Annotated in this window: 100 protein-coding genes and 2 pseudogenes (2 of these 102 only partly in view); 52 read left to right on the top strand and 50 right to left on the bottom strand. The window is 41.2% G+C overall.

Features of this window, described 5'->3' with window-relative positions; genetic code table 11:
* From NSTC731_RS14835 to NSTC731_RS14820, 4 genes are all read right to left on the bottom strand, one after another.
* On the bottom strand, positions 1–243 hold the 5' portion of the coding sequence (locus NSTC731_RS14835; RefSeq protein WP_445631466.1) for a hypothetical protein. Its footprint begins 171 nt before the window's first position; the window shows 243 of its 414 coding nt (coding positions 1–243); it begins with the start codon at positions 241–243; its stop codon lies off the left edge, out of view.
* A gap of 72 nt (positions 244–315) precedes the next feature.
* Entirely contained in the window at positions 316–1,305 is a 990-nt protein-coding gene (secF, locus tag NSTC731_RS14830; protein WP_445631465.1) for a protein translocase subunit SecF, read from the bottom strand.
* The gene (gene secD / locus NSTC731_RS14825) at positions 1,302–2,714 is read right to left on the bottom strand and encodes a protein translocase subunit SecD (RefSeq protein ID WP_445631464.1); all 1,413 of its coding nucleotides are present in this window, start codon (positions 2,712–2,714) and stop codon (positions 1,302–1,304) included. Before secD ends, secF begins: the two co-directional genes overlap by 4 nt.
* A 183-nt stretch (positions 2,715–2,897) precedes the next feature.
* Positions 2,898–3,881 carry an alpha-ketoacid dehydrogenase subunit beta gene (locus NSTC731_RS14820; RefSeq protein ID WP_322697102.1) on the bottom strand — a complete coding sequence of 328 codons (984 nt, stop codon included), beginning with the start codon at positions 3,879–3,881 and terminating at the stop codon, positions 2,898–2,900.
* A gap of 307 nt (positions 3,882–4,188) precedes the next feature.
* Between NSTC731_RS14820 and NSTC731_RS14815 the strand changes: the two genes are divergently transcribed.
* The 5 genes from NSTC731_RS14815 (at position 4,189) to NSTC731_RS14795 (ending at position 6,417) form a co-directional block, all read left to right on the top strand.
* Positions 4,189–4,386: a DUF6888 family protein gene (locus tag NSTC731_RS14815; protein WP_445632101.1), complete on the top strand. Its 198-nt coding sequence runs from the start codon at positions 4,189–4,191 to the stop codon at positions 4,384–4,386.
* Positions 4,383–4,595 carry a DUF6887 family protein gene (locus tag NSTC731_RS14810; RefSeq protein WP_445631463.1) on the top strand — a complete coding sequence of 71 codons (213 nt, stop codon included), beginning with the start codon at positions 4,383–4,385 and terminating at the stop codon, positions 4,593–4,595. The genes NSTC731_RS14815 and NSTC731_RS14810 overlap by 4 nt, the downstream gene beginning before the upstream one ends.
* 505 nt (positions 4,596–5,100) lie before the next feature.
* Complete coding sequence (locus NSTC731_RS14805; protein ID WP_445631462.1) at positions 5,101–5,370, top strand: AbrB/MazE/SpoVT family DNA-binding domain-containing protein; 270 nt, start codon at positions 5,101–5,103, stop codon at positions 5,368–5,370.
* Positions 5,367–5,786, top strand: a complete 420-nt coding sequence (locus NSTC731_RS14800; RefSeq protein WP_445631461.1) for a putative toxin-antitoxin system toxin component, PIN family — start codon at positions 5,367–5,369, stop codon at positions 5,784–5,786. Before NSTC731_RS14805 ends, NSTC731_RS14800 begins: the two co-directional genes overlap by 4 nt.
* A gap of 34 nt (positions 5,787–5,820) precedes the next feature.
* A complete protein-coding gene (locus NSTC731_RS14795; RefSeq protein ID WP_445631460.1) occupies positions 5,821–6,417 on the top strand; it encodes a hypothetical protein in 597 nt (198 codons plus the stop codon).
* Between the two features lie 51 nt (positions 6,418–6,468).
* Here NSTC731_RS14795 and NSTC731_RS14790 read toward each other — a convergent pair whose 3' ends face one another.
* The 4 genes from NSTC731_RS14790 to NSTC731_RS14775 form a co-directional block, all read right to left on the bottom strand.
* A complete protein-coding gene (locus NSTC731_RS14790; protein WP_445631459.1) occupies positions 6,469–6,885 on the bottom strand; it encodes a type II toxin-antitoxin system VapC family toxin in 417 nt (138 codons plus the stop codon).
* Entirely contained in the window at positions 6,882–7,148 is a 267-nt protein-coding gene (locus NSTC731_RS14785; protein ID WP_445631458.1) for a hypothetical protein, read from the bottom strand. The genes NSTC731_RS14790 and NSTC731_RS14785 overlap by 4 nt, the downstream gene beginning before the upstream one ends.
* A gap of 173 nt (positions 7,149–7,321) precedes the next feature.
* The gene (hemB, locus tag NSTC731_RS14780; RefSeq protein WP_445631457.1) at positions 7,322–8,302 is read right to left on the bottom strand and encodes a porphobilinogen synthase; all 981 of its coding nucleotides are present in this window, start codon (positions 8,300–8,302) and stop codon (positions 7,322–7,324) included.
* Positions 8,303–8,843: 541 nt separating this feature from the next.
* Complete coding sequence (locus NSTC731_RS14775) at positions 8,844–9,203, bottom strand: DUF4870 domain-containing protein (protein WP_445631456.1); 360 nt, start codon at positions 9,201–9,203, stop codon at positions 8,844–8,846.
* A 124-nt stretch (positions 9,204–9,327) separates the two neighbouring features.
* Between NSTC731_RS14775 and prfC the strand changes: the two genes are divergently transcribed.
* The 11 genes from prfC (at position 9,328) to NSTC731_RS14720 (ending at position 22,556) form a co-directional block, all read left to right on the top strand.
* Positions 9,328–10,956, top strand: a complete 1,629-nt coding sequence (gene prfC, locus NSTC731_RS14770; RefSeq protein WP_445631455.1) for a peptide chain release factor 3 — start codon at positions 9,328–9,330, stop codon at positions 10,954–10,956.
* A gap of 268 nt (positions 10,957–11,224) precedes the next feature.
* Entirely contained in the window at positions 11,225–13,495 is a 2,271-nt protein-coding gene (locus tag NSTC731_RS14765) for a M48 family metalloprotease (RefSeq protein WP_445631454.1), read from the top strand.
* Positions 13,496–14,169: 674 nt separating this feature from the next.
* Positions 14,170–14,679: an RNA recognition motif domain-containing protein gene (locus tag NSTC731_RS14760; protein WP_322663615.1), complete on the top strand. Its 510-nt coding sequence runs from the start codon at positions 14,170–14,172 to the stop codon at positions 14,677–14,679.
* Between the two features lie 457 nt (positions 14,680–15,136).
* Positions 15,137–15,577, top strand: a complete 441-nt coding sequence (locus NSTC731_RS14755; RefSeq protein WP_334770680.1) for a SufE family protein — start codon at positions 15,137–15,139, stop codon at positions 15,575–15,577.
* A 171-nt stretch (positions 15,578–15,748) separates the two neighbouring features.
* Positions 15,749–16,657, top strand: a complete 909-nt coding sequence (locus NSTC731_RS14750; RefSeq protein WP_445631453.1) for an alpha/beta fold hydrolase — start codon at positions 15,749–15,751, stop codon at positions 16,655–16,657.
* Between the two features lie 282 nt (positions 16,658–16,939).
* Entirely contained in the window at positions 16,940–17,851 is a 912-nt protein-coding gene (locus NSTC731_RS14745; protein WP_445628360.1) for an IS982 family transposase, read from the top strand.
* A gap of 136 nt (positions 17,852–17,987) precedes the next feature.
* Positions 17,988–18,959, top strand: coding sequence for a CobW family GTP-binding protein (locus tag NSTC731_RS14740; RefSeq protein WP_445631452.1), 972 nt, complete (start codon positions 17,988–17,990; stop codon positions 18,957–18,959).
* Positions 18,960–19,056: 97 nt separating this feature from the next.
* Positions 19,057–20,115, top strand: coding sequence for a WD40 repeat domain-containing protein (locus NSTC731_RS14735; RefSeq protein ID WP_445631451.1), 1,059 nt, complete (start codon positions 19,057–19,059; stop codon positions 20,113–20,115).
* 76 nt (positions 20,116–20,191) lie between these two features.
* The gene (locus NSTC731_RS14730) at positions 20,192–20,461 is read left to right on the top strand and encodes a hypothetical protein (protein ID WP_445631450.1); all 270 of its coding nucleotides are present in this window, start codon (positions 20,192–20,194) and stop codon (positions 20,459–20,461) included.
* A gap of 14 nt (positions 20,462–20,475) precedes the next feature.
* Positions 20,476–20,619, top strand: a complete 144-nt coding sequence (locus NSTC731_RS14725; RefSeq protein WP_445631449.1) for a hypothetical protein — start codon at positions 20,476–20,478, stop codon at positions 20,617–20,619.
* A 332-nt stretch (positions 20,620–20,951) separates the two neighbouring features.
* Positions 20,952–22,556, top strand: coding sequence for an NAD(P)H-quinone oxidoreductase subunit N (locus tag NSTC731_RS14720; protein ID WP_445631448.1), 1,605 nt, complete (start codon positions 20,952–20,954; stop codon positions 22,554–22,556).
* Between the two features lie 85 nt (positions 22,557–22,641).
* Here the strand turns inward: NSTC731_RS14720 and NSTC731_RS14715 are convergent, their stop codons facing one another.
* From NSTC731_RS14715 to NSTC731_RS14700, 4 genes are all read right to left on the bottom strand, one after another.
* Entirely contained in the window at positions 22,642–24,033 is a 1,392-nt protein-coding gene (locus NSTC731_RS14715) for an ATP-binding protein (protein ID WP_445631447.1), read from the bottom strand.
* An 85-nt stretch (positions 24,034–24,118) separates the two neighbouring features.
* Positions 24,119–24,661, bottom strand: a complete 543-nt coding sequence (locus NSTC731_RS14710) for a methanogen output domain 1-containing protein (RefSeq protein WP_445631446.1) — start codon at positions 24,659–24,661, stop codon at positions 24,119–24,121.
* 249 nt (positions 24,662–24,910) lie between these two features.
* Complete coding sequence (locus NSTC731_RS14705; protein WP_445631445.1) at positions 24,911–25,039, bottom strand: hypothetical protein; 129 nt, start codon at positions 25,037–25,039, stop codon at positions 24,911–24,913.
* 42 nt (positions 25,040–25,081) lie between these two features.
* The gene (locus NSTC731_RS14700; RefSeq protein WP_445631444.1) at positions 25,082–26,401 is read right to left on the bottom strand and encodes a hybrid sensor histidine kinase/response regulator; all 1,320 of its coding nucleotides are present in this window, start codon (positions 26,399–26,401) and stop codon (positions 25,082–25,084) included.
* Between the two features lie 656 nt (positions 26,402–27,057).
* On the opposite strand from NSTC731_RS14700, the gene NSTC731_RS14695 reads away from it, so the two are divergent.
* Together NSTC731_RS14695 and NSTC731_RS14690 are read left to right on the top strand one after the other, a co-directional pair.
* Positions 27,058–28,092, top strand: coding sequence for a terpene synthase family protein (locus tag NSTC731_RS14695; protein WP_445631443.1), 1,035 nt, complete (start codon positions 27,058–27,060; stop codon positions 28,090–28,092).
* A gap of 156 nt (positions 28,093–28,248) precedes the next feature.
* Positions 28,249–29,646 carry a cytochrome P450 gene (locus NSTC731_RS14690; protein ID WP_445632100.1) on the top strand — a complete coding sequence of 466 codons (1,398 nt, stop codon included), beginning with the start codon at positions 28,249–28,251 and terminating at the stop codon, positions 29,644–29,646.
* A gap of 98 nt (positions 29,647–29,744) precedes the next feature.
* On the opposite strand, the gene NSTC731_RS14685 is transcribed toward NSTC731_RS14690, so the two are convergent.
* Together NSTC731_RS14685 and NSTC731_RS14680 are read right to left on the bottom strand one after the other, a co-directional pair.
* Positions 29,745–35,423 carry an ATP-binding sensor histidine kinase gene (locus tag NSTC731_RS14685; RefSeq protein WP_445631442.1) on the bottom strand — a complete coding sequence of 1,893 codons (5,679 nt, stop codon included), beginning with the start codon at positions 35,421–35,423 and terminating at the stop codon, positions 29,745–29,747.
* Between the two features lie 388 nt (positions 35,424–35,811).
* On the bottom strand, positions 35,812–36,459 hold the full coding sequence (locus tag NSTC731_RS14680; RefSeq protein WP_445631441.1) for a response regulator: 648 nt from the start codon (positions 36,457–36,459) through the stop codon (positions 35,812–35,814).
* A gap of 234 nt (positions 36,460–36,693) precedes the next feature.
* On the opposite strand from NSTC731_RS14680, the gene lipA reads away from it, so the two are divergent.
* Entirely contained in the window at positions 36,694–37,599 is a 906-nt protein-coding gene (lipA, locus tag NSTC731_RS14675) for a lipoyl synthase (RefSeq protein ID WP_445631440.1), read from the top strand.
* A gap of 179 nt (positions 37,600–37,778) precedes the next feature.
* Complete coding sequence (locus NSTC731_RS14670; RefSeq protein WP_194041075.1) at positions 37,779–37,928, top strand: photosystem I protein PsaX; 150 nt, start codon at positions 37,779–37,781, stop codon at positions 37,926–37,928.
* Positions 37,929–37,949: 21 nt separating this feature from the next.
* Here NSTC731_RS14670 and NSTC731_RS14665 read toward each other — a convergent pair whose 3' ends face one another.
* On the bottom strand, positions 37,950–38,816 hold the full coding sequence (locus tag NSTC731_RS14665) for a branched-chain amino acid ABC transporter permease (RefSeq protein WP_445631439.1): 867 nt from the start codon (positions 38,814–38,816) through the stop codon (positions 37,950–37,952).
* A 208-nt stretch (positions 38,817–39,024) separates the two neighbouring features.
* Between NSTC731_RS14665 and hrmK the strand changes: the two genes are divergently transcribed.
* Both hrmK and larE read left to right on the top strand, forming a co-directional pair.
* Entirely contained in the window at positions 39,025–40,845 is a 1,821-nt protein-coding gene (hrmK, locus tag NSTC731_RS14660; protein WP_445631438.1) for a hybrid histidine kinase/response regulator HrmK, read from the top strand.
* A gap of 175 nt (positions 40,846–41,020) precedes the next feature.
* Positions 41,021–41,848, top strand: a complete 828-nt coding sequence (gene larE / locus NSTC731_RS14655) for an ATP-dependent sacrificial sulfur transferase LarE (protein WP_445632099.1) — start codon at positions 41,021–41,023, stop codon at positions 41,846–41,848.
* Between the two features lie 25 nt (positions 41,849–41,873).
* On the opposite strand, the gene NSTC731_RS14650 is transcribed toward larE, so the two are convergent.
* Both NSTC731_RS14650 and NSTC731_RS14645 read right to left on the bottom strand, forming a co-directional pair.
* Entirely contained in the window at positions 41,874–42,230 is a 357-nt protein-coding gene (locus NSTC731_RS14650) for a DUF4864 domain-containing protein (RefSeq protein ID WP_445631437.1), read from the bottom strand.
* 63 nt (positions 42,231–42,293) lie between these two features.
* Positions 42,294–43,349, bottom strand: a complete 1,056-nt coding sequence (locus NSTC731_RS14645; RefSeq protein ID WP_445631436.1) for an SGNH/GDSL hydrolase family protein — start codon at positions 43,347–43,349, stop codon at positions 42,294–42,296.
* An 875-nt stretch (positions 43,350–44,224) separates the two neighbouring features.
* Here NSTC731_RS14645 and NSTC731_RS14640 point away from each other — a divergent pair.
* Entirely contained in the window at positions 44,225–44,419 is a 195-nt protein-coding gene (locus tag NSTC731_RS14640; RefSeq protein ID WP_094342069.1) for a hypothetical protein, read from the top strand.
* A gap of 83 nt (positions 44,420–44,502) precedes the next feature.
* On the opposite strand, the gene NSTC731_RS14635 is transcribed toward NSTC731_RS14640, so the two are convergent.
* From NSTC731_RS14635 to psaA, 8 genes are all read right to left on the bottom strand, one after another.
* Positions 44,503–45,393, bottom strand: coding sequence for a DNA-methyltransferase (locus NSTC731_RS14635; RefSeq protein ID WP_445632098.1), 891 nt, complete (start codon positions 45,391–45,393; stop codon positions 44,503–44,505).
* Positions 45,394–45,465: 72 nt separating this feature from the next.
* Positions 45,466–45,906, bottom strand: coding sequence for a cyanase (cynS, locus tag NSTC731_RS14630; protein ID WP_445632097.1), 441 nt, complete (start codon positions 45,904–45,906; stop codon positions 45,466–45,468).
* 32 nt (positions 45,907–45,938) lie between these two features.
* Positions 45,939–46,100 carry a hypothetical protein gene (locus NSTC731_RS14625; protein WP_445631435.1) on the bottom strand — a complete coding sequence of 54 codons (162 nt, stop codon included), beginning with the start codon at positions 46,098–46,100 and terminating at the stop codon, positions 45,939–45,941.
* Between the two features lie 146 nt (positions 46,101–46,246).
* Positions 46,247–46,594: a type II toxin-antitoxin system PemK/MazF family toxin gene (locus NSTC731_RS14620; protein WP_445631434.1), complete on the bottom strand. Its 348-nt coding sequence runs from the start codon at positions 46,592–46,594 to the stop codon at positions 46,247–46,249.
* Positions 46,594–46,800: a hypothetical protein gene (locus NSTC731_RS14615; RefSeq protein ID WP_322711119.1), complete on the bottom strand. Its 207-nt coding sequence runs from the start codon at positions 46,798–46,800 to the stop codon at positions 46,594–46,596. Before NSTC731_RS14615 ends, NSTC731_RS14620 begins: the two co-directional genes overlap by 1 nt.
* Positions 46,790–47,185 (bottom strand): hypothetical protein, encoded by a 396-nt coding sequence (locus NSTC731_RS14610; protein ID WP_445631433.1) that lies wholly within the window; start codon positions 47,183–47,185, stop codon positions 46,790–46,792. Before NSTC731_RS14610 ends, NSTC731_RS14615 begins: the two co-directional genes overlap by 11 nt.
* A 68-nt stretch (positions 47,186–47,253) precedes the next feature.
* On the bottom strand, positions 47,254–49,485 hold the full coding sequence (psaB, locus tag NSTC731_RS14605) for a photosystem I core protein PsaB (RefSeq protein WP_445631432.1): 2,232 nt from the start codon (positions 49,483–49,485) through the stop codon (positions 47,254–47,256).
* A 111-nt stretch (positions 49,486–49,596) separates the two neighbouring features.
* Positions 49,597–51,855, bottom strand: coding sequence for a photosystem I core protein PsaA (psaA, locus tag NSTC731_RS14600; RefSeq protein WP_445631431.1), 2,259 nt, complete (start codon positions 51,853–51,855; stop codon positions 49,597–49,599).
* A gap of 537 nt (positions 51,856–52,392) precedes the next feature.
* On the opposite strand from psaA, the gene NSTC731_RS14595 reads away from it, so the two are divergent.
* A complete protein-coding gene (locus tag NSTC731_RS14595) occupies positions 52,393–54,003 on the top strand; it encodes a hypothetical protein (RefSeq protein WP_445632096.1) in 1,611 nt (536 codons plus the stop codon).
* 625 nt (positions 54,004–54,628) lie between these two features.
* Here the strand turns inward: NSTC731_RS14595 and glsA are convergent.
* Positions 54,629–55,558, bottom strand: a complete 930-nt coding sequence (gene glsA / locus NSTC731_RS14590) for a glutaminase A (protein ID WP_445631430.1) — start codon at positions 55,556–55,558, stop codon at positions 54,629–54,631.
* 39 nt (positions 55,559–55,597) lie between these two features.
* On the opposite strand from glsA, the gene NSTC731_RS14585 reads away from it, so the two are divergent.
* The 4 genes and pseudogenes from NSTC731_RS14585 to NSTC731_RS14570 all read left to right on the top strand — a co-directional run bounded on the left by NSTC731_RS14585 (position 55,598) and on the right by NSTC731_RS14570 (position 59,414).
* Complete coding sequence (locus tag NSTC731_RS14585) at positions 55,598–57,112, top strand: thioredoxin-like domain-containing protein (RefSeq protein ID WP_445631429.1); 1,515 nt, start codon at positions 55,598–55,600, stop codon at positions 57,110–57,112.
* Positions 57,113–57,201: 89 nt separating this feature from the next.
* Positions 57,202–57,771, top strand: a pseudogene (locus tag NSTC731_RS14580) (HAD family hydrolase); the annotation flags it as partial.
* Positions 57,772–57,891: 120 nt separating this feature from the next.
* Positions 57,892–58,242, top strand: coding sequence for a DUF952 domain-containing protein (locus tag NSTC731_RS14575; RefSeq protein WP_445632095.1), 351 nt, complete (start codon positions 57,892–57,894; stop codon positions 58,240–58,242).
* A 257-nt stretch (positions 58,243–58,499) separates the two neighbouring features.
* Positions 58,500–59,414, top strand: coding sequence for an RluA family pseudouridine synthase (locus NSTC731_RS14570; RefSeq protein WP_445632094.1), 915 nt, complete (start codon positions 58,500–58,502; stop codon positions 59,412–59,414).
* A 251-nt stretch (positions 59,415–59,665) separates the two neighbouring features.
* Here NSTC731_RS14570 and NSTC731_RS14565 read toward each other — a convergent pair whose 3' ends face one another.
* From NSTC731_RS14565 to NSTC731_RS14555, 3 genes are all read right to left on the bottom strand, one after another.
* Positions 59,666–60,433 carry a phycobilisome rod-core linker polypeptide gene (locus NSTC731_RS14565; RefSeq protein ID WP_445631428.1) on the bottom strand — a complete coding sequence of 256 codons (768 nt, stop codon included), beginning with the start codon at positions 60,431–60,433 and terminating at the stop codon, positions 59,666–59,668.
* 482 nt (positions 60,434–60,915) lie between these two features.
* On the bottom strand, positions 60,916–61,458 hold the full coding sequence (locus NSTC731_RS14560; protein ID WP_445631427.1) for a hypothetical protein: 543 nt from the start codon (positions 61,456–61,458) through the stop codon (positions 60,916–60,918).
* Complete coding sequence (locus tag NSTC731_RS14555) at positions 61,459–62,064, bottom strand: phycobiliprotein lyase (RefSeq protein ID WP_445631426.1); 606 nt, start codon at positions 62,062–62,064, stop codon at positions 61,459–61,461. It lies immediately after the preceding gene.
* 302 nt (positions 62,065–62,366) lie between these two features.
* On the opposite strand from NSTC731_RS14555, the gene NSTC731_RS14550 reads away from it, so the two are divergent.
* The 4 genes from NSTC731_RS14550 (at position 62,367) to NSTC731_RS14535 (ending at position 64,895) form a co-directional block, all read left to right on the top strand.
* Positions 62,367–62,537: an NblA/ycf18 family protein gene (locus NSTC731_RS14550; protein ID WP_242060871.1), complete on the top strand. Its 171-nt coding sequence runs from the start codon at positions 62,367–62,369 to the stop codon at positions 62,535–62,537.
* Positions 62,538–62,883: 346 nt separating this feature from the next.
* The gene (locus NSTC731_RS14545) at positions 62,884–63,441 is read left to right on the top strand and encodes a bleomycin hydrolase (protein ID WP_322667613.1); all 558 of its coding nucleotides are present in this window, start codon (positions 62,884–62,886) and stop codon (positions 63,439–63,441) included.
* Between the two features lie 78 nt (positions 63,442–63,519).
* Entirely contained in the window at positions 63,520–64,014 is a 495-nt protein-coding gene (locus NSTC731_RS14540; protein ID WP_445631425.1) for a bleomycin hydrolase, read from the top strand.
* A gap of 266 nt (positions 64,015–64,280) precedes the next feature.
* A complete protein-coding gene (locus tag NSTC731_RS14535) occupies positions 64,281–64,895 on the top strand; it encodes a HEAT repeat domain-containing protein (RefSeq protein ID WP_445631424.1) in 615 nt (204 codons plus the stop codon).
* A 233-nt stretch (positions 64,896–65,128) separates the two neighbouring features.
* Here the strand turns inward: NSTC731_RS14535 and NSTC731_RS14530 are convergent.
* From NSTC731_RS14530 to NSTC731_RS14520, 3 genes and pseudogenes are all read right to left on the bottom strand, one after another.
* Positions 65,129–65,489, bottom strand: a pseudogene (locus tag NSTC731_RS14530) (helix-turn-helix domain-containing protein).
* Between the two features lie 4 nt (positions 65,490–65,493).
* On the bottom strand, positions 65,494–66,402 hold the full coding sequence (locus NSTC731_RS14525) for a HEAT repeat domain-containing protein (RefSeq protein WP_445631423.1): 909 nt from the start codon (positions 66,400–66,402) through the stop codon (positions 65,494–65,496).
* 32 nt (positions 66,403–66,434) lie between these two features.
* Positions 66,435–66,674 (bottom strand): hypothetical protein, encoded by a 240-nt coding sequence (locus NSTC731_RS14520; protein WP_322704097.1) that lies wholly within the window; start codon positions 66,672–66,674, stop codon positions 66,435–66,437.
* Positions 66,675–66,961: 287 nt separating this feature from the next.
* Between NSTC731_RS14520 and NSTC731_RS14515 the strand changes: the two genes are divergently transcribed.
* Positions 66,962–68,233, top strand: a complete 1,272-nt coding sequence (locus NSTC731_RS14515) for a HEAT repeat domain-containing protein (protein ID WP_445631422.1) — start codon at positions 66,962–66,964, stop codon at positions 68,231–68,233.
* A gap of 153 nt (positions 68,234–68,386) precedes the next feature.
* Here NSTC731_RS14515 and glgA read toward each other — a convergent pair whose 3' ends face one another.
* The 3 genes from glgA to NSTC731_RS14500 all read right to left on the bottom strand — a co-directional run bounded on the left by glgA (position 68,387) and on the right by NSTC731_RS14500 (position 72,015).
* Positions 68,387–69,826 (bottom strand): glycogen synthase GlgA, encoded by a 1,440-nt coding sequence (gene glgA, locus NSTC731_RS14510; protein WP_445631421.1) that lies wholly within the window; start codon positions 69,824–69,826, stop codon positions 68,387–68,389.
* A 137-nt stretch (positions 69,827–69,963) separates the two neighbouring features.
* Positions 69,964–70,935, bottom strand: a complete 972-nt coding sequence (hemC, locus tag NSTC731_RS14505) for a hydroxymethylbilane synthase (protein WP_445631420.1) — start codon at positions 70,933–70,935, stop codon at positions 69,964–69,966.
* A 342-nt stretch (positions 70,936–71,277) separates the two neighbouring features.
* A complete protein-coding gene (locus NSTC731_RS14500; RefSeq protein ID WP_445631419.1) occupies positions 71,278–72,015 on the bottom strand; it encodes a phycobilisome rod-core linker polypeptide in 738 nt (245 codons plus the stop codon).
* Positions 72,016–72,814: 799 nt separating this feature from the next.
* Between NSTC731_RS14500 and NSTC731_RS14495 the strand changes: the two genes are divergently transcribed.
* Both NSTC731_RS14495 and NSTC731_RS14490 read left to right on the top strand, forming a co-directional pair.
* Complete coding sequence (locus NSTC731_RS14495; protein WP_445631418.1) at positions 72,815–73,786, top strand: YegS/Rv2252/BmrU family lipid kinase; 972 nt, start codon at positions 72,815–72,817, stop codon at positions 73,784–73,786.
* Between the two features lie 206 nt (positions 73,787–73,992).
* Complete coding sequence (locus tag NSTC731_RS14490; protein ID WP_445631417.1) at positions 73,993–75,543, top strand: metallophosphoesterase family protein; 1,551 nt, start codon at positions 73,993–73,995, stop codon at positions 75,541–75,543.
* A gap of 224 nt (positions 75,544–75,767) precedes the next feature.
* Here NSTC731_RS14490 and NSTC731_RS14485 read toward each other — a convergent pair whose 3' ends face one another.
* From NSTC731_RS14485 to NSTC731_RS14465, 5 genes are all read right to left on the bottom strand, one after another.
* A complete protein-coding gene (locus NSTC731_RS14485) occupies positions 75,768–75,974 on the bottom strand; it encodes a helix-turn-helix domain-containing protein (protein WP_445631416.1) in 207 nt (68 codons plus the stop codon).
* A gap of 214 nt (positions 75,975–76,188) precedes the next feature.
* A complete protein-coding gene (locus NSTC731_RS14480) occupies positions 76,189–76,596 on the bottom strand; it encodes a hypothetical protein (protein WP_445631415.1) in 408 nt (135 codons plus the stop codon).
* Positions 76,597–76,940: 344 nt separating this feature from the next.
* Entirely contained in the window at positions 76,941–77,375 is a 435-nt protein-coding gene (locus tag NSTC731_RS14475) for a CAAD domain-containing protein (protein ID WP_445631414.1), read from the bottom strand.
* Between the two features lie 182 nt (positions 77,376–77,557).
* Entirely contained in the window at positions 77,558–78,019 is a 462-nt protein-coding gene (locus tag NSTC731_RS14470) for a BON domain-containing protein (protein WP_292741746.1), read from the bottom strand.
* Between the two features lie 142 nt (positions 78,020–78,161).
* Positions 78,162–79,442, bottom strand: coding sequence for a histidine kinase (locus tag NSTC731_RS14465; protein ID WP_445631413.1), 1,281 nt, complete (start codon positions 79,440–79,442; stop codon positions 78,162–78,164).
* 532 nt (positions 79,443–79,974) lie between these two features.
* Here NSTC731_RS14465 and NSTC731_RS14460 point away from each other — a divergent pair.
* From NSTC731_RS14460 to NSTC731_RS14425, 8 genes are all read left to right on the top strand, one after another.
* The gene (locus NSTC731_RS14460; RefSeq protein ID WP_445631412.1) at positions 79,975–83,097 is read left to right on the top strand and encodes an MFS transporter; all 3,123 of its coding nucleotides are present in this window, start codon (positions 79,975–79,977) and stop codon (positions 83,095–83,097) included.
* A gap of 172 nt (positions 83,098–83,269) precedes the next feature.
* Positions 83,270–84,265: a calcium-binding protein gene (locus tag NSTC731_RS14455; protein WP_445632093.1), complete on the top strand. Its 996-nt coding sequence runs from the start codon at positions 83,270–83,272 to the stop codon at positions 84,263–84,265.
* A gap of 997 nt (positions 84,266–85,262) precedes the next feature.
* Positions 85,263–85,391, top strand: a complete 129-nt coding sequence (locus NSTC731_RS14450; RefSeq protein ID WP_445632280.1) for a hypothetical protein — start codon at positions 85,263–85,265, stop codon at positions 85,389–85,391.
* Entirely contained in the window at positions 85,342–85,470 is a 129-nt protein-coding gene (locus tag NSTC731_RS14445; protein ID WP_445631411.1) for a hypothetical protein, read from the top strand. Before NSTC731_RS14450 ends, NSTC731_RS14445 begins: the two co-directional genes overlap by 50 nt.
* A gap of 1,122 nt (positions 85,471–86,592) precedes the next feature.
* On the top strand, positions 86,593–87,231 hold the full coding sequence (locus tag NSTC731_RS14440) for a M10 family metallopeptidase C-terminal domain-containing protein (RefSeq protein ID WP_445631410.1): 639 nt from the start codon (positions 86,593–86,595) through the stop codon (positions 87,229–87,231).
* A gap of 473 nt (positions 87,232–87,704) precedes the next feature.
* On the top strand, positions 87,705–89,390 hold the full coding sequence (ilvD, locus tag NSTC731_RS14435) for a dihydroxy-acid dehydratase (protein WP_445631409.1): 1,686 nt from the start codon (positions 87,705–87,707) through the stop codon (positions 89,388–89,390).
* Between the two features lie 415 nt (positions 89,391–89,805).
* A complete protein-coding gene (locus tag NSTC731_RS14430; RefSeq protein ID WP_445631408.1) occupies positions 89,806–90,663 on the top strand; it encodes a hypothetical protein in 858 nt (285 codons plus the stop codon).
* Positions 90,664–90,713: 50 nt separating this feature from the next.
* Positions 90,714–91,283, top strand: a complete 570-nt coding sequence (locus NSTC731_RS14425; RefSeq protein WP_445631407.1) for a hypothetical protein — start codon at positions 90,714–90,716, stop codon at positions 91,281–91,283.
* Between the two features lie 223 nt (positions 91,284–91,506).
* On the opposite strand, the gene NSTC731_RS14420 is transcribed toward NSTC731_RS14425, so the two are convergent.
* The 4 genes from NSTC731_RS14420 to NSTC731_RS14405 all read right to left on the bottom strand — a co-directional run bounded on the left by NSTC731_RS14420 (position 91,507) and on the right by NSTC731_RS14405 (position 101,064).
* The gene (locus tag NSTC731_RS14420) at positions 91,507–92,313 is read right to left on the bottom strand and encodes a Uma2 family endonuclease (protein ID WP_445631406.1); all 807 of its coding nucleotides are present in this window, start codon (positions 92,311–92,313) and stop codon (positions 91,507–91,509) included.
* Between the two features lie 36 nt (positions 92,314–92,349).
* Positions 92,350–92,988: a Uma2 family endonuclease gene (locus NSTC731_RS14415; protein ID WP_445631405.1), complete on the bottom strand. Its 639-nt coding sequence runs from the start codon at positions 92,986–92,988 to the stop codon at positions 92,350–92,352.
* Positions 92,989–93,145: 157 nt separating this feature from the next.
* On the bottom strand, positions 93,146–95,065 hold the full coding sequence (locus NSTC731_RS14410; protein WP_445631404.1) for a sensor histidine kinase: 1,920 nt from the start codon (positions 95,063–95,065) through the stop codon (positions 93,146–93,148).
* Between the two features lie 92 nt (positions 95,066–95,157).
* On the bottom strand, positions 95,158–101,064 hold the full coding sequence (locus tag NSTC731_RS14405; RefSeq protein WP_445631403.1) for a trifunctional serine/threonine-protein kinase/ATP-binding protein/sensor histidine kinase: 5,907 nt from the start codon (positions 101,062–101,064) through the stop codon (positions 95,158–95,160).
* A 191-nt stretch (positions 101,065–101,255) separates the two neighbouring features.
* On the opposite strand from NSTC731_RS14405, the gene NSTC731_RS14400 reads away from it, so the two are divergent.
* The 4 genes from NSTC731_RS14400 to NSTC731_RS14385 all read left to right on the top strand — a co-directional run bounded on the left by NSTC731_RS14400 (position 101,256) and on the right by NSTC731_RS14385 (position 104,222).
* Complete coding sequence (locus NSTC731_RS14400; RefSeq protein ID WP_445631402.1) at positions 101,256–101,981, top strand: pyridoxine 5'-phosphate synthase; 726 nt, start codon at positions 101,256–101,258, stop codon at positions 101,979–101,981.
* A 222-nt stretch (positions 101,982–102,203) separates the two neighbouring features.
* A complete protein-coding gene (locus tag NSTC731_RS14395; RefSeq protein ID WP_445631401.1) occupies positions 102,204–102,923 on the top strand; it encodes a SnoaL-like polyketide cyclase in 720 nt (239 codons plus the stop codon).
* 62 nt (positions 102,924–102,985) lie between these two features.
* Positions 102,986–103,315: an MgPME-cyclase complex family protein gene (locus tag NSTC731_RS14390; protein ID WP_445631400.1), complete on the top strand. Its 330-nt coding sequence runs from the start codon at positions 102,986–102,988 to the stop codon at positions 103,313–103,315.
* Between the two features lie 253 nt (positions 103,316–103,568).
* Positions 103,569–104,222: a hypothetical protein gene (locus NSTC731_RS14385; protein WP_445631399.1), complete on the top strand. Its 654-nt coding sequence runs from the start codon at positions 103,569–103,571 to the stop codon at positions 104,220–104,222.
* Between the two features lie 278 nt (positions 104,223–104,500).
* On the opposite strand, the gene NSTC731_RS14380 is transcribed toward NSTC731_RS14385, so the two are convergent.
* The 3 genes from NSTC731_RS14380 to folD all read right to left on the bottom strand — a co-directional run bounded on the left by NSTC731_RS14380 (position 104,501) and on the right by folD (position 107,270).
* Positions 104,501–104,956: a divergent PAP2 family protein gene (locus NSTC731_RS14380; RefSeq protein ID WP_094350479.1), complete on the bottom strand. Its 456-nt coding sequence runs from the start codon at positions 104,954–104,956 to the stop codon at positions 104,501–104,503.
* Between the two features lie 318 nt (positions 104,957–105,274).
* On the bottom strand, positions 105,275–106,207 hold the full coding sequence (gene crtE / locus NSTC731_RS14375; RefSeq protein WP_445631398.1) for a geranylgeranyl diphosphate synthase CrtE: 933 nt from the start codon (positions 106,205–106,207) through the stop codon (positions 105,275–105,277).
* Between the two features lie 175 nt (positions 106,208–106,382).
* Positions 106,383–107,270: a bifunctional methylenetetrahydrofolate dehydrogenase/methenyltetrahydrofolate cyclohydrolase FolD gene (folD, locus tag NSTC731_RS14370; RefSeq protein WP_445631397.1), complete on the bottom strand. Its 888-nt coding sequence runs from the start codon at positions 107,268–107,270 to the stop codon at positions 106,383–106,385.
* A 345-nt stretch (positions 107,271–107,615) separates the two neighbouring features.
* On the opposite strand from folD, the gene NSTC731_RS14365 reads away from it, so the two are divergent.
* From NSTC731_RS14365 to NSTC731_RS14345, 5 genes are all read left to right on the top strand, one after another.
* Complete coding sequence (locus NSTC731_RS14365) at positions 107,616–108,062, top strand: hypothetical protein (RefSeq protein WP_445631396.1); 447 nt, start codon at positions 107,616–107,618, stop codon at positions 108,060–108,062.
* Positions 108,063–108,076: 14 nt separating this feature from the next.
* Entirely contained in the window at positions 108,077–108,511 is a 435-nt protein-coding gene (locus tag NSTC731_RS14360; protein ID WP_445631395.1) for an NUDIX hydrolase, read from the top strand.
* A 336-nt stretch (positions 108,512–108,847) separates the two neighbouring features.
* Positions 108,848–109,951: an AI-2E family transporter gene (locus NSTC731_RS14355; RefSeq protein WP_445631394.1), complete on the top strand. Its 1,104-nt coding sequence runs from the start codon at positions 108,848–108,850 to the stop codon at positions 109,949–109,951.
* 396 nt (positions 109,952–110,347) lie between these two features.
* Positions 110,348–111,094 carry a hypothetical protein gene (locus NSTC731_RS14350; protein WP_445631393.1) on the top strand — a complete coding sequence of 249 codons (747 nt, stop codon included), beginning with the start codon at positions 110,348–110,350 and terminating at the stop codon, positions 111,092–111,094.
* Positions 111,095–111,103: 9 nt separating this feature from the next.
* Complete coding sequence (locus NSTC731_RS14345) at positions 111,104–111,721, top strand: DUF4231 domain-containing protein (protein WP_445631392.1); 618 nt, start codon at positions 111,104–111,106, stop codon at positions 111,719–111,721.
* A gap of 257 nt (positions 111,722–111,978) precedes the next feature.
* On the opposite strand, the gene NSTC731_RS14340 is transcribed toward NSTC731_RS14345, so the two are convergent.
* The 3 genes from NSTC731_RS14340 to NSTC731_RS14330 all read right to left on the bottom strand — a co-directional run.
* Positions 111,979–113,109, bottom strand: coding sequence for a sensor domain-containing diguanylate cyclase (locus tag NSTC731_RS14340; protein WP_445631391.1), 1,131 nt, complete (start codon positions 113,107–113,109; stop codon positions 111,979–111,981).
* A gap of 1,128 nt (positions 113,110–114,237) precedes the next feature.
* Positions 114,238–114,744 (bottom strand): helix-turn-helix domain-containing protein, encoded by a 507-nt coding sequence (locus tag NSTC731_RS14335; protein ID WP_445631390.1) that lies wholly within the window; start codon positions 114,742–114,744, stop codon positions 114,238–114,240.
* A 124-nt stretch (positions 114,745–114,868) separates the two neighbouring features.
* A protein-coding gene (locus tag NSTC731_RS14330) for an HAD family hydrolase (protein WP_445631389.1) crosses the window boundary here: on the bottom strand, positions 114,869–115,343 show its 3' portion. The gene runs 260 nt beyond the window's last position; the window shows 475 of its 735 coding nt (coding positions 261–735); the start codon falls outside the window, past its right edge; it ends in the stop codon at positions 114,869–114,871.

The raw sequence follows: 115,343 nt of genomic DNA, 5'->3' as shown, positions 1-115,343 counted from the left end.
AGAAAGTGGATGGTAGAATAATCCAAATCTCACTGCTACCCAGGTAAAATATTGTTGCCACAGAGCAATTTCTGCACGTAGACCCCACAAGGAGACAGGCGCAACAGTCAGCCATAAACAGCCCACAAACAGCCATCTGCCATATACTGTCAGCTGATGTAGCCTTTGTACTTGTTGAGCAAACGATGGGTCAGATTTCTCAAAGTCTGGGACAGTATTTAATCGTTCTTCCGGTTGATCCATAGGGGAATAAAATTGCAAGGCGTGGGTGAGCAATTAAAAATGCTTTCACCCAATTTTGAAATATACACAAGTTTAACTATCCTGGGAACTGGGAGATGTATCAATCGAATCAGCGTTGTCTAACACCTGGGATTCCCCTTGACGCTCTCGCCACCAAGTTAGAAGAGTACTGGCGATGAAAATACTCGAATAAGCCCCCATTGTGAAGCCAACAATCAAAGCCAGGGAAAAGTATTTCAGTGTTTCTCCGCCAAATAGAAAGATTGCAGATAATGTCAGTAATACGGTTAAGGTAGTGTTGATCGATCTTGTCAATGTTTGGTTAACCGCATCATCTACAATTTGGGCAATTGGCTGTTCGGGATGGATTTTCAGGGTTTCCCGAATGCGATCGTAAATTACCACTGTATCGTTGACTGAAAAACCTGTGATCGTAAGTAAAGCGACGATAAACAGGCTATCTACTTCGATGCCTGCCACCAAACCCAAAATTGAAAAAGCCCCAACTGTAATCAAGATATCGTGGAATAGGGCAACGATCGCAAACACAGCATAATCTAACTGGAAACGGAAGCTCATGTAGATAGTAATACCGATGAAGGAAACTATCAGAGCTAACATCCCAGATGTAAACAGTTCTTTTCCCAAAGTGGGGCCAACGGAATCAATCTGGTTCTTTTGTGGGTCAAAAACGCCGATTTCTTCGCTTAAAGCGTTTTGTAACTTGGTACGTTGATCGACACTCAAATCTTTTGACCGAATTAGTACACCATTTTCTGCACCATTTTCCGAGACAATTTGGATACTACTATCACCTAGTCCCTGTGATTTTGCTACTTCCCGGACAGCGTTGATATCAATTGGTTTGTCGCAGTTACCGGGTTTGGTGCAATCTCGGACAAACTGCAACCGCGTACCACCGATAAAATCTAAACCGGGGCGTAAGGGGGAACGAATATTGGGTTGTTGCCAAGAAATCACCATTGAGATGATACCAGCGATGATGATAGCAGCAGAAATACTCCACCAAAGCGATCGCGATTTATTAATACTTAGTTTCATTGAGTCACCTCTGCCTTATTCGATGCTGGCAGGTTTGGATAGAAAAGTTCTGTCTTCCGCAAAGAATTAATTGAAATTGCCAAAAATAGCAATGTCCGACTACAGGTAATTGCGGTAAACATACTCACAGCTACCCCCAAAGCTAAAGTAAGAGCAAAGCCTTTGACTAAACCAGACCCCAGCCAAAACAGGGCAGCGCAAGCAATCCATGTAGTGACGTTGCTATCTAAAATACTAGAAAATGCGCGATAAAAACCCGATTCTACAGAACGATACAGAGATTTACCCGCCCGTAATTCTTCCCGCGTCCTTTCAAAAATTAGCACGTTGGCATCAACTGCCATCCCAATGCTGAGAATAAAACCAGCAATTCCTGGCAAAGTTAGGGTAACGCCCAACAAAGCAAAGGTTGACCAAGTTAAGAGAGAGTAGATCACTAGTGATATATCCGCAATCAATCCTGGTAGTCGATAGTAAACCACCATGAATATTAATACTAAAGTCAAACCACCGACTCCAGCATAAATACTACTTTGAATGCTATCTTTACCCAAGGTTGCTCCGACTGTCCGCCTTTCTGCGATTTCTACTGGTACAGGTAATGCGCCACCGCGTAACTGCACGCCTAAGTCATTGGCTTGCTGGGCGGTAAAACGTCCTGTAATTACGGCAGAACCACCTGTAATGCCAGTAGCAGCAAATTCTATACCCACGGTGGGAGCGCTAATCAGTTCATTGTCCAGAAAAACACCAATGCTACGCCCAGTACCGGCGAGATTTTTCGTCAAATTGGCAAACAGTTCGCCACCCTTTTGGTCGAAGCGAATGGCAACATTCCAATTGTTACCTTGGGTGGGTTCACCATAGGCATCCTTGAGGTATTTGCCAATTAGCGGTGGATTAGTGCTTTCAAACAATTCTGCGATCGCTTGATTATTTTTTTGTAAGTCTTCTTGATTCTTGACAATTGCCGCTTTGTCGGTACTTTTTCTTAATTCTTCTTGCTTAAATTTCAATTCGGCTCTTGATGCTTGAAAAGCAAGTAGTTGAGTTTCTGTATTCGCCTTTTGGGTACGAAATTCTAACTGTGCTGTACCCCCTAGCACCCGTTCAGCTTGTTCTGGATCGTTGACTCCTGGTAGTTGCACCAATATTTTATCTGTACCGACTGTTTGGATTACTGGCTCAGAAACACCTAAACCATTAATCCGGCCTTCGACAACTTTCTTCACACCTTCCAATTCGCGTTCGGTGATTTTGGGGATATCCGCTGATGGTTTCACCTGAATTGTGAGCTGTGAACCTCCGCGCAAGTCCAGCCCTAGAGGTATCGGAATTGTGACAATCACCGTAATAGCGGCGATTATCAGGACTAAAATCAAAACTAATAGCGATCGCTGTCTTTGCATACCATAACTCGCAACTGACAAACGCTATAATAGCGCTCTTTTATGGAGTTATGAGCAAGTATTGGGTACTGGGGATCGGGCATTGGGCATTGGGCATGGGCAGAGGGAAAAGATTAACTGCAAGTTCTCTCTCCCCTGCTCCCCTGCTCCACTGCTCCTCTGCCTCTTCCCAGTCCTCAGTCCCTAGACTCGCAAAGCGACCATTTTTTCCACAGCTTCTACTATTTGCTCTGGTTGGATGATTGTTAGTCGTTCCAGATTGCCGTTGTAAGGTGTGGGAATATCTTGGGAAGAAAGCCGCAGTACTGGCGCATCCAATTCATCGAATAAGCGATCGTTGATTGAGGCGATGACTTCTGCTCCAATACCCGCAGTGCGCATCGATTCTTCCACAACAATGACTTTATGGGTTTTACGTATTGATGCACCAATGGTATCAAAATCTAATGGTTTGAGGGATATTAAATCGATAACTTCTGGATCGTATCCTTGTTTTTCAAGAGTTTTTAGGGCTTGCACTACATGATGGCGCATCCGGGAATAAGTAATAATTGTAACATCTTTCCCTGGACGCACAATTTCTGCTTTATCTAGGGGGAGGAGGTATTCTTCTTCTGGTAAATCTTCTTTCAAGTTGTAAAGTAAAACGTGTTCAAAGAACAACACCGGATTATCATCGCGGATAGCGGATTTCAGCAGTCCTTTAGCGTTTCTTGGTGTGGAGCAGGCAACAATCTTTAACCCTGGCACAGCTTGGAAGTAGGTTTCTAGTCGCTGAGAATGTTCTGCACCTAGCTGCCGTCCTACACCTCCAGGGCCGCGAATTACCATTGGAATTTTAAAGTTACCGCCAGAAGTATAGCGGAGCATCCCAGCGTTGTTGGATATTTGATTGAAGGCAAGCAGTAAAAAGCCCATGTTCATGCCTTCAATGATCGGACGCAACCCAGTCATTGCGGCTCCCACAGCCATCCCAGTAAAGCTATTTTCAGCAATGGGGGTATCTAGAATGCGGAGTTCGCCATATTTTTGGTACAGGTCTTTGGTAACTTTATAGGAACCGCCGTAGTGTCCAACATCTTCACCGAGAACGAATACGCTGGAGTCACGCGCCATTTCTTCATCAATGGCTTCCCGTAAGGCGTTGAAGAATAGTGTTTCTGCCATTTAGACCTTTTAGTACGATTATGGTTTTAGAATTTTATCGTGCTGCTGTCGCAAATACAGTGAGCGATCGCACTAGTTAGAGTTTAGGTTTTTTAAATAAACGGCCCCTAGCATAGAGCGAGTGATTGCCATAACTATATCAAAGCTATTTAACTTCGATTTTAGATGTTTTATGAGCGATCGCCTCTGACTCTACCAAATGCGGCTGGTTTCTCTATGTAATAAAACGTAGAGTTATGTTTAAAATATACTCAGATATTCACGATTGAAATATACTAACTTAACTTTAATCACGTTAGAGTAAAAAATTTGTTGTAGCAACAATTTAAATATCCCTACTGTAGAACAATTGAAAACGTTGTTTATCTTAAGTTTTTGGGCTACTAAAATGTATTTACCTGTGTTTTTAGTGCGAATCGATGAACGAACAAAAAATCTTGTGATTCTCGCTGGTGAAGAAAATGAAATTCTAATTTACCTAGACGGGAAGTGGAGATATGTATGAGTAAGCCAGATTTTCTGACAATGCCCCGTGTCCAATTGCGTCAATATATTCTTGACCACAGAGAAGATGATGAAGCTTTTCAAACTTATCTAGATAGATTCACCTCTGAAGACGCTGTAATCTTCCCTGCACCGCAGTCAATAGATGATTTAGAAAACTTCCCAGAATTGCATCAACAAAACCTAGAAAGACTACGAAAGCAAGCTTGAGCGATCGCAACCCTCAAACCAAATTTTAACAGCGATCGCCTCCCACTCTGGCAAAGAAGGGAATTCTCTATTTATGTACTACACACTTGACAATTTACCTATCATGTAAATAGCTAACTTCAACAAATCAACCATTTTGTAGGACACGCAAGATGCGTGTCCTACAAAATTCAAATCACCAAGGATTAATTACCAGCAGCCAACTTATCCAAGAAATCGATTTTTACAGCCAGATTGGTTATATCCCAATACGGTTCAGTTAAGGTTTTTTGATAAAAATTCTAGATCGCTAAAGATGCAATAAATCACTGTCAATACGAAAGACTGATTATTGTAAAGACGGCGATTCATCGCGTCTCTTGCCTTAACCGAACAGTATTAGGAGATAAGGAAGGAGAAAAAGGTCTACCTATAATTGTCTAAATACAAGCGATTCTTTATTTACACCCCAGCCAAATGCCATAAATAAAAGGATAAAATCGAATTAGACTCAAATATGAAAATTATGAACACAGCTATTATTGCCAAAGTAACGGCTGATGGAAAGCTAGAAATTCCTCCAGAAGTGTTAGCACAGCTTCAACCCTCTACTGAGTATGAAGTCTCGGTTACAGAAGATGAAATTGTGTTGAAAAAAATTACTAAACCGAATGTAAATTTAGATGAATTTCTGCAAGGCTTAGAAGATTTAGAACCCGATCCTAATCAACCCACGCTGGAAGAAATTAGTGAAATTGTCAAGGATGTCAGACAAGAGTTATGGTCTAACCCATGAGAGTTATCCTTGATGTAAATGTTTGGATTTCAGCTTTGTTGTGGGGAGGTGTTCCTGGTAAAACCTTGCGTTTAGCAAGAAATCAACAAATTAATATATTTGCTTCTGAATTTTTATTATTAGAACTAGAAACAACTTTAAAACGTGATAAATTTCAACTGCGACTACAACAAAGAGGTTATACGGTTGAGGATTTGATTTCTGTAGTCAAGGGTTTATCAAATGATTGTCCAACTGTCTCTGTAGATGCTCCTCAATTACACGATCCAAAAGATAATTTAGTTTTGGCTGCGGCTGTTGCGGCAAATGCTGAAGCAATTGTTACTGGTGATTTAGATTTATTGGTGTTGATAGAATTTAATGGAATTCCAATTTTAACTCCGCAAGATTTTTTAAGTCGTTATTTTTTAGATTAAGTTTTATCATTGTTGTCTGAAGGTGTCTCCTGATATGTCATATAGTGATTTTACTTTAGACAGAATTAAACAGAATTTTCAGATAAATACTATTGAGCAACCTGATATTTTTGCTAAAATATCTGAGATAGAATCCAGTGATTTATTAAAAGAAATTCTTCAATATAATCTACCTATAGCTATTGCTAGCAATAGTGAAAAAGCTCGCTCTGAGATGATTATTTCTCCAATATTACTAGATTTGAGACGACAATTAAATGACCAGATAAATTTGTTTTCTGGTGTTGAATTCAATGTCGATCCTGCACAAGGTTTAAATGGAATCTGTGATTTTATAATTACTCGTTCTCCAGAAAGACTAATTATCACTGCACCAGTCATTATTATTGTGGAAGCTAAAAAAGAAAATATTACTGCTGGTTTAGGACAATGTGTAGCCGAAATGTTAGCAGCAAGAATATTTAACGAACGAGCAGGTAATGAAAATTTGATAATTTATGGAACTGTCACCACTGGAAGTATTTGGCAATTTTTAAAATTAGAAGGGCAATCTATCCAAATAGACTTAAGTGAATATTATCTTAAAGATGTTAATAAAATTTTAGGAATCTTAGCTAGTGGTGTCCGGTGAAAAAATTACAATTAAGTAGCGTAGGCGTAGCCCGTCGTAGACATCGCATCCCTAAAACACCCGCTCAAAAGGTTTTTTCCGATAACATCGATAAATATTAAAATCACTATCTAAAGTAGCGATCGCAGCAATATCCAAACGCTCTGAAATAACAATCAAGGATAAATCTGCAAAATCCCCTGGTAAATCTCTGTACTGAGTATTCAACTCAGCAATGCGCGAAAAATCTTGTGGTAATAGTTGCTCACACTCGTAGAGTTGTTTAGCAACATCTAGAAGAAACTCGTTTTGTGTACGCCAATCAAAGTTAAGCAACCACACCACTTCTGCAATACAAATGGGCGTAGTTACCAGCCTAGAAGTACAGTTTTCAAAGAAGCGACGCACCTGTTGGTGATACCGATCTCTGGCGCTGTAGTACGCAAACAAAAACCCGCTATCCGCGAGTATAAGCGGATAATAGGTCATGAATGCCGCTTGTTGAGATATTGAGCGATCGCTTTTTTACGGTTTGAGCGTTCTGATAAATCCGTTGGTGCATCTTGTAGCAGATGTTCAGGGTGTCCACCCCGCCTCTCTACCAAAGTTTTACCCGCTTGTAAGGTTAGCCAGCGTTCAGCAATCAAGCGTCGGATTAACTCGCTCTTGTCTGTTTGCTCGTGAGCTAAAATATCGGCTAGCTGCCGTTCTGTTTCTTCATCCAGCCTGACACTGAGCATAACTTTTATCATCTTTGCAATACACGTATGACAAGTATAACGTGGATTAGTTAAATTTTGTTTGAATTTCGCACCAGCCAAACCCAAAATATAAAGAATCTCACGCCCAAACACCAAAACACAACTCTGCGTCTTCGCGCCTCTGCGTGAGATTTCCCACTAAATTAGTATTCAATATGCCTAGCCTACTTTAACCATCTCGCCGCATCTTTGGCATGATAAGTCAAAATCAAATCTGCACCAGCGCGTTTAAACCCAGTTAAAGTTTCCAAAACCACCCGTTCTTCATCAATCCAACCATTGAGAGCCGCAGCTTTCACCATTGCATACTCACCAGAAACATTGTAAGCCGCAACTGGCAAGTTACTTGCTTCTTTGACGCGCCAAATAATATCCATATATGCCAAGGCTGGCTTAACCATCAGCATATCAGCACCTTCAGCGATATCTAATTCAATCTCTTTAATCGCTTCGCGGGCGTTACCTGGGTCCATTTGATAAGTTCTTCTGTCCCCAAATTGTGGTGTCGAGTCTGCTGCATCCCGAAATGGGCCATAATAACCCGAAGCATACTTAGCAGCATAAGATAAAATCGGCGTATCTTGAAATCCGGCTTCATCCAAACCCTGACGAATTGCCTGCACAAACCCATCCATCATTCCTGAAGGCGCGATGATATCAGCACCTGCTTTTGCTTGGGAAACTGCCGTTTTCTTCAACAATTCCAAAGTTGGGTCATTTAAAACTCGTCCTGTTAAATCACCAGTTTCTAAATAACCACAATGACCGTGACTAGTATATTCACATAAACAAGTATCAGCAATTACAACCAAATCTGGCACTGCTTCTTTTACCGCCGTCGCCGCTTTTTGGACAATACCGCAATCATGCCAAGCGCCAGTGGCATCCACATCTTTATCAGCCGGAATACCAAATAGAATAATCGAAGGAATTCCTAAGTCGTAAATTTCTTTTGCTTCTTCAATAATTTTATCTACCGAAAGTTGGTAGACTCCGGGCATGGATTTCACTTCATTAGCGATTGCCTCACCCGGTACAGCAAATAGTGGGTAAATTAAATCGCTTGTTGTTAAAACAGTTTCACGAACCATCCGGCGCAGTTGAGGATGAGTACGCAGACGACGGGGGCGATGTATAGGAAACATAAAATTTTATCAAGAAAAACAACCCAAATAGACACAAAACAAAGCGTCACAAAAGCAGGCTAAAATTTTCCTGCCGTCAGACAGACTACAAACAGTGCTTAACCGTCCTTGGCCCTACTCTTAATCAAGTTGTAGGGCAATTTTGTATTCTACAGCTTGGTTGCACCTATCCGACGGACTGGAAAAAAAACAACATTATGAAGAAATTCAAAATTTAAAATGATAAGACTGTCTGTTGGCAAAATTGTGGGGAATTGAGGGTTGAGATTTAAAAGCAAAGGGGAGGCAGCGCGGTCTTCTCCCATTCGTGAGAGGCTAGCGCCTTTCCTTTGGAACGCTACGCGAACGCAAAGCGTCTCGTAGAAAAGGGGGTTTCCTCCATGAGTGACTGCCGACGCAAAGGTAAACGCAGAGGCACGCAGAGAATTCGCTACAAATTAATGAAATGTTGTAATTGATAACAAATAATTTACAATGCCCAATGCCCAATACTTCGACTACGCTCAGTACAAGTGCCCAATGCCCATACCCATAATCTATGCTAAAAAACTCGGAAAATATAAGGATAACGGAAGGGTATATCAGGATTGTTGAAAACTCTAATGAGCGCCCAAATTGTTAATCCCCAATGTAATAGATATCCCAGACCGGCTAGTGGCCCCAGCAATAATAGAGGTAATACTAACCAACCGAATAGAAAAAACAGCGCTCCCAGAATTGCACCATAAAACCAGACATTAAAGTGGAAATTGATGGATTCTTTGGCGTTTTCTTTAACAACAGGATCGTCAGATACGAGCAGTATGGCGATAGGTATGCCTACAGATACCAATGTTGTGCTGAAAAAAATCGCTCCATGAGACAAGGCAGATAGAAGCTTTCGCTTGTCTGTGTCGTACATTGCTTTCTCCTATTTAGTCAGATTGTTGGTTATACTACGACCCTATCATGAGCATCGTTGTCTTAAGATTAAAAGACTTGCCAGAGTCAAAAAAAATTAAGCTAGCTTTCAAACAAATACATTTATGTCTACTGAACTTCAGTCTGAACTTATTCAAGCAGTCGAACTTCGCCGCAACTTTGCGATTATATCTCACCCGGATGCTGGTAAAACTACACTAACTGAAAAGCTACTCCTGTACGGGGGTGCAATTCACGAAGCTGGGGCCGTTAAGGCACGACGGGCACAGCGAAAGGCTACTTCTGACTGGATGGCGATGGAGCAACAACGAGGTATTTCCATTACTTCCACAGTGTTGCAATTTGAATACCAGAATTGTCAAATCAATTTATTAGACACTCCCGGACACCAAGATTTCAGTGAAGATACTTATCGTACCCTCGCTGCTGCCGACAATGCAGTGATGTTAATTGATGCGGCAAAAGGTTTGGAACCGCAAACCCGTAAATTGTTTGAAGTGTGTAAGTTGCGGGGTATCCCAATTTTTACATTTATCAACAAGCTCGATCGCCCAGGAAGGGAACCTCTGGAATTGTTGGATGAAATTGAGCAAGAATTGGGATTGCAAACCTATGCGGTAAACTGGCCGATTGGGATGGGCGATCGCTTTAAAGGTGTTTTTGACCGACACAAGCAACAAATTCACTTGTTTGAACGCAGCGCCCACGGCAGCCGAGAAGCCCGCGATACGATAGTAGAGTTAGGCGATCCGAGAATAGAAGAACAGCTAGAACAAAATCTGTACTATCAACTGAAAAACGATCTAGAACTGTTAGAAGGAGTTGGTCCAGAACTAGATTTACAGTTGATACACGAAGGCAAAATGACGCCTGTGTTCTTTGGTAGCGCCATGACTAACTTCGGGGTCGAGTTATTCCTCAAGTATTTCCTCGACTATGCCCTCAAACCCGGTTCTCATATCAGCAGTGTTGGCGAAGTTCCCCCTACATACCCGGAATTTTCGGGGTTTGTGTTCAAACTGCAAGCGAATATGGACCCGAAACACCGCGATCGCGTCGCATTTATCCGGGTTTGCACTGGTAAGTTTGAAAAAGATATGATGGTGAATCACGCCCGCATTGGTAAACTCATCCGTCTATCTCGCCCGCAAAAACTCTTTGCTCAAGAGCGAGAATCGATTGATGTGGCTTATCCTGGCGATGTGATCGGTTTGAATAATCCTGGTGTTTTTGCAATCGGGGATACAATTTACACGGGACAAAAGCTCGAATATGAGGGGATTCCGTATTTCTCGCCGGAACTGTTTGCATCTTTGAGGAATCCCAACCCCTCGAAATCTAAACAATTCCAAAAAGGCGTTGCGGAATTGCGAGAAGAAGGTGCTGTGCAAATTATGTATTCAACTGATGAAGCCAAGCGCGATCCAATTTTGGCGGCGGTGGGTCAGTTGCAATTCGAGGTGGTACAGTTTCGCTTACAAAATGAGTATGGTGTAGAAACCATATTAGATTTATTGCCCTACAGTGTCGCCCGTTGGGTTGAGGGTGGTTGGGAAGCATTAGAAAAAGTGGGACGAATATTCAATACCACTACAGTTAAAGACAGTATGGGACGACCAGTGTTGCTATTCCGTAATGAATGGAATTGTCAACAGTTATTGGGCGACCATCCAGAGTTAAAATTAAGCGCGATCGCTCCAGTATTTTCTAGTCAACAACCAGTGGAGAAATAATTCACTACGAATTTTAGATTTTAGATTTTAAATTTTAGATTTTTTTGTTCATGCCTTGCCCCTAGTGGGTAGAACAAATCTAAAATCCTTAATTTAAAATCCTTGAGCCAAGTAACCTTGTGGTCAGGCTCAATCCAAAATCCAAAATCCAAAATCCAAAATTAGTTGACAAGCAAAACTTGAGCGCGGTTGATTTCCACGGCATCCGAGGTTCGCGCTTTTGCCCAAACGTGGATCGTTTAGAAGAGATTGGAGTGCCAGAATTTGTATGCCTTCACATGCCAAACCGTCTTTGGAGGCTGGTTTAGTTGCCCTCAAGCAGGGAAATTACCAAACAGCGATCGCCCAACTAGAACCTATTGCTACCAGTCAAAGCGGTACTGCTAGCTTACAAGCCCAAGTTGGTTTAGTGATGGCTTATGCTCGCACTGGCGAAGTTTCCAAAGCGATCGCTATTTCCCAGAATCTCATTGAGAGTAACAATCCGCAAGTTCAAGAGTGGGCAACACGCGCTCTCGAACACCTGACAAAACGTAAAAAATCCGATCGAGAATCAAAAAAAGTCGAAACTGGATTTGTTCCCTTTGAGAATTCAACACCAGATTCAACCCCCATTACTCCCCCGGAAACTCCTACATCAGAGGAAAAACCGAACGATCGAGTCATAGAAACCAGAAGCGACGACATCCCGCCGATGGTGCCACTAGCTAGACTCAAAGCTACATTAGCGACACCGCCACCACCGCCACCATCGGCTACACCCCTAAGCGGCTTCATGGGTTCTGTTACCCGCACTCAAGCCAAATTATTCGGCGTTATTTATTGGCGGCAAGCACAACGCGCCAAAGCATGGCAACCACTACGTAAACCAAAATTAATTCCCTTGCGGCTACTGTCCGCAGGGACATTCATCGCCCTGTTTTGGACGATCCGAGAAATCCTCAAATTCGCATTGGGATTAATCAACCAGACTTTAGTCAAACTACCTTATCTGGAGCCGATACAGCTTTTATACGAAGATCCTACCCAACTGTTGCTGATCGCATTGGTGATTTTAATCGGAGTATCACCTTGGTTGCTGGATCTGCTACTGGCGAACTTGTATGGTCAGCGAGAATTTCCGAAAGATGTATTGAATACTCATAGCCGCGAAGCCGTTCGGGTGCTACAACGTTGTTGCCAACAGCGGCACTGGCCGTTACCCAAACTGCGAATTTTACCAACGGCTGCACCAATTATTCTGACTTATGGTAGTTTACCACGTAATGCCAGGATTGTTGTGAGTCAAGGGTTATTAGAGCAGTTAGCAGATGATGAAATCGCCATTATTTACGCCACGCAGCTCGGGCATATAGCTCACTGGGATTTTGCTGTAATGTCTTTGTTGCTGCTGGTAACACTACCAACTCATCAGCTATATCAGCAAGTGTCGGAGTTGGGAGACAAAATATCAGCGAAAATTTGGCGCTGGCCAGTGACAATTCTGGCGAGTCTAATTTATGGAATTTGGTGTTTGTTGACTGGAACTGCATTGTGGTTGTCGCGGTTGCGGCTTTATTATAGCGATCGCGTCGCCGCTGAAATTACTGGTAATCCCAATGCCCTGATTCGCGCTTTACTCAAAATTGCCATTGGCATTGCCGCTGACATCCAAAAACAAGAACACACCAGTTGGCAACTAGAAAGCTTAAATCTGCTGACACCAGTTAGCTACCAACAGAGTTTATCTTTGGGCACTATTGCCAGTAATCTATCTTTTGAATCCTTTTTGAAGTGGGATACCGCCAATCCTTATCGCCGATGGTTTACGATTAATAATAGCCATCCTTTAATGGGCGATCGCCTCGAACGCCTCTGCCAAATAGCCCGTCACTGGCATCTAGACACCGAACTACATTTTGATAGCGTTCCATCAAAGGTTAAGCGTCAGTCTTTTCTATTACAAGTCGCTCCCTGGTTGGGAATTCCTCTAGGGCTTTTGTTTGCAGCTTTCGTCTGGCTAACCTGGCAACTAGCATTCACACTCAAGTTTTTAAATCTAAAGTGGATATATGAAGATTGGTCTTTCATTACAGGCTGCCTTCTGATTGGCTTTAGCATCGGTACTGTGATGCGGATTAATTCTTTCTTCCCCGATATTAAACCTGCCACCGTACAAACTGACGACAGCTTACCCAACCTGTTAGCTGACCCTTCTGCCTTACCTATTGATAGCGTCAGCGTGCGTCTTGTGGGTAAATTATTAGGTCGTCAAGGTACTAGTAACACCCTAGCGCAAGATTTAATCTTGCAATCCAGCGCAGGTTTGGTGAAATTGCACCACATTTCTTGGCTAGGACAGTCAGTCAATCATCAGGATCTAATCGGGCGGCAAATTATCGTCACAGGTTGGTTCAGACGAGGAGCAACACCTTGGATCGATATCCAAACCCTAGAAACTCAAAGTGGTAAAACCATTCATAGCCCGCATCCCATTTGGTCTACTTTTTTGGCTGTTGCAGCACAGGCTTGGGGCGCATACGTCTTTCTAACTGGTTAGTCATTGGGCATTGACAAAGGACAAAGGACAAAGGACAAAGGACAAAGGACAAAGGACAAAGGACAAAGGACAAAGGACAAATCGGAATGTAAAGAAAAGTTGCAGGTTTCCTTAACAAATGTTACATTTATTTACACAAACAAGAGCAACCGACATAACTCAGCATCACCGCTTAGTTGTGGATTTAGGTGCTTTTTCCCCGCTCTATACCTTTTTATCCTCCCAACACAGCAGCAAATTAACCAGCCACTGGCTGGTTTTTGTTTCAAAATATGCTCACTTGCATAAAAAAATGTGTTTTATGTTACGATGCAGTAATAGTAATGCTGAAAATGTAGGCGCTAAACTAGCTACGTAGAAAATACCGTGGTAATGTAAGGAATGGTATTTGATTCTGCGAAAAAGGGCATAGAAGAAAGCGTGTACTTTAGCAGGCAATAGGCTATTAAATTTACAATTCTTAGAATTAAGGTGTTATTAGCTCACCATTAGTGTGAGCCTTTGGATTAAACAAGCTTGATCCCGACGAAAAACTGTATTGTTGTATAGGTTGACAGTTTCGAGCAAAAAAATTGGTTTATGGCAGTCTTGGTCAATAGCATTTATTTAAAAGTCAAAGCTAAGTGATTGTTTTCTTGCCTTGCCATGTTCATTTAACTCTGGAGGTATAGTTCATGTCCGTTCGCCTATATATAGGTAATTTGCCTAAAGATGAAATAGATCGTCAAGATCTGCAAGCCGTTTTTGCAGCAGAAGGTGATGCTGTAACTACTAAATTAATTAAAGACCGCAAAACTGGCAAATGCCGTGGTTTCGGTTTTCTTACAGTCAATAATGACGAACAAGCTGACGAAATTATTGAAAAGTATAATGGTCAGATGTTCAAAGACACTCCCATTAAGCTAGAGAAGGCATTACCTCGGACAAAGGGTGAAGAGGGCGACGAGCAAGCTCCTAAACCAGTTATTGCTAGTACTAGTAATAGTACCCCGACTCCTAGCCCCAATAGAGAAGGTAGCCGTCGTGAGAAAAGCTCTAAGAAGCCTCGTCGTGGCGGCGGTGGCGGAGGTTCTCGCGAAACCAGCACTACAACCACCGATTCAGACGCTATTCGTCCAGATCCTCGTTGGGCTTCGGAATTAGAAAAGCTGAAGCAGATGTTAGCTGCACAAACTACAAATTAATCCTCAAGGGAGAGAAATTAAAAATTAAAAATCAGAATTTTTTTTGGTTTTTAATTTTTAATTATTGTTGATAGTTATCTAGCTGCTTGGTTAAATCTACTTGCAGCTAATTTTGTAAGTGCGTAAGCATAGCATTGTCGAATCGTGGAGAATTGAGGGTTGAAATTTCAAGGCAGAGGGACGCAAAGGTAAGCGCAGTAGATTCGCAGACAATATGCTACGAAGTTATATAGTTTTCTATTTAGAATAAAATTAAGTTTTTGTAATTAGAGGCATTGAAAAACCTGGACGATGGGGATGCGATACCTAGCTTGGGCTGCGACTACGCAGTAATTAGCTGGATTTGATAAATTAGAGTCAGTAATGGCAAGCTTGATAATGCCAAGAGAACCAGAGGCGCGATTGCTCTAAAGATAATCTACACTCAAGGAGATACCGATCGTTTTCAGCTTCTGTTATGTCCTCAACTCTAGATTCTTTGCCACCTGCGCTCGCTAAAATTGTCCAGCGCTTTCAACGCGCTTCTGAACCGAAGCGACGCTACGAACAGCTAATCTGGTATGCTCAGAAGCTCAATGAGTTCCCAGAAGCTGATAAATTACCCGAAAACAAAGTTCCTGGTTGTGTGTCTCAAGTTTATATCACCGCAGCCTTGGATGATGGTAAGGTTGTATTTCAGGGCGATTCCGATTCTCAGTTAACCAAAGGATTAGTCGGGCTTCTGGTAGAGGGATTACATGGACTAACGCCAACTGAGATTGTTCAACTTACTCCAGATTTTATTCAAGAAACAGGTTTAAATGTTAGCCTGACACCTTCCCGTGCGAATGGATTTTACAATATTTTTAAAACCATGCAAAAAAAAGCATTGGAATGTAAGTTAGATTTGCCTAGCTAAACTTGGTTATTGGTCATTAGTCATTAGTCATTGGTCATTGGTCATTGGTCATTAGTCATTAGTCATTAGTCATTAGTTATTGGTTATCAACAAAGGACAAAAGACAAAGGACAAAGGACAAAGGACAAATGACAAAGGACAAATAAGGTACAACTACCAAAATTTAGTGTCATGTCAACCAATCTATTATCTACCTCTGCTGCTACTGGTTTTGGTGGAGTAGTTCAAGAATATCTCTGGAACTGGGAAAATCAGGAATTGCGCGTTGTTTATGAAACCCTCGGGAAAGGTTCACCGCTATTGCTACTACCAGCTTTCAGCAGTGTTTCGACGCGTTTGGAAGTCGGCGAACTTGCCAAGTTACTAGCTCCCAATTTTCAAGTTGTAGCCTTAGACTGGCCGGGATTTGGTGAATCTTCTCGCCCTAGTTTGAATTATCGACCAGAAATTTATCAGCAATTTCTGGAAGATTTTGTCAAAGCTGTTTTTAATACTCCTGTTACTGTGGTGGCGGCTGGTCATGCTGCTACATACGTTTTACAATTAGCTGTCAAGCAGGCTGCTTTCTCAAAAATTGTATTGTTGGCTCCTACTTGGCGTGGGCCTTTACCAACAATGGGGGCAAGTCAACAGATAGCTGGCGTTGTGAGAGAATTGGTGCGATCGCCTATACTTGGTCAAGCTCTCTACAAACTCAACACTACTCAATCTTTCTTAAGTTTCATGTACCGCCGTCATGTCTTTACTGACGCGGCTAAAATTACACCCAGTTTCATTGAGAAAAAGTGGCACACCACTCAACAACCAGGAGCGCGATTTGCATCTGCTGCCTTTGTAACTGGTAATCTCGATGCTGTACGCGAACAATCTGATTTTTTAGAAATTGTACAGTCTTTAACCGTACCCTTGATGGTAGTAATTGGGGAATCTAGCCCCCCAAAATCACGAGAAGAAATGAACGCTTTGGTAGCCTTACCAGGAGTGAAAAGCGTTGTCATTCCCGGTTCTTTGGGACTGCATGAAGAATACCCAGCAGTTGTTTTAGAAGCAGTTCAAGATTTTTTGTTATCTCAGAAATAATTAACCAGAGATGAACATAGATCCCATTTTAGGGGCGTACAGATGTGCGCCCCTAATTATTCAAATGAGAATCGCCATATTATAGATGGATAAAAATAAAATATTTCTTGATTAAATTAACGTGAGTTCGACGGTTATAAAAAGGTAAAAAGCTTGCGATGTATAGATTTGCAAAACAAGGTTATTCACGGCAGCGATCGCTAAGATTAATTGAGGATTAGCCAAAAAATCACAAAAAAATGCCGAGACTAAAAATATCTAAGAAAAATAAGGGTCTCGGCTATGTCCACCATTGTATCTCGCCTTGATATCACGCAAATCTTCTGGGATGTGGATGATTTCTGCAATCAGTGGCAAAGCTTATGGCAACAAGTACCACAGTTACCATCCACCAAAGGAGAACGTCGCAGTCAGTCCAGGATGCATTTATCGGAAGTGATGACAATAGTAATCGCGTTTCATGGCAGTGGTTATAAGACTTTTAAGGAATTTTATACGTTGCACGTACTACAAAGCTGGCGTGGAGTGTTTCCAAATTTGGTCAGTTACACAAGATTTGTGGAACTCATGCCTTGGTGTTTAATGTTGCTGTGTTGTTTTTTGCATACACGAACAGGAGAAATTACAGGGATTAGTTTTATCGATTCCACCCCAATAGATGTTTGTCACAACTGTCGAGCGCATTCTCACAAGGTATTTAAAGGGTTGGTGAAATGGGGCAAAAATTCTGTGGGCTGGCACTTTGGATTTAAACTGCATTTGATTATTAATGATTGTGGAGAATTACTCGCATTTTCACTAACTCCAGCAAATATCGATGACCGAAAACCAGTCCCAGATATGACTAAAGATTTAATTGGTAAACTCTTTGGTGACAGAGGTTACATCTCTCAAAAATTATTTGAGGAGTTATATGAACGAGGGTTGCAATTAATCACAAAATCTAAAAAGAAAATGAAAAATCGCTTGGTAAAACTGATTGATAAAATTCTGTTACGCAAACGTGCTGTGATTGAGTCCGTCAATGACCATCTGAAAAATATATGTCAAATCGAACACTCTCGCCATCGTAGTCCATTTAATTTTTTGGTGAATTTGATGGCTGGTTTAGCTGCTTATACCTATTTGCCTAAAAAACCTTCAATTGATATTTACCCAAAAGATTTGCCTGCGCTACCTCCTGCCATTTTTTAGTTCCGTCGAACTCACGTTAAATTATGTAATTATTTTTCTGAAGCCCAAAATAATAGCAAGTTCGCAGAAAAATATAAAAAGATTTATCATAGGCGATAATGATTATCCATAAGGTGAGATAAGGGGAATTTAGAGTATGGTGGCTGACGTAATCAACAATTCAGTTCCCGTTACTGTTCTTACAGGCTATTTGGGAGCAGGTAAAACGACTCTACTCAATCACATCCTCACCTACGAACACGGCAAAAAAGTTGCTGTGATTGTTAATGAATTTGGGGAAGTGGGTATTGATAATCAATTGATTATCGATGCAGATGAAGAAATTTTTGAAATGAATAATGGCTGTATCTGTTGTACAGTGCGCGGCGATTTAATTCGCATCATTGGCAATTTGATGAAGCGGCGCGATAAATTTGACCATTTAGTAATTGAAACAACTGGATTAGCCGATCCAGCACCAGTAATTCAGACTTTTTTTGTTGATGAAGATTTGCAAAGCCAACTGTCTTTAGATGCGGTGGTGACAGTGGTCGATGCCAAACATATTTGGCAGCATTGGGATGCAGACGAAGCACAAGAACAGATTGCTTTTGCCGATGTAATTTTACTTAATAAAACAGATTTGGTAGCGCCAGAAGAGTTGAATGAATTAGAAAAACGGATTCGGGCAATGAATGCGATCGCAAAAATCTACCGTACCCAAAATTCTGAACTCGGAATGGATGCTTTGTTAGGTGTAAAAGCCTTTGATTTAGAACGCGCATTAGAAATCGATCCAGATTTCTTAGGCGAAGATGCCCACGTACACGATGAAACTGTTTATTCTGTGGCTCTAGTAGAAGCAGGTGCAGTTGATGGAGAAAAATTAAACGCTTGGCTTTCCGAGTTACTGCGTACTCAAGGCCCAGATATCTTTCGGATGAAAGGCATTTTAAATATTGCTGGAGAAGATAATCGATTTGTATTCCAAGGAGTACACATGATCTTTGATGGCAAACCCGATCGCCCTTGGAAACCAAACGAAACCCCCAAAAATGAACTAGTTTTCATCGGTCGCAATCTTGATGCAGCCAAACTCAAGGAAGATTTTCTCGCCTGTCTAGCATAAAAAAAGTTAGGAGTTATGAGTGATGAGTTATGAGTTAAAAATTCCTAACTCCTAACTTCTAACTCCTAACTCCTAACTTCTAACTTCTGTAGAAAATATGAACTCCACAACCAAATCTAAGGAATTTGAACAACACTATTCGGGGACACTTTCAGATTATGTAACTGCGATCGCTTGGTCGCCACAAGGTAAAACTTTAGCAGCAACTTCTGCCGCCGGCGAAGTCGTTCTATGGAATGATGGCGAACTCACAACCCTACAAACTGGTAACGGTAAATCAGTAGACTGTCTAGCATTTTCGCCAGATGGAAAATTTTTAGCCGTTGGCGGACAAGATGGACAGGTGAAGATTTGGCGCGACACTGAATTAATCGCCACATTAGAAAATGCCCCTGCATGGGTTGACAAACTAGCTTGGAATTACACTAGCAACCAACTGGCTTTTAGTTTGGGGCGTTACGTCCAAGTTTGGGATGCAGATACTCGTGAAATTGTCGTGACACTGAATTTCGACAACTCTTCAGTATTGGGTATAGATTGGCGCATTGACGGAGAATACTTAGCCATTAGTGGTTATAAGGGAGTCAAAATTTGGCACAGTCAAAACTGGGATGAAGAACCATACAGCTTAGATATGACTACTGTCAGTTTAGCGATGGCTTGGTCGCCCGATGGCAAATACCTGGCTTCTGGCAACATGGATCGTAGTGTCACCGTTTTAGAATGGAACAACCCCGACCCTTGGGTAATGCGTGGCTTCCCCGGTAAAATTCGCCAATTGGCATGGTCAGAAGCTATGACTAAAGTGGGTGCGCCAATATTGGCATCTTCTAGCGTAGAAGGTATTGTGGTGTGGGAAAAGCTAGAGGATGATTCTTTAGGTTGGGAAGCACGAGTTTTAACTAATCATGTGGGTGTAATTAATGCGATCGCCTTTGCACCTAAAAGCTTCCTTCTGGCTTCTGCTGCTGCTGACGGCTGGTTATGTTTGTGGAACCAAGCCAAAGAAGTATCCCAAATTATCACAGGTGTCTCAGCAGGATTTTCTAGCCTAGCTTGGCATCCCCAAGGTAAGTTACTGGCCGCAGGCGGTGAACAGGGCGAATTAGTTGTATGGTCAAAGGTTTTGCGGGGTCAAGGATTTGGGCGTAGTTAAGCAATACTTGGTAATTAAAATTGAAGCTGGGCAATTTATTGGCTATGCTGTATCAGCAAAGGTATCTTTGTAAATTATGAACATTGTCAAACTGATTTTACTTGCCTGTCCCGCATTTCTGGTATCCATGCTGCTGGTAGTCAATCCAGCAAACGCATCCAGCCTGAAATCTGTTTATGCTACCCAATTTATGACGGTAGTATCTACACAACAAATTCCTGAGCCAACACCACATTTGATTCAAACATCTAATCCGATTATCGATCGAGTTGGTTGCAATTGTGCCAACTGTATTCAGTCTAAATTTCAGTCTTTACAAGGCAAACTGCCATCCGCCGATTTTTAATAAATTTAGGAGTTATGAATATTGTAGGGGCACAGCATTGCTGTGCCCTGATTAATTTTATGAGCTTTTTATCCGTGGCGATAGCCTACGGCACGCTACGCGATCGCCCTGACTGCGACATAATTATTTATGTAATCAAGGTATTCACTAAAAATTAAAATAATTCGTAATTGATAATAAGTAATTCTTGATTCCTATCAGTAACAACTTGTACCATTTTTAATTACGAATGACGTAGCTTGCTTCTCGCATGAAGGCGAGTATTACGAATTACAAATTATTTGGTCACACCTGAAAAACGAAGTCGGAAAGTTGTTAAGTGAATCCCTGGATACTGAGAAAGCTGCTGGTAAAGTATTAAGGTTGGTGCAATCGCCATCTGCATCCAAGCTGTTAAGCTCTTGTTAAAAGAGCTAGTCCGGGGATTAGAAAACTTGCTAGAGTGAACAGAGTTAGCCTTAATGTCTAATCGCCAAAACCTATACATCTCATGGATTTTGCTAATATTGCATCCCAGCTAAACGCTGGAACGATTTTACCAGAGGGGATTGTTATTCTCACCCTCTTGGGGGTTTTGATTGTTGATTTGATTTTGGGGCGTACATCTGGACGCTGGATTGGATATCTAACGATCGCAGGTTTATTTGCTTCGATTATCGCCCTATATTTTCAATGGGACTCTCTTAATCCCATCTCTTTTAGCGGTGGCTTTAATGGTGACGACCTGAGTATTGTCTTTCGCGGTATTATTGCCTTGTCTGCGATTGTGACTATACTAATGTCAATTCGCTACGTTGAGCAGAGCGGCACAGCTTTAGCCGAATTCATCGCTATTTTGCTGAGTGCTACTTTAGGAGGGATGTTTTTATCCGGGGCTAGTGAGTTGGTAATGATTTTCATCTCCCTAGAAACCCTGAGTATCTCGTCTTACCTGTTAACAGGTTATACCAAGCGTGACCCCCGCTCCAACGAAGCGGCGCTGAAATACTTGTTAATTGGAGCTTCCAGTACAGCAATATTTTTGTACGGTGTATCCCTGCTGTATGGACTATCTGGAGGACAAACTGAACTAAGTGCGATCGCTAATGGCATTGCCACAGCAAAAGTGGGACAATCTTTAGGTTTAGTGATTGCCCTGGTTTTTGCGATCGCGGGTATTGGCTTTAAAATCTCCGCTGCACCCTTCCACCAGTGGACACCAGACGTTTACGAAGGCGCTCCCACCCCAGTCATCGCCTTTTTATCTGTTGGTTCCAAAGCAGCTGGTTTTGCCTTAGCCATCCGCTTGTTAACAACAGCCTTCCCCCTTGTTGCTGACGAGTGGAGGTTTGTCTTCACAGCTCTTGCCGTTCTGAGCATGATTTTGGGTAACGTAGTCGCCCTAGCCCAAACCAGCATGAAACGGATGCTAGCTTATTCATCCATTGCTCAAGCTGGGTTTGTGATGATTGGCTTGATTGCTGGTACACAGGCAGGGTATGCCAGTATGATATTTTACTTACTGGTTTACCTGTTCATGAATCTGTGTGGTTTTACCTGCATCATCCTATTCTCACTGCGGACGGGAACTGACCAGATTGCCGAATACTCTGGCTTATATCAAAAAGACCCACTCCTAACACTGGGGTTGAGTATCTCCCTGCTTTCCTTGGGTGGTATTCCACCATTGGCTGGGTTTTTCGGCAAGATTTACTTATTCTGGGCTGGTTGGCAAGCAGGACTTTATTGGTTAGTTTTGCTGGGCTTAGTTACCACCGTCGTCTCCATTTACTACTACATTCGCGTAGTTAAGATGATGGTAGTCAAAGAACCCCATGAAATGTCCGACGCGGTGAAGAATTATCCACAAGTGCGTTGGGATTTGCCTGGGCTAAGACCTTTGCAGGTCGGGTTGGTGGTAACATTAATTGCCACTTCCATAGCAGGGATTTTGTCAAATCCACTGTTTACATTGGCTAACAATTCCATCTCCCATACCTCATTTTTGCAAGCAACAATCAACACTAATGTAAAAGCAGAAAATCCACTGCTTTTACCAAAGTTAGATTCGGTTAGTCAGTCTGAATCCTCTGTTGATTCTACTGCCAAGATATAACTGAATCTCAACCAGATTTTGTAATCAAAAACACGCCTGTTTGCTAATGAGCAGACAGGCGTTATTATATCTTTAAACTGAAATTTTATGAGGCTGATTGAATAGGTATTTTAATTACAAACTCTGCACCTTTTTCTGGAACAGAAAAACAGCTAAGTTGCCCGTTATGTTTTTCAACTATAATTTGATAGCTGATATATAGCCCTAGTCCAGTACCTTTACCCACAGTTTTAGTGGTAAAAAACGGATCGAATAGCTTTGAGTGAACTTGTTCATTTATCCCCAAACCATTATCAGCAATACTAATTTCTATCCATTTTTCATCGATTAGTTCAGTTTTAATTTGAATTTGGGGATTATTATTTATCAGTTTTTGACTTTCAGTTTTTTGTGTATTTACTTCTGAATACTGACTGTTGAGCGCTGATGCTTCCAGTGCATCGATTGCATTAGCAAGAATATTCATAAACACTTGATTGAGTTGACCAGGATAGCAAGTTACATTCGGTAGCTGACTATATTTTTTGATGATTTTGATTTCTGGGTACTCATGCCTAGCTTGCAGGCGATGCTCCAAAATCATCAAAGTACTATCAATTCCTTCATGAATATTGACTTGCTTAAGTTCTGCTTCATCCAGCCTGGAAAAATTACGTAGTGATTTAACAATTTCCTGAATGCGTTCTGCTCCCACTTTCATGGATTGGAAGAGTTTGGTTATATCTTGAATCAAAAAATCTAAGTCTATTTCTTCTACTTGCTGTTGGATTTCTGGAACAGTATTTGGAAAAGCTTGTTGATAAGCTTCGATTAATTTCAATAAATCCTGAGTGTATTTATGAGCGTGGTGGAGGTTCCCATAAATAAAACTCACGGGGTTATTAATTTCATGAGCAATACCAGCGACCATCTGGCCTAAACTAGACATTTTCTCAGCTTGGATAAGCTGAGTTTGCGTAAGTTGTAGTTCATTTAATGTGTCTTGTAAAGCAGTTGTACGTTCCTCGACTCGAATTTCTAGCTCTTGATTCACTTTCTTGAGCGCTTCTTCTGCTTGTTTTCGTCTCTGAACTTCTTTGGCTAACTCATCAATTTTTTCGTTCAACAGAACGAAATTACTACTGGCTAAAACTCTATTTTCCAACCGTAAGAGAATTAAAGCTGAAGATTCAGGAGACCAAGGTTGAATAACTGCTCCTTGACTACGACATATTAAGGTTTGTCCATCATTCATTCGTAAAGTCAAAGAGCCAATCACCATTGCCCTACTACTTGAACAAGCTTGTAAATACTTTACAAGATCGTCGCTAGACTCAGTTACTAGTTCAAAGAGCATTCTTCCCCGCAGTTCTTGACGGCGTAACCCCAGCATATCTGCTACTGGTTGATTCGTCGCTAACAACTGACCCTCTGCACTTACCAGAAGTAAAGGTTCTGGTAAAACTCTGGCAAATTCAATAAATTGTTCAGGAGTCATGGGGCTTCAACTTTTAGGTTTGACTCTACTTTACATATCTGCACTAAGCTTAATCCTGGAGTTACTTTGTTTAATCGTAAAGGATTTACACAGATTCTAGTCCCCTAAAGTATTCTCGACCTTCTGCATCTTCTGCTTCTTCTGTAAGTTTTAAATAAACAATAACTTTACATCCAGAATTACCTTCTGCTATTGTTTCTTGCAATTCTACTTTTGCATATCCGAGATTATTAGCTGCGATCGTTCCAAACACGTTTGAAGTCATCATACACATGGCAGGGCGATTCAGTACTTTGTCGCCAAATGGGCAAACACGGTTGCCAAAGACGATTTTTTCATCATTCTGCTCAATAACATAAAAATCGCCCTGGATTCGTTTTTTTAAATCAATCAAGACATCAGCTACCTGCTTACGAGAAAGGTTAGAGATTTCCAGGGCAGATTTATAATCTTGGTTAATCTGTCTTCCCATCCTTTCACCAACAACGCTAATAAATCCCGAAGCTTCTTCTAAACCCACTACATCCTGCAAAGTACCAGATAATTCTCTAATTAGTGTACGTAAAAATATGTCGCGTTCTAAAGAAAGATTAAGCGTAGCTATTGAGTCCTTGGGTACATCGATCATAAATTTTGAGAATACAATCTTGGAAGTACACTTATAGAGTTCCCCAAAATTTCTATAAAGTAACTACTTAATCTTTTTATTCTGAGAATTTAATGTTTGCTTTTGGTTATCAGGAAAAAATGTTCATAAGAAATTCTGAGCCTTATTGTTGTGACAGTTTACGGTCTTGATAGTTTCTTCTAGGTTAACTCCTCATTATTTTTTATAACCCTCCTTAAAGAGTGGGGAATTAGATCGAGTCTTAAAAGGTTAGCCAGCAAAAATAATCCCAGCTTTTGGTATATCTTTTGCAAGAGAACTGGCACATTGCTGAAAAACTTCTTCAACTGCTGCAAGAGAATCTGGATCGTTACTGTGGTCTACTACTGCCTTGAACATAAATTTATTTATTATGTTAATAAACGTAACTTACTATAATTATTAAATGGGAAGTTTAATGATAAATTCTGAACCTTGCCCTATTGATGAATTTACCTCTAGAGTTCCTCCATGTTTTTCGACAACAATCTGACGAGCAATTGATAAGCCTAATCCTGTACCTTGACCGACTGGCTTAGTAGTGAATAAATAGTCAAAGATTTTTTTTTGGACATCAGCCGACATTCCCACGCCATTATCTTTAATCCTAATCAAGATATAATTTTTATCTTCAGTAAGAGTAGTTTGAATCAAAATTTGATTAGGATTTGCTTCAATCTCCATATAGGTAAGTCCTACATTAGACTCCTCTAAAGCATCAATAGCATTAGCTAATAAATTCATAAATACTTGATTGAGTTGTCCGATAAAACATTCTAATTCTGGCAATATATCGTAAACTCTAATTACTTGAATATCGGGTCGATCTTCGGATGCTTTTAAACGGTGTTTGAGAATCATAATTGTACTGTCTATACCATCATGAATGTTGCAATACACTTTGCGATCGCTATCTGCTCGAGAAAAGGTTCTCAAGCTGGTACTAATGTTGCGAATGCGCTGAACTCCCTCTTTCATTGAGGAAATTAAATTAGGTAGATCGGCAAGTATATACTTCAAATCTATGGCTGCAATTTCCTCTTGAATTTCTGGAACTGGATTAGGATAGTGTTCCTGATAAAGGTCAATAATGTTAATCATGTTTTGGAAATATACTGAAGCGTGTCCAAGATTGCCATGAATAAAACCAACTGGATTATTAATTTCATGAGCAACTCCTGCTACTAATTGACCAAGAGCAGACATTTTTTCCGTCTGTACAAGCTGAAGTTGAGACTCTTGTAGGTCTTTTAATGCCCTAGATAATGCTGCTGTCCTTTCTAAAACTCGTTTTTCTAAAGTTTTTGTGAGATTTCGTAATTGAAGATGGGTTTTAATTCTAGCTAATAATTCTTCTTGATGAAAGGGTTTTGTGATATAATCAACTGCTCCTATATTTAGACCCTTTACCTTACTATGAGTATCAGAATTTGCTGTCATAAAAATTACAGGTATATCACAAGTAGCTGAATTTGCTTTCAGTCTTTTACAAGTTTCAAATCCATCTATTCCTGGCATCATCACATCTAATAAAATTAAGTCAGGAAGTTGATACTCAACCTGCTTCAGTGCTCTTTCTCCATCATTTTCCGCGATCACTTTAAAGCCTACATTAGTTAATATATCAAAGACAATTTCTAAATTAGTAGTAGTATCATCTACCACTAAGATTAAACTATCTTCTGGGGTATAAAGCATTTTCATATCTGGTTTTTCATTCATATATTTAAATTAATTTTATTCATTGTTAGTTATTGCCTTTTGCCTTGCGATCGCAGCTAAGTCCCCTCTATTTTCTTGGTAGACAGGCAGCCAATTTATCGTCTGACAACCCTATAGTTCCCAAAAACTCTGATAACAGCAACATTTTCACGCTAAATTGCCTATAGCTTTGCGTTGGGGCGATCGCTACATAAGAAATATTAACCACCAATCTTAATTTCAGTAGAGATAAATATCTTCCTTTATAAAGGCGATCGCTCTGAAATTAGTCATTATTACCCTTGCTTTTTTATAAAAGTAGCGCTAACCCAGAATAATATTGTTGATGCCATAAGTTAATTTTTTCATTTCGTCAACAGTGTTTATCATGAGTATTCTTAGATGTAATTTTTTTATAAAAAAATATCATTCCAGAAAATTACGGTATATTTACGGTTATTAAAAAAAAAAAAACATAGAACAATACTGTTTAAGTTTGAAAATACTCATATAGATTTACACACCACATATATACAGTGACGTAAATATGATTTACACACTGTATATATGTGGTGTGACAGGGAGTTATTTTCAAAAAAAATTTATAGGCTTTCTATGAGTCTATTGATTTTATTTTCCTGTACTTTATGTTAGTTAATTCTAACTAATATATTTTTATGAAGGAACTACTTTCCTCCGATTTATACTGTCCATTTTCATCCCATATCAATAAGCATATTGATGTTTTAGAAGAGTATGCTCTTGAATGGGTAACTTGCTTTAACTTACTGGCAAATGAATCAGTTTATCGACGTTTCCTCAAGTCAAATTTTTTCAAGCTCGTAGCAGGTGCTTATCCTTACTGCAATCTGGAAAAAATAAAGATTGCCAGTGACTTGTTCAGTTGGCTGTTTATTTGGGACGATCAATGTGATATGTCAGATTTAGGCCAACAACCTGAAGCACTTAAGCTTTTTCACCAGAGATTTATTGAAATATTAAATGGAGCAGAACTTACAAGCAACGATATACACCTTAGCTATGCTTTAAGTGACCTACGACAACGGATGCTCCAAATAGGGAGCATAAAATGGTTCCATCACTTTGTTTTTAGCTTTGAGGAATACTTCGCCGGGTGTGTACAGGAAGCAAGTAATCGCGCACAGGAAATAATACCGGATATTGATACTTATATCAGAATACGAAACTTAAGTTCGGCGGGGGATCTTACCGTAGTATTGATTGAATTTTGCGAGCAATTGCTGATTCCTGATATTTTACGACAGCACGACATCTTTAAAAAACTCAAGGAGAAGACAATTAATATTCTTGCCTGGTGTAATGATATCTTCTCGTATTCTAGAGAAATGGCAAGTGGTGATGTTCACAATCTAGTATTAGTATTGCACTATCAACAGCAACTACCTCTAGAAATAGCGATTAAGCGTGCAATCGACATCCACGATCGAGAAGTACGAGAACTGCTCGAATTAGAAGCATGTCTGCCATCTTTTGGAGAAGAAGTAGATGCTGAACTTGCAAAGTATATATCAGGAATGTATGCCTGGATACGCGGCAATCTAGATTGGTACTTTAATTCCGATCGCTATCAAACTATAGAAAGGCTAGAGTTAGTAGAAACTTTAGAGCTAGATAAATCTCAAAGCAATATGCAAGTACTTTCAAACATGAAAGTTTTACTACCATCATAAGGAAAAATATAATATCTCAAAGAATATTTTCCACGATGCTCCCAACGATTTTTTAAAGGTGTTGGGAGCATCTAGAATTTTACTGCTTCAAAGTGAATCAATATTACCCCATAACTAACAATACAAAAATAACGCAATTTCAGTATGAAAAATCAAATGCAACTACCTAATCCACTAAAAACTCCCCCTTTGCTCCAGAAAATCCAGTGGGTTGCAGACCCCGTTAGTTTTATGGAAAATGCAGCTCAGCAATATCCTGACATTTTTACTGCTGAGGTAATTGGTTTTGGGGAGACTGTGGTTTTTGTGAACCATCCTCAAGCAATCAAGGAAATTTTCACTAACGATCGGAAGAAGTTTCTATTCGTTGGTAAAGTGAACAGAATATTTGAACCCTTAGCCGGGGAATATTCACTCCTCATGCTGAACGGTGAACGCCATAAACGGCGGCGAAAACTCACAATGCCTTCCTTTCATGGCGACAGAATGCGAGCTTACGGTTCTTTGATTTCTAATCTCACCGAACAAGTCTTTAGTCAGTTACCGCTAAATCAGCCCTTCTTAGCTCGTACTGCAATGCAGGAAATTTCTCTGCAAATCATTTTACAAGCTGTCTTTGGCTTGCATAAGGGAGGACGTTACGACAAAATCAAGCGCTTAATGGCGTTGCTTTTGGATCTCTTTAGCTCACCCTTTACTTCTAGCTTCCTTTTTTTCCCCTTCCTGCAACAAGATTTAGGAGCTTGGAGTCCTTGGGGATGGTTTCTGCGTCAACGGCAACAAATTTATGAATTGCTTTACGCTGAAATTGCCCAACGCCGGGAAGAACCCAATCCAGATCGCATCGATATTTTATCCTTGCTGATGTTAGCGCGGGATGAAGCGGGTAATCCGATGACAGATCGAGAGTTGCGTGATGATTTGATGACACTGATGGTAGCAGGACACGAAACAGTGGCAACAGCAATGGCTTGGGGATTGTATTGGATTCATCATTTACCGAAAGTCCGAGAGAAATTGCTTCAAGAACTTGATTCCCTCGGTGATTCCCCAGATCCCATGAGCATTTTCCAACTGCCTTATCTCACGGCTGTTTGTAATGAAACTTTGCGAATTTACCCGATTGCAATGTTCGCGTTCCCCAGGATAGTCCAAGAATCCTGTGAACTACTAGGACATCCTTTAGCTTCTGGAACATTACTGGTTCCCAGTATTTACCTGGCTCATCAGCGCGAGGATTTATATCCGCAGCCTCAGCAATTTAAACCAGAACGCTTTCTAGAACACGAATTTTCTGCCTATGAATTTTTGCCTTTTGGTGGTGGAGTTCGTCGCTGTATAGGTGAAGCTTTGGCTGTGTTTGAAATGAAGCTAGTATTAGCAAAAGTACTGTCAGGCTATCAACTTGCTCTAGCTGGTAAGCGGCCAGAGCATCCTCAACGTCGAGGTTTTGCACTTGCGCCTGCTAATGGGGTGAAGATGGTAGTTACAGGACGACATGTGCGTGAAGAGCCTAGAGTGAATATGACAACTACATCCACATCTGTCTTTTAATAATCTGTCAGAGCGATTTTAATAAATATTATAAACGCAGCTTTTCACAAAAACTGCGTTTTTAGTACTCTTAGGTTTGGACTCGATCGATTACTCATCTAGCCCTCTAACTGTTGCATTGGTATCTCAATAGTAAACTCCGTCCCTTTTCCTGGTGTAGAATCACAGGTTAAACTACCTTTGTGTTTTTCCACGACAATCTGGTAGCTAATCGACAACCCTAAACCTGTACCACTTCCTACTGACTTGGTGGTAAAAAATGGGTCAAATATTTTCTGCTGCACGGCTTTTGTCATGCCAGAACCGTTATCAGTAATCCGAATTATCGCCGTATTAGAATTTGTTAGTTCAGTAAAAATGTGAATTTGTCGTACACGATGAAAAGTCGGTGACGTATTTATATCATTTGTTAATTCTTCTCGATCATTTACTAATGATGGATGATCTATGATAAATAACTCTTCTAAAGCATCAATTGCATTACTCAGGATATTCATAAATACCTGATTTAGTTGACCAGGGTAACAAATAACTTCTGGTAATTGTCCATATTTTTTGATGACTTCAATTTCTAGTAAATTGCTATTTGGTTTCAGTCGGTGCTGCAAAATCATTAAGGTGTTGTCTATTCCTTCATGAATATCTACAGGTTTCATTTCAGCTTCATCTAAGCGAGAAAAGTTACGTAAGCCCAAAACAATATTTCGGATACGCGAACTCCCTACTTTCATGGAATCTAAAATCTTGATAAGGTCTTTTGATAAAAAATCTATGTCAATCTCGTCAGATTTCTCTTCAATTAGAGGGGAAGGATGGGGATATTCTTGCTGATAAATAACTATCAAATCCAGCAACTCTTGAACATACTCGCTAGCATGATTGATATTGCCATGAATAAAGTTAATCGGGTTATTTATTTCATGAGCAATTCCCGCTACCATTTGTCCCAAAGAAGACATCTTTTCACTTTGAATTAATTGGATTTGGGTACTTTGCAATTCTTGTAAAGTTTGTTGTAAACATTGATTTTTGTCGTTGAGTTCTTGAGTTCTTTCCTGAACCTTTCCCTCTAGGGTATGATTGTATTCCTCCAAACTTTCTTTAGCTTGTGCCAAGTTTTTATAAAGAATAGCATTCTCTAGAGATATTGCTGCTTGGGTGGTGAGAAGTTTGAGAACTTCTATGCGATCGCGTGTAAATGCTCCTGTTGTCAGACGATTTTCTAGGTAAAGAATCCCAATTAATTTACCTTGATTTAGAAGAGGTATAGACAATAAGCTCTTAGGTTCTTCACTAGTGATATAACTATCACTTGCTAGAAAAGAAACAGCTATTGGATCATCAATAACCAAGATTTCTCTAGAGCGTTTAACATAGTTAATCAAAGTAATGGGAACATCGTAGCTTGATTCAAGGCAAGTTGATGGAAACTCAGTATAGGTATGTTCAAAATTTGAACTTGAACAAACTGCTGTGACAGTTAATGCTAAGTTATCACCTTCACTCAAAATTAAAGCGCATTTAGAAGCTCCTGCATTCTCCATAACAACTTCCATTAAAGTAGAAAGTAGTCGCTCAAGCTCGATTTCTCCAGAGAGTGCGTGAGATGCTTTAATGAATGCGGCTAAATCCAGAGAATCAGAAATACTTGTCTTCGAGCCAATAACAGTTTGTTGATTACTTAGGGTAGATAAAGATGATATAGATATGCTATTGAAAGAAGCGCTTTCCTCGCTAGCAGGGATACTGTGTTTTTGTTGCTGGGATATAGGAGTGAGTAATTGGGGATAGCGTTTTACTAAATCGTCAACTTTGGCTTTTGCTCCCCAATTAACGTATCCATAATAGGCATCAATTAAGTAGGTTTGGGCAATTTTCTGCTTGCCCCATTTTAGATAAAATTTAGCTGCAAGTTCCTGAGCTAAAGCTACTTCATTCTTGTAGTCATGTTCTTCAGCTAGGGAGATAGCACGGTCGTATTCTTCCATTGCTTCAAAATATTTCCCTTCAACTCGATACCTTTCTGCTTCTACCAAATAAAATTTATGCCAATTATTCATTGGGGCATGATATGCCCAATATTGCATCTTTTCCTGATTAGCTTGCACCCGATCGAGAATACGCTTTTGCTCTGAATCAGGTGCATCGGCGTACACCGCCAGTTTGGCCAGAGAATCATAAAAATAGAAAACAGGAACAACTAGTTGTCCTGTACCACTATCTAAATACTTTTCAGCTAGGGTGGCATTTTCAGCTGCTTGAGGGAACTGCTGAAATAAGTAGCATAAATGTAGTTTATGGAAATATAGATATAAAAGTCCGATTCCATCCTTGGCTTCCAAATGCAGTGGCAGCATTTTCTCCTCATCATAGGCTGCACCAATTAAACGACAAGGATTTTCTACAAACCCCAGTAAATTTAAGACACTTTGTTGATAGATACAATTCCAGTTAAACGCTCTTTCTTGCTTGATTTGCTTCAGAGCATTGCTGTAGTTTGCTATCTCGCGTTCCAGCCCTGTAAGTTCTCTACCAATGGAATAACAACAGAAGCAATAAAACTGAAGAAATAAAGCTGCAAATTCTAAATCTCCTGTTTCTATCGCTAGAGAGTAAGCTTCTAGTACAGTATTTAATGTTTCCTTAGGATGCTCCTTCCAATGACGGATACCTCCATGAAATACCTCCATAACTTTTGTTTCAACTTCTTTAGCATTGTACTTAGCCACCAAACTTAAAGCCAGTTTGCCAAAATCATAGCCAGACTGAATATCTCCCTTTTCACTACAGAGGATCGTTCCGTAAAGAACGTATGCAAAGGCGGACAAAGGGGCATTGCCATATTTAAGCGATAAGTTGATTTGTTTAAGAACAATCAGGAAAAAAAGTTCAGGAGTAACTGCATAGGCGAAAAAAAGCGCATTCGATAGAATCCGCATAACTACCAATGTTTGTTCTGCCGTCATTTCTGGCAGATCAATTAAATCCTCAATCCGCTTTCCATTTAAATTTAATGTTAGTTCAGCGATCGCTAGCTGAATATCTGACTGACTAGGATTTTCAGGCAACTCAACTTCCAACAATTTTAGAACACTTAGTGCAGTCCTGACAGATTCTAGTGCTTGGTTTTGCGCTCCATAAGCTTTAATTTTGACTTCATAAACTTTTACTTTTTCTAGCAGTGTTTTTGCTCGTGCCAACACTACTTCTACTAATTGCTCCATTTGCCTAAAGTCGCCAGCTAGATACGCAGCCTCTGCTCCTGTCTCATACAAAGCTAGGATTAGTTGATATTTAGTCTCCCAACTATCACTTGCCAGCAATTGGATGCCGATAGTTAAATACTTAACAGCAGCGGGATAAGCTGTTGATGCTAAAGCTTTACGTCCAGCAATTAAATTCATCTGGGCCAATTCATCTCGTTTAGCTTGAGGAGAGATGAATTCTACTGCGATATTAAACTGATTGACAAGCTCAAAAATCTTTTCTCCCTGTTCTAAAACCGGAATATTGTTCAATAACAGTAGCCCAATTTTTAAGTGAATTGGCTTTTTTTGTTCTTCAGGAATTAAAGAATAAGCTGCTTGCTGCACTCGGTCATGGACAAATTTATACTTAGGTAGCTGTAAATTAGAATTTGAAAATTGTGTAGATTCTATTCGATCAACAATGAATTCTTGATTAGTATTATCTTTTGAAAAAATGCTGTAATTTTCAGCTTGTGGTAAAACTAGCCCATCAAGTAATGCTTGCCACAAGTCTGATGCTGTATCTACTACAGATTTTTCATTAACGATCGCCAGAGTTTTTAAGTCAAATTGATTCCCAATACAGGCAGCTAGTTTCAAAACTTTTTGGGTATATATTGGCAATTTTTCTATTTGCAGGGCGATAAATTCTACTACATCATCTGTCAGAGCTAAATCTTTTATTTTGGAAATATCATACTGCCAATGACCTGCATCAAAGTTTAATACAATTAGCCCATCATCATGTAAAGATTTGAGAAATTGAACAGAAAAGAAGGGGTTGCCTTTAGTTTTAGCAAACACCATCTGGGTAAGAGAAAAAGCAACTGATTCAGAACAATGAAGTGTATCAGCAATTAGATGATTTAAATCACCTTGATTTAGAGGTGCCAAGGTAATTGTATTAATGATTGCTCCTGCTTTTTGAATCTCTTGTAGTGTCAAAGAAAGCGGATGTGCCTTAGAAACTTCATTATCTCGATAAGAACCAATTAATAAAAACCCTCCTTTGGTTTCATACATTTGTTCTGTTTCTTCTGAAAAAGAAGATAACATGCTTTCACACATTAATAATTTAATTAATTTTAAGGAAGCCGTATCTGCCCATTGTAAGTCATCGAGAAAGATAACTAGGGGATGTTGTTTAGTTGTGAAGATTTGGATGAATTTTTGAAACAATAAATTGAAACGATTTTGGGCAGCGCTGCCAGAGAGTTCAGTAACCGGAGGTTGCTTACCAATAATCTGTTCGAGTTCAGGAATGACATCAATAATCACCTGAGTTTGTGTCCCCAATTCCCGCAGAATTTTGACTTTCCATTGTTGAATTTGGGCATCAGTTTCTGAGAGCAGTTGCCCGATTAAGTCCCGAAAGGCTTGCACTAATCCTGATAAGGGAATGTCACGTTGAAACTGGTCAAATTTCCCTTTGATGAAGTAACTACGCTGCCGCACAATCGGTTTGTGGACTTCATTGACCACGGCAGTTTTGCCAATGCCAGAGAAACCTGCGACTAATATCATTTCTGTTGCCCCGCTCGTTACACGCTTAAAAGCAGCGAGTAGGGTTTCAACTTCACTTTGGCGACCGTAGAGTTTTTCGGGGATTATAAAACGGTCTGAGATGTCTCTCACACCGAGTTCAAAGGGTGCAATATTTCCTGTTTCTTGCCACTGGCTTTGGCACGCCTCCAAGTCATGTTTTAACCCTAAAGCACTCTGATAGCGGTCTTCGGCATTTTTTGCCATCAGCTTGCTGATGATGTCAGACAAAATTGGCCCAATATTGGAGTTAATCTGACTGGCTCTTAGCGGTTGTTTGGCAATGTGAGAATAAACTAACTCCGTCGGATCTTTGCTGGTAAAGGGTAACTGTCCGGTGAGGAGCTCAAAGAAGGTGACACCAAGGGAATAAAAATCAGTGCGGTAGTCAATACCTCGGTTCATCCTTCCAGTTTGTTCTGGGGAAATGTAAGCCAGAGTACCTTCTAAGGTGTTGGGATTCGTGAGAAATTGAATTTCTCTTGGCAGAAGGGTGGCAATACTAAAGTCGATGAGTTTGATTTCATCTGTGCTAGGGTTTATGAGGATGTTGGCAGGCTTGATATCTTTGTGAATGATGCGATCGCGATGGAGTCTTTCCAAGGTAGAAGCAATTTTAATCGCAATGTGGAAAAACTCGTTCAGGGAAAGCCAGTTTTCCTTTTTTACCTTGTCCTCTATTTGCCAATTTTGGAGGGAAATACCGCCAAAATCTTCCATCACTAAGACATAGCTGTTACGGTAATTTTCTAAGCTATAGGTTTTGACTATGCCAGGAAAATCGAGGTTTTTGGTGATGATATATTGATTTCGGAACTGAGTTATTTCCGCAAAGGTAGGATATTCATTCCGCATCAATTTGAGAACGACTGATTTTTGGTCTTTTTCTCTAATACCTCGATAAACTAGGGTTTTACTGCCTGAGTAGATTTGTTCAGTAATGCGATAGCCAGGAAACGAATATAAAGTATCTGATACTACTAACATTGCAGACTATACTCATAATTATTGTTTCTATGGCTTATTATTCCCGCGCAAAGACTATGCTCATCATGAAAGAGGATTTTTTTGTTTAATTTGTATTATAAAATATGACTTGTAATATATTTTTATTACTAAATATCTGAATTTTAAACTGTAGCGTTCCCTCATTAAGTGAAGTACATATCAAAATCTCAACCACAACCTCTCTTTAAACTTACTAAGAGGGAAGATAAAGTACAGCTTTACCGGGCTTAGGTCAAGCTGTACCTCACTAAATAATGATGATTTATCAACATAAGTGTTTTTGAACTAACTATTTTTATCCGCTTTTAACCGGACACCAGTATAGATGGTGTATTTTTGGCTGCGATAATAATAACGAGCACAAATACTACTTGATTTTTTGTTTAATAAAAGTCACAACCTGAGTTAGCTGTTTCTTCAAACCATCAATTTCTGCTTGCATTTTGACAATTTTCTCATTCAATGCATTAAGTTCTGCCTCGGAGACTCCTCCAGTGCTGGGAGTTGTGATGCTGGGGGCTGTGACGCTATTTGCAACGCTAGGAGCTACTACCGTACCATTGACGACACCAGAGGTTGTTATTGTGCTATTTTTGACACCAATTGCTGCTCCTACTGAGACTAGTTCTGGGCGTGGCTGTTTTGCCTTAGCCATAGCTAGCTTAATTGCACCAATTAGTTGTTTCTGATCGAAAGGTTTGCCCAGAAATTCAAAATATTCAAATGGTTCTGTGATTTTCTCAGTCACCTCTTCCTTGCGACCAGACATGATCACTAAAGGAATTTTCCTTAACTCTGGATCGGCTTGAACTTTCTGGAAAACCTCCCAGCCACTCATTTTAGGCAACAGGAAATCCAGCATAATCAGGCTGAGTTTTTCCTGAAGAATGAAATTTAGTCCTTCCACACCGTCTTTTGCTTCCAGTACCTCAAAATTGCCCGGAGGCAACATTTCTCGTACTTTTACCCTGACAACTGTAGTGTCATCGATAACTAAAATCTTGTTGCTTGCCACGACTGTTTGCTCTAACAGAAACTATAAGTGTAAATAGCGGCTTTGCCGATTGTCCTTGAGAATCCTCCCACTATATACATAATTTCTAGGGATTGGGGGATAGTATATTTCGGTATAAATGACATTGTTAGAAGTGTTTTGCAAAACTTTTGCTTGCGCTCTTTTAAATTTGTGTCATTGTGATATTTAATCAACAGACCACTACATCTATATCCGCATCTTGCTTAGATGTCTATGATTTCGTCACAACAAGCCGACCTAAAGTCTGAAATTATGGCAATGCCTAGCTGGTTACGTCGCCCGATTGGTAAAGCCAGTGAAATCTCTACCGTACAACGCATTATTAAGCAGCGCCAAATTCACACGATTTGCGAAGAAGGACGCTGCCCTAACCGTGGAGAGTGCTATGCCCAAAAAACTGCAACTTTTTTGCTAATGGGGCCAACATGCACACGCTCTTGTGCTTTCTGTCAAGTAGATAAAGGTCATGCACCAATGCCTCTTGATTTAGAGGAACCAGAAAAGGTTGCCCAGGCGGTGCAGCTTTTGGGATTGCGTTATGTGGTGCTGACTTCTGTAGCCCGTGATGACTTGCCCGATCGGGGTGCAGGGCATTTTGTAGAGACGATCGCGACTATCCGCCAATTGAATCCAGAAACTCAAATAGAAGTGCTGACCCCAGATTTTTGGGGTGGTGCTGGTGTTGGAGAGTCAGGTCAACGCCTGCGGATAGCGATGATTGTCAAAGCCAAACCAGCTTGTTTTAATCACAATATCGAGACAGTGCAACGGTTAACTGGCCCAGTGCGCCGGGGAGCCAAATACGATCGCTCCCTCTTGGTGCTGGCTACGGTTAAAGAAATCGATTCGACAATTCCCACCAAATCAGGTTTGATGCTGGGACACGGAGAAACAGTTGATGAAGTTATTGAAGCAATGGCTGATTTAAGGGCTGTGGGATGCGATCGCTTGACTATTGGGCAGTATATGCGTCCTTCTTTAGAACATTTGCCAGTCCAAAAATATTGGACTCCAGAGGAATTCGATCGGCTTGGCAGATTAGCATGGGAAATGGGATTCAACCATGTTCGTTCTGGCCCTCTGGTTCGCAGTTCCTATCATGCTGGAGAGGAGGAATGAGGGAGCAGGGGGAGCAGGGGGAGCAGGGGGGCAGGGGAAGAAATAACCAATGCCCAATGCCCAATGCCCCATGCCCAATGCCCAATTTCCAAATTCACACAAATATTCTTAAAGAATTTGGGTATTTGGTACGCCAGTTTGGTATTTCTTAAAAAGTCATGACATAGGAGAATCGGATTATGACCTCTAAAACAACAAAGAATCCTGCAGATTTACCAGTTGCCGACAGTGGAGCTAAACCTCCCTACGCCTATCGCACAGGCTGGGCAATATTCTTGTTAGCTATCAATTTCCTGGTAGCAGCCTGGTATTTCCACATTATTGAGTAGTTAGAAGTGGATAGGTGCTGCTCAAATCGTTCCTTTGAATAAACCTTTGGGACGAATGAGCAGCACCAAAATCATGATTAACAGTGCGACACCTTGTTTATACTGTGAACCCAGCCAAGGAGTGCTGATTTCTTGGACGATGCCAATGATAAAAGCTGCTGCGATCGCACCGTAGGGGTTGCCAATCCCCCCAAGTATTACTGAGGCAAATAATGGTAATATTAAAAACCAACCCATATTCGGGCGCACAGCTGTAATTAACCCATACATACTGCCGCCCAATGAGGTAAGAGTACCAGCAATTACCCAAGTCCAAAAAATTACTTTGTCAACATTGATACCTGAAACCCTGGCTAAGTCCAGATCGTCGGCAACTGCTCGCATCGCCTTACCAATTTTGGTATTTTGCAACAGGTAATGCAGCGCCAAAATTGCCAGTACCGCTAACCCTAATACCAATAATTGATTTTGCGGTATCTTTAAACCCAAAATATCTAAAGCCGGAGTAACAGGTAAATTATAATTTTGGTTCCTGCCACCCCAGATAAAAATAATCCCATTCCGAAGAAATAAGGCAAGTCCGATAGAAATAATAATTAGCGTAGTGGAAGTAGCACGGATAGAGCGCATCTTTGACCACAGTAACTTTTCCGATAACAGCATTGCTGCTACTGTTCCCGCCGCCGCCAAAATCATTGACAGCCAAATATTCACTCCAATGGTATTTATCAGCCAAGTTAGATAGGCTCCTAAAGTGAGAAAGTCACCATGAGCAAAGTTAGATAGCCGTAAAATTCCATAAGTAAGAGTCAGTCCGACTGCGGCTAGAGCAATAATGCTCCCCACCGCAATCCCATTCACGATTAGTTGAGCGAATTGTGCATCCATAAGTTTTCAGTTGCGTTTAAAAAATTTTAGGTTGGTGGTTTATACAATAATTTTTTTTTGGAGTAGCTGCTAAACTCGACATCATAAGTTATGGTTTATAACAACATAAGTTATCGTTTATAAATAAAAAAGAATTCTCGGCTAATATACATAAAATCCTGTTGGGATTTTTATGCGAAGCTAAACTTGTTCAGCGGTCTAGTTGACCATGCAGCAGTATTCAAGCTTACCAGACCAAAAATCACTGATAGATGCAACGCCAAAACTTTTGACAACAATTGAGCAACTTCGCGCGCAGCTGTGGCTGGAGAGCAGCTTAAATCAGTTGCAAAGTCGCCTTAATGATTGCTTGCTTTCTGCTTGTAACACTGTCCCACAGTCAGAAGCAGCACAAGCAGAAATTTTCCAAACCGTGGTTAACGAGATTAACAGTGCTGTTCACAGCAGTAATCTGGCACTTACAGAATGTGCCGTAGGCATCGCTATGTGTCAACCACAAGAAACTGTTGCCACAGTTTGCTATGTTTCTCGTTCTCCATCCCCAAATTCACCACCTTTATTTTTAGAAGTGCTGACAGCAGAAAAAAAGCTGCTGTTGAGATTGCAAGAAGTCATAAAAATTGAAGATTTGCAACAGCTTGAGAATCAACAACTACCGAGCGCTTGGCGGTTGGCTGATGATTCTGGCAGCGTTATGGGCTGGCTAATTCTTGCCACAGCGCCCCTAAGTTCTCATCATGAGCCATTCATAGAATCGCAAGCTCAACTCAGATCGCAATTGATAACAAGGTCTGCCAAATGCTGTACTACAGCCTTGTTACAACTTAGACACATCCTGTCTTGGTCGCAACGGTGTCAACAGTTAAGTAACTCTAATCAAGAATTGGAGCGTACCAATCAACTGAAAAATCAGTTTCTGGCAAACACCAGCCACGAAATTCGCACACCGCTTGGTTCCATTATTGGGTTTACCCATCTGCTTTTAGCCCCAGGGTACGAACCAACTAAAGAACGCCAGCAAGAGTATTTAAATATTATTCAGTCTAGCGGTAAACACTTACTAGCTCTGATTAATGATATTTTGGATCTCTCTAAAATTGAAGCAAATCAGCTAGAAGTACAGTGGGAAACAATAGATGTGCCAATACTGTGTGGCAATGTTTTGGCATTGGTGAAAGAGAAAGCTGCTAATAAAGGTTTGAAACTGTGTCTAGAACTTGAACCTGATATTACAACCTTAGTAGCTGACCCCTTACGACTCAAGCAAATGTTGTTGAATTTACTCTTCAACGCTCTAAAGTTTACAAGTATTGGAAGTGTTGGCTTACACATTGCTTCCAAAGGTGGATTTGTGCATTTTACAGTTTGGGATACAGGCACTGGCATTTCCCAGGAAGACCAAGTTCAACTGTTTCAGCCATATTTCCAAATTGCCAAGGCCGTAGCAGATGGCATTGAAGGTACTGGTTTAGGTTTAACAGTGACTCAGAAACTCGCCCAAATTCACGGTGGTTCGGTGAAAGTTGAATCGGAAATAGATCGTGGCTCCCGTTTTACCCTTGTACTTCCCCTTAAACAAGAGATGGGAGTCAGGGTAGATAAGGAAGCAGAGGAAGCAAATTTTCCCTCATTTCCTCTGCCTTTGACACCTAGTTCCTCTGTAGAAATTTTGCTGGTAGAAAATGATTTACCCAACGCTAATTTAATACAAATTTATTTACATAAATTGGGATATCAAGTGGCTTGGGTTAAGAATGCTGACAAGATGTGGGAAGCTCTAACACAGCTAGATCCAGCGGTAATTTTAATGGATGTTTGTTTGGCAGATGGAAATGGTCTTAACTTGGTGCAACAACTGCGAGAACACGAGCAATATCAGACAATTCCGGTAATTGTTCAAACAGCAATGGCGATGAAAGGCGATCGCGAAACCTGTCTAGCAGCTGGAGTAAATGACTATATTTCTAAACCAATTGATTTACCACTTTTAGCCCGTCTGGTGGCTAAGTACAGCAAACCGCCAGTATAGGGCAGGGGAGCAGTTCTTGCTGGGGGCAGGGGGCAGAGGGGTAGGGGAGAAGGAGACAAGGGGACAAGGGGACAAGGTGATTTGAGTGAGAACCTTTTAACAAGTCTTTCCCAATGACCAATGACTACAATATAAATGATTGGGTGCTGTAAGGTTTTGGCAGGATTGGGAAATGATGCTGACAGAAAAATTTGAGCAATTAAAAGCCTTATTTACAGAAATGGAGCAGGCGTTGATTGCCTACTCTGGGGGCGTTGATAGCACTTTGGTTGCCAAAATTGCTTATGATGCGTTGGGCGATCGCGCTTTGGCTGTCACTGCTGTTTCTCCTTCACTGTTACCAGAAGAATTGGAAGACGCCAAAATTCAAGCTGCAACAATTGGGATTCCTCATAAAATCGTCCAGACTCACGAGATGGAAAATCCCAATTACACTTCTAACCCGGTTAACCGCTGTTATTTTTGCAAAAGTGAGTTGCACGATACCCTCAAACCTTTAGCTTTAGAGTTGGGTTATCCTTATGTGGTGGATGGGGTAAATGCTGATGATTTGCATGATTATCGCCCAGGAATTCAGGCGGCGAAAGAGAGAGGGGCGCGATCGCCTTTAGCTGAAGTGGGTGTCACTAAAGTTGAAGTTCGCCAACTTTCGCAACAACTCGGTTTACCTTGGTGGGATAAACCTGCTCAACCTTGTCTCAGTTCCCGGTTTCCTTACGGTGAAGAAATTACTGTCGCTAAGTTGCAACGAGTTGGTAGAGGAGAAATTTATCTGCGAAAGCTAGGTTGGCAGAATTTACGCGTGCGATCGGAAGGGGATACAGCACGTATTGAATTACCACCAGAACAAATCAAAGAGTTTGTATTAACTAACGATTTACAAACACTAGTTTCGGCATTTCAAGATTTTGGATTTATCTACGTAACCTTAGATTTAGAAGGTTATCGTAGCGGTAAGTTAAATCAGGTTTTAAATAGGGAAGCCTTGGGGGTTAAAGTATAGGATTTTAGTTCTATAAATATAGAGTTTATTTACCATCTAGAGAAACTAGAAAGCAACCGTTAATTCTCCAGATATTATTGGGCTGTTTTTCCATAAAATATAAAGCCCTCAACGGGACTCCATCAGGAGCAAGTAGCAGCACTGGTTGAGTGATGTTTCCCTGGATGGTTGTTATTTTCTCAAAAAAGACAGAACGAGGACGGTATACTGCTGGATAACTTGTCTTTACCATCTGTATAAAATTTTCTGGGGTTTCAAATTGCGCCTGAATCGCCGGACTAGCAAAGGCAAAAGCGCCTTGGGCATCATCTTTTTTAAAGGCTGCTAATTGGTATTCAATTACAGAACGTATGTTGATGGCATCAGTTTCAGTAACTTCCATAAATTAAAAAATTGCATAGGCGCAGCCCATCGTAGACATCGCTTTTAGTGTCGGCACGATCGCTCAATTCTCACGCTGAGTGAGTGTGTATTCTATCTGCTGTAGTGCCGTTCGCCACACATCATATCCCTCTTGAGACAGGTGCAACCCATCTGTGGTCAACTCTGGGCGCAAATTGCCTTCCATATCCGTAAACCAGCTATAAATATTGAGATAATTAGCACCTTCTTGTCTAGCGATCGCGGTTAGTTGGATGTTGAGGTGACGAATACGGCTATTGGAAATTTTTGGTAAACGAGTAGGCAAAATTGATTGGACAATGATTTGAGCTTTGGGGTGAGTCTGGCGTAAACGCCGGACAATCCGGCGATAATTATACAAAATTGTTTCATCACTAGCGCCTTTTCGTAGATCGTTAATCCCAGCCATAATGTAAATAACATCTGGCCGCGTTGCTGAAAATGCCCCCAATCTTTTTAAAACGCCACTAGAAGTATCTCCAGATATGCCTTGATTCAGCCACAATTTACCAGCAGGCAGTTTTTCTCTGGGAAACCACATGCTCAAAGAATCACCAACTAAAATACTTAGATGATTGGCACCTTGACCTTGAGCGATCGCTCTTGCTTCTAAAGCTAATAAACTTTTCCAGTCGTCATAAGTTAGTTGACGTTTCTTGATCGACTCCCACAATGATTGCAAATTATCACTATCTACGCGTGTATAAATCTGACCTGTTTTCAGAGCTGCCAATCTTTGGTAGTAAAGTTGATTTCCAGATGTCAATAAGAGGCTAGTTGCTTGGGTGCTGGGGTTGAGTGATGACTCTGTTGATACTGGTAATCCCTGACTGCTGAATTCTGGTACGCTAGGGACGTTTTTCTCACTTACTATTGGCTGCGAACTTTTTAGGGGTTGGAACGCTTGAGAGCTGAGTTCGGGTAAGGAGAGATCGACGCTATTGATAATTTTTGTACTGACTATCGTCTGCGAACCCTGTTTTAAATCCCACAGGAATCTAGAACTTTCTGGCAGGACAATTGACAGATGTGGAAGAGCCGATGCTGGTATTGCTAATCCTGTTAACAAGCCTGCTGCCAACAGATAAGGGTCCCTCATCGCTTTCTCTCTCCTCTACTCACTGCTTTTCCTTATGACGGCATTAATTGGCTGTATTCAGGAAAATTTTACTTTGGTTAAGTTATTATTTTTATTTACGCTGTATATTTCTGTAAAGCGTGTTCATGAGATTATATATGACAATTTACGATCTCTTTAAAGTAGGGTTTTCCCGGTGGTATACAAGTCTTATTTGTGCGAATACTTCTGCTGAAAGCACTGTTCTCATCAGCCGCTCGCTTTTTCTAACTCAGTTATCACAAATATAACCAGGTTTGCAAACTGGCGATTAGTGAGTTATTTTTGAGGATCTCAGAACAAAGGTTTTTGCTTTTGATGTTGCTAATATGTGAAATAAACATCAGATTTTAGGTTTCTAGATTTCAGTTAATAGTCGCGATCGCATGAGAGTTGGCTAGTTATTAAAGATGTGATTAGTTCAGATTACAGCTTCGATAACTAGCACAAGTGAAAGTGTGGTCACTAAAAGAAGCTTCTGACCATTGTGAGGTAATTTGCAGCAGAGTTACAAGTTATGCGCGTCGTCACAAAACGACAACAGTTGACTTCCCTGCTATATCAAAATTAGCTCGTATCTTCAATATGACAATTGAGAACTTAGTGGAAATTTTGGAAAAAATAGCCAAAATTCTAACTTTTGAGAATATTGATATCATACGATAACGTGTCCTCAATGAGCAAGTATCAGGTTTGCCATACTGAAAATTTGATAACTCACTATACGTAATTTCAAATTTATGTCTACTCCTTGAAGTATGAGTTGAAACACACTTAAATTAAGTTTTAGCTCTAGAGAATAACCTCATTGAAAGTGCTAAGATTTAGGCTGAATCATTAGTGTTTCCTTTTCTTCTGTGGCTAGAGCTAGTACAGCGATTGGTGTCAGTCCCATTATTAAAGAGATTGTGCAAAAACAGGCACATTCCACACGTTTGACCCTGAAAGAAGTTATTCTGATGGGGATGTTAGCTATTGATAAACTAGATGATCGAGGTCGTCAAGAGCTAGCCGATCGAGTTCATCAAATGCAAGTGAATGGAGAAATTTGAGTAAGTAGTTAGAAGTTAAGAGTTAAGAGTTATGAGTTATAAATTTTAATAACTTCTCACTCTTGACTCTTTACTTAATTTGGTTATTGGCTAAATCGATAACGACTTCCCATTACATAATTTTCATTAATTTCAAAAGATATCCATCGGCGTTGCAGAGTTTCAGCAACAAAGCCAGTTGTATTAGAACCTGCAAATGGATCTAATACCATATCACCTTCATCAGTTAAAAATTTGATGAAGAACTCGACGAACCCTTGAGGAAAGCGTGCTGGATGGGGTCTAATTTCTGCTGTTTTGCAGCGTCGTAAATAAGCACTATTCGATTCAGTATTAGCAATTTCTAGCAAATTCGGCAAAATTGCACCTTGATTATCTTTTTGAAATTTATCAGAAATATCATGTCCACTAGGACGTATTTTTGCTTTATAGCCATTGAGGAGTAACTGTTTCATACTCTGGCTATAGGGTTTTAATACTTTTCTGTTATCTGCTTTAGGATTGGGTGTTTTAGACAACCACCAAACTGTATTTACAGAATCTTTCACACGAATCCGCCTGATTGTCACCCACTCAGCAGGGGTTGGCAGTCGAGCCGGATTATAGTGGTAAAATTCTTGAGCAAGAAAGAAACCTACTTCTTTGCATAATTTGACTAAAAGTTCGTATTGGTAAATACTCCGCACGGGATTACCAGGTAAGTAAGCGCCGCCTAAATCTAGTACGAATGAGCCATTATCTGCCAGTACTCTTTTAAATTCGGATGCAAAAGGTAGAAACCACTCGATATATTTTTCGGCAGTTTCGTTACCGTATTCTTTTTTTCGGGTGAGTGCAAATGGCGGTGAGGTGAGAATTAAATCAACACTATTATCATCAATAAACTTAATCAGTTTCAGACTATCACCTAAATATGCGGCTCTGTTCTGCTGAGTATAAGAGGGATTAATAATTATTTCTTTAGGTGGCGTTATTGGTTGTTCTTGCAAGATTTATCAAGTAATATCAGTTTTATAGTTATAACTTGTTTTGATGTTATTGAAATACTACCATTTTTTGTATGGTAGAAATTTCCCAGACATAATGATTTTAACGCGATCGCCTTTGGGGTCTTCTTCTTTCTCTACATCTAAAGTAAAGTCAATGGCGCTCATAATTCCATCGCCAAATTTATCGTGAATCACGGCTTTAAGCGGGAATCCGTACACCTGCATAATTTCGTAGAAACGATAAATCAGTGGGTCAGTTGGGACAACTGGGCCTAATCCTTTGACAGGATATTCAGTCAACTCATTAATATAAATTGGGCCTAGCCCTAATGCTTCGATTAGTAACTTAGCTTCTTCTGGGGAAGCACTAGCTTGACGGTAGATGACAGCAGCAATCCAGACTTCATCCCGTCCGAGAATTTTTTCTAAATCGGCAAAGCTTAATCCTTTCTCTTGTTTTGCTGCTAATAGCTTTTCAGTAATTTCGGGAACAGACACCTGATAACTCCCCTGATTTTCCATATATACTATCACTGCGATCGCCTGATTCGCGTTTGTATTTCGTCTGCCACTACAAGACAACCTTTGAGGGGTTCCTCAGCACAAACTTGCCGCCAAACAATTCGATTGTCACAACAGATAATAATTGAGATTACTGCTGAATATTTTTCTACTGAAATTCGTTTTTTCATAATACAAGCAACTTCACCATAACCAGGATTTCCAGTGAGTCCTTGTAGATTATTATGCTCATAGCTGGCGATCGCTAAGTTAATTTTAGGCGATGACTACGGCGGTAAACTACACAGTTTTCACTAGCTTCATAACATACTTGAAATTATGTAATTTTCAGAGCTTGAAGAATCACTGAATTCAACTGCTGAACTTGACTTGTTCCCAATTTACCTATTCTTCTGGTGATTAGTCTACGCTCTATGGTAGTTATTCGAGTCACCCTAACTTTAGAAGCAACCCGTAATCCAGTACTAGTAAAATCTGGATCTGAAGGTTCTAAGATAAACTCTTCTGGACTCAAACTACTTATGTTTTGAGATGAAATAAAACATAAAGTGACATCATCGCCTATAGTGTCTATCCATAAAACTAAACCAGGGCGTAGCTTTGTTCCACTCAAGTCTGTAAATGGAAATGGAACTAAGACGATATCACCTTTTTGGAGAGACATTAGATAGGTTCTCCGTCGTCAAGTGAGTATATATCTGGTTCATTTTCAAGAAAGTTAAAGGCTCCTCCATTCTGGGCAAGTAGCACTAGCTCATCAGTTGAAGGCTCTGATTCATCGAAAAATAGCTTTTCTTTCAAAAGCGATCGCTCTTCATCAGAGAGAGATAGAATTACTTGCAACAGTGATTCAACAAGTTTAGTGTTCATTTCGTATTTCGGTTTGTTTTACATACATTTTTTCTATTAATTCGTTTTCGTTTTTTCCTTCCGGTATCTGTATGAAACACAACGGGATACCGAGTTCTTGTTCATCTTCTTGATCAAGTGATTCAAATTGTGTATATTCATCCTCCATTAAGAAGTAACGTGCTTCTTCTTCATTAGAAAATGTGTATTTAGAACCATCACAATCTAATATCTCAGCGGAGAAATCATCGTAAGTTCTTAACCTGGCCCAATTTAAGTTAGGAAAACTACACCACATCAGCCACCAACTTTCTTTGAGAATAGATTTTTGTTGAAATTGCACTTTATTTCCACTTATTTTTATAGTATTTTTAACTTCTATTACTGTAATTTTAAACTTAATCAATTTAACAAAAAAACCCCCACCTTACGGCAGGGGATTTTTATTACTTATCTACAAAACTAGCAGCCGAATTAACCGAACTTACCAGCGGTAGAAGCAATCAAGAATGCAGCGTAAGTTACAACATAACCAACTGCAAAGTGAGCTAGACCAACTACACGACCTTGAACGATAGACAGAGCCACGGGCTTGTCTTTCCAGCGAACTAGGTTAGCTAGAGGAGTGCGTTCGTGTGCCCAAACAAGGGTTTCAATCAACTCTTGCCAGTAGCCTCTCCAGGAGATTAAGAACATGAAGCCAGTTGCCCAAACTAGGTGTCCAAACAAGAACATCCAAGCCCAGACAGACAGGTTATTCACGCCATAAGGGTTGTAACCGTTAATCAACTGAGCAGAGTTAGCCCAGAGGTAATCGCGGAACCAGCCCATGAGATATGTAGAGTTCTCATTGAACTGAGCTACGTTGCCTTGCCAAATACCTAAATGCTTCCAATGCCAGTAGAACGTAACCCAACCAAGGGTGTTGAGCATCCAGAACGCAGCGAGGTAGAAGGAATCCCAACCTGAGATGTCGCAAGTACCGCCACGACCGGGACCGTCGCAAGGGAAGGCATAGCCGAAGTCCTTTTTATCGGGCATCAGCTTAGAACCACGGGCATCCAAAGCACCTTTGACCAAGATCAAGGTGGTGGTGTGCAGACCTAAAGCGATCGCATGGTGTACCAAGAAGTCACCAGGACCAATTGTCAAAAACAGGGAGTTAGTACCAGCATTGATAGCATCTAACCAACCTGGCAACCAAACGTTAGCATAGTTGGGCCATGCTGTGTAAGCAATACTATCTGGGTTAGATAGCAAAGCATCTAAACCGTACAGTACCTTACCGTTAGCAGCTTGGACGAACTGAGCAAACACTGGCTCAATCAAGATTTGCTTTTCAGGAGTACCGAAGGCAACCACTACATCATTGTGGACGTACAAGCTGAGGGTGTGGAAGCCTAAGAAAAGGGATACCCAGCTAAGGTGGGAGATAATCGCTTCTTTATGCTTCAATACGCGCTCAAGGACGTTGCCCTTGTTTTGTTCTGGGTCGTAATCACGTACCCAAAATATAGCTCCGTGAGCAAAAGCACCAAGTATCAGGAAACCAGCAATGTATTGGTGGTGCGTGTACAACGCTGCCTGAGTTGTGTAGTCCTTTGCAATAAATGCATAAGGAGGCATGGCGTACATGTGCTGTGCCACCAGAGAGGTGATGGTTCCCAGAGCAGCTAGGTGAATACCTAACTGGAAGTGCAGTGAATTGTTATAGGTGTCATACAACCCTTGGTGAGGCAGGTTGAACTGACCTTCACTATTGGTACCTGGTACTAAACCGGATTTGGAGTTCAGCATTTCTTTGATGCTATGACCAATTCCAAAGTTAGTCCGGTACTGATGACCAGCAACAATGAAGATAACTGCGATCGCCAAATGGTGGTGAGCTATGTCAGTCAGCCACAAAGCTTCTGTCTGGGGATGGAAACCACCCAAGAAAGTCAGAATTGCAGTTCCTGCACCTTGGGATGTGCTGAATATATGCCCAGGAGTGTCAGGGTTTTGAGCGTAAACACCCCAGTTGCCTGTAAAGAATGGTGTCAAACCTGCTGGGTGGGGTGGGGTATTCAGGAAGTTATCCCAACCTACGTGCTGACCGCGAGCTTCGGGGATAGCAACGTGAATTAAGTGACCAGCCCAAGCCAGGGAACTAACACCAAACAGACCTGCTAGGTGGTGGTTTAGGCGATGTTCTGCGCTTTTAAACCATGCCAAGCTAGGACGGTACTTGGGTTGCAAGTGCAGCCAACCAGCAAACAAGAGTACAGCTGCTAACAGTAATAGGAATACTGAACCGTTGTATAGTTCGCTGTTCGTCCGCATCCCGATGGTATACCACCAGTGGTAGATACCAGAATAGGTAATGTTTACGGGATTACTAGCGCCAGCTTGGGTAAAAGCTTCGATCGCTGGTTTACCAAAGTGGGGGTCCCAAATCGCATGGGCGATGGGACGGATGTGAAGGGGATCTTTAATCCACTGTTCAAAGTTACCTTGCCAGGCTACGTGGAACAGGAGGCTGGATGCCCACAGGAAGATGATTGCCAAGTGACCGAAGTGAGTTGCGAAAATCTTTTGGTAAAGATTTTCCTCTGTGATGCCATCATGGGTTTCAAAGTCGTTGCCTGTAGCGATCGCATACCATATCCGACGAGTCGTCGGGTCCTGTGCGAGATCCTGGCTAAATTTCGGAAATTTTGTCGCCATAGGTTTAATAAATCCTCTGACCTTTAGCCATCAAATACCAGTTGAATTTTGGATTTTAGATTTTGGATTCAATCCAAAATCTAAAATTTCAAATCCAAAATTTCCTGATTGCTACCCTACTGAAAGGATGTGTGCATGGAAGAATGCCCAAGTAGTAGCAATTCCACCTAATAGGTAGTGAGCTACCCCTACCGCCCGACCTTGAATAATGCTCAAAGCGCGAGGCTGAATTGATGGTGCTACTTTCAGTTTATTATGCGCCCAAACAATGGACTCAATTAATTCTTGCCAGTAGCCACGACCACTGAACAGGAACATCAAGCTGAATGCCCAAACAAAGTGAGCGCCTAAGAACATAAGTCCATAAGCAGATAGCGCACTGCCGTAGGAGTTGATGACTTGTGTCGCTTGTGCCCACAAGAAATCACGCAACCAACCATTGATCGTGATGGCGCTTTGAGCAAAGTTACCACCAGTGATGTGAGTCACAACACCATCTGCATCTACGGTTCCCCAAACATCTGATTGCATCTTCCAGCTGAAGTGGAAAATTACAATAGACAGGGAGTTGTACATCCAGAAAAGTCCGAGGAATACGTGATCCCAACCAGACACTTGACAAGTACCGCCACGACCAGGCCCGTCGCAGGGGAAGCGGAAGCCCAGGTTTGCTTTGTCTGGAATCAGACGAGAGCTACGGGCAAACAGCACACCTTTGAGCAGAATTAGGACGGTGACGTGAATGGTGAAAGCGTGAATGTGGTGAATTAGGAAGTCCGCTGTCCCTAAAGCAATGGGTGCAGCTGCCACTTTCCCGCCAACAGCCAATACACCGCCGCCAAAGACATAGCTAACTGGTTCTAGGGCATTGGGTGCAGTTGTACCAGGAGCCAAAGCGTGGATATTTTGTATCCACTGGGCAAATACTGGCTGCAATTGAATTGCCGTATCAGAGAACATGTCTTGGGGACGACCCAATGCACGCATCGTGTCGTTGTGGATGTACAGTCCAAAGCTGTGGAAGCCGAGGAATATAGACACCCAGTTTAGATGAGAAATGATCGCATCCCGGTGACGAATTACCCGATCGAGCAAGTTGTTTTGATTCACAACTGGATCGTAATCGCGCACCATGAAGATGGCAGCGTGAGCTGCTCCACCAACGATTAAGAAGCCACCGATCCAAATATGGTGAGTGAATATGCACAACTGTGTAGCGTAATCAGTTGCCAAATATGGATAGGGGGGCATCGCGTACATGTGATGCGCGATGATGATGGTCAACGAACCCAGGAAGGCGAGGTTAGTTGCCAACTGAGCGTGCCAAGATGAGGTCAGGTTTTCGTAGAGACCTTTGTGACCTTCACCGGTGAAAGGACCTTTATGGTTTTCTAGGATCTCTTTAATGCTGTGACCAATACCCCAGTTGGTTCGGTACTGATGACCAGCAATGATAAAGAGAACTGCGATCGCTAAGTGGTGATGAGAAATATCAGTCAACCACAAGCCGCCTGTTACCGGGTTCAGACCGCCCTTGAAGGTGAGGAAGTCAGCATACTGACCCCAGTTCAAGGTGAAGAAAGGTGCTAAACCAGCTGCAAAGCCAGGGTACAGTTCGGTCAACAAGTCTTTGTTCAAGATGAACTCGTGGGGCAAGGGTATGTCTTTTATAGCAACGCCTGCATCCAAAAGCTTGTTGGTCGGTGCGGACACGTGGATTAAGTGACCTGCCCATCCCAAGGAACCACAACCTAGCAGTACTTGCAGGTGGTGATTTAGCATCGATTCCACATTCTGGAACCATTCCAGTTTAGGAGCGCGTTTGTGGTAGTGGAACCAGCCGGCAAATAGGAACAAGCCTGCTAATACCAATCCACCGATCGCTGTGCAGTAAAGCTGGAATGAGTTGGTAATCCCCCAACCACGCCATACTTGGAACAAACCGGAGGTGATTTGAATACCGTGGAAACCACCGCCAACATCACCGTTTAAAATGTCTTGTCCGACAATGGGCCAAACGACTTGAGCGCTAGGCTTAACGTTTAACGGGTCACTTAGCCAAGCTTCGTAGTTAGAAAACTTCGCGCCGTGGAAAATCATCCCACTCAACCAGATTGTCACTACAGCCAGGTGGCCGAAGTGGGCTGAGAATATCTTGCGGGAGATGTCTTCTAAATCGCTTGTATGTGTATCAAAATCATGGGCGAGTGCGTGCAGGTTCCAAATCCATGTGGTGGTTTTGGGACCTCTGGCTAAGGATCTGTCAAAGTGTCCAGGTTGCGCCCATCTCTCGAATGAGGTTGGAACTGGGTCATTATCGACGATTACTCTTGCCTTTTTTTCCTCTCGCTCCGGAGGACTTATTGTCATTCGACCTCCTCTCTTGATAAGGAATGAGGAATCATGAATACCACAAAATTAACCATTACCGCAAATTCCAGAATTGTACTGAAGCCGCGATGAAGACCTATGTGGATTGTTGTTTCTCGTTGAATTATAAAGTCTTCACTTGTACATTGTTGGAGATATTTTAACAATAATTCAAACTTGCTCAAATATTGCTGAAATTCATGCCTTAACTGGCTTTTAACTTCAAACTTTTTGTCCAAAAGTCAATAGTTTAACTATTTAATTTACAAAGAATAACAATTCGTAAAATTTATGGTTTGGCTGTATGTAGCGGATGTCCCAACTTTTACTGCGATTACTCATGAACATTTATGTCATATTTCAATTTTTGCAAGTAAAACACTGTAAAGAATATGACTTAATTTTAAAATTTTATGAGACATAAAGGAAAACTTATAGGATGTAAGGCAGATTTCACCTTTTGGGCTATAGTTCCAGATGGACAGTTTGAGCCAAAATAATCTGTCAATTGTCAAAGACTATCACTGGGTGCAGCGCATGAACTCGTGGCAGAAAAGGGTGTTAGAGAAGTTCCTCCCTCAGAGGTTCCCGATTCTCAGGTGGGTAATGATATTAGTGCTGGTATTAAGCTTGACCAGTTGCGGCGAGAAAGCCGACAGCCAGGAAGTATCTACTGCCTATAAAGAAAACTCTCCAAAGATTTCTCAAATTTCAAAGCAATTTTCGGAAGTTTCCCCTCCATCTGTTATTCAAGAACTGCGTCCAATTTTGGAAGTTTATCAGCCACAAGTGACAATTGTTACTCCAAAATTTGATGAAGTTCTTCAAGACAACAAAGTTACAGTTAGTTTTCAGGTTAAGGATCTACCAATATTTAAAGACCCACAATTACAACTGGGGCCACATTTACACGTAATTCTGGATAATCAACCTTATATACCTGTTTACGACCTGAATCAGCCTTTAGTTTTGCCAGACTTGTCTCCAGGTAGTCATACCCTGCGCGTCTTTGCCTCTCGTCCTTGGCATGAAAGCTTTAAGAATGAAGGCGCTTATGCCCAAACAACATTTCACGTCTTCACCAAAACCGACGACAACACCCCAGATCCTAAATTACCCCTGCTAACTTACAGCCGTCCTCAAAGTAGCTACGGGGCAGAACCAATCTTACTGGACTTTTACCTAACTAACGCTCCTCTGCACCTTGTTGGTAAGGAAAACCCCAACGACGAGTTCAGTGATTGGCGCATTCGCTCCACTATTAATGGTGAAAGCTTTATTTTCGATCGCTGGCAGGCAGTTTATCTTAAAGGCTTCCGTCCAGGGAAAAACTGGGTAAAACTAGAATTTATCGATAATCAGGGAAATGCTGTCAAAAATGCTTTTAATACTACAGTTAGATTGATTGACTACCAGCCAAAGGGTAAAGACACTTTGTCGAGAATTGTCAGAGGAGAACTCACAGCAGATGAGGTGCGCCCTATTGTAGACCCGAATTATAAACTTGCACCTAAACCCACACCCACACCTTCTGTGGAAAAAACACCCCCAACACAGCCCAAGGTAGAAAAACAGCCGATTCCGGAAACTGAAATTCCAGAAAAATCCAAAACACAGCCAGAACAACCAAAATTAGAAGTTCCCACGGCTACACCAACTCCCAGCTTGTCTCCAATACCACCAGAAATTATTGAGTCCCCAGCACCAGAACCACAGCCAGAGGTAATACCAACTCCCGAATCAACACCGTTACCTGAAAAAGTAACGCCTCAGCCAACAAAACCTAGATTTGGTGGATTTTTTAACCGTGGGGCTGGTAAAGTTCCTACCCCAGAAGCACCAGTTGCACCATCTCCTAGTTTGCCACCGACACTGCCAGAGATTATTGAGTCTCCAACACCAGAAATTATTACGCCAACACCACAAGCACAGCCAGAGGTAACGCCAACTCCCGAATCAACACCGTTACCCGAAAAAGTTGCGCCTCAACCAACAAAATCTAGATTTGGCGGATTTTTTAACCGTCGAACGACCAAGACACCTACTCCCCAAGTAACAGTTGCCCCATCTCCTAGTTTGCCACCAACGCTGCCAGAGATTATTGAGTCTCCTGCACCAGAAATTATTACGCCAACACTAGAACCATAAGCAGAGGTAACGCCAACACCTCCTTCTGTTGAATTACCCGAAAAACCTGAATTTTCATGGTATCTGGAAAACCTTTCTTCTATTTCTCTCTCCAAAAACAGAGAGACTTTGAATTTTCCCCCTTCCCTGCGAGGGAAGGGGGTTAGGGGGTTAGGTCAATCGTTAGCTTTTCCACATAACGTAGAAAAGTTAGGTGTAACTTAGGGTGGGCTAATCTTTGCAGGTCGATGCATTAACATAACAAGTCGATGTATTGGCATAACAAGTCGATGTATTGGCATAACAAGTCGATGTATTGGCATAACAAGTCGATGTATTGGCATAACAAGTCGATGTATTGGCATAACAAGTCGATGTATTGGCATAACAAGTCGATGCATTTACATAACAAGTCGATGTATTGGCATAACAAGTCGATGCATTTACATTACAGCTCAAGACGTGGGACAGCTTTAGAAAACTTTTGTGTACACCGTAGCCTTTTAGGAGAGGCAGAGGTCTGTCGAACTCACGTTCAATTAGTCATCAGATGGTTGTCGCAAAACATGGAGGACGACTAATTTGTAAATCTGAGGTGGGTAGTGGTAGAGAATTTATCATTTCTCTGCCTATTCAAAAACAGGATTTAGCCAAAAATACTCAACTGCAACTCTTGTGCTAAAGCCTCAACAAAAACAAGACCCGCGACCGGATTTCCTACACCATCCAAAGCTGGACTGTAACAAGCGATCGCCCCCTCTCCTGGTACTATTGCTACAAGCCCACCACCAATTCCTGATTTCATCGGTAGACCAATTCTGACTGCAAACTTGGCAGAAGCTTCATAAAGTCCACAAGTTAACATCACAGCGTTGACAATGCGACGGTTTTGTGGTGAAAAATAGCTATTTTCACAAGCTAGCAGTTTTCCTAATACGGCTAAATCTTCAACTCGCCCAGATATACAGCATATTTGCTCGTAGGTGTCAAGTGCTATTTCAATATTTTTTAGATGACCTGTTTCGGCAAGATAGTTTGCGATCGCTTCATTGGCTTTTGAGCGGGTTAATCGCACTGAAGCTAGCATCACCTCATCTAAGCTTAGTTGACAACCTGCTAATTGGTTGAGCCATTGACAAAATAAAAAAGTGCGTTCGTTCGCGTCCTTTCCTGGTAACTTATCAGACAAAGTAATTGCCCCACTATTAATCATCGGGTTGCGGGGATGGCCGCGATCGCTAATCAATTGTTCTAAAGAATTGAAGGGTGCATCCGATGGTTCCACCCCAACCCAGCCGAAAACAGTTTCTGCTCTGAGATGTTCTAGCAGATAAAGTAGAGAAAATGTCTTAATTACACTCATTAGCGGGAACACACAAGCTGTATCCCCAAAGCTGATGGTGTGTCCAGATTTACAGCAGATATGAACTGCAAACCAATCAGGATTAGCTTTAGCCAATTGCGGAATGCGATCGGCAACTTGTCCTCGTTCAACTTGGGTTTTCGCTAGCTGCACCCAGCCTGATAACTCCGTTGTAGTTAATTTTTCAAGTCCTTTCACAACAAATACAGCCACGTTAAATTATTATTTACGAATTACGAATTACGAATTAGTATGATTCCCCGTGTCAGAGCGCCAGAATTACCACAAAATTACTCTTGGCTCAATACCGATAAACCATTGTCTCTTAAACAACTTAAGGGTAGAGTCGTAATTTTAGACTTTTGGACATACTGCTGTATCAATTGTCTGCATATTCTGCCAAACCTGAAATATTTAGAACAAAAATATAAAGATAGTCTTACTATTATCGGCGTTCACTCTGCCAAATTTGATAACGAAAAAGAAACAGAAAATATTCGCCAAGCCATCCTGCGCTACGACATTGAACATCCTATTGTAGTTGACAGCGGTTTTCGGATTTGGGAAGAGTATGCTGTGCGTGCTTGGCCTACATTAATAGTTATCGATCCAGAAGGTTATGCGATCGCCCAGATTTCTGGTGAAGGAAATCGTGACACTTTAGATGAGTTGATTCAAAAGTTAATTCAGCAACACCAAGACAAAGGCACAATTAATTTCCAAGAAATCAACTTAACTTTAGAAAAACAGCGCCAACCATTAATCACACCTTTAGCTTTTCCTGGTAAAGTTCTAGCTACTCAAATGGGTTTATTCATCGCTGACTCTGGACATCACCGCCTAGTTATGAGTAGTTTCGACGGAGAAATTCTACATTTAATTGGTACTGGAAAATCTGGCTTAACCGATGGTTCATTTAGCGAAGCACAATTTTTTGCACCGCAAGGAATGGCTTATGATGCCGAAAATCAGATTCTTTATGTTGCTGATACAGAAAATCATGCACTGCGGCGAGTTGATTTAAAACGCCAAATCGTCGAAACTATTGCGGGGACTGGCGAACAAAGCCGTAATATCCATCCTCATGGCGGTGCTGGTTTAGAAACCGCACTAAATTCTCCTTGGGATTTAGTGAAAGTAGGAAATACCCTATTTATTGTAATGGCTGGGCCGCATCAAATTTGGCAAATGGATTTAGAAACTGGTATCATCAAAACTTATGCTGGTACTGGTGCAGAAGCGTGTATTGATGGTTCACTTACTGAATCTGCCTTTGCTCAACCTAGCGGTATTACTAATAATGAGCAAGAATTATATATTGCTGACAGTGAAGTTAGTTCAATTCGTAGTGTAGGAATTGTCGAACCGTATCAAGTAAGAACTGTTTGCGGTAGTGGCGGTTTATTTGGTTTTGGCGATGTAGATGGACAAGGTGAAGATGTCCGTTTACAACACTGTTTAGGAGTGGAATACGCGCAGAATTTTTTGTGGGTGGCAGATACTTATAATCATAAAATTAAATTAGTTAGCCCTAATGGGAATTGTCAAACAGTTTTGGGAGATGGTTCTGCTGGTTTACAAAATGATCAAGGTAAGAACACTCGGTTTTTTGAACCTTCGGGATTGAGTGTTTTGAATTCATATCTATATATTGCTGATACCAATAATCATGCTATCCGCCGCGTAGATTTGAATACTTTTGAAGTAATAACGCTTAAATTTCCTGGTTTATGCGCGCCGGATATTTGTATTCCGCCTAATTTATAGAATTATCTTCCTTAAAGGCAGAAATCAAAACTTTGTATTTCGTCGTCTGGGTATGAAATTTTAAAGAATAATATTTAGCGATCGCTCGTATGCAATTAGTCGTTTTTGATATTGATGGTACACTAACAAATACCAACAAAATTGATGAAAATTGTTTTGTACAAGCCTTTGCATTGGAATTTGGCATTTTTGGTATAAATACAAATTGGTCTGAATACGCATACACTACAGATTCTGGAATTACCCAACAAATTTTCAAAGAAAAATTAGAACGTCTTCCTTCAGATGAAGAGATAGTTAGACTGAAAACACGTTTTGTTAGCCTACTCCAGGAAGGATTTATTAATAAACAAGATTTATTCAGCGAAATTCCTGGTGCTGCAAATGTATTAGTTAAATTACAGCTAGACCCTGATTGGTGTATTGCGCTCGCAACTGGTGGTTGGCGTGAATCTGCTGAATTAAAACTTCAAAAAGCTAATTTACAAATAGAAGGCATTCCATTGGCTTCAGCTAATGATGCACTTTCACGAGAAGATATTATTAAAACAGCTATTATCAAAGCAAAGAATGTTTATCAAGTTGAAAAATTTCAGAAAATTGTTTTTGTCGGTGATGGTGTTTGGGATGTCAAAGCAGCCTATCGGTTGAATATTGCTTTTATTGGAATAGGTGATACTACATTAACAAATGTAGGTGCTACCAAAGTAATTAAAGACTTTACAAATTTAGAAGATGTATTGAAAATATTACAATATGCAGTAATTCCTAGATTTTCTATGAACACTATTCTCCACATTACTAAACGCCAACAATGGGAACAAGCAAAAAATCTCGGTACATATCGCGCTGATTCTTTAGACAGTGAAGGTTTTATCCACTGTTCAAAATCAACGCAAATACTCAAAGTTGCAAAAAGATTTTTTGATAATCAAAAAAAATTGGTACTACTTTTTATTGATTCTGAAAAAGTCCGACCTGAAATTCGCTATGAACCTGCTGAAATAGGGGAATTATTTCCTCACATTTATGGTGAGTTAAATATTGATGCTGTGTATCAAGTGATTGACTTTGAAACTGGAGAAGATGGTTTATTTGAGTTGCCGCAAGAAGTTATAGATTTAGAATAACGAACCGCCTTCTCTATGAGAGACTTGTCTGCAACACGCTGCGCCAACGCCAAGGATGCTGAAGAGGAAAGACGAGAAGCCATTTAAAGCATTCCGCGCTTTACTTAAAGAAGGGGAATTAATAATCTAGAGCAATTGTGACCGAATTTAATTTACAAATCCAAGAAAATAGCGATGGCTTTGCCAACGCCAAGGGCGATCGCTTCTCAACTCCACTTGAGGATGCTACACCTAGCTTGCTTTCCCTAAAGAGTACGATACACTGCACCAACACCAAAGGCGATCGCCTTGACCGTTACCTTTCCCAAGAATTACCAGATTTATCCCGTTCGCGCATCCAACAGTTAATCGAACAGGGCAATGTCCAACTTAACGATCGAGTTTGCACATCCAAGAAGATCAATGTCAAGCTAGGCGATCGCATCACTCTCGAAATACCAGAAGTTCAATCTTTAGAACTGCAAGCCGAAGATATCCCCTTAGATATCCTTTACGAAGACGATCAGTTACTTATTCTTAATAAACCCGCAGGCTTGGTTGTCCATCCTGCGCCCGGTCATCCAGATGGTACTTTAGTAAATGCCCTATTGGCTCACTGTCCTAATTTACCAGGAATTGGCGGAGTCCAACGTCCGGGAATTGTCCATCGATTGGATAAGGATACTACGGGTGCGATCGCGATCGCTAAAACAGATATTGCCCATCATCATTTACAAGCACAACTGAAAGCAAAAACTGCACGACGAGAATACTTGGGCATAGTTTACGGTGTGCCAAAAACTGAAAGTGGCACTATCGACTTGCCCATTGGTCGTCATCCCCAAGATCGCAAAAAAATGGCTGTTATGCCTGTCGAACAAGGCGGACGAGTCGCCGTCACTCACTGGAAAATATTAGAACGCCTTGGTAACTTCACCTTAATTCACTTTCAATTAGAAACTGGACGCACCCATCAAATTCGCGTCCACAGTAGCAAAATCGGTCATCCCATTGTCGGCGATCCAGTTTATAGTTCTGGCCATTCAGTGGGTGTAAATTTACCTGGTCAAGCACTACACGCTTGGCGACTCAAATTGCAGCATCCCCTATCTGAGGAGTTGATTGAGGTGACAGCGACTCCTCCCGCCCACTTCACAAAACTTTTAGAGATGCTAAAAAGACGAACAAAGTAGAACCATTTCACAGACATTAAGCATCCAGAAAAAAAACCATGCGCAATACTTCGACTTACCTCGGCTCCGCTCGGTACGAGTCGCTCAGTACAAGTGCCCAATGCCCATTAACAACTAGCGTGCATTAGACATGGGATAGAGTCTGTTTCACTTAGTTATATCTAAATAAAACTCCTACATAACCCAAGACTTATGCACGCTATAAAGCGATCGAATGGATGTACTAGCCAGCCACCGACCAAAAATCGTTGTTATTTAATTCCTGAGAGTTGCCGATAAGGTACAGACTTTTCGATATCGATGTTGTATGGCGAAACCCGTTGTGGAGGATTGCCAGTTGCATTGATACTTTGTGCCAAACCCAAGAATAAAGCTGGATCGCCAGCTTTCGGCTTTTGCTCTTGTGGGAGGAATCTGCGTACTTCGACCTGCCAAATGATTTGGGGGAAACCCAGTTTGGCACGGTGATAATCTTCGTATCGCGGAGATTTGATGTTGAATGGCAACTCACCCTCAGATTGGGATGGGAGTATCCGACGGCGCTGATAAGGCACTGTGGAGTATCCAAAATTGCTCAGGTACTCTTCAGTGTTAAGCACTTCATCAATAAAGCCTACAATCCCCTTGGTAGCGACTACAATTGACCAGGCGATTTTTTCCCGCTCGCTGTATGGATCGCGTCCTAGAACTCGCTGAATTACTTGCTCAACAAAGCGATAATTATTGTTGAGGTCGTAGAAGCTTTTCTTAAAGGTATTGGAAAGCACCAACCCACGAATAAAGTCCCGTACTGTAATTTGTCCATTACGGAGTTGAGACTCTAAATATGTTTCGCGATCGGCAGCAAAGGCATAAAAGAAAATTTGACGATATGCTGCTTCGATCAGATCGCCTAAATCTGACGGAGAAAGTATATTGTCGGTAGTGAAAATCCTGGGTTGTTCATCACCCGGCACTTCGTATCCAGCTACACGCTGATTTTGACTTGAAGGTTCATACTCTAACAGAGGAAGTGGCACTCTAAAGCCTCCATGTTCTTAATTAAAGTTAACAACTTTTAATCACATATTAAGGGAGTAGTTGTATCAAAACTTCAGATTCTGATTAAATTTCACGAAACTTAACTAAGGGAAATTTAAGTATTCGTAGGATAAATGATTAGTCTGCTGGATTCAACCCATAGCTAATCAATAAATAGGTAATCAGACTTCCAGCTTAATGACTACGTAAATGACTAAAAAATCTTATTCACATATTTTAGATTATGAGATTCAGTTTCACCTTTTTGAACTGAAGCAATAATTTTTAACATTTAGCAAAAGAAATTAATAAAATATGGGGCATTGGGCGTTAGGAGTGCTGAGTGCTGAGTGCTGAGTGCTGAGTGCTGAGTTAAGAGTTTTGTTTATCTCCTTGTCCCCTAACTCCCTCACTCCCTCACTCCCTACTCCTCGATCACTGAGCGTAGTCGAAGTGCTGCTCTCCTGCTCCCCTCGGCGACTCAGCGACCTATCCAAAATTCCAGGGGATCTATGGTTGATTTACAGTAAGGCCAGCTACGCAAAGTTGCTTCCATTCCTGCCTCCCAGTAGGGTGGTTCCAATCCCAGCCCTAAGCATAGATGAGATAGGATAGCAGTAAATTGCTCATTGTGACCAAACTCTCCTAGATGGGCATGGGCGTATTCATGGACGACTACACCAAACCAGTCTTTAGGTGCAACTCGACCAACATCTATCAAAATAGTGATTGGGTTTGTGAGAATGTTGCATAGCCCATCTATGCCAAAAGATTGAGCTATGGGGACTGCAAAAATTTGGATGTGGCGACGCTCTTGGGGATGAAAACACTGATGACAAACTTCTAGATAGGTGTTGATCTGAGCGTTCACAGCGTTAATATTTTCACCGATCCAAGTATAAATGGGAATGCGATCGCGCAGGTTATCAAACACATTCACCATACCCGGTTCTAGGGCAAGTCCCTGTACCCGATGGAGATAATCTTGCCCACGAGTAAAAGCATCGCTCTGCTTGAGAATCATTCACCAGCCCAAAACTGAATAAAACTGTGTTTTTTCCAAAATATCCGCTTCTTGTCTTTGTGTTACTTCTTCTGAGCTAGAAGCCTCAACAGAATCAATGCGGCTTTCGCTACAAAACGATGCGGTGCTAAAGCCGCCAAACCTTTTGACTGTACTGGTTCTTAGTCGCATATTTGGGCTGGCGAACCAGAATCGCTCAATGGAACTCATTGTTTCATATTCGGTTGTCAACACTAGTCCATCTTCATCATCCATGTGAAAAAGACCAACTACAGGCACTATTTCGGCATAACCTCTTTCACGGAGTAATTTGCCTTGCCTTGGGTTATCGCTATCAGGCACGATCGCAAATATGGTTTTCCCCTGATGATTCTCCTCATCCTCTCGATCCCAAGCCATTGTTCCTAGCCAACGCACGCGCGAACCACCGACTGAAAGGCTGGGGTCAATCTCATGATAGCGGCACAATTCTATGATTTCGGGATGATTGGCATCGAGAGTTTCTACCTGTATATCCGATTCTCCTATCTCTGAGCGCTTGAACGCCAGATGATGAGTTACACGTTGCGATCGCCACTTACCAGCACTTAGCTGAAAAAATTCCATTGCGTCTATCAATCTTCTGACTCCTACTTATTGCTCCTGCGGATGATGTTTTGCGAGTTGTTTCTTTTTAGAGTAGTTGGTATATAAACATTCTAATCATTACAGCGATTAGCGGCCAGCTTCAATAAACACCCTAAAAAGGAATCTGTAGAGGTGTTGTTATGCAATTGTAAACTTTTATGAGTGTGATTTCTTATAGCTTGACAATGTAGACATTTTAATATCCACATGCTAGACTAATAGAAAGCGATCGTCTTCTACTAACAACAAATACCCTTTGATGCAGTCAATCACAGGAGTGAATGATGGACTTTCCAGTTGAATTAACTTTAGAACAACAGTTTCGCTTACAAAATTTGAAAGATCAGGTAAAAAATCTGAGTCAACAAGAAGCTCAAGAATTTTTACTAGAAGTTTTACGGCAGATGATGGTGAAAGATAATTTGGTCAAACATCTCCTAAAACAAGCTTGATCGACTAAAAAACAAAATTTTTTCCTTAAGACTTACGCAATGGGAGAGTTCCATCAAAATGCGTAAGTCTTAATTTTTTGGGCATTGGGTCTAGAGAATTAGCAGGAAGCAAAGCGCAAGGGAGAAGAGTTTTACTCTTTGCTAAGAGCACCCCGCCTACAAAGCTTCTTCACCAATGCCCAATTCCCCATACTCAAGAGAAATATTACAGATTGTTACTTTGTCTCTCATAGTAAAGACTAGGGCACTATCGATCCCCTATGTTTTTGTTTGGCTACTCGCAGTTAACCTGATCGAGAACACGCCAAAAATAATATCCGCCATTTGTGAATATTAAGGAGAACTCATGGTTCTTGATGCTTTTTCCAGAGCTGTAATTGCGGCTGATGCCAAAACCGCTCCTATCGGTGGTGCTGACTTGGCAGCCCTGAAGTCTTTCATCGCTGAAGGCAACAAGCGCCTTGATGCAGTGAATGCGATCGCCAGCAACGCTAGCTGTGCGGTTTCTGATGCCATTGCTGGAATTGCTTGTGAAAACACAGGCTTGATTCAATCTGGTGGTAACTTGTACCCCACTCGTCGGATGGCTGCTTGCTTGCGTGATGCTGAAATCGTTCTGCGTTATGTAACTTATGCGCTGTTGGCCGGTGATTCTTCCGTATTAGACGATCGCGCTTTGAACGGTTTGAAAGAAACCTACACAGCTTTGGGCGTACCCACTGGCTCTTCTGTACGGGCTTTCCAAATCCTGAAGGCTATCAGTGTCGCTCACATCACCAACACCAATACTGAAGCTAACGCTGGTAAAAAATTCCGCAAACAAGAAGTTGTTCAAGGCGACTGCTCTGCTCTAGCTGCTGAAGCTGCTAGCTACTTCGATCGCGTTATTTCTGCTTTGAGCTAATTGCTCATGGCTAAAGGCTATTAGCCAAGCAAACTGAAATTAAAACTCGATCAAATCTAATCTGGAGTATAAAAAGCAATGAAATCAGTTATCACTACAGTTATTGGATCTGCTGATGCAGCAGGTCGTTTTCCAACCACCTCCGATCTAGAATCCGTTCAAGGTAGTATTCAGCGTGCTAATGCTCGTCTAGAAGCTGCTGAAAAGCTAGCTTCTGGGATCGATGCCGTAGCTAAAGAAGGTTATGATGCTGCGTTCAAGAAATATCCTTTCCTGAGCCAAGAAGGTGAAGCTGGCGACACTCAAGTTAAGAAAGACAAGTGCCTGCGCGACATCAAGCACTACCTACGCTTGATCAACTACAGCTTAGTTGTGGGCGGTACTGGCCCTCTGGATGAGTGGGGTATTGCAGGTGCTCGCGAAGTTTATCGCTCTTTGAATCTGCCCACCGCTCCCTACGTTACCGCATTGACTTATACTCGCGATCGCGCTTGCTCTCCTCGCGACTTGTCTCCTCAAGCGTTGGTTGAGTTCCGCAATCTCCTCGACTACGTAATCAACTCTCTTTCATAGTCATAAGGATTGACTAGACGTAGACGAGCGATCGTCATCCTCTAAAACTTAGGGACTCTCAGTCTGTTGCTTTGCCTGTATCAGGTTGGGTGATTGACCAAGAGTCCCTCTGTTGTTAATAATTCGTAATTCGTAATACTTCGGCTACGCCCTTCTCCTGTCGGAGACGCTACGCGAACGACTACGCTCAGGACCAGCTCAGTACAAGTTGGTAATTCGTAATTAATGATTTAACTTGGGGGATTTAAACAGGGAAATTTTCTTTTATGACAATAGATTCTTTATTTGCACAGTTAAAACACCCCAACCCCAATTTGCGGGAACGAGCTATGTGGGAACTGGCTGATGTCCGTGATGAAAATACCATTCCTCGGCTAATGGGTATTTTAGATGAAGAAGATGTCACTTATCGTCGAGCTGCGGTAAAAGCACTGGGTGCTATTGGTACAGATGCTGTACCGCTACTGGTAGAGTCATTAGTAAATAGTGATAATGCAACCATTCGAGGTAGTTGTGCTAAAGCTTTAGCACAGGTTGCTGCTAATCATCCCGATGTTCCCTTCCCGAATGAGGGCTTACAGGGATTGCAAACAGCGCTCAATGACCCAAATCCAGTTGTTTATATTGCATCCGTAATGGCACTGGGTGAAATTGGATCTCCCGCCTTTGAGATTTTGACTGAAGCTTTGAAAACAATAGATAATGTTGCGGTGGCTGTGGCGATCGTCAATGCACTCGGTTCGATGGGTGATATCCGTGGGGTGGAAGTGCTGACGGCATTGACAAATGATGAATCTGTCGATCCGTATGTTCGAGAGTCAGCAGTTAGCGCTTTACCCCGATTAGATCAAGTGATTAAATTTGGCAATTCGCCTTCTTAACGGCGAGGATTCTTCTTTCAACCAACATTGCCTCTAAAAGCAGTGCCTTTAAACGGTCTTACATGTTGTCCAGAAGCAGAAGCGAGATGCCCTCCCGCCAAAAGTCGTAAACCTTCATCTCTGATATTTGTAGCCTAGAAGGGAGAGATTTTAGACCCAAATTTTCGAGAAGAGAGAGTAGCGATCGCTCTTAAATACAACTACTTTTATCAGTCATAATAGAGCCGATACATTTAGATAAACAGACTGGGTATCACCTTGAAGTAGTCTCCGAGTGCCTTAGCTTGTGCCTTACTAATCGACCGCTTACTGTTCACAACCTCAGACACCACGCCATTCGAGCCGATAATGCCCACCAAGTCAGCCTGACGGGTGTTACTGACTTTTATAATGTGTTGGAGAATTTCATGCGGTGTAGATTCATCCATTGGATAGTTCTGCGCCTCATACGCTTCAATCAGCATTACTATCAGCTTATGCAGAGCTTGCTCTTCTGGAGTCCGGTTTTGAGAAAATGTTAGGCGTTCTGCTATTGCTAGGGCGCGATCCGTACTCTTCTTTCGTCTCAATCACCTTGGGAGTGTAAATGTCCATCGCCTTATTCCCAAGCTTCTTCCTCTAACTGCTTCTCAATTTGAGAAATCGCCAACTTCATCACCGCCTGAACCCCCGCTTCTTCTTCCTTAGTTAATGCGGCTTGCAGGCGTTCTAAAGCAGCACCATCGCCAATTTTCATCAATGCCAGAGCCGCTGCTTTTCGGGTTTCCCAATCGGGATGATATAGTAATTCAACAAGGCTAGGAATTGCCGAACGATAAGTCAGGCTACCCAAAGCTGCCGCGGCTTCACACCTGACAATTTCAGATGGGTCGTTGAGGGCGTTAATTAGAATATTAAATGCTCCTTCTTGAGTGCCTTCTTGAGCAATTTTAGCGATCGCACCCACCACCGCAGCCCGAACTTCAGCAGAGTCGGAGTTAATCTCTCGATATAAATGCTCCTTCGCCTCTGCCCCAATAAATCCTAACGCCCATACAGCATGACCTTTGGCACTTTCTGGATACTCAGTTGACGCTAAGATTTTCAGCAATGCTGGTACAGCTGCTTTACCTATTTTGGCAAGCCCCCCCACCGACGAGGTTTTGACCACCATATCTTCATCATTTAACAGGGCATTGACCAAAGTCGGAACTGCGATCGGGTCAGCAATCAGTGTCAAGGTTTTAGCACTGGCTCTGCGCACAACTGGGTTGGGATGATTTGCCACAGCTTCCATCAATAAAGGGGTCGCTGGTTTGCCGATTTTACCCAAAGCCTCTGCAAAACTCAACCTCACCATGCCTCGTGAGTCTCCCATACTCTCAACCATCCGCTTTAGTAGCTCTTGGTCATCCGAGTTGAAGGTGTTTAAGCTTAATTGCTCACTCACCGCTTTAAATAAAGCGTCAGTTTCTGCATGGGACAGATTTAACGAATCTGCCTCGGATTGAGTTTCGGAGTTGAGCATATAATTTCTAGCTAAACTATTAAAACAAATGACTAGTTGCTGCCACTCAGGGCAGCCTGCTGATTACGGAGTTCTTGGAGGGCAGAATCAATCTTGGCAAGCTCAGGCTCCAGGTTTGCCATAACGCTTACTTTCTTCAACTTAGCCCGTTTTGCCGTTTCCGTAGTTTCTTGAACTAGACGTTCCCGATATTGCTCAAGTTCTGCAATCACTTCTGCTACATCTTGAGCGGTTACGTTATCTGTTGTTGTGAGTTCTGAAGTTTCATCCATAAGTTTTGTTTCCTAAATATGTGTTTATATGAATGATCTGCGAGCGGTGTTCCCAAAAATGTTTGTATTTGGTTATTCGCTAAAGAGAGACAACTAACTAATAGCTGACAAATGTATATGTTTCGATCTTCTCAGATCGCGTTACCACTGGTAAAGCTTTTTGATGTAAATCTTCAAAAGTCTAACTCAACTACATTATTTTCTAATGCCCAATAACTAGTACCCAGTCCCTAGTACGATAGTAAAAGTGACTTCAAAGCAATTATCCAAGAGCAATTTACAGATCAATGGATAAACGTTTTTTTAAAATGTTTGGGCTAACAGAAGAAGAAGCGATCGCAATTATTGATACCCCATTAGAACAACTCGAAGACGCTTCTGATAAGTATATTGCTGTTTCCCATTTGATTAACTTTCCGACTGAGCAATCGATCGCGGCTTTGGTGCGGGCGATTGAAAACAGTAACCCTGATGAGTTAGACCACCGCATTGTCCGACGCAAAGCTGTGGAAAGTCTGGGGCGATTGCAGGCACAATCAGCTTTACCTGTAATTCGCCAATGTCTTAAAGATGATGATATTTATACTGTTGAAAATACCGTGTGGACGATCGGAGAAATCGGGACTAAAGATCCAGAAATTCTCGAAGAGGTGGCGCAACTTCTGGATAAACCAGGTCAAATCTATCGAGTCATTATTCACACTTTAGCTAACGCTGATTATCACCCGTCCCTTGAACGTGTACGAAAATTTACTTTATCTGAGGATGAACCTACTCGTAGTGCGGCGATCGCTACAGTTTGTCGATTCACGGGTGACTACTCCCAAATTACTGAGGTGATGGCGCTACTGCAAAGTTCTAGCGTCAATGCACGACGCGGTTGCATTCAAGATTTGATTGATTCCCGCTACTACAAAGCCATCCCAGAAATCGCTCGTTGTCCAGTATCTCTGGTATTCCGGTTACGAGCATTGCGGATGCTTTTGGATGCAGGCGTTCCCAGTGGTGAAATTACCTTTACAGAAATTCAACCTTACTTAGAGCAAGTACTCTACGATCGTCCCAACGACCTCGACCTAGTACATGAGTATGACGCCACCCCTGTTCTGGATTTTGTGATTAACGAACTCTACGAAACCGATTTTGGACGCTGCTATTTAGCGACAAAAACCTTACTAGATATCTATCCACAAGAAGCGCCAGCAGCATTGTTAACAACTTATAGCGACAAAGCCTATAACGACTATGGCGCTCATTATCATGTAATGAAGCTTTTCGGCTGGCTAAAATATGCACTCGCCTACGATTTATTAATAGAAAACCTGCACAACCGCGAACCCCAGTTTCAGAAATCTCGTGCGGCGTGTGCGATCGCTCTTGGTGAATTGGGTGATTCGCGAGCAATTCCTGAAATCAAAATGTGCCTAAATACGCCGATTTGGGATTTGAAATACGCTTGTTTATTGGCGCTAGACCGCTTAGGAGACTCGTCCGGTCGGGAAATTTGCGCTGGCGATCGTGATTGGTTAATTAGGGCGAAAGCGACGAGTAAGCAATAGTTAGGAGTAGAGACGCGATTAATCGCGTCTGTACAAGAGTTAGGAGTAGAGACGCGATTAATCGCGTCTGTACAAGAGTTAGGAGTTAGTTCCCGGATAACACGGCAGGGGTTGCCGGCAGCTAACGCACATTTGTACGCTTCTACTGGCGGTTTAGGACTTACTACTGGTGACTGCTTCGTTTAACACTAACTCTGGTTTTGGCGTCTCTTCTTCTTCTGGCAAACCGTAAATCGATCTGTACAACTTCACGTACTGCTTGGCAGATTGATACCAGCTAAAATCTTGACTCATGCCACGTTTTTGTAGTTCTTGCCATTGCGGTTTGAAACGGAAACCTTCCCAAGCGCGGATCATAGAGGTGAAAAGGTCTAACGGTTCATAGCGATCGAAGCAATAACCAGTACCAGCAGCATTTTCAGGGTCGTGATGGCTTACGGTGTCAACTAATCCACCTGTGCGGCGGACAATCGGCACAGAACCGTAACGCAAAGCCATCATTTGACTAATACCGCATGGTTCAAAACGGCTAGGCATCAAGAAAGCATCAGTACCAGCGTAGATCCGGCGAGACAGGGCATCGTTATACAGTAAGTAAGTTGCCATGCGTCCGGGAAAGCGGGATGCTAATTGCCACATCTGAGTTTCATAGTAGCGATCGCCTGTCCCCAACAGCACAAACTGGGCATCTGTATAAGATAGAAAGCGATCGAGGATTTGCAATATTAAATCAATGCCTTTTTGTTCTACTAATCGGGTAACAATCCCAATAAAAAAGGCTTTGGAATTAACTTCTAATCCTACTTCTTGTTGCAAAGCAATTTTATTGGCTTTGCGTTTTTCTAAAGTATCAGCAGTAAAGGTTTGCTCAATGTATTTGTCATTTTCTGGATTATAAACTTCGGTATCAATACCGTTGATAATTCCAGATAATTTACCGCTAATAAAAGACAGCAAACCTTCTAATGTTTCACCGTAAGTAGGTGTCTTGATTTGCTCGGCGTATGTAGGCGAAACTGTATTTACCTTATTGGCAAATTGTACTGCCGCCGCCATTGTGTTGTGTCCTTGCATATACCAGGGACACCAAGTAATTTTCTCTAAATACCAACGCCACGGCCCTTGATAAGCCAAATTATGGATGGTAAACACTGTGGTGATATCAGGATCTTGGTGCATCCATACGGGAATCATTCCTGTATGCCAATCGTGACAATGGATAATATCTGGCTTCCAGTAATTCCAGGCGAACTCTGCTGCACCATTAGCAAACAATGTAAACCGCCAATCTTCATCATCTCCAGAATAGATGCGGCGCGGCATGAAGGCCGGATGTCCAAATAAGTACAAGGGAACATCAGTACCAGGCAGAATACTTTCATACACTGCAAAATGCTGGAACATCGCATCTCCCCACCAGATGGGTTCATAGGGAATTTCCATTTTGTCTGGCAGGAAGCCGTAGTAAGGCAAGAATATCCGCACATCATGCCCCATTTCTCTCAGGACTTTGGGTAATGCCCCGACAACATCACCCATTCCTCCTACTTTCGCAACTGGTGCTGCCTCTGCTGCAACAAATAGAATCCGCATGGTAATTTTTGCTTCCCTGAGTCGATATTGTCAAATTAACTTTCTGAAATCCCGCTCAACGCGAATTGTCGCGTCTGGCACATCTTTAGTGCAACGGCGATCAATTCTTATCTAATCACATTGGCTTGCCCAATTGCTTAGGAACCGCGCTGAATCACCGCAAAAATTTCTGATAAAATTTCTTGCGCTCCCTGTTGCCGCAACAGTTCTGCTAGTTCTGTGCCTAGTGCTTCGGCGTTATTGGCAAGTCCGGTGACGGTATCTTTAACGAACTTTTGACCATCTACACTGGCGACTATCCCAGTTAAAGTTAAATTATCACCAGATATTTCTGTATTTACACCGATAGGTACTTGACATCCGCCCTCTAGAGAACGGAGAAAAGATCGTTCAGCGAGACAGCGATCGCGTGTTTCGGTATGTTCAATTGCTTTGAGTAGGGATAGCACTTCACTATCATCAGCACGGCATTCTATCCCCAAAGCTCCTTGTCCAACCGCGTGGAGGGAAATTTCTTTGGGTAAGATTTGATGAACGCGATCGCCCATTCCCAATCTCTCTAATCCTGCTGCTGCCAAAATCAAAGCATCGTATTCGCCTGCATCCAGTTTTGCCAACCGTGTAATCAAGTTTCCCCGCACATCCTTAAAGGTAAAGTGAGGGAAATGATGGCGTAACTGTGCTAACCGCCGTAGAGAAGATGTACCAATTACCGCACCTTCTGGCAACGTATCGATTTGTTTATCTTTGTGCTTTTCATGCACCACTAATGCATCTGCTGGGTTTTCTCGTTCAGTGATTGCTGCTAACGTTAACCCTTCTGGTAAGTGAGTCGGCAGATCCTTGAGAGAATGAACCGCAAAGTCAATCTCTTGATCGATCATTCCGAGTTCAAGTTCTTTAGTAAAAAGTCCTTTATCGCCAATCTTAGCTAATGCTACATCCAAGATTTTATCGCCTTGGGTAGACATGGTGTGGACTTCAAAAGTGAGATCGGGAAAGGCTTTCTGGAGTTGCTCTTGTACCCAGTAGGTCTGAACCAGAGCAAGTTGGCTTTTGCGCGAACCAATCCGAATAGTGCGTGGGGGACTAGAAACAACTGAAGTCATAAAACAATATAATATCGCACGCGATAAATTCACTTTCATCTAGACTACCGTAGTCAGGGACTCATGCGAATTTTGGGTTTTGGATTTGGGATTTTGGATTACAATTCTTTACCAAAAACTTGTTTGTGAAATCTCAAATATGTAGAAGGGGATGGGGAATGGGGAATCGGGAATCGGGAAAAGGAATTTTCATTGCTCCTTGTGAGCGGACTTTAGCTAACTCTTGAGTTCGTTGTTGAACGCAGTGTTCTAATTCAGGGTTGAGTGTTTGTAGCTGTTTGTAATGTTCTGACTGTTGAAGGCGATCGCCCTTGTGAGCGATCGCTACATCTCAAGTTTCAGCTAGTACCCACCAAATTTTGGCAAATAACCGAATGTAGTCAGCAAACTAAACAAGGCAATCAGTACCAGTGTCGAAGCTAATAGCAATAACACCACATCTCTGTCAGAACTACGTAAGAAGGTCTGTAAATTAAAAGGCTCAACCTGCTTTCTCGTCAAGGGAAGCGGCAATTTATCGCGATAATCTTCGCCATAACGAGCCATTCTGGCAAAAGGTAATTCCCCTAGAGAGCGTCCTTGTAAAATCCGTCGCCGTTGATAGGGGACTGTATTGTAACCAAAGTTACTCATGTACTCCTCACTATCCACCAAATCGTCGATAAACCTGTGCAGTCCTTTACTAGCTAGCACAATTGACCAGGCTAGTTTTTCGCGTTCATTGTAAACCTCGCGACCCAATAAGCGCTGTACGCATATCTGCACAAAGCGGTAATTATTGTTGCTTTCGTAATTGAGTCGTCGAAATGCATCAGATATTGCTAATCCTCGAACGAAATCCCTGACTGTAATTTGACCAGTTCTTAGTTGGGATTCTAGACAGATTTGGCGATTGCTATCTAGCATTTGTTGTTCGTGGAAAATCTGGCGATAGGCTGCCTTAATCAAGGCATCCATTTCTAGTGATGATTGCAGATATTCGGCTGTATAAATTCTAGGTTGCTCGTCGCCAAGAATCTCATATCCAGATACACGATGATTTCGAGATGAGGGGGAATAGCTTAACAAAGGAATAGGCATATTAGAGCTATAAATTTGTAGGGATTGGGAATTATGTATGAGCCAAAACAGTTCCGTTAGCTAGGCGTTGAGTCAGTTTGGATTTCTGAAGATTCCCAACTCAGCATTCCTGAAGGGCATTTAATTTTGCTCTTGTCTCCCTTATCCCCAGTTATTAGCCCTTTGAATTGTAATTACCGCCAAATTGATTAGTAGTATGCCAAATTGAATTTCGTAGTAAGGACTTCAGTCCTTATTTTCTAAGCACTAAAGTGCTTACTACAAACCTTCAAGATTAAGTTAGACATTGTACTAATAGGCTGTAGTGGAACTTTATCTACCTTGAATAAGTTGCTCAAGCAACTTGTCTGATTAATTGAGATAGTAGCTAGATTTACGCATTGATGGGAGCGCAACTGAATAGATGCCTAAAGTTTAATTAAATTGCCTTCGCTACTAAACATACAAACTTGCGATCGCTGATTTCACTTTGCTGAAACTACGACTCAAGAATAGTAATTTGCTCACTTCCCATAATATAGGAATTTCCTAAAACCTGTCTATATACAATTCTGATGATGGCTTTAAATTTTTCTACCGACTAACAAACACCTTTTCAGTTGAGTGATGTTGAAACAGGCAGCTAAAAATAGAGTTCTTTGGGAAGGTTTTAAGAACGATTAAAGGTTCTTGCCTTTTCTTGGTGGTATGATGCGATCGTTTAAAAAACTCAGCCCCAAAAGGGAAGTTGAAAATTTACACGAATGCTAAGAATAATTTGTTATCTTCATTAGTTATCCAAGTTTAGTTATTATACCTTATGAATCGTTCCGCCTGTCTGATCTTCAATCCTGTTGCGGGTCAGGGCGACCCAGATACAGAGCTAGCAGAAATTCGGGCAATATTAGAGCCAGAGATCGATCTAGATATTTATTTTACAACTGAAGAAATCGATGCTGACCAACTGGCATATCAAGCTGTAGAGCGAGGGGTAGATGCAATCATTGCTTCTGGGGGAGATGGTACTCTCTCAATAGCGGCGGCGGCGGTAGTGGGAACTGATATCCCATTTGGGATCATTTCCAGAGGAACAGCGAACGCTTTTGCCACAGCTTTAGGAATTCCTGACACGATCGCAGGTGCGTGTCAGACAATTTTGCAGGGAGCAACCACTCATGTAGACGTAGCCTATTGCAACGATCGCCCAATGGTACTTTTGGCAGGTATTGGCTTTGAAGCTGAAACTGTAGAATTAGCAGATCGAGACGCCAAGAATCGCTTTGGGATGATGGCCTACGTTTTGGCAGGAATCCAGCAATTAAGAAATTTAAAAAACTTTGATGTTGAGATTGAAACTGAAGATAGGATAATTAAAACTAGTGCCTGTGCAGTAACAGTAGCGAACGCCGCGCCTCCCACTTCAGTTTTGGCTCAAGGTCCAGCAGGTCTGGTTTATGATGATGGGTTACTAGATTTAACGATTGTAGCTCCAACTAACAAAGCAGGAGCGATCGCTGCCACATTTCATCTATTTCAAACGGCTTCCACAGGTAACGCCGTTGAACGAGATGATATTGGTTTCCTGCGAGCCAAACAATTTAAAATTACCACTGAGCCACCACAAAAAGTTGTTTTAGATGGTGAAATAGTAGGCACAACACCTGTAGAAATTAAGTGTGTACCAGCAGGCTTAAGAATTTTCGTACCATTAGTAGAAGAAGTTGAGCCGACCGAAAAACTAGAGGGACTCCCTAATCTAGTTATTGAGATGAAAGATACAGCAGAAGAATGAGGGTATAGGGCATGGGGCATGGGGCATTGGGCATTGGGAATGGACAAGAGACAAGGAAGAGGGGGAAGACGAGGGACAGGCTTGTTCAATAATTCCCCCTTGTCTTCCTTGTCTCCCTTGTCTCCCCTGCCCCTCTTGCCCCTCTGCTCCCCTGCCCCTCTGCTCTCCCTGCTCACCTTCAATTGAAAACTCAGGAGTAGGTTGCATTGAAACTTGTATCCGATCCAGCGATCGCTAAGAAAATTCGGAAAATGAATCAGCGGGTACGGTGGCAAGATCCGTTAATTGTGGAACGGGATATTGACCAAACTCGGCTGGTTTTGGAAGATGGTCAAACAGACAACTCTGAGTTCTCATTTTTAGTTGTCGGTGATAGTGGTTCCGGCAGGCACAGAGGACACAATCCCCAGCGACAAGTAGCTGAACTTATGCTGCCTCATCACAACGAATCCCGTTTTATGCTGCATACGGGGGATGTGATTTATTTAGTGGGATCGAGTGAATATTACCAGCAAAATTTCATCCAGCCTTACCGAGAGTTTATCTCTGGCATAGAGCATCGCAAACGGATTGCTTATGACCAGATGGTTTTTAAGCTGCCCATTTTACCAGTGCCGGGAAATCACGATTACTATAACTTGCCAATCTTATTGAGCTTGGCATCTCTAACAACATTACCCATTCGCCACCTGTTGCGATCGCGGTTAGACCTAGATGTGGGCTTACATGGCTCAGGATGCGGTGACGCTTACGCAAAGGCATTTCTCGACTATCTAAAGGCGTTTCAGCTTCCAGGAGAGTTAGCCAGTCACTTAGATCGGTATTACACAGCCAAGACAGACACAGGTCGTTGTCTTTCCTATCAACCGGGGCAATTTACCCGCCTTCCCAATCGCTATTACACTTTTCGTTATGGCGGTATTGATTTCTTTGCTTTAGATTCTAATACCTTTAACGATCCACCACCGCTACCGAAAACAAAAAAAGGTAACGCCGATCGCAAACTCTTAGAAAAACGTCGTGAAGATTTAGAGCAAGAAAAACTGCAAATTATTGAAACTTCAGCCAAACTTCGACCGGAAAACCCCAGTGAAGCGGATCAATTAGATGACTTCCATGCCAAGATGTCACAAATTGAAGAAATTATTGTTGATATCGATAAGCAACTAGCCACTAATAAAACAACACTGACCGACACTGAACAACTGGATTGGCTCAAGCAAAGATTAATTGAATCTTGGAATAATTCTGAAGTTCGGGGAAGGATAATTTATTTCCATCATCCTCCCTATGTAACTGAGGCGACGAAGTGGCAACAAGCACAAACTCTAATTGTTCGCGATCGCCTGCGTAGCGTACTGGATGCGGTAGCTAAAGAAATCGGTTCCTTAAATCAGGGTCGTCCTTTAGTAGATTTAGTAATAAATGGTCACGCCCACTGCTTGGAACACTTAGAAACAATGGATACGGGACACGCTGATTCTCATATCCACTGGATTGTTTGTGGCGGTAGCGGGTTTAGTTTGCGACGCCAGCGAATTGAAGGAGCAGATTTGATGGAGGAGAATAGATTAGTGGCGCGATCGCATCTGTTCATCGGTCGCAACGGTCAAGGTTCTCAGAAGCGACGACCTTATTCAGGTTTACGTATTGATGTTAAAGGCGATAAACAGCCCAAGTTTATTGTCCGTCCTTTGGTTGCCGAATGGTATCAGCGGCAATGGCATAATCGCGAACTTGAGCCGCTGATTATTTAAGGAATGGGCATTGGAAATTGGGCATTTGTACTAAGCTAAGAGAAGTATTAGGCAAAAGGCTTAGTTTCATTACTCTGCAATTCTCCGACTTTTGGGTGAATTATTAAGTTCACCAACAGTATCAGTTTATTTTCTGGAAGTCATGCGATCGCATCTTTTGCTCAAGGAACTCTACAAAGACCTTGACTTTCATCGGAATATATTTTCGGCTAGGATAAAGTGCGTTAATTGGAACTGGAGCCAGTGACTATTGAGACAAGACGTTCTTCAGTTAAAGAAACCCGCCGCGTCGTGCGATAAAATAATCGGACTCCTAGCCGTTGCTCTAGCTCATTCACCTTCAGACTGACGGTAGATTTAGGCAAGTCCAGCGATCGTGCTGCCCTGTATGAGCGCTTACTTGTTTCGACCTTGTTGCGCGGCGCAAACAAGGATAAAGCAGCAATATCGACAGCTGTCCACCGATCGAGGTTGATTACGTTGACTACCAGATATTGCCACTAGCATCGTATCCAGCATTCGCGAAGAAGTCCGTTTAATCGCACTGCTATTCGACCATAAAATTAGAGACGCAATATTTGCGTCTCTAGAAACCACTTATTTAGCCTTCTTACGTGTAATTGCACCCAGCAAAAGAGTTGTTAATTAAATTATTCCTGGGCCTCTACCGCGGCTGTCACCCTTATCTGTCAACTTGCCTTCCTCATCCTGATTAACTTCTCCAAGTTCTTCGATACGTTCTTGCTTATCTTCTGCGGCTTGCTGGCGTGCATCACCCGGTTCTTCGTAATACATTTCCGGTTCAATTGCATAGTTATTAGACAAACCTTCATTATCTACGGTATAGCCGTCAGTGGTACGTATACTTTCGGAATCGGTTTGATCGTCAGTAGGTGCGTCTGCTTCTTTTTCTTCCGTGGGACGTGTTTTGAATTTATCTCCTTCTCTTTCCATTCTCGCGGCGGTTTCAGCAGGGATAATGCCGCGATCGTAATTATTGACTTCCGCTCTATCGGATGAATCTGTATCTCTCTTAACTGCTTCATTAGCCATAATTTATGTCCTCGTTAAAGAATCTATTAAATAACTTCAGAAACTAGATTAGGCTGTTTCCGATCTCCAAGCTACTATCTTGAGAAGTGACTTAAATTTAAAAATAATGTTATATTCTCTATCTTTTGATGTATCTAAAAGATTAAGATTGAGTCCGGTTAAATACTGTGAATTGACATTTATTGGTAGAACAAGGGTTTTGGTTGAAGTCAACTTAAATATAAAAAGGGCAATTAGAACTGCAACTATAAGAGACCCTATCCAATTCTGCAAAGGCGGACGAGAGTTTGTCTAGCTGCAAATTCTATTTGCCCGTGTAAATTCTTGTTTAATGGATAGAAAATTTACTCGCCCAGGAATTGGTTTTTCAGTGATTGAATTTCATCGGCTAATTCTTGGCGAGTTGAAGCCTTCAGTAGATAACGGAAAACAAACCAACTGGTGTAACTAATTCCAACTAACTCAAAAAGTGGTGATAGTAGAGGAATATCATTGATTGCCGCTAGCACTGTCAGTACTACTCTAGCTGTAATAATCGCTGCCAAAATTAAAGCAACGCTTATTAGAGGCTGCTTGTAGTCCCGAAAAAAGTCACTTAAATATTGGGGCAGTTGCTCTAAAAATTGAGAAACTTGTCTGCTAATTTGCTGCAATTGAGATTCAGGTTCAGATGCTGGGGGTAACTTTGGCAAGTTTGCAGTATCAGTACCTTCAAGTGCTAGCGTACCTTGTGATAAGGAAGCATTGATCGATTCACGTTGCTGTTGTTCGGTTTCCATAGTTTTTATTGTTTGGTAACTACAAGACTTTGTATAACTGTGAGCATCAATGAAATATAGTTATTAAGGTTGTCAGCGATCGATTATTAGTGGTCAGTTAAACTTCTTACTGACCACTCAGGTTTAACAAGAGCAGTTAAATTTGTTTACGGCTAACTGCTCCTTTGGATTTGTTATTTGCCTTAGTTAGTTACTTTGGCAACAGTTGCTTTCACAACTACACTATTAACACCTTTAATTTCCTTAGCTAATTTTTCAATTTTAGCCAATTCCTGCTGATTGGTGACAGTTCCAGCCACAGTCACAACACCACCATCTGCGGCATTAACTGTTAGTTGACTCTTGGGGATATTAGCCTCTAATTTGGAGCGAACTTCACTTTCTAAGTCAGCTTTAGCTCTTTTTGTATCGCCACCAGTGGTATTGTTGCGCTGTTCGCGGGCACGAATATCTTCATTGAGTTGTCTTCTGCGAACTTCACTTTGTGCATCTTTTTGAGAAGCTTCTGTTGTTTTTGCAGTTGGTGTTTGGGGAGCCTCATTAGGATTGTTGGGTGCAGATTCACTTGTTTTAGAAGCGTTATCACAAGCAGCAACGCCAAAAACTAAAAGGCAACTAATTACGAAAGGGGTTAGCTTTTTCATTGGTTTAATTCTGAATCAGAAAGTGAAATCTATTGATATTTACGGCAAAAGTGAGGAGCAAGTTTTGGTAGTCAGGAGCAAAGTTTTCAAATTATTGCTCCTGCAATTTTGTCTAATTAGTGTGAGTGAAAACTACTTTAGGTTAAAGTACTTCATCACGACGATCGACAATAACTACAGCAGGATCGTTTCTATGAGATTCTGTTGAGTAATTGGGGCGAATCGGATCGACTACTGCGGCGTCACTATGCGTTACTCGGTCGGAACCTGGGCGATAGTCACTAATCTCAGTGGCATCATAGATTGCAAATTCTTCAATACCTCGACGCTTAAGAATTGCTTCAGCTTGGTGGATTTCAGCTTCTGTACCATCGAGAATTACTAAATAGTCGCCTCTTTGAAAGCGATCGCTATATACTCGCGCCCTGTCTTCAGGAATTCCCAAGCCAACAAGTGCGCCGACAATACTACCGGCTGCTGCACCGATCGCGCCACCAGCTAATGTTGTCGCTAAAGCTGTTGCAACTGCGCCACCAGCAATTACAGGCCCGATTCCAGGAATTGCTAAAGTTCCAAGTCCAACTAATAAGCCGGTCAAGCCGCCTAGAACACCGCCTGTAGCAGCTCCAGCTTTTGCACCATCGTCTGCTTTATTACCTGTATCAACGTTTCTATCTACATCTACACCACCGATCCCATGACCGTTTGTATCTTTGGCAATGATGGAGACTTGATTCAAGGAAAAACCTGCATCTCGTAATTCTGTAATTGCGACTTCAGCATCTCGACGATGAGAAAATACCCCGATCGCACGTTTGGAAACACCACTATAACCCGCAGTTGCAGCTGGAGTCACATAACCAGTGGCTGGATTTGTCGCATCTGGGTGGTCGTAAATGCCAAACTCTTCTACACCCTGATGATTTAAAATTGATTCTGCTCTAAGTATTTCTGAATCTGTACCATCAATAATGACTAAATAGTGTCCTCGTCTAACACGTTCGTCGTAAACTTTAGCTCGTTCTTCAGGAATTCCTAAACCAATTAATGCACCAAGTAAACTACCAGCTACTGCACCAATACCAGCGCCAGCGAGAGTTGTAGCTAGGGTAGTTGCTGCGGCTCCAGCCAACATGATTGGCCCAATTCCAGGAATTGCTAAAGTGCCAAGACCAACTAATAAGCCAGTCAATCCGCCCAAAGCACCGCCTGTAGCTGCTCCGACTTTAGCACCTTCGTCAGATTGATCGCCAACGCGATCGCTCACATCCGCACCAGCAATATCGTCTCTGTCACCATCTTGAGTAATGACAGAAACTCTGTTCATGTCAAAGCCAACTTTTTTTAATTCATGTAGGGCATGTTCAACATCTCGACGATGAGAAAATACACCTACAGCACGTTTATGTAGACCGACTACCATTATTCTTTCTCCTCAGCAACAAATCAATTATTTACTAATTCATAGCTCGTAGTAACCCTTATTAATACATGTTTCTATTTAGTTTTCATCAATCGCTTGGGAGAACTTTTCTCTCTATCATTAGATATAGGTGGTTTTATCTAAAGTTAGTAATTAAATCTCTATCAGAAAATATGTTTTATTTTCTAAAGTTTTTATAACAATTATTCTCTGTTTTCAATCTCTTTAATACAATTGATAACAAAATATTCTTTTCTAGGGTTTGCTAGTGTAACTCACCCACTCCAAACTTGCTATATCGGTAGATACAGTTTTACAAAATTCATTTTTGCCCAATATTTTTTTCAAGAAAATATTAATCAAATCATAAATTGTAGTTAACTTATACAAAATAAATATTTATTTTTTTATACGACTTTTGGACAACCAACTTATTACTTAAGAAAGTGTCAGTTTACATAAATGATAATTAAGCTGATAAATAAGCCATTTTATAAATGGGTATTTAATTGAGTAAAAGTGAGAAATTTCTATGTTTCAAGCTGTTTTAAGTATTTTGGAATGGGATCAGCTACCTTTGGGATTAGCGCCGATAACTTTAGCTCAGGAAGTACTAACTCCAGAAGAAACATCAGTTGTTTTTTCTGGGCCTAAATTGTTGGTAGCACTGCTAGCTGGGGTTTTGATGGCATTTGCCTTTCAATTATTATTAACAAACTTTTCAGTTGCAGTCGGAATTTCATCTTGGGAAATTGGCTCAGATTCTGACGATCAGTCTGAAAGTTTGGGTAAGACAATTCGTAAAGGTCAAGCTAAAATTGGTGCTTGGGCGTTAATAACCGTTAGTATCGCATTATTTATTGCTTGTTTTTTAGCAGTAAAACTTAGCCTAATCGAAAGCGCATTTTTAGGAGCAATTATTGGTGTAGTCATTTGGTCTACCTATTTTTCACTAGTAATTTGGTTGGGTTCATCAGCAGTAGGTTCTTTAATTGGTTCTATATCGAATACTGTTACTTCTGGTTTTCAAACTCTGATGGGTACGGCAACTGCTGGCATCAGTGCTAATACTGCAAAAAAACAGTTAGTTTCTACTGCTGAAGATATTACAGCCGCAGTCCGGCGGGAATTAACTTCAGGTTTTGATTCTGAAAGTATTAAAAATACTCTCCAAAGTACTTTAGGTTCTCTGCAATTGCCAAAGCTGGATATCAAACAAATTCGCAGTCAATTTGACCAACTTCTTAAAGATACAGATTTGCAATCTGTTGAAAACAGCGAACTTTTACAAAATATCGATCGCCAACAAGTCGTTGATTTAATCAGTAGCCGTAGCGATTTATCTCAAGAAGATATCAATAACATTGCCGACCAATTTGAAGGTGCATGGCAACAAGCTTTAAATCGCAAAAATCCCACCGAACAAGTAATTAATTTACTCAAGTCCGCTACACCAGAAGAACTTAATTCTGAGCAATTAGGTGAACGGCTGCAAGAATTGGTTACAATCGGAGGCGGTAATGGCAATGGTATAATCAAGCAAGCTATTACGTATGGTTTAAGTGCAGCTGCGCCAGCAGTTCTGGAACGGGTAAACCTTTCTAATATTGATGTGAACAAAATTACAACTCAGTTGCAAAAACTGAAAGAAAAAGTTCAAGATGTCGATGTCGAGCAAGTCACAGAACAATTTCAAAAGTTTAGAGAGGAAGCAACTGAGCAAGTATCTACAAAATTACCCATATCATTAGAAAACGCGATTAAGGCAGATGTAGAAGACTACATATTGCATTCGTTCCCTTGGCACTTTAACCGAATTACTCTAATAGATGAATTTAAAGAAGTCATCTATGACGTAAATGCAGATCCAACAACTGTGAGACGGGAGTTGGAAGAAATCAATCAAGAATATTTCACCAACTTACTAAAGCAACGTGGTGATCTTAGCGAAGCTAGGGTGAAAGAAATTTCTGAGCAAATGGAAAGCGATCGCCTGGAAGTTTTAGAAACTGTCAAACAGGCTCAAGCAAGAGAAAAAGGGCAAGATTTCCGCAGCCGCATCGAAGATTATCTGCGTTCGACGGGTAAAGACGAACTTAATCCCGAAGGTATTGAACGGGACTTTGGCAAGTTGCTGGACGATCCCCAAGCTGGCTTTGAAGATTTAAGTAGCCGCTTCGGGCAATTTGACCGCGATACTTTTGTACAATTACTCAGTCAGCGTCAAGATATCAGCGAAGAGGAAGCTAATAATATTGTTAGTCAACTCGAACGCAACCGCGATAATCTTTTGAATCGTGCTAGGGAATTGCAAGAACAAGCAAAAGCGAAAGCCGATGAACTGCGCCAAAGAGTTGAAGAATATCTGCGAAATACTAACAAAGACGAACTCAATCCCGAAGCGATCAAACGTGAGTTTAGAATTTTGCTAGACGATCCCCAAGCCGGAATTAGCCTTTTACGATCGCGCCTATCGCAATTTGACCGCGATACATTGGTACAATTGCTCAGTCAGCGTCAAGATTTGAGCGAAGAACAGATAAACGAAACTCTCGATCAGCTTGAAGCAGTCCGAGATAGTATTTTGCAAGTACCGCAACAAGCGAAAGAACAGTACGAAAAAACTACAAAAGCGATCGCTGAATATCTCCGCAATACCAACTTGGAAGAACTTAATCCAGAAGGTATCAGAGCCGATTTGGAAAAATTACTCGACGATCCTCAAGCTGGAGCCTTAGCACTGCGCGATCGCTTATCTAATGTCGATCGAGAAACCTTAGTAAAACTCGTGAGTCAAGGCGGCGACTTAAGCCAAGAGCAGGTTAATCAGATCATCGATCGCGCTCAAGATGCCATTGGTGATATCCTGAGAGCGCCACGACGTTTAACCAAGCGCACCACTCAACAAGCTTTAGATTTTGAAGCTAATCTCGAAGAATATCTGCGTAATACCAACAAAGAAGAACTCAACCCCGAAGGAATCAAACGCGATTTACAATTGCTGCTGTCTTCTCCCCGCGCTGGAATTGAGAGTTTAAGCGATCGCGCCGCAAAATTTGACCGTTCGACAATTGTGGCGCTATTATCCCAACGTGAGGATATCTCAGAAGAAGAAGCTAACCGAATTGTCGATCAAATTGATTCTGTTCGCAGTTCGATTGTCGAACAATTCCAGCAGATACAGCAGAGAGTGCAATCAGTGCTAGATGGAGTTTTTGCCAAAGTTCGCAACTATCTCAACTCCCTGAATCGTTCTGAACTCAACTATGAAGGCATTAAGCAAGACTTTGCGAAAGTCTTCGACGATCCCCAAGCTGGATTTGAAGCATTGCGCGATCGCCTCAGTGAATTCGATCGTGATACCTTAGTTGCTGTATTGAGTTCTCGTGAAGATATTTCCGAGGCGGATGCTAACCGCATTATTAACCAAATAGAAGCGGCGCGAGATAGCGTATTGCATCGAGCCGAACGCATTCAGAAAGAAACTCAAAAACGTCTGAAAGCGATTCAAGAACAAGCTAAAAAGCAAGCCGAAGAAACTAAGAAAACCGTTGCAAATGCTGCATGGTGGATATTTGGGACAGCAATTACTTCTCTTTGTGCCAGTGCGATCGCAGGTGCGATCGCTGTGACTGGGATAACTCTACCTGGGTAAAATATCTCCGTCATCAAGAATTATGAGAAATACAAAGTGGCATTCAGTCTTTACAAATGAATGCCACTTTTTTATTTATCAAAAAATTACCGTGAGATTAAATCCCGTTAATTACTTATGATTACCGCATCTGTGCAAAAATCGGAAAAGCCTTGTTCGCTCTAAATGATATATCAAAAAACTCTATCTGAAAAAATATTTCATATTTCGTTATCGCAAGAGTAATAAAAATGGCAACAATACGATTAATGCCGGTGATGGCAACAATACGATTTACGGCAAATCTGACAACGATACGATTAACACCGGATCTGGCAATGATAAAATTCAAAGCGGATCTGGCAACGACACGATTAACGGCGGTTCTGGCAACAATCGAATTGACGGCCAATCTGGCGATGATAAGATTGACGCTGGATCTGGGAACGATACGATTAATGGCGGTTCTGGCAACGATACGATTAACGCTGGAGCCGGGAACAATCGGATTGACGGCGATTCTGGCAACGATATCATTAACACCGGATCTGGTAACGATACAATAATCGGCGGAACAGGCAGCGATACGATTAACGCTGGTGATGGCAATAATACGATTGACGGTGGATATGACAACGATAGGATTAACGCCGGATCTGGCAACGATACAATTAACGGTTGGGTGGGCAACGATACAATTAACGGCGGAGCGGGCAACGATAAGATTGACGGCAGTTCTGGCGACGATAGTCTTATCGGTGGATTAGGCAACGATAGCCTAGTTGGCGGATCTGGTAACGATACGATTAGCGGTGATTTTGGTAACGGTGGTATCCTCATTGGTGTTGGTGGGACTGATATCCTCACTGGAGGATTGGGTAACGATGTTTTCGATTTCAACTTCGTTTCAGAGAGCCAACCTGGTTTGTTACAGGATGCGATCGCTGATTTTGTAGGAAACGGCATCCTTGCAGGAGATCAAATCGATCTATCTACTATTGACGCCAACTCCACTAAAGAAGGCAATCAAGCTTTCACTTTTATCGGGAGTCGTGCATTCTCTGCAATCGGTCAAATCCGTTATTCAGGAGGTATTCTCCAAGGTAGTACTGATGGCGAGCTGTCGGCTGAGTTTGAAATTCGGCTTACAAGAGCGCCACAATTAGTAGAAAGCGACATTATCCTTTAATTTAATATTATCTGCCTTAAAAATAAGGCAGAATGCAGAATTTTGATAATTGAATAGTCGCAAAGAGAGATAAGTTTAGCTTGCCTCTGTTATAGTTTATAGTTATTAAATTGCGCCGCATATATATCAGAAAATTAGGTAATACAATCGCAACTGTTGTAATGATGCCACTTAATGAAAAAATGTCAGATAATTTGAGAAGGCAAGTTGTGACACAAGGGACGTAGCGATTGCGCTGGTTAACAAGGCTTTTAAGTTATTGCAATTATTTCCTTATATATAACTAGATAAATCATCGAATAAATCTCAAAAAGCAAAACCAACCCTATCTGAACAAAGGTTTCAGATTTTGTTTTCGCGAGAGGAATAAAAAAGGGATAATTACTCTTTCTTATAGATAGAAAAAACTAGGCTTGAAAGTAATAGTATAGTGTTGTGATTGTGGATAACATCAAAACGTTCTAAAAGTTATGCGCTTCTGTAGGAGTAAATCAACTTGTTTCATACCATCCTACTACTGCAAACAGTAAAGATATAAAGACATGACATTACTCTTGGCATAATTTTGATGCCAAGAGCATCAATACATCTAGTGCTTGTCAAATCTTCAGAGCTGATTCGTAAAGAAAATCTGAAGGATACTCAACTCGTTACTAGGTCTGAGTTTCAGCGAATAAGTATTTTTTTGACTCAAATTCCTGAAATCCTTGCAAGACAAGTACTTTACTTGAGTTTACAAATTAGCTCTCAAACTTAACACCAAAGACTTGTTCCAATCAGGTGTGGTTCGATCGTCTATTTCCACTCGTTATTTTTTTGCCTTGTCTTCTCGGCGTTGCTGAATGAAAGTGGGAAATTTAAAAATTTAATATTTGAAACTGTTTCCTTTACACCTTTGGGGGAAACCAAATTCATACTCTTAATCAGCAACACCGTTTTCTGATAGGAAAGTGACGAGGTTATTTTTTACCTTCTAAGTTCAGGATAAACTTAACTAATGGCAATTATCAATGGTAGCATTTTTAATGACAACAATACCATCAACGGTTCCCCATTAATCTTTCGTCCTGCCCTAAATGGGGGTGCTGGCACCGATATCCTTAAATGGCAATGCCGGCGACGATAGTTTAAATGGCGATGCTGGCAGCGATATCCTTAACGGTCAATACGGTTCAGTTAAGGATAATTGTAGGTTGGGTTGCTAATGTATGAGAAAATCTGTTAATACAATCAATCGCAAAACTTGTGATGATGCCACAATAGCCAAATTGTAATGTTAGGGGTGCAGGGATGTCTACGACGGTCACTGAGCGCAGTCGTACCACTTCGTGGAAGCAAGCTACGCAAAGCGTCTCGCAAAGAAGTGCGGGCTATGACGCTCGTTCGCGCAGCGTGCCGTAGGCAAGACTCGCTAACGCTTCGCTATCGGCGTCGCACTCGTCTAACAAGGGAATGGCAATAAGTTAAAATACAGCCCCAATTAGATCCTGGGAGGCTCCGTCTCCAATGGCTTTAGCAGAGGCAGCATCCCTCTCGAAACACATTTCAAGTCTTAAGACTGGTAACGAATTCAAGTTACACAAACCTTTAGGCTTTTCTTCGTGTCATCTGTCTAACAAAGCTTTTAACTTATTGGTAATTATTTGTTATCAAGTTACACAAATCTTTAGGTTTTTCTTCGTGTCATCTGTCTAACAAAGCTTTTAACTTATTGGCAATTATTTGTTATATATAACTACAGAAAACACTAAACAAATATCAATATGCTCTCACCAGCTCTACCTGGACAAAGGTTTTCCATTTTATTCTGACCAGAGAATAAAAAAGCTAATTATTATTTTTTCTAAAAAAAAGTTTGCTGGAGGGTAATACTATAGTACTGTTATTATAAATACATTATTAATGTCCTTAAATATATATAATCACGTAGAAAAATCTCTTGTTATTGAGTACTTTCCAACTGAAACAACTGAAAAGATAAGGTACAAGGGCATCAGATGATTTTTGGTACAAATTTGAAATAAATATCATCAAATACATCTAGCACTTCTTAAATATTCTCAAATACTCTCAAATATTCAAACTTAATAGTCAAGGACTGTTCTAATCAGGTTTGCTCAACAATATACTTCAATTATTGATATTTTGACTTGGTTTTGTCGGCATTGCTGAATGAAAGTATGGAATTCCCAAATTCCATGTTTTAAATTGCTTGCTTTATGCATTTGAAGGAAATCAAATTCATACTCTTAATCAGCAATGCCGTTTTATAATGGAGAAGTAAAGAGGTAATTTTTTTTTCCTCTAAGTTTAGGAGAAACTCATCAATGGCAAGTTCAATATCAATCTCCTCTGGTAGCGGCAGTGTTAGTGCCAGCTCTAGTAGTTATAGCAGTAGTAGTGGCAGTGGCAGTAGTAGTAGCAGTAGTAGCAATAATGGTCAGAGCGATGTCATTAACACTAGTGGTGGCAACAGTACCCTTATAGGTGGTAGTGGCAAGAGTATCCTTAACGCTGGTGGTGGCAATGATAACCTCTTTGGTAACGCTGGTAACGATATTCTTAACGGTGGTGCTGGTAACGATACGCTCAATGGTGGTACTGGGGATGATGTCCTGACTGGCGGTAGTGGAAAGGATATTCTCACTGGAGGATCGGGTAATGATGTTTTCAAGTACAACTCAATTTCTGATACTCCACTTTCGGGACGCGACATCATCACTGACTTTCGTGGAAATGGCAGCTTGCCAGGCGATCGCATCGATCTATTTAATATTGATGCCAACTCCACTATTGGGGGTAATCAAGCTTTCACTTTCATTGGAAGTGCCCAATTCTCCGCACCCGGCCAAATCCGTTATTCAGGAGGTGTTCTCGAAGGTAACACCGATGGGAATCTGTCGGCTAATTTTCAAATTCGGCTTATAGGAGCACCACAAGTAGTGTCAAGTGACCTCATTCTTTAATTTAATATTCCTGCCTTGAAAATAAGGCAGGAGGCAGAAGGTAGAAGGCATTAGAGAATGAAAATATCTCTTTCCCAGTCTTCAATCCCTAGTCACTATTTTCAAGGCAGATATAATTTTGAAGAAGAACTCTAGTGCAAAGTTAGAGTGTCTCCATCTGTGTACCGGAATCAATATCAATATACTAAGCTTATAAATGTGGAAAGTCAGAGCCTCACCTTGGGGCAATGACTTTTTTTCATATTTAAATTCGTATTGCTATCCATAGTATTTCCGGCACTCTAAATGTCATACACAAGAATCATCCCTATTTAACACAAACGCTTAGATGAAGATTTATTTTAATTAGGGCTGACTAAAAGACACAGTGAAACATAGAGAATTACTCATATTCGATCGCACTGCCCAGGCATGAGAAAATCATCAGGTAATACAATCGCAACAGTTGCGATGATGGCACGGAAGGAAAAAAGATGTCGGAGAATTTGAGAAGCCAAATTGTGACGCAAGGAGTGCAGCGATCGCCTAATCGAGCTATGCTGCGTGCAGTTGGTTTTAAAGATGAAGATTTCAATAAAGCTATTGTGGGCATTGCCAACGGCTACAGTACGATCACTCCCTGTAATATGGGAATAAATCAACTGGCACAAAGGGCAGAAGTGGGGATTAAAACTGCCGGAGCAATGCCGCAAGTGTTCGGTACGATTACCATTAGCGATGGGATTTCGATGGGAACTGAAGGGATGAAATATTCCTTAGTATCGCGGGAAGTGATTGCTGATTCCATTGAAACCGCCTGTACTGGACAAAGTATGGATGGTGTACTAGCCATTGGCGGTTGTGATAAAAATATGCCAGGGGCAATGCTAGCGATCGCCCGGATGAATATCCCTGCAATATTCGTTTACGGTGGCACAATTAAACCCGGTCACTACAACGGACGCGATTTAACTGTTGTTAGTTCTTTTGAAGCTGTTGGTCAATACAGTGCGGGAAAAATTGACGACAAGGAATTATTAGAAGTCGAAAGTCGGGCTTGTCCGGGTGCCGGTTCCTGTGGGGGAATGTTCACAGCTAACACCATGTCTTCAGCATTTGAAGCGCTGGGGATGAGTTTACCCTATTCTTCGACAATGGCGGCAGAAGATGCTGAAAAAGCTGATAGCACAGAAAAATCAGCGTTTGTGTTAGTCGAAGCGATTCGCAAACAAATCTTACCCCGGCAAATTATTACCCGCAAATCTATAGAGAATGCTATCTCTGTAATTATGGCGGTGGGTGGTTCTACCAATGCAGTACTGCACTTTTTAGCGATCGCCCGCGCCGCTAATGTAGAGTTAACTATAGACGACTTTGAAACTATCCGCGCTCGCGTTCCCGTTTTGTGCGATCTAAAACCAAGTGGTAAATATGTTGCTACAGATTTGCACAAAGCTGGTGGCATTCCGCAAGTAATGAAGATGTTACTTGTGCATGATTTATTACACGGTGATTGCCTCACCATCAGCGGTCAAACCATTGCAGAGATATTAGCAGACATCCCAGAAGAAGCATCTGCCAATCAAGATGTGATTCGGACTTGGGATAACCCGATGTATCCTCAAGGACATTTAGCCATCCTCAGAGGTAATTTGGCAACGGAAGGGGCTGTCGCCAAAATTACCGGCGTGAAAAAACCAGTAATTACCGGCCCCGCACGAGTATTTGAATCAGAAGAAGCCTCTTTAGATGCAATTTTAGCTGGTAAGATTCAAGCTGGTGATATTCTCGTCATCCGCTACGAAGGGCCTAAAGGCGGCCCTGGAATGCGCGAAATGTTGGCTCCCACTTCGGCAATTATCGGGGCTGGTTTGGGTGATGCTGTCGGATTAATTACCGACGGACGCTTTTCTGGCGGTACTTACGGTATGGTGGTTGGTCATGTTGCTCCAGAAGCAGCAGTTGGTGGGGCGATCGCGCTTGTAGAAGAAGGCGATAGTATTACTATTGATGCACCCGCTCGTTTATTGCAGTTGAACGTATCCGAAGAAGAATTGGCTCGTCGTCGTGCCAACTGGCAACCTCCGGCTCCGCGTTATACTAAAGGCGTGTTGGCGAAATATGCCAAATTGGTATCTTCTAGCAGTATTGGTGCTGTAACAGATTTGGACTTGTTTTAGTTAACCTGACAACTGTGGCGCTTTGCCTACCTTTAACAAGGGGCTTCAGCCCCTTGTTTAGTTATTTGAGACGATCGCTGGATTTACGCTGTTATGTAATCGTTTGATCTAGCGATCGCTTCTAAAGAATTTGCAAGGACAAACTCAGTAACTTACTTTGCGATCGCAAGCGTGGTAAAACAAACTGCTGTATCGAAACAATTTGTCAGATGAAATACTATTGATCGCCTCTAAGTTTTGAAGCTATTGAAGAGGGACGTTCTGTATTTATACCAGATTTTTACCTTATTTTCGTGAGTTTTTGGAAAAATATTGAAAAAGTTTCAGGAAATTTACATAGAAGAAGTGATGTCAATCGATATACTACAGAAATACTATTGACCATCAACTGCTGAAAAACTTAAAAGGGCACAAAATGAGTTCTGAATCTAACGTCAAACTGACGATCGCTCTTTCTAATCCAGATTTAGATGCAGAGGAGCAAGAACGAGAAGCACGGAATCTGCTGCGAGAAATCAAAGACTTAGATGTTGAAAGTGCTGAACTAGTAACAGCTACAGAAATACCCGAAGGAGCCAAATCTGTTGGCGGGTTTCTGGTGGGGGTGTTGCAAGCAGAGGTGAGCCTTGCCAATTTTAAGAAATTGCTGGGATTTTTAGGCGATCGCTTGGGTAACAAAACCATTGAGTTGGAAGTTGAAGCCAACGGCAAGAAACTCAAGGTGAAAGCTAGCAGCCGGGAAGAGTTAAACGCCGCCATTGAACAAGCTCAAAAGTTTATCGCAGGCAACGCCAGAAATTCCAGCATTACGGAAGAACAAGCGTCGGGACTCAGAGATGGAGATATAGCTTTAATTGAGAGTCTATGCTTTTCTTCCACTTCTGCCGAAGTTTATAATTATCAAAACATTCTAATCTCAGCAATTCTGTTGGCTACTGGGGGTTTATTAAAAGCTAAATATATAATTGCTTTTGCCTGTGGAGGAGCATTTATAGGAAGTCTGGCTGGTAACACTTCATTATCCGTGTTTGGAGCTTTAATTGGAGCAGTATACGCATTAAATTATCAAAAAAACAATCTGCCATCAATTTATGTTTCCGCATTCACATCTTACGAGCCAAGAAAAGACAACAATATCTGGAAACAAGGTAATTATATGATTGCCCTGGCATTAGGTGGCACTTTTTTAGGTGGACTAATTGCTCAAATTCCCGGCTCAATTATTGGTGCTATATGTGGATTCTTTTTGAGTTCGATTATTTCTAAAATATAAAGCCTAATTCACACAATAGAAGATAATAGTAATTGGAAATAACCAAATTTATGAGTAACTCAACAAAACTAATAATATGGGGGCTGGTAAATTTTATATTTTTTACATTATACTCTTTCCGAAGTAAGCAATCATTAAATTTAACAGCAGCAATAAATATAGCACTTGCTTCAGGAGGCTTAGTAACTAGTATCAGCCTGTTTTATCAATTGGTTGCTTCACAAACATTAAAAGAAATACTGGAAAAAGAAGTTGGATTTGACATAACTGCACTTTATTTAGGGGTAATAGCTGCTGGTTGGGTATCATTACAACCAATTGCACAACTTTTTGAGGTAAATAGCTTTGCTGGAAAGGTTGATGGATATCATATTGATACAGGTACAACTATTTATTTAAACTTATATTGTAATAAAAGTCGGATCTATCGCGTGGTTTTGACAGAAGAAATACTTCAGGCAAAGCTTAAAAATCTGCCGAATACTCAAACATTCCCGAAACCACAAAATCCCCAAGATTTAATTGGTAGAAATATTAGTATACTAGAAGTAGTACCTATTCAATCAGGAAAAGTGCAGGAGTTAAGAATAACTCAACCAGAACAATTAATTATTAGTTAAACACTTATAATATCTGTAGGTTGGATTTAGGAACGAAACCCAACATTTTATCATTGTTCATGTTGGGTTTCGCTGCCGTTCAACCCAACCTACATTGAGATATTTTATTACAAGTAATCACTCGAATTTGATATAATGCACTCTTGACCAGAAATTATTGGCAACTTGCTCGTACATTGTCTCTTCATCTATTACTCCTACAAATCAAAAAAGCCAAAATTTCTCACAACATATCTGGATTTTCCCCCAATTCTCTCAATCTAGCCGCTAAACGAGCCACCTGTGCAGCAGCCGCTTCTTCTCGTATAGCAGCAACTTCTGCTTGTGCAACTGCGGCTTGTGCTTGTGCAACAGCAATTTCCGCCTGCGTGACTGCAACTTGTGCTTGTGCAGCAGCAGCTTCGTCTGGTAACAAAACCAAATTGCCAGCGACATCATAAAACCGCAACCATACCGCCGTTTCTCTGTCTATTGTTCCTTCATACGTTCCCAACCATAAACCTAACTTTTGACACCACAACCAACCACGCTCATTTGGTGTCAAAGATTGATATTGCTGATTATGATCTAAATGCCACCCTTGCAAAGAAGTCGGGTCAAAGGGGTCATAGACAAAATAATCTGAAGTATGAAAAGTTTGTTCGTAAAGGTCTTTCTTAACAGTCTTATCTATTTTGGCTGTAGATGGTGACATTAATTCTACAATCACATCAGGATAACGACCGTTTTCTTCCCACACTACCCAACCTTGCCGAGAATTAGTCCCATCCACATTCAAGACAGCAAAGAAATCGGGGCCACGAAAATCCTGGTTACGTACTTGGGCGCTGCTGTAATAAATAAACATATTGCCACCAGTAAAAAAATCATTCCGTTCAGCCCAAGCTTGTTGCAATGACCGAATTAGGACATTCATAGCAATACGGTGGCGATTTGATTCCAAAGGTTCTCCGTCATCAAAAATTAAATTTGTGGGCGGTGTGGGGTGTTCCCAGTCTAGAATGGCTCTTGGGTTGTTTTCGGTAGTCATGAGCGATCGCCTTTCTCAGAAAGCTTTAGATTTTTATCATAAATTATTCTTTACCCAATCTCGAAAGTTACGCATAGCTTGACTTCTCCCAATTGTTAAACACTGCTGCACATATTTATTAACTAATTCAACAATTGGAATGTCAGGAAAATTAGGACTAGATTCAGATTTTATATATTTACCTTCTTTTAGCAAGCAAATTTCTAAACCTTTTTGTGTATGTCGCCAAAGTTCAGGAACTCCCAAAATTTCATAATTCTCAAATCGAGTGCGAGAGGTAATATCTATTTCGATTGCTAAATCTGGTGGTGGGTCTATATTTAAATCTATGCGATTTTTTCCAATTATAGCAGCTTGATTTTGAATATAAAAACTGGTATCTGGTTCTACTGCTTGCCGCATTCGCTCATTTTTTAGTGTTGTGGAACCAAAAGGCTCAAAATCAATTTGGAGTTTGTCTAATAAAACTCTTACTAATTCACCAATATATTCTTTATCTTTTTCGTGTTCTGGTAGAGGAACCATAATTTCTAACCAACCATGACTATAAGAAATACGTGCTGCACGTCTTTCTCCCATTTCTGCTAAAATATCTTCTAACTGCTGCCAACTAATATCTTTAAGTAACATTTGTTGACCAGGGTTAACAATAATTTGTTGCAGTTTTAAAAGCATATTACCTCAGAGAGTTGATATAGTAATAATTGTATGTATTAGATGGAATTTACAAATCAACTTTCTTAAAGTATATCGCTTATGACCATTAGTGTACAAATTAACCAAAATAATTCATTGATATAATCTTTGACTGTTTCAATTTTGTCAGCAATTTTTAATTTTTACTTGTTAAAGGAATACGGATGGTAAACTCTGTTCCATATCCTGGGGTTGAATCAACTTCAATAGTCCCTCGATGTTTATCTACAATAATTTGATAAGCGATCGCCATTCCTAATCCGATTCCTTTACCCACAGGTTTAGTAGTAAACATGTGGTCAAATACCCGTTGCCTGACATTCTCTGACATCCCAATACCATTATCGGAAATCTGAACGATCGCGCAATGACTTGATTTGTCAATTTGGGTTTGGAGCTTAATTTGATTTGGGTTAGTTTTAAGCTCCTCAAAACTTCGTTTTTGGCTGGCTTCTTCTAGTGCATCAATCGCATTGACTAGAACATTCATAAACACTTGATTGAGTTGCCCTGCGTAGCATTCTACTAGCGGTAGATCGCTGTATTGCTTAACGATCTGAATTTCTGGTAGATTGGGCGTGGCTGTAAGGCGACGGTTCAAAATCATCAGAGTGTTATCTAATCCTTCATGAATATCTACAAATTTCATATCTGCTTCATCGAGGCGCGAGAAATTACGCAGCGACAGTACAATTTCACGAATGCGTTTGGTTCCCAATTGCATTGATGCCATTAATTTGGGTAAATCTTCTGCTAGAAACTCAATATCAAGGTCTTGAATGCGATCGCTAATTTCGGGGGTAGGATTTGGGTAGGTTTGTTGATAAAGCTTGAGCAAATCGAGGATATCTTGACTGTAAACGCTGGCATGATTGAGATTGGCATGGATAAAATTGGCGGGATTATTAATTTCGTGTGCCACTCCAGCCACTAATTGTCCCAGACTAGACATTTTTTCGGTGTGGATGAGTTGAGCTTGAGTATTTTGCAATTCTTTCAGGGTTTTGCTGAGTTGCTGCGCCTGCTGGCTAGAAATCAAAGCGCGATCGCGAATCTGTTCATATAGCTGCACCTGTCGCCACGCACTAATCAACCCAATCAATAGCAATCCTCCCAAAACTGTAGCCAACAGGTTCAACGCCTGTAATGGCGATTCAATATTTTCTTTTGGCACAATTAACGCTACTGACCAATTTGCTTCTCTGAGGGGAGTGTAAGCAATATAGCTCCATTTACCATCCAGTTTCACCAATTCAATATTTGTGCGTTTAGCTACCATTTTTTGGCTAATTTCAACTAATCTGGGATTGCGCGAGTTCAGAAAACTTTTGGCAGCTTTTTCGGGTGTACCAATTAGTTCTTTGTTGGGATGGGCAATGGGAACTCCTTGAGAATTCAGCGCGAAGGCATAGCTGACTTTACCTTGATGTAAATTGCCGATCGCCTCAACGACTCGCTTAATTGGAATTCCTCCCATTAAAACACCTGCTGGCTTTATGCCTGTTTCGGCAGGAATCGGCGAACTAATCTGAATCTGTAGCTGCTTGGTTGTGCGTCCAATAATTGGATCGGCTGCTACGGTTTCACCCGCCATACTCCGTTGAAAAAACTCTCGGTCTTTAACATTGAGCCGATCGCCTTGAGTATTCATTAATGTGCCATCTGGTATGCTCAACGTCATGAGCAAAAACGTTTGCAGCCGCTTCAATTCAGATTGCAAGTAAGGTTCCATTACAGACCAATCGAGCGATCGCACCACAGTAGTATTTGCCAAAGTTTTAATTTCTGTCTTCCGAATGGCTAACCAGTTATCGATATCATCCTGACCTCGCCGTGTTTTTAACAGTACTTGTTCTTTGAGACTAGTGAGTAGCAATCCCTTAACAATCTTGTAACTAGTGATAGCTGTGGCACTAATGCTAATAGACAGAATTATCACAATTGATAATAATATAAACTTCCGCGATCGCCATTGAAATGAGTAGTATTTTTTGTTGATATTGGTATTCCATCCGAGATGAATTTTCGACCAGGTTTTCTGCAACTTAAGTATCATTGTAGCTTTCCTACCAGTTAAGAATTTAAAAACTAAAAATAAAAAGTGCTGAGTAAACTATAAATTACTCAGCACTCAGCACTCAGCACTAATTATTGTTGTTGAGCAGAGATTTGAATGAGAAACTCTGTACCTTTTCCAAGTTCGGAAGTACAAGAGAGCGAACCGCCATGTGCTTCGACCACAATTTGACGAGCGATCGCTAATCCTAATCCAGTGCCTTTTCCGACAGGCTTAGTAGTAAATAAATGGTCAAATACTTTTTGTTTAACCTCTGGTGACATCCCGACGCCATTATCAGCAATTTTAATCAAAACATTTTGACCTGAATCTACTACACAAGTTTGAATAGTGATGCAATTGGGGTTGGCAAGAATCGCTTCCAAACTGCGTTCTGTATTGTATTGTTCAAGCGCATCAATGGCATTTGCTAACAAGTTCATAAACACCTGATTAAGTTGTCCTGCAAAGCATTCCACTAGAGGTAGTTTGCCATAATTCTTCACCACTTCAATTGCTGGACGGTTTTCATTAGCTTTTAAACGGTGTCTGAGAATCAGAATAGTACTGTCAATCCCTTCGTGAATATCAAAAGGAACTTTATAGTCCTTATCTGCTCTGGAAAAGGTTCGCAAACTGGTACTGATACTACGAATCCGGTTAACACCCAATTTCATCGAGTCTAGTAATTTAGGCAAATCTTCGCGTAAATAATTCAAGTCTATGGCATCAATTTCATCTTGAATATCTAAACCGGGATTGGGAAAATTTTGTTGATAAAGATTAATTAGTCCAAACAAATCTTTAACATAATCTTTGGCAGGTTCAATATTACCAGCAATGAAGCCTACAGGATTGTTGATTTCATGGGCAACACCTGCTACCAGATTGCCAAGGGCAGACATTTTTTCACTTTGTACCACTTGCAATTGCATCGTTTTGAGTTCTTGCAACGCTTGTTCCAACTGTTGTTTTTGCTGCTGTAACAATTGTTGTGCTTGTTGGCGTTCAGTAATGTCTTCAGATGTGCTGAGGATACCAAAAACGTTTCCTTCTCTATCTTTTAGAGGAATTTTATTTGTATTAGACCACTTATGTTGTCCATCTACTTGTTGCACGGTTTCAATAATGTTGAGTTCCGCTTCCCCAGACTCAATGATGCGGCGATCGCGCGCTACAAAAAAATCTGATTGCTCGCTAGTCCAGCTAAGGTCGTAGTCTGTTTTCCCAATAACATTTTCTGGCACTCCTAGACCCCAAGTTTGCGTAAACTTATGATTACAGCCTAAATAAACACTATTGCAGTCTTTCCAGAAAACAGATTGTGGGATATTGTCAATAATTAACCGCAAAAATTGTTCAGTCTGTCCCAAGTTTTCTAGAGTATCTTGTGCTTGCTGATAAAGCCTAGCGTTTTCTAGGGAAATTGCAGCTTGAGTACATAATAAATTGAGAATTTCGACGCGATCGCTAGTAAATGCTCCAGTCATGAGATTGTTTTCTAAATATAAAATCCCTAACAGTTTCCCTTGATAGAGAATCGGCGTACACAGCAAGCTTTTGGGTTGCTGACGAATAATATAGGGATCGGCTATCAACGCCGGATGCAATGTTGTATCAAGGATAACGGTAGGTTCCAGGCTGCGTTTGACGGCGTAAATTAGGCTATGAGGAACATCTGCACTATCTTCCACACAAATGGACTGTAACACCGTTGATTGCTGCCCAACTTCAGCCATCGCCTCAACTAGCAATCTATCTTCTTTAAGCAGTAGTAACGCACACTTATCTGCTCCAGCATTTTCAATCACCACTTGTAGCAGCTTCGTAAGTAATTTATCCAGTTCAATTTCACTGGAGAGAGTCTGAGAGGCTTTTAAAACTGTTGCCAAATCTAGCATTACTGATGTATTGCTGCTAGAGGTTACTGATTTATGAATGCTTGGGTGGAAGGTACTAATGCTGTCAATATTTGCGAACGTCTCATTGGGTGTGAGTAGTGAACGCTTCTGTTGTAAAATTGGGGCTAGCAGTTGTGGATAACGCTGTTCTAGATCGTCAACTTTGGCTTTAGCATCCCAACGGCTGTAGCAATAGTAAGCATTAATCAAATATTCTTGAGCAATGCGTTCTTTGCCCCATTCTAAATAGAACTTGGCTGCAAGTTCGTTAGCGAGAGCTTCTTCGTTGACATATTCGTTTTCTTTAGCTTTGGCAATGGCGCGATCGTATGACTCGATTGCATCCATATACTTGCCAGAAATTCTTGCTATTTCCGCAGATAATAAGAGATATCGATGTAGAAAGTTATCTGGACAACTATTCGCCCAATTTTTCTGAATTTGTTGATGCTCGCGAATAATTTCCCAATACTGCTTTTTCTTCTCTAATGTCACATTGGGATAGAGAGCTATCAAGCTGAGTGGATAATAGAAATGATACTGAATAATTGGGAAAAAGCCAGAGTTACAAGCAAGAGTTTTTTCAGCTTCTTCTGCTGCTTGCACAGCATCTGTGTAACGACCATAAAGGTAGGACAATTGGATTTTGAGAAAGCAGTACCAATTAATTCCATGATCGAAATTGTTCTTCTGTCTCCATACTTCTATGTAGGGAATATCTTCGTCGTTGCGAGCGTCTAATAAATCGGTTTTTTTAGATATATCTTGCAAATTCAATAAGAACTGGCGCTGTAAAGTAAACGCATACAGCATATTGACATCATTAACCTGTTGGACATAACTCAGATATTTTTCAGTTTCTGCGTAAACCTCTGAGAGGCGATCGCCCTTAATTAACATTGCCCAAATCAAAAACGAAACTGCCCAAACACCAAATACCAAATTTCCTGTTTCTTGACAGACTTGGAATGATTCCTGAGAAAGTGGCAAATTAGTTTTTAAATGCTGATTATAGGGATTAATCGTGTGTGCAAAGATATTATTGGTCTTAAAAATAAATTGAGTACTATTAAAGTAACGATCGAGTTTTAGTGCTAATGTACCGAACTCATAAGCAGTTTGATAATTTCCTTGATTTGCTAGACTCATCCCATATATACAGTAAGCAAAACCAGAGCTTTCTGCATTGCCATATTTAAATGATAAATTAATCGTTAATAGAGGAACCAAGCAAGTGAGATATTCATCTCCTCCCATATAAGCTGCTGCCCAAAGGTCAGCTAAAATACCCATACAAACCTTTTGATCTCGATCTGTCATCTCAGGCAGATCGAATAAATCTGATATACGAACCGTTTGCAGTTTAGCTTTTAATTCTTGAAGTTCAGTTTCGATAGCAGCTTGCTGTTCTTCAGGAGTGACTGGCAGATGCATTTCCATAATGCTCAAACCTTTTACTCCAGCTTCAATGCTAGCTGCGATATTTTCCCCCTGAGTCATTTTCAGATACATCTGAATCTTATAAATCTCTACTTTTTCAAACCTATCTTGACTTTGATATAACGCTATCTCAAATAATTTCTCGGCTTGGTTAAAACTGCCAGTTAGATATTCAGATTCTGCGGATTCTCGATATAATTCAAACGTAATTTTATAGTTAGTTAACCAACTTTCTGCTATCAGCAAACTTCTACCCAATGTAAAATATTTCAGGGCTGCTTTATAAGCAGTAGAAGCTTTTGCTTTCTTACCAGCAATTAGATTCAGTTGAGCAAGTTCATATTTTTGAGATTGTCCATCAATTATGTCAATTCCTTCATTTAGCTGATTAACAATGTCAAAAATGCTGGTTTCAAGCGCTTCAGGTGATGTATTGTTTAACAGTAATTGCCCAATCTTGAAATGAGTAGCTTTTCGTTGAGATTCAGGGATAAGAGAGTAGGCCGCTTGCTGAACACGGTCATGAAGAAATCTGTAAGAGCAAGAGTCAGGAGAATTGTGTTGCTGAAATTGTGAACTATGAATTCTAAATTCAGACTCATCATGATAGAACTTATAAACCTCACTGGTAGGAATAATCAACCCATCTTGTACAGCCTTCCAAAAATCTGTGGCTGTTTCCAACTGAGATTTTTCATAGACGATCGCTAATGTCTTTAAATCAAATTGGTTTCCGACACAAGCTGCTAACTTCAAAACTTCTTGAGTTTTTGCTGACAATTTCTGAAGCTGAATTGCCATGAACTCTACTACATCATCGGTAAGAGCGAGCGATCGCACCTGAGCAATATCACATTCCCAATAACCACCATCAAAATTAAATGTAATTAGTCGATCTTGATGTAGCGCTTTGAGAAACTGGGTGCTGAAGAAAGGATTCCCTTTAGTTTTGCTCAATATTAATTCTGTTAAAGGTGTGGCTAAAGCTAAAGAGCAACTCAATGTATCTGCAACCAAATGATTAATAGAAACCCGATCGAGGGGTAATAAGGTAATCGTATTGACTGTGGCATCTAATTTCTCAATCTCTTCTAAAGTCAGCATCAACGGATGTACTGGGTTGACTTCGTTATCTCGATAAGCACCAATTAACAATAAATAGCCGATGTCAGCTTCACTCATTAACAAGTGCATTAAGTTTAAAGAAGCAGCATCTGCCCATTGCAGATCGTCAATAAAGATCGCTAATGGATGTTCTGATGCAGTGAAGACTTGAGTGAATTTCAAAAACAGCGAATTGAAGCGATTTTGTGCCGCACTTCCAGAGAGTTCCGGCGCAGGTGGCTGTTTACCAATCATACTTTCCAGTTCTGGAATCACCTCGATCATTACTTGTCCATGCTCACCCAAAGCAAAAAGAATTTTGCGCTTCCACCGCTCAAATTGGGCATCAGTTTCACTCAGCAGTTGCCTGATTAAGTCTCGAAAAGCTTGCACAAAGGCAGAGAAAGGGATGTTGCGCTGGAACTGATCAAATTTACCTTTAATGAAGTAACCCCGTTGTCGTACAATTGGCTTGTGGACTTCGTTTACCACAGCAGTTTTGCCAATGCCAGAGAAGCCCGCTATCAACATAATTTCAGTGCTTCCCTGGCTGACTCTCTCAAAGGCATCCAGTAAATTTTGAACTTCGGCTTGGCGACCGTAAAGTTTTTCTGGGATGATGAAGCGATCGCAAATATCCCGCTCACCCAATTGAAAGGATTTAACCCTGCCAATTTCTTGCAATTGAGACAAACATTTTTCTAAATCAAATTTTAGCCCTAATGCACTCTGATAGCGGTCTTCAGCATTTTTCGCCATCAATTTCATCACAATTTCACAAAGAACTTCGGGAATTTCTTCCTCCCTGCCCCCTGCCCCCTGCCCCCTACCTCCTAATTGCTCTGGTTGCTTGGCAATATGACAGTGAACCAACTCCATCGGATCGTTAGACTTAAAAGGTAGATGTCCAGCCAGCAATTCATAGAAGGTAACGCCGAGGGAATAGTAATCACTGCGATAGTCGATTGCGCGATTCATCCGCCCGGTTTGTTCTGGAGAAAGGTAAGCGAGAGTACCTTCTAAGACATTAGGACTGTAAATTTCTTGGGTTTCTCTGGGTAAAAGAGAGGCAATACTAAAGTCAATTAACTTGACTTGCTTAGTTTCTGGGTTGATAAGGATGTTGGCTGGCTTGATATCTTTGTGGATAATTCGATGGCGATAAAGTCCGTCAAGAGTATTACTCAGAGCGATCGCAATATCCAAAAACTCTGTCAAAGTATATTGGTTGCTTTCCATTTTTTGATTGAGCCAATCTCTAAGGGAAATACCACCAAAATCCTCCATCACCAAAGCATAGCTGTTGCGGTAAGGTTCCAGACTGTAGGGACGAACAATACCGGGTAGGTCAAGATTTTTAGCAATAGTGTACTGATTACGGAACAGCAGCAGTTCATTGAAACTAGGATACTCTTGCTGGAGCAGTTTGATCGCAACCGGAAGTCGATCCGCCTCTCGAATAGCACGGTAAACTACGGTTCTAGAGCCTGCATAAAGTTGTTCGCTAATTTGATAGTTCAAAAGCTTGTCCATCGGCTCAACTGCTGTATTCATACTTCATCAACTCTTGTGAAATCAGCTACTTATTTAAAGTAGTTTGCCCAAGAATAAGCTTTTGCTAACTCAGTTTTCTTTTAAACAATTGCATTGTACGCGTGTAATCTATGTGTAGCTTTTTCAGCAAAACTACCGCTATTTCCGGTAAAATCAAGTTCTAAGGACTGTGGATTTGGGAGAAACCTGGGGTGCCTACACTTGGCGTTAACATTGACCACATCGCCACTATCCGGCAAGCGCGGCGGACGGTGGAACCAGACCCGGTAGCGGCGGCGGTGCTGGCAGAATTAGCGGGTGCTGATGGAATTACGGTGCATTTGCGTGAAGATCGGCGACATATCCAAGATCGGGATGTGCGGATATTGCGGCAAACAGTGCGATCGCATCTTAATTTAGAAATGGCCGCTACAGATGAAATGCTGGCGATCGCTCTCGATATCAAACCAGATTACGTGACTTTAGTCCCCGAAAAGCGCGAAGAAGTCACAACAGAAGGCGGACTAGATATTGTCGGGCAAATTGCTAGAATAGGTGAAATAGTCGATAAATTGCAAAGCGCTAGCATTCCAGTTAGTTTATTTATCGATGCCGAAACAGCACAAATCGAAGCATCTGTCAAGATACAGGCGCAGTTTATTGAATTGCACACCGGACAATATGCTGAGGCTAAAGATGAAACAAATCGCCACCGAGAATTAGCCATATTAGCTAAAGGGTGTGAACAAGCGATTCAAGCTGGATTGCGAGTCAACGCTGGTCATGGACTCACCTACTGGAACGTCTATCCGGTGGCTGCGCTTCCAGGCATGGAAGAACTGAACATTGGTCATACCATCGTCAGTCGGGCAGCATTAGTAGGTATGGAAAGGGCAGTCCGCGAGATGAAGCAAGCTATAAGAGGGAATGGGGAATAGGGCATTGGGCATTGGGCATGGAAAAGAGACAAGGTAGACAAGGAAGAGGGGGAAGACTTGGGAGAGATTTGTTCAATAATTCCTCCTTGTCCCCCTTGTCTCCCTTGTCTCCCCCATCTCCCCCATCTCCCCCCTCTCCCCACTCCTCACTCCCGTATCTTAAAAGAGGGGTTGTCACTGCGAAATCTAGAAATTGGGATCGAATCTTCAGCAAAAACTTCTATGAGCGCAACACAATCTAACAACCTACCACTTTGGGTACAGGATCGGGATAAGGTGATAGCAGAAAGTACTGATGTCGAGTGGCGCTATCAGACACCGCCTGATTATTCCCGTTCAAAAGAGAATCTTGCTAAAGAAAGTATCTATAATCATCTTGAAGGAACACTAGAAGCGATCGTGCAAAACTTGGTGAGAACCTTTGAGATGGAGGTATCTTTCAAAGCTAACCCGCAAGAGTGGTTATCTATTGTGAATGACAACTTTCGCGTCAGTACTAATGGCGGAGTAGAGTATACCGCAGCAGATTTATCAGCCCAAGGTACTTACAATTTATTTATGGCTGATTCAGAGCATTATAAGGCTTCAGAAGAAAGTTTTGAATCATCCGCAAAAGTCTTCCACACAACATTTCCCCAAGGATTTCCTTGGGAAGTAATGGAAGTTTTCTCTGGGCCACCGAATGTCACATTTAAATGGCGGCATTGGGGACATTTTAACGGAGAATACAAAGACCATGCACCTACTGGAGAGACGCTAGAAATTATCGGCATGACCATTGCAAAAGTTACCGATGACTTGAAGATTATTTCCTTAGAACATTACTTCGACAATAATCTGTTCTTGGAAAAGCTAACATCTGGTGGCAAACAGATAAAATCTGAAAACCAGAAAAGTGCTTGTCCGTTCAGTTCTTGGTTTAAGAAATCCCACAAAAGTTAGTTTTGTCAGGGTACAGAGTCACTGTGCCCTGAAATTATTCACATAGCAACCAAAGGATGAAAATGCAAACATACCATTACGTTTTGGCAAGTCACCGCTTTCTTCTCGAAGAAGAACCGATACACGAAGTTCTCAAAGAACGCACCCGTAACTACCACGAACAAGAAAAACAAATAGATTTTTGGTTAGTTGAGCAACCAGCTTTCTTGGAAACACCGCAGTTTACAGAGCTAAAAACGAAGTGTCCCCAACCAGCAGTAGCAATTATTTCTACAAATCCTCAATTTATTACTTGGTTAAAACTGCGTTTAGAGTACGTCATTACTGGAGAATTCCAGGCTCCTTCTGAGGCAATACCAGATGCTTTGGCATCGTTAGCTACCGTATCTTAGGCATAGCGCATTGGGGCATAGGGCATTGGACATTGGGCATGGAGAAAAGACAAGGGAGAGACTTGTTCAATAATTCCTCCTTGTCCCCTTGTCTCCCCTGACCCTCTGCCTCTTCCCCACTCCCTAATTTGATTTTTGAGTAACAAAATATATTTTTTGACACGGATTTCATCACCATACTGAAGTAGCTAGGTTTTCAGCTTTTTTCTTATAAAATCTTCTAAGACACCTTAATTTACATAATCTAACTTTTGTGCATAGATTTCAGAATTTACCAAGTGTTTTAGGATTAGCGATTGTAGGGTTGATTGGTGGCATGAGTTCTGTACTTGCTCAAAAAACCATTCCCTCTTGTCAACCACCAAATACGGGTGAGTATCTTTTATTGGTAGTCAGTCCCACAGCAAATAATCAAAAGCAGTTACGTAGCGCCTTACCACCCGAACTTAAAACTATCACCTGCAAATATCTCAACGAAACCGTGACGCGAGTCGGAGGTTTTAATAAAATTGACGATGCCAATCGTTGGGCAAGATATGTCAGCAATATTGTTGGCTTGTCTGCCATAATTACCACTCGACCAACGACAACGGCAGATGTGCAGCCACAGTCACAGCCCAAACCACCTCAGCAGACAGTCAGCTATAATCCTCAAGCATTAGGAGAAGGTTATGCAGTACTGGTAGATTATTACAACCGTCCAGAACTAGTAAATAGTGTGCAGCAAGTGGTCGGAGGTAACGTCGGTTTTGTTTCTTATGGACAACGCCCTTACTTGCTAGCAGTTCATACCACTAACCAAACTGAAGCGTATAATACATTGCAAAAGCTAAACAATGGCGGTTTCGTTGCCAGCCTAGTAGATAGTCGTAAAGTGATTTTGCTGCGCTCGACTGTGCGGTTTTAGCTATCTTAAGTTCACTGGTATCCTGATGCGATCTACCAGACGTGGTAATTTGTCAATTGACCTAATTTGTGATTTTAAATTCAAAATTTCAAAGGGTTTCCAGGGAATATATTTATACTCGCTTTGCGTGAAGCAAGTTATTTGGAACAAATCCTTTCATTTTTAATTCCCTAAATTTATTCACGGGGTAAATCTAAAATCCAAAATCCAAAATTGATTGACAAATTACCAGTTATTAATGATCAATAGCCCCTCAAACAAAGATTTATTGCTCTAGTTTAATAAGCAGACCTAGCTAACCAATAGATGGTTATACCCAAAGCCGATCCAGCGATTACTTGGACTGGTGTATGTCCGAGTAATTCTTTCAGACGGTCTTGGCTAAAGTCTGGTTTTTCGTGAAATAATTCATCAATCATTTGATTGAGAATACGAGCTTGCTTACCAGCCGCTTGGCGAACTCCAGCTGCATCATACATGACAATGATGGCAAAAACGATCGCAACGGCAAAATCAGGAGATGCCCAACCCAGTGTTTGCCCTACACCAGCGGCTAGAGCCGTAACCAGAGCCGAATGGGCACTGGGCATACCTCCGGTTGTCACCAAAACACGCACATTCAGTTTGCGATGTTTGACGATCTCAACTACGAGCTTTAATGCTTGAGCAATTAAACAAGCTACCAGAGCAACCAGCAGCACCCGGTTGTCTAAAATGTTGCCTATGTCCTGCATGTTATTTTGGTTAGGTTAGTAAATATTAGCAGCAGTTGTTGATTGAGGAAACATTTAGATTCAACCCAAAATTTCCAAATCGATCTATCACGTTGGAAAAAGACCAACAATTCAAAATAGTCTAAAAGCTGATTTGATAAGCTTTTGTAATTTTGAATCAGTGAATTTTTAATTTCGTTGGGCAGTAGTAGTACAGTATGGTGTAAATAAACCACCCATTCCCAATCAATGAAACGTTTGCGGTATAGGAATTACGTTAGCGCCGGCGGCAAGCGACGCAGGAGCGTCATTACGAATTAGGAATTACCCAAAGCGTTACTAGTTATTACGGCTGGTAATAAAATGAGCGATCGCTTGGAGTGGTTTAGCTCTATCTCCAAATGGTTCTAATTCTACACAAGCTTCTTTAACTAGCTCTTGGGCTTTTGAGCGTGATTCCTCAAGTCCCCAAAGGCTGGGATAGGTAACTTTCTGAGCTTTTTGGTCTTTGCCAGCTGTTTTACCTAATTGCTCTTGGGTAGAAGTGATATCCAAAATATCATCGATGATTTGGAATGCTAGCCCAATATTTTGAGCATAACGGGTTAGCCGCTGCACATCTTCAGGTGATGCATTAGCAATTAGCCCGCCACAAACTACGCAAGCTTCCAACAGGGCGGCTGTTTTGTGTTTATGAATAAAATTTAAGGTTTCTAAGGAAATATCAGATTTACCTTCTGACTCTAAATCGACAACTTGACCGCCGACCAAACCACCTGCCCCCAAGGCTCGACCAAGACGGGCAATAACCTGCAAAACTACTTCTCTTTTAACGCTTTGAGGGGTTTCAATGGCAACAGACTCAAAAGCAAGAGCCAACAAGCCATCGCCAGCCAAAATCGCGACATCTTCCCCATAGACTTTATGATTCGTCAGCTTTCCCCGACGGTAATCGTCATTATCCATCGCTGGCAGGTCGTCATGTATCAACGACATTGTATGGATCATTTCCACAGCACAAGCTGTTGGCATGGCCATGTCAATAGTTCCACCCATCATTTCACAGGTGGCAAGACAAAGAATGGGACGTACACGCTTACCTCCAGCTAATAATGAGTAGCGCATCGCCTCATAAATCTTTTCTGGATAAATGACCGAGATAGACCGATCCAAAGCATTATCACAAAGCTTTTGTCGCTCTTTTAAATAAGCTGCTAAGTTAAATGTGGCTTCTTCTGGTGGTGTCTTTTGGACGTTATCAGTTGCTACCATTCTTTAATTCCTGACATTTTGCGATTTTTGCCTTATACGTCACAATTTTAAGGTGCTGGGGGACTGAAAAAAATGAAGAGTTAGGAGTTAGGAGTTAGGAATTAGGAGTTAGGAGTTAATAACTCTTAACTTTTAATCGATCGCTTTCAACTTTTAACTCATCACTTCTGACTCCTCACTCTCTTTCTTCTTTTGCCGCTCTAGAATAGCTAGCAAATGTATTTTCCAACAATATGGCAACAGTCATCGGGCCGACACCACCAGGAACTGGGGTGATAAATCCTGCGACATCAGTGGTTGATTCAAAATGGACATCGCCAATGAGACGACTTTTGCCATTAGCATCGGTGACGCGATTCATTCCCACATCTACCACAACAGCGCCCGGTTTCACCATATCAGCAGAGATCAATCCGGGACGACCTACTGCTGCAATTAGAATATCAGCATTTTGGGTGATGGTTTTCAGGTCATGCGATCGCGAGTGAGCGATCGTGACTGTGGCATCAGCTTCTAATAGCATCAGCGCCATCGGTTTACCCACCAAAATACTGCGCCCTACCACTACTGCTTGTTTTCCCTGCAAAGGAATCTCATATTCTTGTAAAAGCCGCATCACACCAGCCGGGGTGCAGCTACGTAACCCAGTTTCTCCCCGTACTAATCGCCCCAAGTTAACTGGATGCAGTCCATCAGCATCTTTATCGGGATCGATTTGATGTAGTAGAGTTACAGCATCCAGGTGGTTAGGTAAGGGCAATTGCACAAGAATGCCATCCACTCTTTTGTCGTGGTTGAGTGCAGCAATTACCTCTTCTAACTCCTCAAGGGTAGTTTCGGCAGGAAAATGCTTACCAAAAGAAGCGATCCCAACTTTAGTGCAAGCTTTTTCTTTATTGCGTACATAAGCCGCTGATGCTGGATTATCACCAACCATCAACACTGCTAAACCAGGCGGTCGTCCAATTTTTGGTTGTAATTGTGTAATAGCAACAGAAAGTTCTTGCTGAATTTTTGCAGCTAACGCTTTCCCATCAAGGATTTTGGCAGTTTTTGTTTCCATGAAAATTCCCAGCTATGTTCGCTTTTTGTCCAAAGTCCAAAATGAAAATATTGATTCTTAAGTCTTGACTTTCGACTATTATTGTGTTGCTGTTTGATGTCGTAGCGTTTCTCTCACAGTAAATTCATAATGTTTATTTTCTCAGATCAACGGCATCATCTGAAGAATAAAGAATTGGGAGAGTGGGAGAGTGGGGGAGTAGGGGAGCAGGAGAGTGAGAGAGTGAGGGAGTGAGGAGACAAGGGGACAAGGGGACAAGGAGATAAACAAAACTTCTAACTCCTAACTCAGTACTGGCTCAACGCCCCGCTATCCATGTACAGCACTCAGCACTCAGCACTCCCAATGCCCAAAATAAATAAATCGGTGGCTTTTATGCGACAAATAAGAAATTTATCTCTTTCGTTCTTGTACGGGCACAGTATTGTTCCTTACCGTTTGGGGTTAAGTTTTTTCCTGATCGCAGGACTTTGTAGTTGTGGTAACTTGACATCGCCTGGTTTGCGTGGTGCTGGCTTAAAAATTGGTACAAATGTCACTCCAATTGGAGAAATTAAACCAAAACAAGACAATCAGGCTATAGTTTACATCCAAGGTCAGGTAGAAAAGCAAGCTCCCCTGATCAAACAATGGGCTTATAAAATTAAGGACTCAACGGGCAAAATTTGGGTTGTCACCAATCAAAAAAATCTGGGTGAAGGTTCAGAAGTTGTAATTAAGGGTAAAGTTCGCTACCGAAGTATTCCCTTAGCTGGCAAAGAATTGGGGGAAGTTTATTTAGAAGAAGAATAATTAAAAATAAAGATATGAACAATCAACAGGTGCACGTAGCGATCGCAATTCTCTACCAGAAAAACAAGTTTCTCATGCAACTGCGTGACAACATCCCCGGTATTCTCTACCCTGGTTATTGGGCGCTGTTCGGCGGTCACATCGAACCTGGTGAAACGCCAGATGTAGCGGTAAAACGAGAAATTTTAGAAGAAATCGGCTACGATCTACCACCTTTTATTGAATTTGGCTGTTATCCCAACGAAAGAGTTGTCCGTCATGTCTTTCATGCACCACTCTTAGTGGAATTAAATCAACTGGTTCTAAATGAAGGCTGGGATATGGCGTTATTTACGCCAGAAGATATTCGCCAAGGTAACTGTTATTCACAAAATGCTGGCGAAGTGCGACCTTTAGGGACAATGCATCAGAAAATTATGTTGGATTTTATTGAGAAAAATCCAACATAATTTGGGGATAAGTCATAAGTCATAAGTCATTTGTCATTGGGAGTGCTGAGTGCTGTACATGGATAGCGGGGCGTTGAGCCAGTGCTGAGTTAAGAGTTAGGAGTTTTGTTTATCTCCTTGTCCCCTTGTCCCCTTGTCTCCTCACTCCCTCACTCCCTCACTCCCTCACTCCCTCACTCCCTCACTCCCTCACTCCCTCACTCTCTCACTCTCTCACTCCCCTGCTTCCCTGCTCCCCTGGTTACTGAGCGTAGTAGAAGTATGCTCCCCTGCTCCCCTACTCCCCACATCCCTAGAAGCCAAAATAAAGTTAGAACTCTTATGAGGTGATCGCTAATGCAATCAGCAAACAAACTGCCGCGATGGTTAACTATAGGATTGGCATTTCCCATTGCTATTCTCAACGGCTGGCTATTGCTCCAAGTTATACAGTATTTTCAACCCTTAGTTAGCGTTATCGCCGCCGCCATCCTACTAGCTTTTGTCTTGAACTATCCAATCCAGTTTCTCCAAGAACAAGGAGTGAAACCCAACTTAGCGATCGGGGGAGTGTTGCTTTTGACTCTGGTGATTTTAGTAGGTTTAGGCATCACCTTGGTTCCCTTGATTATTCAACAACTCGTTGAACTGGCTAATATTTTGCCCAGTTGGATTGATTCTGGTACTCAGCAGCTGCAAGCTTTTCAAGATTGGGCGTTAAGTCAACAGCAACTTCCGATTAATTTAAGTGGTTTATTCACGCAAGTTCTGGAACGATTATCTAACCAACTTCAGTCCTTCACTGGTAGAATTCTTGGTTTTGCTGTCGATACCATTGGTATTGTCCTCAATGTGCTGCTAGCGGTAGTACTGACTATATACTTAATATTGAATGGTGAACGTCTTTGGGACGGAATTTTTCAGTGGTTTCCCCCTAATATTGGGCCAAGAGTACGGGAATTACTGCGAGAAGATTTCCACAATTACTTTATCGGTCAAGCAACATTGGGAGCTGTGTTAGGGGTGACAATTACTCTGGTGTTTTTGGCGCTGCAAGTTCCCCTTGCTTTACTTTTTGGTATTGGTATTGGTTTATTTTCACTCTTCCCCTTTGGTACGGGGGTAGGTATCGCCATAGTAAGTTTGTTGGTAGCGCTGCAAAATTTTTGGTTAGGGGTGGAAGTCTTAGGTGTAGCTGTTGCGATCGATCAAATTAATTCTAATATTATTGCACCTCGAATTCTCAGCAATTTGACTGGCTTAAATCCTGTGTGGGTGGTGATTTCTTTATTGCTGGGCGCAAAGTTGGGAGGAGTACTGGGTTTGTTAATTGCGATCCCTATTGCCAGCTTTATCAAAGATACAACAGATAGCTGGCAAGCTGGAGAGTTTAATAAGATAGAGGATATAGAGTCCGAACCTGTTACGGTAATAACTGATAGAGCTGGAACTTATAGTTAAAATCCAATCATTCAGATGAACTTAAAAATCGGCGATTTTGTCTATAAATAAAGTGCAAAATCATAATTTATAATGCAAAAAAATAAGAAGCTATTAATTTGTGCATCAAAAGTTTTCCAGCAAGCAAAATAATCGTAAAAAACTTGAGTGTAAGTGTAGTCTGCACTTGTCTACGAGACACTACGCAAAGGACAAAGCTCTGTTACCACAGCAGGCATCGCCATTTACATACATTTACTTATAAAAGGAAATCTGGTAGCGCATTAATCAACGATCAACCCCGACAAAAGCATCATAAAATTCTTTATTTTTCAGGTGAAAACGGAATACAACACTTGCAGAAAATGACTGTGAGGCACTACGCTGGGAAACCTAAGCAGTCAGTATTTTTAAAAAATGAAAAGTTGTTTAAAGCTTACCTTTGACAATGGGAAAACAGCACTAGCGACTCAAGTTGAGCAACCAAAAGAATTGGCTTATGCTCTTGAGGAAATAGGGCTTGGCGGTTCGCGTCCTGTTTTAGTAATAGTGGGGGGTGCAAGTAACATCAGTGAAGCTGATTTTCTTCGTATTCAACGGTTGTTTGTGGAAGTTTTAGCCCCTATGGCCGAAACGTTGGGGGCTTATGTCGTCGATGGGGGTACGGATGTAGGAATTATGCGAATGATGGGTGCGGCTCGTACTCAAATAGGTGCTAAGTTTGCTTTAGTTGGTGTGACACCTGAAGGCAAAGTGGCTTTACCTAATCATTCGGAAACTGTTGCTGATTTAACACCGTTAGAGCCAAACCATACTCATTTTGTACTAGTTCCTGGAAAAAATTGGGGCGATGAGTCTCCTTGGATATCTGGCGTTGCGACTATGCTGGCCAATGATGCACCTTCAATGACAATACTCTTGAACGGTGGTGAAATTACCTTTAAGGATGCCTTTTTTAGCGTTAATAGCGACAGGATAGTTCTTGTGATTGCTGGTAGTGGTAGAACCGCAGATATACTTGCAGATGCTTTGCGTGGAAAAGCTACTGATGAACGAGCTAAAAAGCTGGCTAAATCTGGTACATTACAATACATCGACTTAATCGACATAGAGAAAGGAGTTGATAATTTAGGCAAAGTAATTAAGGGGTTACTTTCTAATTAGGAGTAAAAAATGGCTAAAAAAAATAGTTATCATGAATTTTTAAAAGAAGATTTTAACAAGTTATTTGCAGGTATTAACTTAGGTGATGTGCAAAAACATTTTTTGCGATCGCGCTGGTTAGAGCAAGTACTATGGATGGAAAGGAAGGCGAATACATCGCGCGATCGCCATTATTTTTTACGGGTAACAACTATTATTGGTGGTGTCGTTCTCCCGGCATTAGTAAGTCTAAATATTAACACTAATTTCAAACCTAACAATCGGGATAGGGATATCCTTATGTGGTTAACTTTTGGTTTGAGCCAAATAGTTGCTATTAGTGCTGCCATTGAAGAGTTTTTTCACTATGGGGAACGCTGGCGACACTATCGCCGAACAGTTGAGTCTTTGAAAACCCAAGGGTGGCAATTCTCGCAGTTGACAGGCCCTTATCGGATTTATCCAAGTCATCAACAAGCATTTAATCTATTTGCAAGTCATGTAGAAGATATTATTCAGCGAGATGTGGAAATATATGCTACTCAAGTTGTACAAGAAAAGAAAGAAGAAAAACCTAATCAGGAAGACGATATCCTTCTGCAAAATACAAAGATAACCAATTTAGAAGAGAATAAAGACGAAGAATAAAATTAATTCAATAAACTCTTCTCTGTTAGATAAAAATATAATAATAGCTATAAATAAAGTTCAGTATAGTAATCGGGATAATGAAGTTTTGATTATTGATGGACTTTATCTAAATTGCAATAAATTAACGTAATTTAAACGAATAAAAAGCTAAAAAGTATAAATTGAGAATTAGGTCAAGATAGCGGAAGAACTGTCGGGAATGAAAAAAGAGATAAAAAAGCTGAGTATTAACACTAGATATGCTTTCTAAGGGATTAAAAGCTGCTATTGTTATTGCTAGAACTTCGCTTGGCACGTTTTTGCTGGTACATTAACTCATCTGCCTGGAATATGAGTTTTTCCAATGAAACATCTTCGTTGATAACGCACTCTTGAACTCCAATACTCATTGATAGATGATAATTTCTACTTGAATTCTGATTAAATAAATCAATGTTAGTTTGTAGGCGAACACTAATTGCATTCGTATGATGTGAACATTTAGGAATGAATACAACAAACTCATCACCCCCCCATCGGGCAACGATGTCAGAATCTCGATAGGTTTGACTTAGTAAGTCTGCGGCGTCTACTATTACACGATCTCCAACTTCATGTCCAAACGTATCATTGATTTGCTTTAATCCATCTATATCTATAAATAAGAGACAACAGGGCTTGTGTAGCTGATTAGCTAATTTTAATTGCTGATCTGCAAATAGAAAAAAGCCTCGTCGATTGTACGTTCCGGTTAATTCATCTGTTAGAGATAAGCGCCTAACTTCTGCCTCAACTTTTTGATGTCCTTCTATTTCTTTTTCTAATGCAGCAGTTCGATTATGGACTCTTTGTTCTAATTCATGATAAATCTGCACGTTTTCCATTGCGACAGCCGTTGTGTCTGCCAATGCCTGTAATAGCTTTACTTTTTCTACCGTTGGCTGATGTAACGTTGCCCAATATATTCCAATTGCACCGATGGGGTTACACGTTCGGATCGGCACCATTGCCAAGCTTTTTACAAAAGTCGGTTGGTAAGCTGCAAATGGAATCCGTTGATCTCCATAAATATCGCTAATCACAACGGATTGGCGGTTTTGCATTGTATACCCACTAATGCAAATACTCATCGGGAAGCGTTGCCCTTTCCATAAAGGAGCGATCGCATCTTCATCTGCGTAATAACATTGATCTCCATCTCGTAGCACAAAACTAGCCCCATCTGCCCCAGTCAACTCACGCGCAGACTTTCGTACAATCTCCATAATTTGCTCTAGCGTTCGTGCTAGTGACAATGCTTGAACAACCTCAATTAAATGCTCTATCCCTTGAACATAAGACATTTCAACTTTGACATCATTAGAATCAGAAATGATGACAGGTGAAGCAGAGCTTTGAAAATTCATGTGCTTACACCAATAAAAAATGATCGAAAATTAGTTGAGACTGCGATCGGATCGCGATGTCTTTATTCTCAAAAACAAGGTAAACGCATCTTATTTGTATAATGCTTACTCGGCAAAAGGCTTAAGCATTATTTCTTTTTGGGACTAAATTTTTAACCCTTGCTGGGCATGGATTACAGAATCCCTTTACCCTAATTTTAAAAAATTTTCCATTTTATTCTATTAGAGATATTACGGATTTTTTAACTATCTATCTAAAGAAAGATTGCAAAACTATCTTGATATGTTAATTTAATATTATTTTTGCGAATAAAATAGAAAGGTTATTATCAGGTATAGATGGACACTAGGATATCTTGATTGATTTGACACAGAAATTCTGCAACATAAATCAAGACGCTTGGGTTAGCGCTAAAAACTTTAAGTTGTGTAGGTTGGGTTGAGGAACGACGAAACCCAACATTTTCATAGCTTTGTTAGGTTGCGCTTTGCTTCATCCAACCTACAATTTTTTACAAAGCCAAGCGTATTGCGACATAGATGATTTCTATGCCATCTAATACCATTTCACGAAAAGCCTGATACAAATAATGCCTGCAAAATAAAATTCCAGCCAGCAATAGATTTAATTTTAGCAGTTAATTTATCTAACTGTTTCCATACAGCTTCTCGTAACTCATCTAACGTCTGAAAACATTCCCATTTCAAAGCTTTTTTAATTTCTTTCCATAATCTTTCAATTGGATTGACATAGGAGTGTATACGGAGGCTGAAACAAGAGAATTATATTTTCTGGAACTCGGAGATAATTACTGAAGTGAAATGCCCCGTTATCTACTTGAATAATATGTATTTCATTTGCATATGATGCTGCGAACTTTTCTAAAAACATTGCAAAACACATTGTATCTCAATGTGTAAATTCCAAGACAAAGTTCTCTCCTGTTAATGGTTCTACGACTCCGTATATATAAAAGTTATCTCTTTTCCATTGTGTGAAGCCAACTGGTTTTACTCCCGTTAGTGTGATTAATCTTCCCGTTAAGGTTTGAAGACCGAATCTACTTTCATCCCCACACCAATAACGTACTTTACGTTGTTCTATCGGTGATATTAAGTACTTCTTTATTAGCTCAAGCCATGATGGGAGTTTTTTTTAAAGTCTTCTTCTACACCAGGGTTTTGTTTGACACTACGTGGGCGAGGTGCTTTTAATTTCGCTTTCAGCTTGTAGCGCACAACTTCATGCACAACTTTGTAAGAGGCTTCTATACCTTCGGAGGCTAAAAGCCATCTACGCACTTCCTCATAGCTTTGAAATCCAAGTGAGTCTTTTAGTTCTTCTTTTAGCCGCGATCGCACCTCAAGGGAAATGGTTTTTGGTCGTCCTGGACTTTTACGAAGTTCAAGCAGGGTGCTTAATCCACCAACTCTTTCGAGTTTTAACCACCTCTGCACCGTCATACGCCCTCTACCTAACACTACTGCTAAGTGCTGTACTGTTTCTACCTGTCGCGTTTTGAGTAAATACAATGCCTGTATTCGTTCTTTCCCATATCCAGTTTTTTGCTGTCTCAACAACTCTTGTAGTTCACCCTGTGTTTCTTTTATCTCTAGTTTAATAACCCTACACATTGTTTTTTTTGAGTGCTACACCTGCAATTATATGTATCACACTTTTAGTGAAACGGTATAAAAACTAATGTGGCAGAAAACGCTCCAACTGCCGTTTTTTTGAGTTCATCAAACTCAGATTAAATTAATCTTCTAAAATTTGGATTTCATCAAGTTGATTAATCACCACATCTGCACCTCGGACGTTATCTGAATTACCTACCCAAGTGATACCAATACAACCTGCGGCTTTAGCATTACGCGCCATTTGCATATCCCCAACTGAATCACCTACTATCAAGGTAGCGGTCGGTTCAACTCCCAAAGCTTGGCAAGCTTGCAAAAATAGCACTGGATCTGGTTTACTTGGCCCTTCATCTACGCCCATTTCTAACTGGATATAATCGCTTAACTGGTGATTGGCTACAAAATTGCGTACTTCTTCAGTTGTCGCAGCCGAGAGAATGCCAAGTTTTAGACCACCCTCCCGCAGATATTTCAAAATTTCTAGGCTACCTACAAACAGTGGTGAAGGAGTTTCTCCAATGTATTTTTCCGCTTCATCCAAAGCTTGACGGGCTATTTTTAAGCACTCAAACCATCCTCTTCCTGTTTCGGCA

The sequence above is a fragment of the Nostoc sp. DSM 114167 genome (assembly GCF_052692655.1).
This window is presented reverse-complemented; position numbering and strand designations above follow the sequence as displayed.

Coding starts and splice junctions, on each gene's coding strand:
- NSTC731_RS14560 (WP_445631427.1), bottom strand. CDS start 61,458: ATGATTCTCAAGCAGAGCGATGCTTTTACTCGTGGGCAAGATTATCTC.
- crtE (WP_445631398.1), bottom strand. CDS start 106,207: ATGGTAGCAACTGATAACGTCCAAAAGACACCACCAGAAGAAGCCACA.
- NSTC731_RS14525 (WP_445631423.1), bottom strand. CDS start 66,402: ATGCTCAACTCCGAAACTCAATCCGAGGCAGATTCGTTAAATCTGTCC.
- NSTC731_RS14355 (WP_445631394.1), top strand. CDS start 108,848: ATGCAATCAGCAAACAAACTGCCGCGATGGTTAACTATAGGATTGGCA.
- NSTC731_RS14545 (WP_322667613.1), top strand. CDS start 62,884: ATGGTTCTTGATGCTTTTTCCAGAGCTGTAATTGCGGCTGATGCCAAA.
- secD (WP_445631464.1), bottom strand. CDS start 2,714: ATGCAAAGACAGCGATCGCTATTAGTTTTGATTTTAGTCCTGATAATC.
- NSTC731_RS14615 (WP_322711119.1), bottom strand. CDS start 46,800: ATGAACACTAAACTTGTTGAATCACTGTTGCAAGTAATTCTATCTCTC.
- NSTC731_RS14465 (WP_445631413.1), bottom strand. CDS start 79,442: ATGGTAGTCGGTCTACATAAACGTGCTGTAGGTGTATTTTCTCATCGT.
- NSTC731_RS14585 (WP_445631429.1), top strand. CDS start 55,598: ATGATTCCCCGTGTCAGAGCGCCAGAATTACCACAAAATTACTCTTGG.
- NSTC731_RS14740 (WP_445631452.1), top strand. CDS start 17,988: ATGGTGGCTGACGTAATCAACAATTCAGTTCCCGTTACTGTTCTTACA.
- NSTC731_RS14445 (WP_445631411.1), top strand. CDS start 85,342: ATGGGGGTGCTGGCACCGATATCCTTAAATGGCAATGCCGGCGACGAT.
- NSTC731_RS14395 (WP_445631401.1), top strand. CDS start 102,204: ATGAGCGCAACACAATCTAACAACCTACCACTTTGGGTACAGGATCGG.
- NSTC731_RS14700 (WP_445631444.1), bottom strand. CDS start 26,401: ATGAATGAAAAACCAGATATGAAAATGCTTTATACCCCAGAAGATAGT.
- hemC (WP_445631420.1), bottom strand. CDS start 70,935: ATGACTTCAGTTGTTTCTAGTCCCCCACGCACTATTCGGATTGGTTCG.
- NSTC731_RS14405 (WP_445631403.1), bottom strand. CDS start 101,064: ATGAATACAGCAGTTGAGCCGATGGACAAGCTTTTGAACTATCAAATT.
- NSTC731_RS14785 (WP_445631458.1), bottom strand. CDS start 7,148: ATGATAAAAGTTATGCTCAGTGTCAGGCTGGATGAAGAAACAGAACGG.
- NSTC731_RS14795 (WP_445631460.1), top strand. CDS start 5,821: ATGTCATATAGTGATTTTACTTTAGACAGAATTAAACAGAATTTTCAG.
- NSTC731_RS14350 (WP_445631393.1), top strand. CDS start 110,348: ATGAAAAGTTGTTTAAAGCTTACCTTTGACAATGGGAAAACAGCACTA.
- NSTC731_RS14735 (WP_445631451.1), top strand. CDS start 19,057: ATGAACTCCACAACCAAATCTAAGGAATTTGAACAACACTATTCGGGG.
- NSTC731_RS14810 (WP_445631463.1), top strand. CDS start 4,383: ATGAGTAAGCCAGATTTTCTGACAATGCCCCGTGTCCAATTGCGTCAA.
- hemB (WP_445631457.1), bottom strand. CDS start 8,302: ATGTTTCCTATACATCGCCCCCGTCGTCTGCGTACTCATCCTCAACTG.
- NSTC731_RS14480 (WP_445631415.1), bottom strand. CDS start 76,596: ATGGCTAATGAAGCAGTTAAGAGAGATACAGATTCATCCGATAGAGCG.
- NSTC731_RS14715 (WP_445631447.1), bottom strand. CDS start 24,033: ATGACTCCTGAACAATTTATTGAATTTGCCAGAGTTTTACCAGAACCT.
- NSTC731_RS14540 (WP_445631425.1), top strand. CDS start 63,520: ATGAAATCAGTTATCACTACAGTTATTGGATCTGCTGATGCAGCAGGT.
- psaB (WP_445631432.1), bottom strand. CDS start 49,485: ATGGCGACAAAATTTCCGAAATTTAGCCAGGATCTCGCACAGGACCCG.
- lipA (WP_445631440.1), top strand. CDS start 36,694: ATGATTTCGTCACAACAAGCCGACCTAAAGTCTGAAATTATGGCAATG.
- NSTC731_RS14340 (WP_445631391.1), bottom strand. CDS start 113,109: ATGAATTTTCAAAGCTCTGCTTCACCTGTCATCATTTCTGATTCTAAT.
- NSTC731_RS14380 (WP_094350479.1), bottom strand. CDS start 104,956: ATGCAGGACATAGGCAACATTTTAGACAACCGGGTGCTGCTGGTTGCT.
- NSTC731_RS14495 (WP_445631418.1), top strand. CDS start 72,815: ATGAATCGTTCCGCCTGTCTGATCTTCAATCCTGTTGCGGGTCAGGGC.
- NSTC731_RS14645 (WP_445631436.1), bottom strand. CDS start 43,349: ATGAGGGACCCTTATCTGTTGGCAGCAGGCTTGTTAACAGGATTAGCA.
- NSTC731_RS14745 (WP_445628360.1), top strand. CDS start 16,940: ATGTCCACCATTGTATCTCGCCTTGATATCACGCAAATCTTCTGGGAT.
- NSTC731_RS14515 (WP_445631422.1), top strand. CDS start 66,962: ATGGATAAACGTTTTTTTAAAATGTTTGGGCTAACAGAAGAAGAAGCG.
- NSTC731_RS14365 (WP_445631396.1), top strand. CDS start 107,616: ATGCCCAAAATAAATAAATCGGTGGCTTTTATGCGACAAATAAGAAAT.
- NSTC731_RS14415 (WP_445631405.1), bottom strand. CDS start 92,988: ATGCTTTTAAAACTGCAACAAATTATTGTTAACCCTGGTCAACAAATG.
- NSTC731_RS14520 (WP_322704097.1), bottom strand. CDS start 66,674: ATGGATGAAACTTCAGAACTCACAACAACAGATAACGTAACCGCTCAA.
- NSTC731_RS14705 (WP_445631445.1), bottom strand. CDS start 25,039: ATGTTCAAGGCAGTAGTAGACCACAGTAACGATCCAGATTCTCTTGCA.
- NSTC731_RS14695 (WP_445631443.1), top strand. CDS start 27,058: ATGAAGGAACTACTTTCCTCCGATTTATACTGTCCATTTTCATCCCAT.
- glgA (WP_445631421.1), bottom strand. CDS start 69,826: ATGCGGATTCTATTTGTTGCAGCAGAGGCAGCACCAGTTGCGAAAGTA.
- NSTC731_RS14685 (WP_445631442.1), bottom strand. CDS start 35,423: ATGTTAGTAGTATCAGATACTTTATATTCGTTTCCTGGCTATCGCATT.
- NSTC731_RS14725 (WP_445631449.1), top strand. CDS start 20,476: ATGAATATTGTAGGGGCACAGCATTGCTGTGCCCTGATTAATTTTATG.
- folD (WP_445631397.1), bottom strand. CDS start 107,270: ATGGAAACAAAAACTGCCAAAATCCTTGATGGGAAAGCGTTAGCTGCA.
- NSTC731_RS14710 (WP_445631446.1), bottom strand. CDS start 24,661: ATGATCGATGTACCCAAGGACTCAATAGCTACGCTTAATCTTTCTTTA.
- NSTC731_RS14335 (WP_445631390.1), bottom strand. CDS start 114,744: ATGTGTAGGGTTATTAAACTAGAGATAAAAGAAACACAGGGTGAACTA.
- NSTC731_RS14820 (WP_322697102.1), bottom strand. CDS start 3,881: ATGGCAGAAACACTATTCTTCAACGCCTTACGGGAAGCCATTGATGAA.
- NSTC731_RS14775 (WP_445631456.1), bottom strand. CDS start 9,203: ATGTACGACACAGACAAGCGAAAGCTTCTATCTGCCTTGTCTCATGGA.
- NSTC731_RS14805 (WP_445631462.1), top strand. CDS start 5,101: ATGAACACAGCTATTATTGCCAAAGTAACGGCTGATGGAAAGCTAGAA.
- NSTC731_RS14555 (WP_445631426.1), bottom strand. CDS start 62,064: ATGGAATTTTTTCAGCTAAGTGCTGGTAAGTGGCGATCGCAACGTGTA.
- secF (WP_445631465.1), bottom strand. CDS start 1,305: ATGAAACTAAGTATTAATAAATCGCGATCGCTTTGGTGGAGTATTTCT.
- NSTC731_RS14625 (WP_445631435.1), bottom strand. CDS start 46,100: ATGAAAAAACGAATTTCAGTAGAAAAATATTCAGCAGTAATCTCAATT.
- NSTC731_RS14595 (WP_445632096.1), top strand. CDS start 52,393: ATGAACTCGTGGCAGAAAAGGGTGTTAGAGAAGTTCCTCCCTCAGAGG.
- ilvD (WP_445631409.1), top strand. CDS start 87,705: ATGTCGGAGAATTTGAGAAGCCAAATTGTGACGCAAGGAGTGCAGCGA.
- NSTC731_RS14475 (WP_445631414.1), bottom strand. CDS start 77,375: ATGGAAACCGAACAACAGCAACGTGAATCGATCAATGCTTCCTTATCA.
- larE (WP_445632099.1), top strand. CDS start 41,021: ATGCTGACAGAAAAATTTGAGCAATTAAAAGCCTTATTTACAGAAATG.
- NSTC731_RS14470 (WP_292741746.1), bottom strand. CDS start 78,019: ATGAAAAAGCTAACCCCTTTCGTAATTAGTTGCCTTTTAGTTTTTGGC.
- NSTC731_RS14690 (WP_445632100.1), top strand. CDS start 28,249: ATGCAACTACCTAATCCACTAAAAACTCCCCCTTTGCTCCAGAAAATC.
- NSTC731_RS14620 (WP_445631434.1), bottom strand. CDS start 46,594: ATGTCTCTCCAAAAAGGTGATATCGTCTTAGTTCCATTTCCATTTACA.
- NSTC731_RS14460 (WP_445631412.1), top strand. CDS start 79,975: ATGTTTCAAGCTGTTTTAAGTATTTTGGAATGGGATCAGCTACCTTTG.
- NSTC731_RS14760 (WP_322663615.1), top strand. CDS start 14,170: ATGTCCGTTCGCCTATATATAGGTAATTTGCCTAAAGATGAAATAGAT.
- NSTC731_RS14665 (WP_445631439.1), bottom strand. CDS start 38,816: ATGGATGCACAATTCGCTCAACTAATCGTGAATGGGATTGCGGTGGGG.
- NSTC731_RS14420 (WP_445631406.1), bottom strand. CDS start 92,313: ATGACTACCGAAAACAACCCAAGAGCCATTCTAGACTGGGAACACCCC.
- NSTC731_RS14535 (WP_445631424.1), top strand. CDS start 64,281: ATGACAATAGATTCTTTATTTGCACAGTTAAAACACCCCAACCCCAAT.
- NSTC731_RS14425 (WP_445631407.1), top strand. CDS start 90,714: ATGAGTAACTCAACAAAACTAATAATATGGGGGCTGGTAAATTTTATA.
- NSTC731_RS14765 (WP_445631454.1), top strand. CDS start 11,225: ATGCCTTCACATGCCAAACCGTCTTTGGAGGCTGGTTTAGTTGCCCTC.
- NSTC731_RS14720 (WP_445631448.1), top strand. CDS start 20,952: ATGGATTTTGCTAATATTGCATCCCAGCTAAACGCTGGAACGATTTTA.
- NSTC731_RS14550 (WP_242060871.1), top strand. CDS start 62,367: ATGATGGACTTTCCAGTTGAATTAACTTTAGAACAACAGTTTCGCTTA.
- NSTC731_RS14440 (WP_445631410.1), top strand. CDS start 86,593: ATGGCAAGTTCAATATCAATCTCCTCTGGTAGCGGCAGTGTTAGTGCC.
- psaA (WP_445631431.1), bottom strand. CDS start 51,855: ATGACAATAAGTCCTCCGGAGCGAGAGGAAAAAAAGGCAAGAGTAATC.
- NSTC731_RS14800 (WP_445631461.1), top strand. CDS start 5,367: ATGAGAGTTATCCTTGATGTAAATGTTTGGATTTCAGCTTTGTTGTGG.
- NSTC731_RS14650 (WP_445631437.1), bottom strand. CDS start 42,230: ATGGAAGTTACTGAAACTGATGCCATCAACATACGTTCTGTAATTGAA.
- NSTC731_RS14500 (WP_445631419.1), bottom strand. CDS start 72,015: ATGCCTATTCCTTTGTTAAGCTATTCCCCCTCATCTCGAAATCATCGT.
- NSTC731_RS14345 (WP_445631392.1), top strand. CDS start 111,104: ATGGCTAAAAAAAATAGTTATCATGAATTTTTAAAAGAAGATTTTAAC.
- hrmK (WP_445631438.1), top strand. CDS start 39,025: ATGCAGCAGTATTCAAGCTTACCAGACCAAAAATCACTGATAGATGCA.
- prfC (WP_445631455.1), top strand. CDS start 9,328: ATGTCTACTGAACTTCAGTCTGAACTTATTCAAGCAGTCGAACTTCGC.
- NSTC731_RS14430 (WP_445631408.1), top strand. CDS start 89,806: ATGAGTTCTGAATCTAACGTCAAACTGACGATCGCTCTTTCTAATCCA.
- NSTC731_RS14790 (WP_445631459.1), bottom strand. CDS start 6,885: ATGACCTATTATCCGCTTATACTCGCGGATAGCGGGTTTTTGTTTGCG.
- NSTC731_RS14360 (WP_445631395.1), top strand. CDS start 108,077: ATGAACAATCAACAGGTGCACGTAGCGATCGCAATTCTCTACCAGAAA.
- NSTC731_RS14730 (WP_445631450.1), top strand. CDS start 20,192: ATGAACATTGTCAAACTGATTTTACTTGCCTGTCCCGCATTTCTGGTA.
- NSTC731_RS14390 (WP_445631400.1), top strand. CDS start 102,986: ATGCAAACATACCATTACGTTTTGGCAAGTCACCGCTTTCTTCTCGAA.
- NSTC731_RS14410 (WP_445631404.1), bottom strand. CDS start 95,065: ATGATACTTAAGTTGCAGAAAACCTGGTCGAAAATTCATCTCGGATGG.
- NSTC731_RS14755 (WP_334770680.1), top strand. CDS start 15,137: ATGTCCTCAACTCTAGATTCTTTGCCACCTGCGCTCGCTAAAATTGTC.
- NSTC731_RS14450 (WP_445632280.1), top strand. CDS start 85,263: ATGGCAATTATCAATGGTAGCATTTTTAATGACAACAATACCATCAAC.
- NSTC731_RS14750 (WP_445631453.1), top strand. CDS start 15,749: ATGTCAACCAATCTATTATCTACCTCTGCTGCTACTGGTTTTGGTGGA.
- NSTC731_RS14670 (WP_194041075.1), top strand. CDS start 37,779: ATGACCTCTAAAACAACAAAGAATCCTGCAGATTTACCAGTTGCCGAC.
- NSTC731_RS14575 (WP_445632095.1), top strand. CDS start 57,892: ATGAACACTATTCTCCACATTACTAAACGCCAACAATGGGAACAAGCA.